This is a genomic window from Methylobacterium mesophilicum SR1.6/6 (assembly GCF_000364445.2).
Lineage (GTDB): Bacteria > Pseudomonadota > Alphaproteobacteria > Rhizobiales > Beijerinckiaceae > Methylobacterium > Methylobacterium mesophilicum_A.
Genome location: NZ_CP043538.1, coordinates 1,590,832 through 1,702,095, shown reverse-complemented (window position 1 = coordinate 1,702,095; position 111,264 = coordinate 1,590,832). Strand labels below are relative to the sequence as shown.

The following is a 111,264-nucleotide window of genomic DNA, read 5'->3' as shown; positions in this document are numbered from 1 at the left end:
CCTTGCGTCTTGCGCGCTATCTCGGCGTGACGCGGATGGGGCGGTGGGGCCGCGTCATGTCCCGCCTCACTGTACTTCACCTCGATGCAGACCAGCACCCGTCGGCCGGTTGCCGTGGTGCCGCGGATGACGACGTCGAACGCGGTGCGGTCGGCGGTGAACTGTGGATAGCCACGGCCAGGGCTGTGTTTGAACAGGATAGCGGTGACCGTGGCAAGCTGCGCGGTGGGCACGAGTTCGGCGATGAACCGGGCGGCGAGTGTAGGGTCGGCTGCAAGTGGGCCGAACAGATTGAAGGCGAGCGGCTGCGAGGACAGCAGGTTGGTGCGCAGGCGGCTGATGTCGTAGGCGGCGCCTGGCTCGCGGTAGGCCAGCGCCCTGGCAGCCACCGCGGCGATTTCGGGGGTCATGAAGTTGGCTCCAGAGCGCCCGGCGGCGATCGAGATGCGCGAGCCGAGGCGGCGGACTCTGTGCGGGTTGGCCCGGTCGATGTGCGTGCCGATCGGGAAGTCGCGGTCTTCGCGCCAGAGCGCCTGGAGGAAGCGGGCGGCGGCCTTAAAGCGGTGGTCAGCGGGGACGAACACATGGTGCCGGCGGCGCGTGGTCTCAGGGATGACGGGCAAGAGGGATGGCGGTGCTCCGAGGCCTGAGGGGTCGAGGGCGGTGCGGGCGCGTTCCGTTGGGATGCTGCGCGTGTCATGAAGGTCGCTGGTATCAGCGAGCTGCGGCAGGGGGATGGTGACGTCCATGGTCGGAGGGCCTCGTGGCAGCCGCGAAGGTCCGGCCGGAACGGGGTTCCCGCGCCCAGGGGAGGGATGAACAGCGAGCGGGCTAGAGGTGCGCGCTGGCGCAGGATATTCGACGCGGACAGACAAGCGACGCCTGTTCGACGAGCTGTGTGGAGTGCCGACGAATTGGGACAGTCGGCCTGTTGTCCTGGCGCAGGTAGAAAGGGGTTGGATGCGATGTAGCCGGTGAGACACGCGCGCGACACGCACCGCCGTGCGTCAAAGCGCCGTCCGGTCAGCTAGGTTTCGGACCCGCCATGCCCGAACATTGGCTCCGAGCTCGGAAGCGAACCCACAGCATTGCACCTATCGTGGTCGTTTGCCGCGATTCCGTCTGTCTCCGTATGCTGACATGATCCGACGAATGACTTCCGCCTCGTCTCTCGGCTAAAATCATGCTCGACGCTATGTAACAGAGTTCGCAAGCATAAATTTTGAAACTTTGGCGCACGCTTACCCCTATCGTTCCGCCCTCTTGCTTGACATCAAGCGCTCGCAGGGCAGCATAAACCAGATCTCACGACGCGAAATCTTAAATTTCAAGTCTGATTTGCACGACGCTTATGATGTGCAGCCAGTGATACTATGCGTTCTTGGCGCCAGTCAGCCGCCATGATTTGCCTGGGCTGCGTGGCGTCCGGCGATGCGGCCGAACACGGCACCGCGCAGCACCGAGGTCGCGCCGGTATAGCGACCGTAGTAGAGACCCATGGTTTCCCCAGCGGCGTAGAGGTTGTCGATCGGCTCGCCATCGTGATCCACAACCTGCGCGTTGGTGTTGCAGCGCAGGCCACCGAAGGTAAAACAATTCGCCGAGCTGATTGGCCAAGCCCGATAAGGCCCCAGGTCGATGGGAAGAGCCCAGTTTGATTTGGGCGGTGTGAGTCCCTCGGTCGATAGACCATCGAGTTCGAGGGGACGGTACTGCCCGGGTCGCGTCGCCGCGTTGTACGCGGCCACCGTGGCGGCGAGCGCTGCGGGGGGAACACCGATCTGGCGAGCGAGATCCTCGATCGTGTCGGCCGTGTACGGCTTCTGGTCGCTGCGTACAGTGCGCTGCCAGTTCGGTACGTCGTCGAGCCGGGCATCACAGACCACATAGGCCGTCCCGCCGGGCAGCCGGGCGATCATCCGCGCGATGTTCTCGTAGATCGCGTCCACCGTGTGGGACGCCTCGTCCACGAAGCGCCGGCCTGCACCATCGACGAGGATGCCGTAGGGGAACACGAAGACGATCGGCTCGGACTGGCCCGAGCGCGGGTCGATCGGCTCGGCGTGGTACTCGCTGAAATCGCCGCAGGGGGCTGCGCCGGCGTCGAGCCCCATCCGAATGCCCTCGCCCCGGTTGTAGTAGCCGCCGCGTGCCACCGGCCGGATGTAGCGGGCCTGAGCGCCGTAGTAGCGCACCTGCATCTCCGCGTTGCCTTCGAAGCCGCCGCAGGCGAGCACGACCTTGCCGTGGAAGCGGTGCGCGCCGTCGGGGTTCCTGGCCTCGATCCCGGCGACGGCCCCGTCCGGGCCGCGCACGAGGGCGCGCGCGCTCGTCTGATAGTAAAAGTCGACCCCGCGGCGCTCAGCGGCAGAGGCCAGCGCCTCGATCAGCGCCAAGCCACCGCCCACGGGGCAGATCCGAGTGGTCGAAGAGGTGATGAGATAGCTCGCCATGTCCGAGAAGGTGACGCCCGCCTCGCGCAGCCACGCGAGCGTAGGCCCCGCCTCGGTCGCCAGCGTGCTGACGATTTCCGGATCGGTGAAGGAGAGCGCCTTCACGATCGGTGACCATTCCGGATACGGCCGCCCGGTCTCGGCGACGAGCGACGGGTCGAGATGAGACCCGGCGTTCTGCATGAAGTGCTCCTCGAAGTCATCGGAGACCTCGTTCTCGTTCTTCATGCGCATGTAGGCTTCGGTCCAGCGGGTGTTGCCGCCCCGCTCCTCGATCGGTGACCGCTCCAGAACCGCGACGCGCCGCCCGGTCTCAGCGGCCGACACCGCGGCGGAGAGGCCAGCCACCCCGCAGCCGACCACGACGACGTCGTACTGGTGGTCCTTCATGCCTTGATCGCGAACGGGTCGCGCTCCTCTCCGGAGAAATCGATCATGACGTTGCGGGTGTTGGTGAACTCGTCGAGGGCGACTTCGCCGCGCTCGCGGCCGAACCCGCTCTCCTTGAAGCCGCCAAACGGCGCCTGCACGGCCACGGCCCGGTAGGTGTTGACCCACACCGTGCCGGCTCGGATCGCGCGGGAGACCCGCAGCGCGCGCGATACGTTCTCGGTCCAGACGCCGGCCGCGAGGCCGTAGCGCGTGGCGTTGGCGATATCGATCACCTCTTCCTCGCTGTCGAAGGGGATGATCGAGAGTACAGGCCCGAACACCTCTTCCTGGGCGATGCTCATGTCGTTCGAGACGTCGCGAAAGATCGTCGGCTCCACGAAGAAGCCGCGCCCGAGATGAGCCCCCCGGGCCGCGTTGCCCCCCGCGGCGAGGCGTGCGCCCTCCGTCCGCGCCCGATCAATCGAGCCGAGGATGCGCTGGAACTGCGGCTCGTTGGCCGCGGTGCCCATCTCGGTGGCAGGGTCACAGGGGTCGCCGAGTCGGATGCGGCCGGCGCGTTCGACGAGCGCAGCCACCACGTGGTCGTAGACCCCGCGCTGCACGAGAAGCCGCGAGCCCGCGATGCAGGTCTGGCCGGTGGCGGCGAAGATGCCGGCCAGCGCCCCCACGACCGCCCGCTTCAGGTCGGCGTCCTCGAAGATGATGTTCGGAGACTTGCCGCCGAGCTCCAGCGTTGCTGGCACGAGCGCGCGGCCGGCGACGGCGGCGATCTCCCGGCCAACGGCCGGGCTGCCGGTAAAGCTCACCCGGTCGATGGGACCGCTCGCGAGCAGCGCCTTGCCGACCCGGGCGTCGCCCGTGACCACGTTGAAGACGCCCGGCGGGAAGCCAGCCTCCTCGACGAAGCGGGCGAACTCCAGGGTGGTCGCGGAGGCGTGCTCGGACGGCTTGACGACGACGCAGCAGCCGGCCGCGAGTGCCGGAGCGAGCTTGTTGGACAACAAGCCCATCGGCGAGTTCCAGGCCGTGATGAGCACCGCGACGCCGATCGGCTCGCGGACGGTGTAGTCTAGCGTATCGCGTTGATCGAGCGGGATCGTCTTGCCCCACATCTTGTCGGCGTAGCCGGCGAAGAAGCGGTATTGTCGCGCAGCGAACAACATCTGGCTGCGGGTTTCGCGGACCACCTTGCCGTTGTCGGTGCTCTCCATCCGGCTCATGCGATCCGCGTCGTTCGCCATGAGGTCGGCGAGCCTGTGCATCAGGCGCGCACGCTCGGCCCCCGAGGTCTTCGACCAGGCCCCTTCGAAGGCCCGCCGGGCCGACGCGGTCGCGTCGGCGACCTGCCGGTCGCTTGCCTGAGGTATCTTCGCCCATTCCTCCCGCGTGTAGGGATTCACGGCTGGGAAGTGTTCCTGTCCTTCCTCCTCGATCCATCGGCCGTCGATGAAGAGCTTGTACCGCGTCATGAGTCTTCCTGATGGACTGTGGTCTGGCTGCAGTTCACGTCGGGGCCGGACGGCTGGCTACGCCGGCCCCACGAAGACGCGCCCTTCGAACAATCGGCGGGCTGTCCGGTAGAAGGAGCCGTGTCGGACTGCCCAGCCGCCGTCCCGTGTCACCGCCGCGTCGACGGCCAGGAAGCCCGCGGGCATCGCAAGGCGCAGCGGTCCCGGGGGGAAGCGGCCCGGCGGCATGCCGCGACGACGGTGCCGTCGATCTGGGCGGCGGCCGCGGTGCAGAGCGAGACGGTGAGCGGCAGGGCGCGGTGGGCCTGCCCGTTCGAGATGGCGCGTATCACCAGATCGCCTTCCTCCCCGTCGTCCGGAGGACTCACGAAACAGATGAACGGCACCATCCGCACCGCGTGGGCGGCCGCGAGGTCGGGAGCGATGCCCATCGCGACCGATCCAGCCGCCCGAATGGCTTCGAGGCGGATCAGCAGGTCGGGCCGGGCGTCCACCTCGTCAGGGCGCTCGCGCCCGGTCAGCCCGAGATCGGCCGCGCGCACGAAAACCGTCGCGTTGGCCGCGTCTACGAGCGAGGCCTCGATCGAGCCGTGGCCCGGCACCTCCAGCACGTCGCGAGTCCGGCCGCTTGGCAACAAGCGCCCCGTCGTCGCGCCGCCGGGATCGAGGAAGTCGAGGCGGATCGCGGCGCCGGTGCCCGCGACGCCGGGGATCGCCAGCTCCCCCTTCTCGCGGGCACGCCCGCCGATCAGCGGGAAGGTCGCGTGGATCGCCTTCCGCGTGTTGGTGTTGAAGATCCGGACAGTCGCGGCGTCGCCGGGCCGGGGCCTCACCAGCCCCTCGTCGATCGCGAACGGCCCGACCGCCGAACTCATGTTGCCGCAGTTGCCGGCGAGATCGATCCGCGCCTCGTGGATCGCCACCTGGACGAAGGTGTAGTCGACGTCGAAGTCCGGCCGCGCGGCCGGCGCGATCACGCAGACCTTCGACAGCGAGGATACGCCGCCGCCCATACCGTCGAGCTGCCGCCCATAGGAGTCTGGCGATCCCATCGCCCGACAAAGGAGCGGCGTCCAGGCCTCCCGGTCGGCGGGCAGGTCGCGCGCGTGCAACATGAGCGCTTTGCTCGTGCCGCCGCGCATGAAGACCGCCGGGAGGGAACACTGGGTCATCGGTCTCGCTCCTGCCGCATCAACTCCTGAGGAGAGCACACTTCGGATCCGCCGGGATCGGGAAGGCCTCTGCCCTGGGTACGGTCCCGATCTGCCGCAGCAGGTCCCAGGGGTCCTTGGACTCGCCTGGACGCTTGCCCTCGAACAGGAAGATCTCCCGCTCGACCATGCCGTCCCGGCGGATGCGGCCGCTCTTGGTCGACATGTCGTCGATCGCGGTGGCGCGCATTGCGGCGAGCGCGGGCTCCGTCTCGACGGTCCCGGCTGCCCTCACAGACTTCAGGTAGTGGGTCACGGCGTTGTAGGTACCCGCGTGGCCCACGTCCGGGGCGCGCTTGGTCCGCTGACGGAAGCGCGCCGACCAAGCCCGCGTCTCGGGATTCAGGTCCCAGTAGAAGGGCGCGGCGACGATCATGCCCTGGACTGCCGTCGGCCCGACGGCTCGCAGGTCCGAGTGGAAGACGAAGGGCGCGATGAGCCGCATGCCCGGCGTGACACCGAACTCGACCGCCTGCTTGAGCAGGTTGGCGAAATCCTGCCCGTAGGTCACGACGCCGAGGATCTGCGCACCCGAGGACTGTGCGGAGAGGAGGTAGGAGGCAAAGTCCGGCTGCCCGACCGGCGGTCGGGTAACGCCGATCACCGCTCCGCCCGCCGCCTTAATGACCGGGGCCGCCTCGTCCTCCATGACGCGGCCGCCGGCGTAGTCCGACACGATGAAGTACCAACTGCGACCGCCGGATCGGATGGTCTGCTCGACCGTCGACTTGACGATGGACCGGGCGATCCAGTTCCAGACGATACCGTTGGGCGAGCAGCTCCCCTCGATCAATGCGTCGGTGGCCGCGTTCTGGACGATGTTGATCCGGCCCTTGTCCGCGGTGAGCTTCTGCACACCGAGTGCGACCGCGCTGTTCGTAAGGCCGGTGATCAGGCTCACTTGCTGTACGTCGTACCACTCACGGGCGATCGAGACGCCGATGTCCGGCTTGTTCTGGTGGTCGCCGCCGAGGATCTCGATCTTCCGGCCCAGCACGCTTCCGCCGAAATCCTCGACCGCCATCTGCGCGGCGACGACGGTGCTCGGTCCGCCGAGATCCGAGAACACGCCCGACATGTCCTCCAGCACCCCGATCCGGATCGGCGCCGCGGGGGCCTGCGCCTTTAGGCGCGCGGGAACTAGGCCGAGGGCGGCGGCACCTCCGGTGACGGCAGATCTTCGCGTGAGCATGGACGTCTCCCTCGGGCGGGACGACCGCGCGAACCCTAGCCAGCGGGCACGCTAAGCCTGCCGGGCCTCACCGCTGATCGACGCCGTGCCCATCAATCCGGACCTCTCTGGGCCTTCGGTCCGCACCCTCCCACGCCTGACGGTAAACTGTCAACAGTTTACCGTCAGGCGTGGGAGATGACTCTCACTGTGTCGGCAGCCCTGCCAACGCGCTCAGTCGGGCGTTGCGGATGTGTCGGCGCATCTCGCGTTCGGCGGCGGACGGGTCGTGCGCCTCGAGCGCGGCGACGATGCTGCGGTGTTCCTCAAGCGCGGCGCGCGCGCGCCCCGGGCGCATGCTGGACCGCGCCCGGTAGAGCCGGAGCTGGAAGTAGACCTCGTCCAGGAGGAGCGCCTGGAGGCGCTCGCACTTGGCCGCGCGCGCAATCGCGAGGTGGAAATCCTCGTCGTCCGAGCGCTGCAGGTAGGCCTCGCCCGCCTCGAGTTCTGGCCGGACCGCGTGACCGCTTAGGAGCTCGGTGAGCGCCTCGATCTCGCCGGTGCTGGAATTCTCCGCGGCTAGACGGGCCGCCATCCCCTCCAGGGCCTCGCGCACGTAGAAGATCTGTTCGAGCACGGGCCGGCTGAAGTCGATGACGCGCACGCCGCGCCGCGGCGTACGCATGACCACTTTGCCCTCCAAGCGCTGGAGCGCCTCGCGCAAGGGGCCGCGGCTGATGCCGAGTTGACGGGCCAGCGACGCCTCGGACAGCTTCTGGCCGGGGATAAACTCGCCAGAGGCAATCGCCTCCACGAGCTTGCCGAGCGTCTCGTTGACCAGAGAGGTCTGGGCGATGGCTTGAATCCGGCTCAACGTCGTCGTGTCCCCTCGCATCGCCCGGCGGTAGCCGCCCGAGGACCGCGTCGCGGCGATGGCACAATCCATCTGCGCACCGCGCCCAGCGCAGCGCAAGGACGAGTTACCGCCTTGCGAGCCATCTGAAAACTGTTTACAGATTTTGGCTAGCGCGGCCTTGAAGTCCGATTGGGCACGAAACGCCGAGCCCCGTTCCCGTTGGTGGTGTCCGGGAGAACGCCCGCTGAAGTCGATCTCGGCTTGGCGGGCGATGCGTTTCAGCGCAAAGCCGGAGGGGCATGCCGTGACATTCGATAATCACACCGCCACGTCCCTCAGCACCGATGACGCACGGGCGACGACACGCCTCAAACGGATCGTCTCGCGGCGGGACGCCACGCTCCTGGCCGGCGCTCCGAACGCGCTCTTCGCGCGCCTGATCGAAGATCTCGGGTTCGAAGCCGTGTATCTGAGCGGCGCTGGGATCGCCAACATGAACTTCGGCATCCCGGATGTCGGGCTGACGACGCTCACAGAGGTCTGTACCACGCTGTCGGCTGTGGCCGAGGTGGTGAACATTCCGATCGTCGTCGATGCAGACACGGGCTTCGGCAATCCGGTCAATATGACCCGTACGATCCGGCTCCTTGAGCGGGCGGGCGCGGCCGGGATCCAGATCGAGGATCAGGTCTTCCCCAAGAAGTGCGGCCACTTTTCAGGCAAGGACGTCATTCCCTTGCCGGAGATGCTCCAGAAGCTGCGCGCTGCGCTCGATACGCGGCGGGACGGCGACCTCCAGATCATCGCCCGGACGGACGCTTACGCCACTCTGGGTTTCCAGGCGGCTCTCGACCGCGCCGCGGCCTTCGCCGAGGCGGGCGCAGACGTGATCTTCCTCGAAGCACCGACGCACGAGACCGAGCTCTTGCAGATCCCGCGGGCGATCGACGCGCCACATATTGTAAATATAGTCTTTGGAGGCCTGACCCCCGCCGTTCCGCAGGCGCAATTGCGCGAGGCTGGGTTCAGCCTCGTCCTCTACGCCAACGCCACGCTTCAGGCCGCCCTCAGGGGTGCTCGCGAGGTACTCGAGGCCTTGGCACGCGACGGTTCACTCGACGCCGTCTCTCACAGGATCGCCACGTTCGACGAACGGCAGACAGTTGTTCGCAAGCCGGAGTTCGATGCTCTCGACACGCGCTACAGGACATGATGCTGATCTATGAACAATTAAGCAGACGCATTTTTGATCAATCTATTCAAAAGTGAGCTTTAATTAATCTCATTGATGCCCGAGAATTAAGCGTTAGCACTGCCGGCATTGCTGCGCTCGGAGACATGCGGAATGAGAGAGACGAGCACACCGGGTCGGCCCGCGACGATGCGGGCGCTGCGAGTTCAGGAGTGGGGCGACCTCTCGCAGATTAATCTTGAGGAAGCTGCTGTGCCTCGTCCCGAGCCGGGCGAGGTCTTGGTCCGGATGAAGCATTCCGGCGTCAACTTCATGGACGTCTACACAGTTCGTGGTGCTTACAGGGCGTCACGCACCTACCCGCTCAAGGTGCCCCTGACGATTGGAATGGAAGGAGCGGGACATGTCGCAGCGCTCGGAGAAGGCGTGGACACGATCAGCGTTGGCGATCGGGTATCCTTCTGCCTTCAGTGGGGGGCGCATGCCGAGTGGACCGCCGTGCCGGCCGCGAAGCTCGCACGTCTTCCCGACACGATCGATACCGAGACTGCTGCTGCCGTGACCTTCCAGGGCATCACCGCCCACTATCTCGCCCATGATCTCGCCGTCCTACGCGCAGCGGATTGGGCCCTCGTCTGGTCGGGTGCGGGCGGCATCGCACAACTCCTCACGCAGATGTTGCGGCGTGTCGGCATCCGCGTCGTCGCGACGGCTTCGAGCGAGGAGAAGGCCGATATCGCGCGCCGGAATGGCGCCGAGGCCGTGCTAAGCCCTGATGACCCCGACTTCGTCGAGCGGATCCGCGACGTGACAGGCGGCGGCGCGGCCATCGTCTTCGACTCCGCCGGCCGCGACACGATCGAGCGCTCTATTCGTTGCCTCAAGCGGCGCGGCACGCTCGTGCTGGTTGGGACCAACTCCGGTGCAGTCCCATCGCTGGATGTTTCAGCATTGATGGACGCCGGCTCGATCAGCTTCATCCGCCCCCGTCTGGCCGACTTCATCACCACGCCGGGCGAATTTAACAGCCGTGTTGAGGCGGTATTCGCGATGATCGCCAGTGGCAAACTTGCTGCCATACCTGCAGCCGTCTTTCCCATCGCCGAAGCGCACACGCCCTTGCAGCAACTCGTCGACCGGGTCGCGATCGGAAAATCCGTGCTCGACGTCGGCACGGTTTGAAGCCCGAAGCGGCGGGCAAAGGCAAACGGTTTCAACTTCGACCTTCAGGCAATCCAAGGCTTTATGCTGCGATCAGCCGCGCACCGGCACGGCTGATGTTCACTCATCAGCCCCATCGGATCAGCCTGCGGCGGCGACTGGTAATCGTCTCTCTCTCCTGAGACAAACCGTCTGCTTTCCGCATGCCGAAGCTACGGCGTGTGCAGCACCGGCCGTTCCGCTTTGCGCCCATCCCGGCCATTCGGCGATCAACGCCCGTACCCCGGAAGCGGACGTCGTCTCACGTTGGAGGATGGGCTTCAGATGTGCGCGAAGCATCATCGGACTCGTCGTGCGGAGGCAGGCGGCCGGGAGGGTCTGCGGCTATCCGTTCGGAGTACAGCTTCAGACCAGCGGGCGCGGCTTGGTGCTCAATTCCGATCCAGCTGAAGGCGGCTGGAATCTGCATGAGGTCCAGCACGTCCTGCGATTGGCCGAGCCGCCTTCCTGGAGCCGCACGATTGGCCGGCGGCCTCGGCAAGGGAGCAGAAGTCAATGCGTTGGCAGTGGTGGCCGCGCCTCTTGCATCGAGAGCCCCGGAACGTTTGGGTCGCGGTGGTCGGCATGTCTGAGCGCCGGATGAAGGCTGCCGATGGTCGCTCAAGCCCTCCCTTGAGGGCTTCCTCATTTTAGGGATACTGGATACATAATGCTGGTTCGGGAGAGGGTCATATGGCACGACTGAACGTCAACGGCGTCGTGCGTGAGATTGATGCCGAGCCCGACACGCCGCTCCTCTGGGTCATCCGCGAGCAGATCGGGTTGACCGGCACCAAGTACGGGTGCGGCATCGCCCAATGCGGCGCTTGCACCGTGCATATTGACGGGGCGGCCGTCCGCTCCTGTTCCATGCCGCTCTCAGCGCTTGAGCCAGGTCAGAAGATCGTCACGATCGAGGGGCTTGCCCCGGATGCCGGCCATCCGATCCAGCAAGCCTGGGCCGCGCTCGACGTGCCGCAATGCGGCTTCTGCCAGCCCGGGATGATCATGGCCTCGGCGGCACTGCTGGCGCAGAACCCGCGTCCAAGTGAGGAGCAGATCCGCCAGGAGATCACCAACATCTGCCGCTGCGGCACCTATAACCGCGTGCTCGCGGGCATCAAGATTGCCGCCGAGCGCGGCCAATCCGGCTGACGGGGGAGGAGCAGATGAATCTCGGATCCAAGGCCTCCCCGCAGGCTGCCCGCCCCAGCCGCCGCACGCTGCTCGCCGGCGCCGGTCTGTTCACCCTCGGCTTCCACATCCCGTTCCCCACACGCGCGGCGACCCTCGACGCGGCGCCCGCCGCGCCGGAGGTGAACGCCTGGGTCGTGGTGAAGCCGGACGAGACCGTGGTGATCCGGATCGCCCGTTCGGAGATGGGCCAGGGCACGCTCACCGGCCTCGCGCAGCTCGTCGCCGAGGAACTCGACTGCGACTGGGCCAGGGTCACCACCGAGTATCCGAGCCCGGGTCAGAACCTCGCCCGCAAACGCGTCTGGGGCGACTACTCGACCGGCGGCAGCCGGGGCGTGCGCGATTCCCACGAGTACGTGCGCAAGGGCGGGGCCGCCGCCCGCACCATGCTGATCGCCGCCGCCGCGAAGGGGTGGGGCGTGCCGCCCGCCGAATGCCGCGTCGCGCGGGGCGTCATCACGCACGGTCCGTCCGGCCGCAGCACCACCTACGGCGCTGTCGCCGCAGAGGCGTCCAAGCTCGAGCCGCCGAAGGACGTGGTGCTTAAGGATCCGAAGGACTGGACCATCGCCGGCAAGCCGCTGAAGCGGCTCGACACCCTGCCCAAGCTCGATGGCAGCCAGGTCTACGGGATCGATCTCAAGCTACCCGGCCTGCTCAACGCCGCAATCCGCGACTGTCCGGTCACCGGCGGCAGCGTGAAGAGCTTCGACGCCGCGGCGGTGTCGGGCATGCCCGGCGTGAAACGCGTCGTCCAGGTCGGCGACAGCGCGGTCGCGGTGGTGGCCGACACGTTCTGGCGCGCCAAGACTGCCCTCGATGCCCTGCCGATCGTCTGGGACGAGGGCCCGAACGCGAGCGTATCCAGCGAGACCATTGCGGCCACCCTGCGCGAGGGGCTCGACGCCGAGCAGGCCTTCGTCGGCAACAAGGCCGGTGACGTGGTCGGCGCGCTGACGGGCGCTGCCAGAGTGGTCGAGGCCGTTTACGGCGTGCCGTTCCAGAACCACGCTACGATGGAGCCGATGAACGCGACCGCGCTCTGGACGGCGGAGCGCTGCGAGGTCTGGACCCCGACGCAGAACGGCGAAGCTGCGCTGGCGGCCACGGCCGACGCCGCCGGGCTGCCGGCCACGTCCTGCGAGGTCTACAAGATCCATCTCGGCGGCGGCTTCGGCCGGCGCGGCGCCACGCACGATTGGGTGCGGCAGGTGGTGCTCATCGCGAAGGAGATGCCGGGCACGCCGGTCAAGCTGATCTGGACCCGCGAGGAGGACATGACGCACGGCCGGTACCACCCGGTCACGCAGTGCCGGATGCGCGCCGCCCTCGACGGGGACGGCAACCTGACCGGCCTGCACATGCGCATCTCGGGCCAGTCGATCCTGGCCGCCATCGCGCCACAACGCATGGTCGAGGGTCGCGACCCGGTCACCTTCCAAGGGCTCAACCCCGGAGGACCGGAGGCGGCGATCGGCTACACTATCCCCAACATCCTGATCGACCACGCGATGCGCAACCCGCACATCCTGCCGGGCTTCTGGCGGGGCGTGAACCTGAACCCGAACGCCATCTATATCGAATGCTTCATGGACGAGCTGGCCCACGCCGCCGGGCAGGACCCGCTGGCCTTCCGGCTGAAGCTGATGGACAACCAACCGAAGCACCGGGCCGTGCTGCAGGCGGTGGCCGAGCGGATCGGGTGGGCCAACAAGCCGCCCGAGGGCATCTACCGCGGCATCTGCCAGACGATGGGGTTCGGCAGCTACGTGGCGGGCGCGGCCGAGGTCTCGGTCTCCGACCAGGGCGAGCTGAAGATCCACCGTATCGTGGCGGCCACCGATCCCGGCCACGCGGTCAACCCACAGCAGATCGACGCGCAGGTCGCGGGCTCCTTCGTGTACGGTCTCTCAGCCGCGCTGTACGGCGCCTGCACGGTGAAGGACGGGCGCATCGAGCAGACGAACTTCGACAGCTATCCCGTGATGCGGATGGACGCGATGCCGGCGGTCGAGGCCATCCTGATGCCGTCCGGCGGCTTCTGGGGCGGTGTCGGCGAGCCGACGATCGCGGTCGCCGCGCCGGCCGTGCTCAACGCGATCTTCGCCGCGACCGGCAAGCGCGTCCGCCAGCTTCCGCTGAAGGACACGGATCTGCGCCGGGCATGAGGGCGATCATGCCGGCGCTCGCGCTCCTTGCCGCCCTCGCCGGGGGAACGGGCGCGGGTGCCGCCGGGGTGCGGCCGCCGCCCGGCGCCGCGTCCTGCACCGGCTGTCACGCCGAGGGCTCCGCCATGGGCGTGCTCGCGGGGCGGCCGGAAGCCGAGATCGTCGGCGCGCTCGATGCCTTCCGAACCGGCGCGCGCCCGGCGACGATCATGAACCGCATCGCCAGGGGGTTCGACGCGCGGGAGAGCCAGGCCATCGCCGCTTGGTTCGCAGGGCAGGGACCGCGGTGATGCGCGCTCCTCCTTCCGCGACCCGCCGCGCTCTGATTGGTGGAGCCGCGGCCACCGCGCTGGCGCGCCCGGCGCTCGGTGGCACATCTCCGCGCGTCGTGGTCGTGGGCGCCGGGTTCGGGGGCGCCACGGCGGCGCGCTGCCTGGCCGCGGGCGGCGTCGACGTGACCCTGATCGAGGTGGCCGAGCGCTATGTCGCCTGCACGGGCAGCAACGCGGTCGTCGTGGGCCTGCGCGGCATCGAGGCCCAGACCTTCGGCTACGAGGCCCTCGGACGGGCTGGGCTGCGCTTCTTGCGGGGGACGGCGGATGCAGTCGACCCGGCGACGCGCCGGGTGGCCCTCAATGATGGCACCGCACTACCCTACGACCGTCTGATCCTCTCGCCGGGCATTGAACTCCGCTTCGACGCGGTGCCGGGCTACGACGCGAAGGCCGCCGAGGCGATGCCCCATGCCTGGAAGGCCGGGAAGCAGACGGTGCTCCTCGCCCGGCAGCTCGAGGCCATGCCGGAGGGCGGCACGGTGGTCATCTCGGCGCCCGCGAACCCGTATCGCTGCCCGCCCGGCCCCTATGAGCGCGCGAGCCTGATCGCCCATTTCTTGAAAACCCAGAAGCCGAAGGCGAAGCTCGTCCTGCTCGACGCCAAGGACACGTTTTCCAAGCAGAGGCTGTTCGAGGCGGCCTGGGCAAAGCTGTACCCGGACGTGCTCGAATACGTGCCACTCGCCGCGGGCGGTGCGGTCACGGAAGTCGACTCCGCCGCGATGGTCGTGCGTACGGACTTCGCCGAGTACAAGGCCGATGTGGCCTGCATCATTCCGCCCCAGCGTGCCGGCCAGATCGCGGCGCAGGCCGGCTGCGCCGACCGCAGCGGCTGGTGCCCGATCAATCCCGTGACCTTTGAATCGCGCCTCGTACCGGGCGTCCATGTCATCGGTGACGCGGCGATTGCCGGGGCGATGCCGAAATCTGCCTTCTCGGCGAACGCGCAAGCCAAGGTCTGCGCGCAGGCGGTGATCGATCTGCTGGCCGGACGGGAGCCCGAGAGCCCGAAGCTCATCAACACCTGCTGGAGCCTTGTCGCACCGGGCAACGGCATCTCGATCGCAGGCGTCTTCCGCCCGACCGACGGGCTCCTCGCGGACGTTCCGGGAGCCGGCGGTATCAGCCCCCTCGACGCGCCCGACGCGGTGCGCGCGCAAGAGGCAGCCTATGGCGAGAGCTGGTATCGGACGATCACTCGGGACGTGTTCGGATGAGGCAGGGCCGCGGAGCCCTCATGCTCGTGCTGGCGCTCGCCGCGCCGCCGGCGCAGGCCGGGGAGGGCCAGGTTCCCACCTCGGTCGTCGGCGACGCCATCCCTGAGAGCCTGACCGGCGTGACGGGCGATGCTGCGCGCGGCCGGGCCATCGTCGTGGACCGGACTCGCGGGCTCTGCCTTCTCTGCCATGCCGGGCCTTTCCCGGAGGAGCGGTTCCAGGGCAACCTCGCCCCGGATCTGCGTGGCGTCGGCGCGCGGCTGACTTCGGGGCAGCTGCGCCTGCGGCTGGTGGACGGACGGGCATTGAACCCGAAGACGATCATGCCATCCTATTATAGCCTCGCGGAGCTCACCCGCGTGGGGCGGGCGTGGCAGGGGCGCCCAATCCTGAACGCGGCCGAGATCGAGGATGTCGTCGCCTTTTTGGTGACGTTGCGCGAGGCTGGGCCCGAGGAAAGCCGATGAGCAAGTACAGGGGACGGAGCGCGCGTTCGATCGACCGGCGCGGCGTGCTCGCCGGGGCGGCCGGCACCGCGCTCGCCGTCGCGCTGCGCCCCGCCGCCGCGGCGACGCTGCCGCGCACCGAAACGACCGAGTCCGCCATCCGGCGCTTCGCGGGTGACAACCCGATCCGTCCGGGCCGGGTGACCCTCGACCTACCGCCGCTCGTGGAGAACGGCAACACGGTGCCGCTCACCGTCGCTGTCGAGAGCGCGATGACGCCCGAGGATCACGTGCGCCGGATCGGGGTGTTCAACGAGAGGAACCCGCAGCCGAACGTCATCACGGTCCATCTGCGGCCGGGTGCCGGCCGCGCCCAGGTCTCGACACGCATCCGGCTCGCCGACACGCAGCGCATCACCGCCATCGCCGAGATGAGCGACGGAACCTACTGGTCGGCGAGCGCGGATGCCATCGTGACCCTCGCCGCCTGCCTAGAGGGCTGACCTCGATGGCCCGGACGCTGATCAACCTGCCGAAGACCGCCAAGCCCGGCGACACGATCACGATCAAGACCCTGATCTCTCACCCGATGGAAACGGGCTTCCGCCCCGGGGCTGATGGCCGGATCCTGCCGCGCAACATTGTGACGGACTTTGTCTGCCGCTTCGAGGACGAGGAGATCTTCCGGGCCGAGCTGTTTCCCGCTTCGGCGGCCAACCCTTACCTGACCTTCAGCTGGGTCGTGACGCGCAGCGGCCGCTTCAGCTTCACGTGGCGCGGCGATGGCGGCTTCGAGCAGACCGAGTCCGCGGCGATCACCGTAGCCTGAGCTCGGCCGTGCCGTGCCGCCTGGAGTCCCTGCTGCCAACGGTTCTCGTGGGGCTGCTCCTCTCTGGCGTGCTTGCTGGGGCGGAGCCGATCCCGCGCGCCGAGCGGCGCTCCGGCTTCGACCAGATGAGCCCTGAGATTCAGGCGATGCAGCGGGACGACGGGGCCAATCCCGGCATGCTCGCCGTTGCGGACGGGGAAGATCTCTGGACGAAGGCGCCTCCCTCCGGCCGGCCCGCCTGCGCCGGCTGCCACGGCGAGGCCTCGTCCACGATGCGGGGCGTCGCGACACGCTATCCCGCCTGGGACGCTCAAACCCAAGAACCCGTCGACCTCCAGACCCGGGTCAACACCTGCCGGTGGCAGCATCAGGGCGTAGAGCCTCTCGCCTACGAGAGCCCCGACCTGCTGGCACTCACAGCCTTCATCGCCGCGCAGTCCCGCGGGCTGCCGATGACCCCACCGGACGATGCCCGGCTCGATCCCGCACGGGCGGAGGGCCGCTTGCTCTTCGAGGCGCGTCAGGGTCAGCTCGGCCTGTCCTGCGCGGTCTGCCACGACGACCATTGGGGGCGCCGCCTTGGCGCGGCGGTGATACCGCAGGGACAACCGACCGGCTACCCGCTCTACCGCCTCGAATGGCAGGGTCTCGGCTCATTACAGCGGCGCCTGCGCAACTGCCTCACCGGAATGCGTGCCGAGCCCTTCGCGTATGGCGCGCCGGAATACATCGCGCTCGAACTCTACCTCGCGACCCGGGCCACGCCGCTGCCCATCGAGACGCCGGCCGTGCGGCCCTGACCCGCGGCGCCCGTCAGGGACGGCCGCGCAACGAGGCCGGCTGGCCCGGGAGCGGCAGTCGGACGCCTGTGTCCCGGATCATGTCGCCCTCGATCCGATACACGCCGAGACTGCGGTCGGTATAGTTGCCGATGTAGACGTAGCTCCCGCTCGGATCGAAGGCGATGCCCTGGACCACCGCGCCGGCGGGCGCCTCGCCGAGGGGGCGCAGGCGCCCCTCGGGCAGGATCGCGACCAGCACGGCCGCACTGTCCCGCGTGTAAGCCGAGCTCGCCTGCGGCGCGGCCGAGCCCTTCACGACTGCGACCGCGGCGAAGAGCCCGGCCGGGCTGATCGCCAGGGTCTCAGCGGTGTCGCCGACACCGACATGATCGAGCACCGTTGGAGGCGTGGCGCCGGCCCGGATGAGCGCGACCGTGTCGGCGTGGCCGTCGCTCGGCGCGGGGCCGGCGTTCCCGGAGAGCACGAAGGCCCCGTCCGGGGTCACCTCCAGCCCGTAGGTGCCGGGCCCAACCGGCATGTCGAGGGCCGGATCGTGGCGCCACCGGCCGTTCTCCTCGGTCAGCACGCCGACCGTGCCGGCCTTGTTCTTGGCCACGAAGGCCCGGCGCCCGTCCGGCGCGATGGCGACCGCGGCCGCCTCGGCCCCCACATTGACCTCGGACGCCACACGCACGCGTCCATCCAGGATCGCCAGGACGGACACGCTGCGGCTCTCGCGGTTGGCCACCAGCGCGACGCCGCCGGTCCGGGCGATCGCGATGCCGGAGGGCTGGCGGCCGACGCGGATCGTCTCGATCAGGGCGGGCGGCTCGGCGGCGAGATCGACGACGTGCAGGCGATCGTCCGGCTGCGCCCACCAGTTCTCGCCCTCCTGCCGCATGGTGACGGGGCTGGTGACGAGGCCGAGCCGGCCGTCCGGCGTGATCTGCAGGTTGGTCGGCGGTCCGTAGACGGAGGTGTCGAGCTTCAAGACGTGCGCGAGGCGCGGCCGCGCCGGATCCGAGATGTCGATGACGGCGAGGCCGTCATGGCCGTTCGGCCCATTCACCGAGCCCTCGGGCCGGAAGAACGTCTTGCCGTCCAGGCCCGCGATCAGGACGGACCGCCCCTCCACGGCCCTGGCGCCGCCCGCATGTAACAGAACCAGCGAGAACAGGGCTGCCTTGCAGTACGCATCAACACGCATGACCTGCCCTGGCTCGCCAAATCTCGCTCGCATGAATAGCTGCCGCGCGTGACACCTCCAATACCGGTCTTGATCCGGCCAGCCGCGTCGCACCTATCCCGGACACGGGACGCCTCGCGGCGGCCCGAGATCCGGCGCGCCGCCCCACACCTTGACCGCAGACGACATGCTCGTCGCATCCCAGCGCCTGGGTGATGGCCCTTTACGCGGGGCCGTTAAACAGGATTCAGCCCGTCGGGCGACCGGATCGGCGAACCCGCCTCCGATCCCAGCGCGAATTCAAGTTGGTTGTCCTTTTCCGATGTTCTCGCGTGGTTCCGCCGGGTGGCAACACGCCGAGGAGACCGGGGCGCGCCGGTTCCCAAAGGGTCCAGAGCCGAAGTGAGCGTCCCTTCCCGGACGCACGACAGCCGCGACAGCACTGCGCCCAATGCAGCCATCCGACTTCGGTACCGTTGAACGTGCAAGCGGATACGTCCCAAAGCGCGCGTCTGGCAAAGTCAGCGGCGGCCGCTCACTCACACAGGCCATACGATGCGGCTCGTGGCGCTGCATCGTCTCGTTCTGGCTATGGCCGGAATGGTGGTCTTCTTTGCCAGCGGCCTGTCCACGGGGCTGCGGGGCCCCGGTCAATAGGCCAGAGCTGCGCTGCGTGGGATCAAAGGGCGAGCGTCAGAGTCCCGCGGGCGCGGGAGACGCAGGGCATCAGGTGATCCTGGCGTCTGGCCGGAGGTAGCACGACGTCACGGTGGATCACGTCGCCCTCACGATAGCCGCATTCGCAGGCGCCGCACACGCCGATCTCGCAGGATGAGGGCATCTTGGTCCCGTTCTGACTCAGGACCTCCAAGAGCGAGGTCTCGGCGGGGACATGCAGGGTGGCGCCGGTCGAGGCGATCCGCACGTCGAAGGGTTCGGGCGTGTAGCCCTCATCGACGAGCGGCGCGAAATGCTCGACATGCACCTGCTCCGCCGGCCAGCCCAGCGCCTGCACCGCCGCCGTCAGGGGCTGGGGTCCACAGGCGTAGAGGTGGACGCCGTCCTCCGGCGGCCCGAGCATCGCGGGATCGAGCCGTTGGCCCTCCGCGGAGTACCAGCAGCGCAGACGCTCACCGCAGACCGCGCGCAGCTCCTCCAGCAGGGGGGCCTGCGCAGCAGAGCGCGCGCAGAGGTGGAGCGTGAAGTCGCCCCCCGTCGCGGCTAGGTGCCGTGCCATGGCGGCGACGGGCGTCACGCCGATGCCGCCGCCGACGAGCACATGGCGCCGCGCCCCAGCAGCCAGGGGGAAATGGTTGCGCGGGTGCGAGATGGGGACGGTCGCCCCGGCGGCGAGTTGGGCGTGCACCCAGGCCGAGCCGCCACGCCCGGCCTCCTCGCGCTTGATCGCCAAAACGTACCGGCTCCGATCGGCGGGGTCGCCGCAGAGGGAGTACTGCCTCACCCGCTCGTCCGGCAGGCGCAGGTCGACATGGGCGCCGGGCTCCCAGGCGGGCAGCTGCGGGCGCCGCGGATGGACGAGGGTGAGGCGCACCACCTCCGGGGTGGTGGCGATGGCCTCCACGACCGTCAGCTTCATGACGATGCGGGCGGACATCGCCTCACTCCACCAGGGTGATCGGATCACCCGGCCGGATGATGCCACCGCGCTCGATCCCACAATTGAGCCCGGAGCGGTTGTAGAGCGGCAGGTAGACGGGGAGGCCGAGCAGTTCTTCAAGATACTTGCACGGGAAGTTCAGCCGCCCCCCGCGCAGAATCACCTCGCCCACCTGGAAACGGCGCCCGACGAGGTGATTGAGGGGCACGCCGCGCACCGTAAGATTGCGGCGGTGGTCGATGGGCGCCAGGTGGATCGGCCCCTCCTGAAGCGGCGGATCGTTGCGCGCGAGGGCGTCGAGCACCTCCTGCTCGATCAGCGTCACCTCGCGGGTGTCGGCCTTGGGCGAGTAGGTGCCGGTGCCCAGGCAATAGCGGTCGCCCTCAATGCCCCGGCCGGCGATGCAGTGGGCCTCCGTCAGCTCCTCCATCTCGTAGCTCGCCGCAGGGGCGATGTGGATGTGGAGAAGGCTGCCCTGCCACCCGGTGGCGCCACCGGGCACGCCCTGGGCGACAGAGCCGACCTTGTGGGCGAAGGCCTCGATATGGGGAGGGGCCGCGGTCGTGCTCATCGGACGGGTCCTGTCGCGAGGGCGATAGCCTCGACCTCGACCAAGGCGTCGCGCGGCAGGCGCGCTACCTCCACGGTCGAGCGCGCCGGGGCGGCTTCGGGGAAGTGCTCCGCGTAGACGGCGTTCATCGCGGCAAAGTCGTTCATGTCCTTCAGGAACACCGTGGTCTTTGCCACGCTCGAGAGGCTGGCGCCGCCGGCTTCCAGCACCGCCGCGAGGTTGGCGAGCGAGCGGCGCGTCTGCGCCTCGATCCCCTCCGGAAACGCCCCCGTGGCCGGGTCGATCGGCAGCTGCCCCGAGGCGAAGACGAGGTCGCCCACCCGGGTGGCCTGGGCATAGGGTCCCACCGCCGGCGCGGCGGCCTCCGTCGCGATGATCGTTCGAGTCAAAGCCGCCCTCCTCTGAGGCATTCCCCATTTGCTTTTGTTCCACTGCAGTGGACGAATGTCTACTGCAGGATCCCGTGGTTCCGCATCGATGATGCGGCTGTTACCTCGGTCAGTCGATGGGCTGCCGGGCCGTCTCGGGTGCAAGGAAGGTCGCCACGAGGGTCACGCAGGCGAGGACGACGAGGTAGATCGAGATCGGCCACGTCGCTCCGCCGCTCCAGGCGAGGAGCGCGGCGGCGATCAGCGGGGTGAAGCCACCGCTCAGGGCCGCGCCGACCTGAAACCCGAGGGAGGCGCCGCTGTAGCGCAGGCGGGCGTGGAACATCTCGGACATCCAGGCGGCCCCGGTTCCGAACATGATGCCCTGGCCGAAGCTGAGGGCCACCGCCACCGTCAGGGCGATGATTGTCGGGTTGCGCGTGTCGAGGAGCTGGAACATCGGGAAGGCGAAGGCGATCGAGAACAGGCAGGCAGCCACGAACAGGGTCTTGCGGCCGTAGCGGTCCGACAGCCAGCCGAAGGCCGGGATGGTGAAGAGCTCGATCACCGCCGCGATCAGGATCCCGTTGAGGATCACGCCTCGCGACAGCCCAAGTTGGCCGGTGACGTAGGAGATCGAGAACACGGTCACGACGCTGACATAGGCGATCTCCGAGACCTTCAGGCCCACCGCCTTCAGGAACAGGCCCGGATGCTCGGTGAGGATCTCCATCACCGGCAGCCGGGCCGTCGCTGAACGCGCCTTGATCGCCCGGAAGGCCGGAGTCTCGTGCAGCCGCAGGCGGATGAACAGGCCGACGAGGACCAGCGGCGCGCTCGCCAGGAACGGCACCCGCCAGCCCCAGGACAGGAACGCCTCCTCCGGCAGAAGGCCGGTCAGCGCGAAGGCGCCGATCGAGAGGATCACCCCGATCGGGTAGCCGAGTTGGACGACGCTGCCGAAGAAGCCGCGCCGCTCCTGCGGCACGCTCTCCACCACCATCAGCACGGCGCCGCCCCATTCGCCGCCGATCCCGATGCCCTGGACCAGGCGTAGGGCGACGAGGAGCACCGGGGCCAGGAGGCCGATCTGCCCATAGGTCGGCAGACAGCCGATCAGGAAGGTGCCGATGCCCATGATCATCAGGGTCAGGGCCAGCATGGCCTTGCGCCCGACCCGGTCGCCGAAATGGCCGAACACCGCCCCGCCGAGGGGCCGCGCCAGGAAGCCCACCGCATAGGAGCCGAACGCCGCGATGGTCCCCACCGCCGGGTCGATGCTGGGGAAGAACAGCTTGTTGAACACCAGCGCGCTGGCCGTGCCGTAGATCAGGAAGTCGTACCACTCGATGGTGGTGCCGATGACGCTCGACCAGACGATCTGGCGGCGGTCCGCGGGGGTCACGGGATCCTGCGCGGCCGGCAGGGCTCCATCCATCGGGAGGGCAGCGTCGAGCATGTCGGGCATCCACTTTGCAAGAGGAATTTCCACTCGAGTTGATACAAGCCGCGTGCCAACCCTCAGCGCCGTTCCGGCGGACACGGCCACGCCGGCCGTGCTAAGTGCCTCCTACGAGCTCCCGGGAACCAGGGAGCGCACTGGCCGGGGGACCAGGACGGCGTGCCGATGACGGTCATGACAGAGGGGCGGCGCGAGCAGGCCGACGCGGAGGCCCGCTCACAGCTCCAGGTTCTCGCCGGGGAAATCCGTCGGCGGCGCAAGGAGCGGGATCTCTCCCTGGAGGCGCTGAGCGCCCTATCGGGAGTGAGCCGGTCGATGATCTCGAAGGTGGAGCGCGGCGAGGCGGTGCCGTCGACGGCGGTGCTCTCGCGCCTCGCCGAGGCCCTGGACGTGACCTTCTCGCGCCTGATGTCGCCTGCTACCGACCGGGAGGTGCTGCTGATCCCCGCCGCCCGTCAGCCGGTGCTGCGCGACGAGGAGACGGGCTTCCTGCGCCGCTGCCTCTCGCCCGTCCTGCCGGGTCGGGGAATCGACATTGTGCTCAACACCCTGCCGCCGGGGGCGACGGCGGGGGAGTTCGTCGCTCACCGCAGGGGCGTCTCGGAATACATCTTCGTGCTGAAGGGGCGCCTACGCGCCGTCATCGGCGAGCGGTCCCTCGTGGTCGAGGAGGGGGACAGCCTGTATTTCGAGGCCGATGCCGGGCACGCCTTCACCAATCTTGGGGCGGAGGCTTGCCAGTACTTCCTAGTGATCGACGCAACGCGGCTGCGGTGAGCGTCTCCTCTAACGCCGGATAGGGTCGCCGCCTAAAACAACACCCTGGGCAATTTTCGCGCCGCTTTCGGTCCCGCTCCAGTACACACGACCGGCTGACGACGAGCCGAGTTGCTGTGGTTCGAACGCTCGGTTGGCCACATCGAGATCTGAGTCAAGACCGCCGGATATTTGTGAATAGCGGCAGGCCCACATGCATACCGGCGAGATCTGCACGGTAGGCCGTCGGCTGGAGGTACGAACCCAAGGGTAGGAACGGCACGTCCTCAAAGGCCTGGACTTGAATTTGCCTCGCAATCTCGAGCCGCTCGGCTTGGTCCGCGGCGTCTATCCAGGATTGGCGTTGGTTCTCGAGCCGTTCGTCCGTGGGCCAGCCGTTCCAGGCTTTCAGCCCGGTGCCACGTAGCAGCAGGTGACCCGCTGGGTTCATCACGTCGTAGCCGCCCCAGAACGAGCCGAACACGCTCCAGCCGCCTTTGTCGATTGGCTGCTGGCTTGTGGAACGCTGCACCACACTACCCCAGTCGGTGGAGACTTCGTCGACGTTCAGGCCGAGCTGACGCATCATCTCGACGCCTACGCTGCAGATCGCGTTGATGCGCGGAACGTCCGTCGCTGTCAGGAATACGACCCGCTCGCCCTTATAGCCGGCCGCGGCGATGTCGCGCTTGAGCTTGGCGACGTCGTGCTTCCCGCTCAGCGCCTCCATTCCGGAATCATTTGCCATGGGCAGGCCGGCGGGGCCAAACACGCCGACGCGGGTGTCTACAGCGGCGTTCTCGCCTGCGACCGCCTGCATGAATTCGGTCTGGTTGACGGCCTGCAGCACGGCGCGCCGGATCGCCGGGTTGTCGAAGGGAGGGTGGAGGAAATTGAAGCGCAGGACGCCGATAAGGCCCTTGTCTTCCACGACCTGGAGCTTGATCGCCCTGTTCGTGCGCAAGCTCGGCACGAGATCCATGAGCGGCTGCTCGACCCAGTCGACCTCGCCGGCCTGGAGGGCGGCGACCTGCGTGCCTGGGTCCGGGTTCGTCAGCCACTCGACGCGGTCGAAATGGGCGATGCGCGGACCGGCGCAGAAGCTCGGCGCTCCGTCAGTCCGCGGCACGTAGCCTTCGAAGCGGCGGTACACGTTGCGCGCGCCTGGCACGCGCTCGTTCGCGACGAAGCGGAATGGACCTGAGCCGACCATCTCGGTCAGGCGGGTGGTGGGCGGTGTCGCAGCCAGCCGCTCCGGCATGATGGCGGCCATGAGGTTCGTCGGCTTGGCCAAGGCGTTTGGTAGGAGTGGGAACGCGCGCTTCAGGCGCAATTCGACCGTCGTGTCGGACGGCGTTGAGAGTTCGTCGGTGGCAGCCATCAGCGCCTGGCCGAAGGAGTCGGTGCTCGCCCATCGTCGGAGACTGGCGACGACATCCCGTCCGAGAACGGGGGTCCCGTCGTGGAATTTCAGCCCGTCGCGCAGAGTGAGCCGAACGCGCCGGCCCCCATCCTCGACGCTCTCGCCGCCAACCATTTGCGGCCGAGGCGAACCGGCGGCGTCGAGGGCGTAGAGGGTGTCGAAGACCATCATCACGTGGTTGCGGGTGACGAAGGCGCTGACCAACGGATCGAGCAGGGCAAGGTCGGCGTAGGGAATGAACTTGAGTGTTGTCGCGGCCTGTGCACGCACGAGGCTTGGCGCGGCGATGAGGGAAGCAGCGGCTCCAGCAAGCACATCGCGTCGTCTCATCAAGCGCCTCCAATCCGACGGGTGGCGTTCGTCGTGCAGATGGCATGCCACGGAGACTGAGTAGCTGGACGGAGCGATCGACCAGGCCGATCTTGGAGCGATTGGCGTCCGTTTCTGCGCTACATCCCTTCGAAAGCTGCCGTTCCGCTTTCGGCCAGTTTCAGTCACGTTGACTGGTGCCTCCAAATTACCTGGCTGGGTAGTTTGCGGCCGGTCCGCTTCTGAGCAGAATTTGCGAGAAGCGGTTAAGATCGTCCTGCACGTTTGCGCTGACTTTCAAGCGCGCGGCAGCATCTGCGACTTTTCAGGCGTGAGTGACAGCCCCTCGTCATTCTGCCAAGCCAAACGTGTTCGCAAAGCCGCGTCGGCCAACCTCGGTCACCCGGACGGCGCGCCCGTCGCGCTGACGCTCAATCTAGCCCAACTCTTCGCAACGAGCGCAAAGGGCGGCTCCGAGCCGGCCCGCGAGGTGCGGCCGCCGCTCGCTCCAGTCCAGACAAGGGCGGCAGAGCAAGCGGCGGGTTCGCCCAGTCGGTTCGACCGCGACGCCGAACTCAGCCAGCCATGCGCGGCCCGACGCGGTCACTTCGCCCGCTTCTTCTCCGAGCAAGATCAGTCCCCGGGAGACCATCGCGTCGGCGATCCCGACGCCGAGCCGCCCGGCTAAGTGATCGTAGCAGGTGCGGGCCTCGCGCAAGACCGGATCGACCCGCGGGGTCGCGCGCCGCGGTGGTTCCTTCGGCTCGCCCCGGTTCGCGATCACCATCATCGCCTCCAGCATGCGGGCGATCTCGACTGAGGCGAGGCGGAAGTACCGGTGCCGGCCCTGACGCGACACCGAGAGCAGGCCGCCAGTCACCAGCTTCGTCAGGTGCTCGCTCGCGGTGGCCGGAGCCACGCCTGCCGTTCAGGCGAGTTCAGTTGCTGTCAGCGCCCGTCCGTCGATTAGGGCCTGTCGTCGCTTGAACGGACTGGCGGGGCTTGCGTTTTCCTCTCTCCAAGGCGGGAGGGATGATGTTGAGCGACGCGCAATGGTCTGAGCTGGAGCCGCTGGTCGAGGCGTGCCGTCCGAAGGCCAAGACGCCACCGCCGGACCTGCAACGCACGCTCTCGGCCATTCTCTGGCGGCACCGGAACGGGGCGAAATGGCGGTCTATTCCGGAGGATCTGGGCCCTTGGTGGCGGGCCGCACAGATCTTCATCCGCTGGTCCCGTGCTGGCGTCTGGGAACGGCTCCTCGGCCTTGTGCAGGAGCGCGGAGTTCAGCTCGGGATGGTGTTCCTCGATGGCACGAACATACGCGCGCACCAGAAGGCGGCCGGTGCCGCCAAAAGGGGGGATCTGGGGCCGAGCGAGGCACTCGTGAAGCTGTTGGCCGCTCGCGTGGCGGCTATGGCACCAAGGCTTGCGTGATTGCTGACGGGCGGGGCCGCGCCATCGCCTTCCGGCTGGCACCGGGGCAGGCGCACGAGCTGCCTCATGCGGTTCCATTGCTCGACCGACTGCCAGGCGTGCCCAAGTGGGTCGTCGCAGACCGCGGCTACACCAGTCATGCCTTCCGAGAGCACATCTGGGACATGGGTGCGCGCCCCGCGATCCCGCCGCAGCGCCACGAGACCCCCGTCACCTGCCCGGACTGGATCTACAACAATCGCAATCAGGTCGAGCGCCTTTGGGCGAGGCTCAAGGAATGGCGTGCCATCGCAACCCGCTACGAGAAAACCGCCGCCAGCTTCGTAGGCGTCCTGTCTCTCGCCGCAGCCCTCGACTAGCTCAAGCGATGACACGCCCTAGAACGTCGGCGAGTTGGCGCAGACTCGCCCAAGCCACTTCATCACTCTTCGTCATGACGCCGTTGGAATGTCCGATGGGAGGCCATGGTTCCGCGAGGATGGGTGACTAGCACCAGCCACTTTGGTTGAAATATACTGGTATCGCTCCAATTGGCCTCGCTGGTCTGAAGCTGGCTGCTGGGCCTTAGCCCAATGTGAGGCCGAGGCTGAGGAGCGTCCAGGATGATCTTCGTCGCCAAGGCGGACGGCGGCGTGACCTACGTCAGCCCGGAATGGACTGCCTAGACCGGACAGCCAGCCAGCGACGCCATTGATAACGGCTGGTTCAGGTGCATTCATCCTGAGGATTATGAGCCGGCGGTCACGTTCCTTCGCAACGCCCGCGACCAGCAGAGCGAGTACAGCCTGCGCGTCCGTCTGCGCCGTGCCGACGCCATCTATGTCTGGGTGATCATCGGCGCGGTCCCATCCTACGGTCCACCGGGTCGCACCTTTCTCGGCTATCTTGGCTCACTCACGGAGATCGCCGTTAGCAGTTCGGAGCCAATGGCCGCCTACGGTACCCTCGACCGCTTCGTTCCACCGCCTATGCATCCGGCGACGCCACCTAGCTCAGCGCTGGAGCGTGTCGTCGACTATCTGCTGATGGCGCACGGGCTCGTCGAGGAGGACGGCGCCAAGGAGATGCTGCCGGTGCTGCGGGAAGCGCTGATGATGGCGGGTAGGCTGCTGGCGCGGATCATGGTCTCGCCTGACGCAGACGGCCGCTTCCACTGATGCGCCTGTGGCGCGGCGGAAACACACGTCGGCGACCGCCTGTGGATGGCATCGGAAGCCTCCGATCCGTCAAGGTTTCAAGGTGAGCGTGAGGCTCCTTCCCCGACCCGGCTCCCTCCGCCATGCTCGCCATCCCCGATGCTTTCGTCCTGTATCATCGTGAACGCCTAGCGGTGCTCCTCTCCTCGGCTCTGTTCCTGGCGGGCGCCCTGCCACTGTTCTGGGCAATCGGCTGAGGCTGCTGACGCCTGCCAGGGACTGAAGGGAAGTGTGCTATACTGCTCTGACCGACGAACCGATGGAGGTTCCGATGGACATGAAGCAGTCGCTTGAGATCGCAGTCTTTGTCATCGCGGCAATCGCGATAGTGGCCAGCTTCTTCAACATGCTGACGCGGGAGCGTCGCGTGAAAGTCGGCTACATCTATAACGGTAGCAGCGGCCGCGGGAGCGGAAGTCACAGCAGCTCCAACTCGTGGACGGACATGAGTCCGTCCCCCAGCGACAGCCACGGCGGCCATCACTGTTCGGGCGGCGGTTCCTCCGGTGATGGAGGGAGTTGCGGCGGTGGAGATGGTGGCGGAGGTGCGAGCTGAGACGTTGTCTGCCTCAGCTATTCGATGATCAGCGCGACTGCGCCGGCGAGGCCGCACAGAGGCCAATGGCGATAGACTCCAGGTGGCGCTCTGCCGGCGCTGTGCACACGGCCGTTCATTTCGACATCATGGACCTCCGCCTCGATCGCCGCGTTGGGCGATATACGCGCGGAGTTTCCTATGACCCTGCCCGACCCAACCCGTTTAGCTCTTACAGAAGCCGCCCTCGCATCCGCGGATCGGCTCTGGCGTGAGGAAATGCGCCGGATCTACGGGCCGGACGGAGTACTGACCTACGGGTACGCTCCGGAAGGGCAGGGCGGCCTCGGCACGCCGTTGCGGCGAAGCTACGAGGCCCGGCGTATAGCAGTCGCACTATGGCGAAATGAACGCCATCAACACTGGCACAAGGCGACGACATCATGCTGACAGGTAGCCTGCTGTGGCTGATCGGGGTGCCGATCCCCATCGTTATCCTGCTGTGGTTTTTCTTCCTCCGCGGACGATAGGTGCAGGAGACGTCCCCGTGCCGGTCTACCGGCTCAAGTGTGTCCTGCGTTTCAAGACCGGCCACGCGGGTGCGGCGTTCGACGACGTGACCTTCGGTGCTGATGGACCAGACGACGCGATCAAACTCGCAAAGATGTACCGATGCGCCACGCCGGGGATGACCCTGAGTGTCGCCGTGCTGATCGACGAGTCGGGCTTACCGATTTGGTCACGTCGAGCGCCTGACGAGAACCTGCGGCGAAGCCTGGGCTGAGGAACGATCGGCCACCCAAACAGATGATCCGATGCGCCCCTCGCGCAAATGGAGCTACCTCTATGTTCATGAAGATCGACAAGCTCCTGACGGAGCTGCCCGAGCCGAAGCGGCCTGAGCCGAATGCGGCCGCTGCCCTGCAGGAGCTGCTCGGCGGCAAGTACGGCGAGATGTCGACGCTCGGGAACTACATGTTCCAGAGCTTCAATTTCCGCAACAAGTCCAAGCTGCGCCCGTTCTACAGTCTGGTATCGAGCATCTTCGCAGAGGAGATCGGGCACGTCGAGCTGGTCTCGACCGGCATTGCGATGCTCAACAACGGCCCAGGCAACCCGCAAAAGGATGTCGACATCTCCAAGGCGCCGTTCGCCGAGATGCAGGACGTGCGGCTCGCCGGCGCCTTCTTGGCCAACGGCGGAGGTGCGACGCCCGTGAACTCGAACGCCCAGTCGTGGAACGTCGACATGGTTACCACGACCGGCAACCTAATCATCGACCTGTTGCACAACTTCCACCTGGAGTGTGGTGCGCGCATCCATAAGCTGCGGGTCTATGAGACCATGACAGAGCCAACGGGCCGGGAAGTCTGCGGCTACCTGCTGGTTCGCGGCTCCCTCCACGCTCACGCCTATGCGTTGGCCTTGAAGAAGCTCACCGGCGTCGAGATCGAGAAGATGTTGCCGACGCCCAACATCGACCTGTCTCGCATCCCCGAGTGTCAGAAGTACCTCGACGAAGGTAAGCACCGGCGCCTCTACACGTTCAGCGAGGACGACTACAAGGAAGCGGCCGGCGTGTGGTCGAACGATGAGGTGGCGTTGCCGGGCGATCCGCCAGGCAACTTGGAGGTCGTGGACGGCGCGCCTGAGGGCGGGAAGATCCCCGAACTCGACGGGAATTACGGCGCATTCGCGCCAGACTACGCGCCCGAAGAGATCTTTGAGATCGCGAGCAAGTTGTACAAGAAGGGCCGCTAGGCCAGATCAACAAGCGTGGGAAGAGCCCCGCGGTATTAGACCCGCGGGGCAGGTGAGGGTTTACATCCGCGAACGACGCATGTGGTGACGGCGGTGATGCTTCAGGCGCATCATGCCTCGCTTGCCACCCATCCGCTTCTGCGACGGGCTCTTCACGCTGCCTGGATTGTTGATGTTGCCCTGGGCACTGCCCCCGCCGGCAGAGGTCTGAGCGAGAGCCGCCCCTGTGACTGCGAGCGATAGCGCCGCGGCGAGGGCAAAGGTCTTCATCATCATGGACGTTTTCCTCCAGACGGATCGGTTCGATCAGTCGTGATCCAAACGTCACCGCGCCCGGCATTGTTCAGGCGCCTGCTATGATGACATTTACGGATCCTTTTGCCGACGCAATCGCAAAGCCAGGACCAGCGCGCCTGGCCAGAACACGAGGCTAAGCAGGGCAATCGGGAGAATGGGGCGGCCCTTCCACCGAACGATGATGACCGGCAGGAACAGGCCCGGGATCGCCACCGCGAGGAAGGCCCAGAACTCAATGTCGGACATGGCTGCCTCGGGCCGGTGTCGCAAAACCGCGAACGGTAGGCCACGCCCTGAGACAACCTGACGGCGCCTTCTTGGTGCCGGGATCGGAACAGTCACTGCTAGGGTTTGTTCGCCCTGAAATGGAAACCTACGTCGTCGTGCTCGCCGGGTTCGGCGCTCTGGTTCTGCTGACCGCGTGGCTGCCCATGGTCCTGCGGGCGCTGCCACTATCCCTCCCGATCTGCTGCGTCGGTATCGGTGCGGCCTTGTCCCTGATCCCCACCGTAGCGGGTCTGTCGTTGCGGCCGTCTGAGCACTTTGGACTTATCGAGCATGCCACCGAAGGCGTGGTCATTATCTCGCTGATGGGCGCGGGCTTGAAGATCGACCGCCTGATCGGATGGCGTCGCTGGGCTGTGACCTGGCGACTGCTCGGTATCGCCATGCCGTTGACGATCCTGGCCCTCACCGTGTTCGCCTGGGTGCTGCTCGGGGTCGGCACGGCGACCGCCTTGCTGCTAGGCGCCTCTCTCGCCCCAACGGATCCAGTTCTCGCCTCCGACGTACAGGTTGGGCATCCGACCGAGGGCGGCGAGGACGAGATGCGCTTTGCCCTGACCTCGGAGGCCGGCCTCAACGACGGCCTCGCCTTTCCCTTCGTCAACCTCGCCATGGCATTGGCCGGGTCCGGCACCCTCGCCGGCCTGTCGTGGGGCCATTGGCTGAGCGTCGACGTGGTGTGGAAGATCGTCGTCGGTGCCGTGCTCGGTGGCCTTATCGGCCGGGGCCTGGGTTGGCTCACCTTCCACCTCCCCAACGCGTCGAAGCTGTCTCGCACCGGCGACGGGTTCGTAGCCCTGGGAGCAACCTGCCTCACCTACGGGATTGTGCAAGTCGCCGACGGCTACGGCTTCGTCGGGGTGTTCGCGACCGCTCTCGCGCTGCGTGCCTCGCACCACAGTCACGAATACCACCGGAAGATGCACACCTACGCGGAAGAACTCGAACGCTTATTGATGATGGTCCTGCTGGTCGGGTTCGGTGTCGCTCTCGTGGCCGGCGGCCTGCTCAGTGGCCTAACACTTCCAGCGGTCGGCTTCGTCGTTCTGGCGCTCGTTGTCGTGCGTCCGGCAAGCGGTTGGATCGGGCTGCTCGGCTCCGGATTGCCAAGCGACGAGCGGGCGGTGATCGCCTTTTTCGGCATCCGCGGCCTCGGCACGATGTACTACCTCGCCTTCGCCCTGAACCATGCGCGGTTCGAAGCGCCGGATCTCCTCTGGGCTACAGCTGGCCTGACCGTGTTAGTGTCAATCATCCTGCACGGCGTGACCGTCACACCCGTGCTGCGCTTTCTCGATCACCGCAGCGGGCGTGACACGCAGATTGGCCAGCTGGAAATTCCGCTGCGACAGGAACCATCCTGACTCAAGATTGCGCACCTACCGCTACGCTTTCTTCATGCCCGGTGGCACAGGGCGCCACCATGCCGATCCGGCCCGAGCACCGCTTCTTCTACCCCATTGACTGGGCGCAGCTCTCGGCCGTGATCCGGTTCGGCCGGGCTCGGAGCCGGTGCGAAGGCTGCGGGCGGCCGCACGGGCGGATGGTCTACCACCTCGGCGACGGCCGCTGGTGGGATGCGGAAGCCGGCCGGTGGCGTGACGGCTGGGGCAGGCGGATCCGGATAGCTGCAGAAGCCGACATCCTTGGCCGTGCTCGCCGGACCCAGGTCAAAAAACGATCCTGTCCCGGGAACCCGGATCGATCGTTAATCGGTCATTTCTTCAATAATGCTTGTTTGCGTGAATTCGAAGGCCGTTTAATTCCTATTAACCATCTTCAGACATAAGCGGAGCGGTTGTCGAACTACGACGCGTGCGCCCGCGCCGGCCTATCCGGTGCAGCGGGCGGACGGGCTCGGCACCGCAGCAGGTTTGGAGTCCGGACGTGATCGCTCAGCCAACCCTCGAAGCCAGCCGTCCAAACGCGAGCGCGCCGGTGGCGATTCCGCACGTCGCCGTGGCGATCCCATGCGGCACGATGGTTCATGCGGACTTTGCTGTCAGCCTCGGGTCGATGATGCACACCCTCGGCGAGATGCCGATGTCAATCGTGGTCGGCAAATCCTCCATCGTCGCGGATGCGCGCAACTTAGGCCTGGAGTTCGCACAGAAGCAGAATGCCGATTACATCCTGTTCATCGACAGCGACATGACGTTTCCACGCGACGCCTTGTTGAAGCTGCTGGTGCGCAACGTCGATATCATCGGTGCGACCTATTCCCGCCGCACGGCACCCTTTAATTTCCTGGGTGACATCCTGCCGGAACAGCCGGCCGATGCGCCGAAGGGCCTGCTGGAAATGGCGCGGATTCCCACCGGGTTTCTCCTGGTGAAATCGACGGTGTTCGAGCGTCTGAAACGCCCGTACTTCCGTTTCAGGGTCGATGAGGAAGCAGGGGTCAATATCGGCGAGGATTACGATTTCAGTGATCGGGTCCGTTCGCTGGGATTCAGGATCTGGTGCGATCCGTATCTGAGCAAGGAACTCGGCCACATCGGCGAGCAAGCCTTCAAGCTCTGACCGCACCGGGGCCGGCTGGTCCAGCGAGGCCCCCGGCGACGCCATCGATATCTTCGACGAGACAGAGCTCCGCGCGGACTTTCCAGTTCGCGCGGAGCTCTGTCTCGTCGCAACGCATCTTGAGGGACGGCTGGCCCGTCTTGCCGTGGCCCTGCTCCCGAACCGATGATCGACCGTCATGAGCGCTCGGACCGGATAGGGAGTGGTGCACTCACACGAAGCGGCAACGCTCGCTCAGCGCCTGTTGAAAAGCTTTGAACACCTTGCGCATTTGTGGCGGCTTGTACGGAAACATGTCGGCGGAATCCATGTCGTGGACAACCATGCCGGTATCCGCTTCGAAGATCAGCAGCCGGCCATCGTGGCTCTCCGCGCAATCCATGACGACGTAATCCAGTCCCAGGCGCCGGTGCATCTCGGCGAACGCCTCCTGATGGCGAAGGGCGAAGTCCTGATCGAACGTCCTCATCGCTGCCGCCTCCGCGGCCCGCTTGTCCGGATCCTCAAGCATGCCGGCGTTCAGATAGTGGATCATCCAATGATCCCGGATTGCCATGTGGCAGAGAAATGGTGCCCCATCGATGAGAGCGATCCGATACTTGCGGAATAAGCCGTCCGCATCCCTGTAGTCGCAAAACTCTGTCAGGTAGATCTCGTCCGCGCCCGTACCGTGGATCGCCTCTCTCAGCGTGGCGCTATCCTCGATCTTCCGCAGATCGTTCCCCGCATGCGTGTCGACCGGTCGGACCAGGACCGGGAATTCGAAGCCCTCCGGCAGGGCACCCCCCTCTGCCAGGAGGTCCACCCTGCCGGCGCGCACGACGCGCGGGACGAGGATCCCTGGCGCGTCCGCCAGCGCCTCGGCGATGCCGTGGCGCGAGGTCCTCAGGACATGGCGCGGATGATTGATGACCGGCCGGAGCCAATGCGCGGCGGCCTCGCTCAGGGCTTCGAGTATCGGCTCGTGCGCCCGGGAATAGGCAACGCCGACGATGACAGCGTCATGGTCCGGAAGCTGCCGCGGCGCCTCCCGCCCGGGAAGGACGAAGAGGTATTCCACGGAGAAGGCCGGGTCGTCCAGGAGGAAGTCGATCGGCGTATTCGCCATGAGATCGCCGGGCGCGGCGATGACGAGGACCCTCGTCCGGGCCCCCGGCACATTCGACCGCAGCATGAAATGCTGATGGCTCTGAAGAACGTCGTTCTGAAGCTTGAGCGCCTCCTCGAAGCGGTGCAGCAGGAGGAAGATCGTCGCCAGATCGAGCGCCGCGCCCGCTTCGACCATACCGTTGTTCGCCCGGGACGCGATGTGCTGCGCGAGCGCAACCATATCCGCGCCCTCGAACGCTGCTCGGAGCAGGCGGGCCTGGCCGATCATCGGGCTGGGCGGGGCTTCGAGGACTGCGCGTGCTTGCATCGATCGATACCGAAGACGGGACACGCGTCCGATTCAGACGGGCAACCCTATCCTCGGGATCGTGCCCGTTTCGTCGTTGACGATTTGCTAATCACGGCACGGCGCCCACCGACCGAGGGATCCGATGTCCCGGCAGCCCTGCATGTTGGGAAATCGGATCATCGGCGGCGTGACGGCGCGGCAGCAGCCCGCTTGAGCGCCTCGGCGAGGGGGCCAGTCGCCGCCGCGCCCGATGACTCGGTCGAGCGGCTTCGTTGCGGTTCGCGAACCGTTCCGCCGGCTTGCCGGGTGGGTCCAGCCGTATCGACCGGGTCGTCGAGCCGCATCGAGAGGGCGATCCGCTTGCGCGGCACATCGACGTTGAGGACGAGGACCCGGATAACCTCGCCGATCCGCACCACTTCGGCGGGCGATGCCACGCGCCGGCGCGCCATCGCCGAGACGTGGACGAGGCCGTCCTGATGGACGCCGATATCGACGAAGGCGCCGAAGGCGGCCACGTTCGTCACGACACCCTCAAGCTGCATGCCCGGCCGGAGATCGCCGATCGACTCGACACCGTCCTGGAAGCGCGCGGTCCGGAAGGCCGGCCGCGGGTCGCGTCCTGGCTTTTCCAGCTCAGAGAAGATGTCGCGCACGGTCGGTAGGCCGAAACGCGCGTCGACGAAGGCGGCGGGCGAAAGCTGGCCGAGGGCCGGTGCGTTGCCGAGCAGGACACGGATATCGCTTTTCGTCGCCTTCAGGATCCGGTTCACCACCGGGTAGGCTTCCGGATGGACGCCGGACGCGTCCAGCGGATCGTCGCCTCCTTGGATCCGCAGGAAGCCTGCGGCCAGCTCGAAGGTCTTCGGGCCGAGACCCGGCACAGCCTTGAGCGCCGCGCGCGTCCGGAACGGGCCGTGCGAGTCCCGATGCGTGACGATCCGGCCCGCGAGCGCGGATCCGAGTCCCGACACCTGCGCGAGGAGGGCAGGGGAGGCCGTGTTCACGTCGACACCCACGGCGTTGACCGCATCCTCCACGACTCCGGCGAGTGAACGCGACAGCTTCGCCTCGCTGACATCGTGCTGGTACTGGCCGACGCCGATCGATTTCGGATCGATCTTCACGAGTTCCGCGAGGGGATCCTGAAGACGCCGGGCGATCGAAGCCGCGCCGCGATGCGAGACATCGAGATCGGGCAATTCGCCGGCAGCGATCTCGGAGGCGGAATAGACCGAGGCGCCCGCCTCGGACACCACCACCTTCGCGAGATTGAGGCTCGGGTTCTCGGCGACGATCTCGGCGGCGAGCCGCTCCGTCTCGCGCGAGGCTGTGCCGTTGCCGATGGCGAGGAGTTCGACGCCGTGGAGCTGGCACAGCCGACCGAGGATCGAGACCGCCTCCCGCCAGCGGCGCTGAGGCTCGTGCGGATAGGTGGTCTCGACCGCGACGATCCGGCCGGTGCGATCCGCCACCGCCACCTTCACGCCGTTCCGGTAGCCCGGGTCGAGCCCCATCGTGGCCCGGCCACCGGCCGGCGCGGCCAGGAGCAGATCCTTCAGGTTGCCGGCGAACACGGTCACGGCCTCGTCCTCGGCGCGCTCGAACAGGCGGGTGCGCGAATCCTGCGCGATGCCGGGTCTGATCTTCGTGCGCCACGCCGCGCGGACGGTATCGAGCAGCCAAGCGTCGCCGGGGCGCGCCCGCGCGGCGATCCCGAACCGATGCGCGATCGCCGTCTCGAACGGGCTCGGGGTGCCGGACTGGGCCTGAGCGTGTTCGGCCTCCAGACGCACGTCGAGCACGCCCTCGCGCTCGCCGCGGAAGATCGCCAGCACGCGGTGCGAGGGCATACGCTCCAGGCGTTCGGACCAGTCGAAGTAATCGGTGAACTTGGCGCCCTCCTGCGCCTTGCCCTTGCGGACCTGTGACACGAGCTGTCCACCGCGCCAGAAGTCCGCACGCAGGCGGCCGACGAGGTCGGCATCCTCCGCGAACATCTCGATCAGGATCGCCCGGGCTCCCTCCAGGGCCGCCTCGGAATCGGTGATTCCGCGTTCGGGTGACAGGTACGGCGCCGCCGTCGCTTCGGGCCTGCGTTCCGGTTGCTTCAGCAGTGCCTCGGCCAGCGGCGCGAGACCCGCCTCGCGGGCTGTCTGCGCCTTCGACCGCCGCTTCGGTCGGAAGGGCAGATAGAGATCCTCCAGCCGCGCCTTCGTGTCGGCGGCGTCGAGGGCTGCCGTCAGCGCCGGCGTCATGTGGCCCTGGGACTCGATGCTCGCCACGATGGCGCGTCGGCGGTCATTGAGATCGCGCAAATAAGTCAGGCGTACTTCAAGCCTGCGCAGTTGCATGTCGTCGAGCGCTCCGGTCGTTTCCTTGCGGTAGCGGGCGATGAACGGGACGGTGGCTCCGCCGTCCAGAAGCGCGACCGCCGCAGCGACCTGCGCCTCCGCGACGCCGAGTTCCTCCGCAATGAGCGCATTGACGGGTTTCATGTACTCTCCGGCGGGCCGCGAGGCTTCTGGCTCGCGATACTGCTCGCGCCGCGGAGCCTCAGACGCGAAGCCGCCGGAAACAAGGCGTGGGCGCCTGCGCCGAACGAGGATCAGTCGCGTGGGCCTTCGCGCTCTCCGAACCGGCGCGCAGGCGCTGTTCAGGAGGCGCTCACGCGCCGTTGCCACCGCGTGCCTGCCGGTGGGTGTTCGCCCCGTCTGCGCGATCGCCACGCAAGCACCAGGGTTCCTGTGGAGAGGCGTTCCGTAAATAGCGATCGCCAATATCGTCGCCGCGGTGCCAGCTTCCAGTCACCGTGTTTCGTGATCGGCCCTGGCATCGATAGACTAGTCACACTCCGCGTACTCGCGGAACTCGTCTTGATCGACGTGCAAACAGTGTCAGGTCCTGCTGACGCTTGACGGCGATGCGGTCACGTCATCGGGTCGTCACAAGTCGATGCAAGTGTTGAGCTTCGCATGTCCGAGGAAGGCAGGCGTCCCGTGCAGTTCGAGATTCGCGAGAGCAGCCGGTCGCTGTGGTCCTGGGTTCTCCTGAACGAGACCGATGAGACCGTTCTGATATCGCGCCGGAGCTTCCCATCACGGGCTCAGGCGACCGCGGCAGCCTTGGCCTTCTCGCAGCTTGTCGCGCGCGCAGGGCGAACCCTCGGAGGCAGCCCGCGCCAAGTCGGACTGCTCTGACACCCTAGCCGCAGCGAGGCGAGGCGCCGGGATGGCTCATGCCCGGTGGCGGATCAGGCTCACCACGCTCGAACAGGCGATGACACAGCCGACGCCCATCGCGCCGAGACAGCTGATCGTGCGCACCGGCTCACCGCGGGCGAGGACGATGGCGACTGCCAGAGGCAGGAGCAGGAACGCGAGCATCAGGGTCATAGGCAGATCCGGTTGCGATCATGCGAGTCTAGGACCCGAATGGTTAACCGCCTCTCACAGGCCGGTCATCCGCGAGGTCTGGGGCTGGTCGGGCTGGGGTCGTGCTTGTCACTTGGGACAACCGCGCGGTGCAGGGTTTTCGCCGACGGATCGTTGAAGCCGACTCGCGATCTGCGACCCGATGCGCGTCCGCCCGCGCTCACGATGAGCCGCCGTGCAAACCGACCGTCTCATCGCGCGGGGCGAGGAAGGGGCGATTGTCCGCGACAGCCCGTCAGAGGCGGATCAGCCTGTCCACCAGTGCTCGATCATGCAGCAGCGCCATGCGCTCCTTCGCCGAGAGCCAGGCCTGAGCGTCCGCAACCGTCTCGGCTTCACAGATCTTGGCGGTGGCGAGGGTCTGGTCCGGGTCGATCGCGCCGCGCGGCCTGGATCGTCCGGGCGGCAGCATCCGGGCATGCGCCTGCGCGAGGGCGGGATCGGCGTGGAGCGACGCCAGGGCATCGGCCGTATCAAACCCCATCGCGGCGTTGCGGGCCGTCAGGGCGCCGGCGTGCCGGGCGATCTCGGGCGGCGCCGCCTCTTCGGGCGTCCCGAGGAGGCCCCGACGCTTGAGCGCGAGGCCGAGGTCGAGTTGGCCACTCGCCCAGGAGATCGGGATCGCCAGAACGAGACCCAGGATCGTGGGGCTCATCCAGAGGAACAGGGAGGTCGCGATGGCGAAGGCCGCGATCCCGGCGACGAGGCCGAGCGCCGTGTGCCAGCTGTGCCGGGCGATGATGTCCCGCAGCGGAATCGAGCCGTCGTCGCGCCGCTGCGGGTTCCAGCCCGTGTCGCGGCCGAGCAGGATGCTCGCCACCGAGCCGGACTGGACCACCATCGCGACGGGCGCCACGAGGGCGGACAGGAGAATCTCCACGAGGCTGGACAGGACGAGCCGCCCGGCGCCACCGCAGGCGCGCCGGACCGGACCGTTCAGGAGGGCGAGGATCAGACCCAGGATCTTCGGGGCCAGCAGCACAGCCATGGTGAGGCCGAAGAGCTGGAGGGCGCGGACCGGGTCGAAGCGCGGGAACACCGGTGAGAACCCGGCGCCGCCGAAATAGTCCGGCCGCTCCGTGGCGGTCTGGAGCACCAGCAGGATACCGACCACCAGTTGGAGGAGCCACAAGGGCGAGGCGAGGTATCCGGCGATGCCGGTGGCGAAGTGCTGACGCGTCGCCGGATGGAGGCCGGCCGCGCCGATCACCCGCGCGTGCTGGAGATTGCCCTGTGCCCAGCGCCGGTCGCGGACGGCGACGTCGATCAGCGACGGGGGGCTCTCTTCATAGGACCCCGGCAGCCGGTGGAGCATGTAGACCGCCCAACCGGCCCGCCGGATGAGCGCCGCCTCGACGAAGTCGTGCGACAGGATATGGCCGCCGAAGGGCGGCTTCCCGGGCAGGTCGGGCAGGCCGCAGGACGACGCGAAGGCCCGCGTCCGGATGATGGCATTGTGGCCCCAGTAGTTGCCGTCCCGGCCCGACCAGGCGGCGAGCCCGGCGGCGATCACCGGCCCGTAGATCCGGGCCGCGAATTGCTGAAGCCGGGCGAACAGGGTGTTCCGGTTGATGATCAGCGGCAGCGTCTGGATGATGCCCGCGTCCGGATCCGCCTCCATGGCGGCGGCGAGTGCCACGATGGCCGAGCCGCTCATGAGGCTGTCGGCGTCGAGCACGAGCATGTGGTCGTACTGACCGCCCCAGCGGCTGACGAAATCTCCGATGTTGCCCGCCTTGCGATGATGGTTCTTCGGCCGATGGCGATAATAGAGCCGGGCCTCGGGGCCCAGCCGCTCACGCAGTTCGAGATAGGCCCTTTCCTCCGCGATCCAGGCGTCGGCCTGGGTCGAATCGGACAGGACGAACCAGTCGAAGTGCTTGCCGAGCCCGGTGGCGGCCACGGCCTCGTGCATCGCCTCGACGCCCGCGAAGGTGCGCGCCGTCGCCTCGTTGTAGACCGGCATCAGGACCGCCGTGCGGCTCGACAGGGCCGTGGGCTCGCGCGTGGATGGCCCGGGCCGCAGCAGCAGACCGAAGCCAAGCAGAGCGCTCGTGAACGCCAGGGCGATCCACGAGAAGGTCAGGCAGAAGAGGACCACCAGAACGAGCTGCAGCGCGGTCGGGCTGCCGGAGACCGAGACGGTCTGCACCATCTGCCAGCCGCCGTAGGCTGTCAGCACCGTGGCGCCGCCGAAGACCGCGAGGCGGGAGAGCCAAGGGGATCCTGCCGGCCGGACGGGCACATGGCCAGATTCGCGGTCCCAGCGGGCAAGATCCTGAGGCGGCATCGCCAGCGGTGCCTCGGGCGGCAGGCCGAAATCCGCCTGGCCGTTCGAGAGGCTTGGCTCGGTCGGACTCCGAGGCGCCGGGTCCGCGAGGGTTCTGGTCTCGTCCAACGGCATGGCGGAGGCTGCCCCTCGGGATTGGAGGTCGACGGGGTTCATGCGGTCCACCGAAACAGCCACGTCTCGCTGATTCGCGCCTGTCCGCGCCTCAGAGCGAGACGCAATTCGGTCGCCCGTTCGCTCCCGGGGTCGAGCTCGAACAGGATCCGCAGGGTCTTTCGCTCCGGGTATCGGAACTGATCCTGACGCGTGATCGTCCCCGCTGAGGCGCTGAGATCGACCGCGATGTCGCCGGACTGGAACAGCATGTCGCCCTCGAAGTCGACGGCGAAGAGGCGACGGTTGCCGCCGCTGCCATGACCGCACCGGCTGTCGCGCACCCGCGCGATCTCGGGTGGCAGGGGATCGGGCCAGCCTTTCGACCAGTGCTGGCGGCAGAGGAACCGCATCTCGTTGCCCTTGGCGAGCTTCGCCTTGGCCCGCCAATAGGCGAAGACGTTCTCGTTCAGCTCGGAATCGCTCGGGATCTCGAGCAGCGTCACCGAACCCTCGTTCCAATCGTCCTGCGGCTCGAGCCAGAGGGACGGACGCTGCTCCCAGTGCCGCTTGTCGTCCTCGAAATCGGCATAGGCACGGGCGCGCTGCATCAGGCCGAAACCCTTCGGGCCCCGGTCCAGGAAGGCCGAGACCTGCAAGGTCTCGGGGTTGTGGACGGGTCGCCAGATCGGCTCGCCGTAGCCGTTGCGGATCGCCAGGCCTTCGACCGAGAAGGCGGCCGCACGCAGATCGTCGACGCGGTTCCGGTCGAGGGCGCCGAACAGATAGCTGCCCTGCATGCCGCCCAGCCCGATATGGTCGAGATCGGCCCGGGCAAACACGGTGCCGTCGATCGCCGCGGTCGAGACCTCGCGGCCGGGCATCAGCGTGAGGCGGAACGCCGCCGTCGCCGATTCCGACTCGGCGAGCGCATGGACCACGATCGGCTGGCCGGGTGCGGGCGCCTCGATGAACAGGGCGCGAAACAGCGGGAACTCCTCGCCCCGCGAGTCGGCCGGTCGCAGGGCCAGGGCTCGGGCGTTGATGCCGAAATCCTGTCCCTGCGCCACGAGGCGGAAGAAGGAACCGCCCTGGAACAGCGCGAAGTTCGATGGCTCTTCGCCGTCGTCGAACTTTGCGCGCAGGCGGAAGCCCGAGAAGGCCGTCTCGGCGGTCAGCTCCGGCAGCTCGACGCCCAGCGTGAGGTAGGCCGTCTTGTCGTAGGCGACCGGCTGCACGTGCCCGTCCTCGACGAGGTAGAGCGACACCGCGGTGTCGAAGATCGCGCCGCGCAGCAGGGGTTCGAGTGTGTAGCCGAGGCTCCGGTCCGCCCAGACGGCGCGCCCCTCGGCCGGTCGGATGGCCTCGTAGACCTCCCGCGACAGGTTCTTGAGAACCGCCGGCACGTCGTTGGTCTTCGGGGCGACGTAGGGCGCCTTCGCACGCGCGCGGGCGAGATCGGTGAGCGTGTCGGGCCCGAAGGCGTCGCCGGGTCCGGGAAACGGCGCCGCCTTTTCCGGATCCGCGGCCCAGGATTGCCGAGGAAGCGACCCCGCGGCGACGCCCAGCGCTCCGGCCAGAAGGGAGCGGCGGGTCGGGGCGGCTTGAGGTCGGGTGGCGATCGTCATGCGGGTGGGCGTCTCACATCTCCGTAGGGCGCCTGTATTTCGGCGGGCGGCTGAACCCCGGGTTAAGCAACGGACCTGTCCGCCCTTGGCTCCGTTGACTTAACGCGAGCCGGCTCTCTAATTCGGCTCACGTCATTCAAGCAGGGGAGGCAGCATGGGTTCGTTGCGGGTCACCGGCCACGGCGTAGATCTCGGCGAGAGTCTGCGCGGCCGCGTCGAGGAGCGGATGGCCGCCATCCAGACCAAATACCTGGACTCGCACATGAACGGATCCTGCTCCGGCCATGTCACGCTTCGTCGGGACGGGACGGCCTTCCGGACGGACTGCGTGTTGCATCTCGTCTCGGGCCTGACCATCGAGGCGAACGGCTTCGCCCACGATGCCCGGTCGAGCTTCGAGCAGACCGCGGAGCGCCTCGAGACGCGGCTGCGCCGCTACAAGCACCGGCTGAAGCAGCATGCGACCGGGCCGGGTGACGATGCGGCGGTCGAGGCCGCCTACGCGGTCCTCGCCGCACCCGACGACGAGGAGGACGAGGCGGGGGAGGGCGATGCGCATCCGCCGATCGTCGCCGAGAGCACCAAGACCCTGCAGCGCCGCACGATCGGCGAGGCGGTGACGGCCCTCGATATGACGGGATCCCCAGTGGTTGTGTTCGTCCACGCTGGAACCGGCCGCGTCAACGTCGTATATCGGCGCAGCGACGGCGCTATTGGCTGGGTGGACCCTCCCAACGCCGGCGAGTGACGCGGCGGGTCGGGAGGAACGGAGCCGGAACCGGCCTGTTTCCCGGTCAATTGAGAGTCAGGGGCATGGCCACGGCGGCCGTCGGCGCCCCTGCGACGAGGCCCGATCCCACTTGGGCGGGCGACGGGGCAACGGTCGTTCGATGCCAGTTCTGGAATTCCTCGACCCCGAATCGGTCGTGCCCTCCCTGCGCGCGCGGGCGAAGAAGCAGGTGCTTCAGGATCTCGCCGCCCAGGCGGCGCGCCGCCTTCCGGCCCTCGGGGAACGGCCCGTCTTCGAGACCCTGCTCCAGAGGGAACGTCTCGGCTCGACCGGAATCGGCGATGGGGTGGCGATCCCCCACGGCAAGCTGCCGGGCCTCGATCGCTTGTTCGGTCTGTTCGCCCGCTTCGACCGACCGGTGGATTTCGAGGCGCTCGACGGTCAGCCGGTCGACATCGCGTTCCTGCTGCTCGCCCCCGAAGGTGCGGGTGCGGACCATCTGAAGGCTCTGGCGCAGGTCGCCCGGATTCTGCGCGAGCCGGGCATGCTCGCCCATATCCGGGCCGCGCGGGACGCCGGCGCGCTCTACGCCCTGCTGACCCGCTCCACGGCGCCGCAGGCCGCCTGATGTCGGTCTACCGAATTGGCGCCGGGATGGCGGTTGTCGCCTGGCTTACCGGGCCTGCCCTGTCGCAGGGCGAGACCACCTGCGCCCGCGATCTCCTCGTGGCGCAATCGATGCAGCGGCAGGCCATCGACCAACTGGAACAGGCGGACAGCGACGACGCGAAGAATTGCCGAGTCTGGCGGCGACACGTGGAGACCATGCGCCGGGTTGCAAGCGTCTACGGACGTTGCCTGTCCGGCTCGGAACGCGGCGAGCGGCTCGCTCAGGTGCAGGGCTCGGATCGAGAATTCTCGGGTGTGATCAAGGCGCGGTGCAAGGGGCTCTGAGACGCTCTTAGTCGACGCCGCGCATCATCAACGGCTCGGCCACCATCTTCACGGGCTTGCGGCGCCCGATCAGAATCGCCGCCCGCGAGCGCTCCGGATCGGCCTCGAAGCGCGTCCGCACCCAGCTCGCCAGAAACTTCACGTATTCCGAGGCGACGAGCTTCGCGGCGATCGGACTTTGCCACCACCGGTCGGCATCGAAGGCCTCCGTCACCACCGGATGGGGCAGGACGCGGTCGCTGTCCTGCAAGGCATGATCCAGCTCCACGAGCGTCCGGGGCATGTGGTAGTTCGACGTGACCACCGCGACGGTGCTGAAGCGGTGCGCCCGCATCCAGCGCCGTGTCTCGATGGCATTGCCGATCGTGTTGCGCGCCCGGTAATCGAGGTCCACGCAGCAAGCGATCAGCGCGCGCTGGGTCGGATTCAGCCGGGCGATCTCATCGCGGCTTGTGCGCTCGTTGACGCCGGTGATCAGCAGGCGCCGCCCGTAGCCGCCGGCCAGCAGGTCGATCGCGTCGCCGATCCGCTGAGCGCCGCCGGTGAGCGCCACGATGCCGTCCGCCCTGTCGAGCGGTGTCCGTTCGTGACGGGCGAGGGCGCCGACGAAGATCAGGAAGCCGGCGATTAACGCCAGGGCCCCGAAACAAGCCCCCGCGCCGCAGGTCCACAAGGCAATCCGGCCCCGCGGCTGCGGCGCGCGGCCCGAGAGGGTACGACCGGGGCGACCCCACTCGTGCCAAGCCCAGCCGACGATGTCGGTCGAGAGCGGATCCGATGCGCGCAGCATACGCGTGGTCATTCTCCGGAGGATCGGCTCCGATTGCGGCGGCCCGGAGGCAGCGCGGTCGGCCCATCCACAGCGTAGCGACTCAGGTTTCCAAATCGTAAACGTCCTGTCGAGCCCCCCTATTTCCTCGCCTCTGATGCGATCGGCCCGGTTCAAGCGAGAAAGCGCCGCACGGTGATCCGCGAGACCACGCCGGTGACCAGCGACGCGATCACGCCGATCAGGATGACGCTCGCGTAGCCGCGCAGCCCGACATGGAAGGCTCCGAACAGGGCCTCCACCTCCTGGCCGGCCGGACCCGAGCGAGCGGCGCGCGCCAGCAGCCCGGCGATCACGAACGCGAGGATCGCCGCTCCCGCTCCGATCGCGCCGCCGCGCAGGCCGAGGCCGAAGAACCGCCTCTGGAAGGCGCGGGCGATATAATCGTCGTCGGCGCCGACGAAATGCAGCACCTCGACGACCTCGCGGTTGCTCGCCATGGCGCCGCGCGTTGCGAAGGTCACGGCGAGGCCCGTCGCGACCAGAACGAGGATCACCAGCCCGATGCCGACGCCCACGAAGGCGTTGGCGGCCGTCGAGAGCCGCTGAAGCCAGAGGACGTGATCGTCGAGGCTGGCGACACCGGGGAGGGCTTCCAGCAGCCGGGACCGGAGACGCTTCAGGTCGGCGCTGCGGTTGACGTCGATCTTGAGCGCGATCAGCCGCGGGACCGGAAGGTCCGAGAGGTCGAGGCCGCTCCCCAGCCAGGGTTCCAGGAGGCGCTCGGCCTCGGCCTTGGAGAAGACCCGCGTCTCGGCGATGCCCGGCTCCGCCTTGGCGATGCCGGTGGCCCGGGCCACGTCCGCGTCGACGTCGCGTCCAGGCCCGGGACGGATCTGGATCGTCACCTCCTGGGCCACATCGCCCTGCCACTGCACCGCATTGGCCGCGACCATCTCGGCTGCTCCGGCGCAGAGGCCCGCCAGAAAGGTCAGGATGGCGATGACGGCCGCCAGCGAGCGCCCGGCCGCGGTGTCGGTCGGGACGAGCGGAGCGTTGCGGCGCAGGTTCGCCGGCGTGGTCGGATCCAGGGCGCCGGTCGGGCTCTGCGACCGTGCCCGCGAGATGGCTTGTATGCTCATTCCTCGATCCGAAGCCGGCCTTCGCCGAGCACCATCCGGCGGGCATCGACGGCGTCCATGATACCGAAATCGTGTGTGGCGATGATCACCGAGGTCCCGAGCTTGTTCAGCTCCAGGAACAGCCGCAGGAGCCGCCGCCCCAATCCCGGGTCGACGTTGCCGGTCGGCTCGTCGGCCAGCAGCAGGTCTGGCCGGGCGATCAGCGCTCGGGCGATCGCCGCGCGCTGCTTCTCCCCGCCCGACAGGAGCGGCGGCAATGCGTGCATGCGCTCCCCGAGCCCGACCCACCGCAGCAGCTCGACGACCTCGGCGCGGTAGCTGGTTTCCGCGCGTCCCTGGACGCGCAACGGGAGCGCGACGTTCTCGTAGGTCGTGAGATGGTCGAGCAGCCGGAAGTCCTGGAACACGACACCCATGCGCCGCCGAAGTCCGGTGAGCGCCTTGGCGGAGATGCCGCTCACCTCCTCGCCGAAGATCGAGACGAGGCCGCGCGTCGGCCGCGCCGAGAGCAGGATCAGGCGCAGCAGCGTCGTCTTGCCGGCGCCCGACGGGCCGGTGAGGAACTGGAAGGAGCGCGGCGCGATGCGGAAGCTGACGTCGGACAGGATCTCCGGCCCGAGGCCGTATCGCATGCCGACGTTCTCGAATTGCACCACCGGCCGCTCCGCGCCGGGCAGCAGGCTCTTCATGTTCGCCTGGAGGTTCAAGGCCGTGCCGTGTCTCGTCTGTCGCTCAACCGGGAATCGCCGGGCGGGCAGGCGTTTTCAAGGCCTGCGGGATTTCACACCCGCTTAACCCTGTTCGGCGACACTTTCTCAAGCGAATTCATTTTCCGGCACTGTTCGGCCGGTCCTTGCGAGTATGGCGCGTATGCTGATCGTCTGTCCGAGCTGCGCGAGCGAGTACCGGATCGCCGCCGACAAGGTCGGCATGGAAGGCCGCTCGGTTCGTTGCGCCGCATGCCGCGAGACGTGGTTCATCACCCCGGCCGACGTGCTCGCTGGCCACGAGGCCGAACTCTCGGCCAGCATGGATGCCGGCTCCGACCCAGTCGCCGACGCCGCATGGCAGGAGGCGGCCGCCTCGGTTCGGCAGGCGTCCGAAGCCATGCCATCCGCCGTTCGCTCGCGGGCTCGGCGGACGCTCCGCGACGGGGTGGGCCGGCGCGCGGTCCCGGGTTTCTCCCCCTCCCTGGCCTTCGGCCTGACGCTCTTGGCCGCGCTGCCCCTTTTATGCCTGGCCCGCGCGAACGTGGTCCGCGCCGTTCCGCAAACCGCGTCGCTCTTCGCGCGTATCGGATTGCCGGTGAACCTGCGCGGCATCGAGATTCGGGACGTGGTGGCTTTCAGCAATCCCGCCGAGGACGACCGACCCGCCGAACTTGTGGTCGAGGGTGATCTCGTCGGCGTCGCACGGTCCGACATGCCGGTGGCGCCGCTCAGCGTCGAGATTCGCGACGCAGGAGGCCGAGCGGTACGGACCTTCTCGGTCCCAGCTCCGCGAACCATCCTCGCCGCTTCGGAGACGGCGCGGTTCCGCGCGAGCCTGACCGCGCCGCCGCCGGAAGGACGTGCGGTGGTTCTTCGGTTCGCCGACGCTCAAATGACCCGCGGCGAGGGTCAGGTCGCCGCCGCCGACCACTGACGTCGTCCCGGACTTCGCACGCCATCAGGCCAGGTCCGGACCTGCGATTCGACCCGGCGTGCTGCCGGCAGCCGGGCCCGTCGCACGCCTCGCGGAGTGGTCGCGCTTGCGGCGTGCCAGCGCATCTGCAACGCTCGTTCCTGTTTCATCCACAGAGAAGGCGGCAGCCAACGCTGACGACCGTGAGGGCATCGCACGGTGAGCATGCGTGAAACTGTACCGGTTCTCATCGAGACCACAGATGACGTCAAGTCGAGTCGGGCCTTTGACTTCTGGCGCAGCACGGCGCTGGCGCGTGTGGATGCGGTCCAACTCGCCCCGGACCTTGGCTTTGCCGCGTCCCGCAGGGTTGCGCTGTCGATGCACGGCGCGATCCTGCACACCCTCAGCAATCCGGTCGGTGTCGAGCGAACGGCCCATCACGCCCGGGCCGATGGCCGCGATGACATCGCCGTGGTCGTCCTTCTCCAAGGGACCGGCTACCTTGAGCAGGGCAACAGCGGCGGTCTCCTCAGCGCTGGCGACGTCGCCTTCCACACCCTGGATCAGGCGTTCTCCATCGGCAGCCGCGACACTTACGAGGAACTCCGCTTCCAAGTGCCCCGCGCCGCGTTCCTGGCGCAAATCGGAAGCCCGCAGGCATTTGCCGGTCGCCGGCTTCGCGCGACGGCCCTGAGCGGGCTCTTCGTCGGGTATCTCCGGTCCTACATGAAGGCCGTTGCAGGTCTGTCCCAGGCTGAGGCCGGCATCGCCACCGAGGGCATCCTGCACCTGCTGCGCGCCCTCGCCGACGCGCCGGGCGAGCGGCCCGACGAAGGCCTGTCGGTCGACGCTGTGCGTGCGCTGGCATTGGCCCACATCGAGCGCCGTCTGCACGATCCCGACTTCGGGCCCGAATCCCTGCCACTGGCGCTCCGGGTCTCGCGCAGCCGGCTCTACGCCGCCTTCACCGGCGACGGAGGTGTCGCGGCCAAGATCCGCGAGGCCCGTCTGGATCGGGCCTACCGCCGGCTCGTCGCCCTGCCGGATGGCGGGCGCGTGGCTTCCGTCATGGTCAGCTCCGGTTTCACCGACGCGGCCGCCTTCAGCCGCGCGTTCCGTCGCCGTTTCGGAATGGCGCCGCGGGATCTGCTCGGCGGTCGCGCCCGCTAAGTCTGTCGGACTCGGCTGCCCGGCGTGCTCGGCACCGATCGATCCGCCTCGCGTGATGCGCCCGCTTGCCGGAGGACACGTCCGGCCAGCCCGAGGGCGACCCGAATCGCGGCGACGCCGAGGCGGGCCAGCCGGATCTGACCCGGAAGTTGACGCGGACCGATCGGTCGATAAGCCAGGCGCGGGCTGGCGCGCTCGGCCTCCGCGATGGCTTGGCCGAGGGGTAAGGCGGCGATCCGCCTCGCCTCCGCGTCTCCGATGCCGATCGACCTTGCCCAGGCGGTGTTTCGCCCCAGCGATCCCCGTCCATGCAGGCGGCGAAACCGTCGCCGCCAGAGATAGCGGAGTACGGCGCGCGGAAAGGTTTCCATCCGCGCGTCGCACAGCGCGTCGGGCTCCTCGCAGCGCGAGCGGATCGTGTCGGCGACGCCGCCCGGTGCCCGGCCGGCTAGGCGGGCCGAGATGGTCACGCAGACGTCCGTGGCGTGCCGAACGCGCAAACCGTGCTCGAGCAGCCGCGCGATGAACGCACCATCCTCGCCGAGGGGAATCTCCGGCATGCCGCCGACCTGGAGATAGGCCCTACGCGTCACCGCGAGAGTCGCACCGATCGCGGTGCGGTGACAGGGCCAGGGATCGTGCGGATCGGGGTCGATGCGTGCCTCCGCCTCCGTGATCAAGGCGTCGTAAATGTCCTCCAGCCGGCCCCGGGCCGGCAGGGAGGGCGGCAGGAGGGCCGCCTCGGCGGCATCGAGTTCGACCCGGCCGGCCACTGCGTCGGCACCGGCCAGGATGGCGGCACGGTTGCGGGCGACCCAGTTTGGCGGAACCCGGCTGTCGGCATCGGTGGACAGGATGATCCCAAGGGGGTTCTCATCGCCGAGCCACGCGACGGCCGCATCCATGGCCCGGCGCCGGGCCCAACCGGCATGGGCGTTCGGGTCATTCTCCACCTGTATGCGGACCGCGATCGCCAGCGTCGGCACAAGATCCGCAACGACGGCTTCGGTGCGATCGGTGCAGTTGTTCAGGAAGAGCACCAGACCGAGGGATCCGGGGGCCACGCTCTCCTGCGCATCGATGGCCCGGAGGCAGGCCGCGATGCGCTCCTCCTCGTTGCGAACAGGCACAGCCACGATCGCGCTCGGGGCGGCAGAGTTCTGGGCGATCGTCACCGTGTCGTCTCCCTCGAATCCCGCAGGATCCGAGCGGGCTGACGCGCTATGCCGGGCTCTGGCTGAACGAAAGCGGAAGATGACCGCGTGCCGCTCAGAGCGTCTTCTCGAGCAGGCCTTCGATCCACTCCTGCTGAGTCTCACCCACGGAGCGCCCGACCTCGGTCTTGCCTTTGAAGGCGATGAGCGTGCTCTGCATCCGCGCGTCGAACCGCCTCAGCAGATCCTTCTGACTGTCGAAATCGATGGCGAAAATCTGGAGATCCTTGAAGCGCGGCTCTCCGGCGAGCTTCGCGAGGATCGGCTTCTGCGCCTTGCAGATCGGGCACCACGGCGCGCTGACCTCGATCAGGATCGGCTTGCCGGATTCACGCGCGGCCTCAAAGCCGCTTTCCGAGAACGGCATCGCGTCACCGGCCTGCGCCGGCGCAAGACCCGCGAAGAGGAGGAGACCGGTCAGCGCCAGGGCGTATCGACGGCTTCTCATGATGTTTATCTCCCGGACAGCGTGACGGTGCGCCGGCTGCAGTCCGCAGAGGCACGCTACACGATGCGCCTGGATGCAGTGCGGTGTCAGTCTGTCGTAGGGCGCCCGATTGGCGGATCCGCCCGTTCACATCATCGAGATGTCGTTCATCGCGGCGCGCCGCACAAACGGTCTTCCTCGACGAGCGCCGCGATGTCATCCGCATCGACCGCATCGAGCGAGCGCCGCACCCGCAGCGCCCGCGTTGGAGCCCCCGACCGCATCACCAGCACGATGGTCTCCATGTCGGGACAACCCGGGTCGGCACAGGCAATCTCGTTGACCGCGAGCGCGTCGGCCTCGTCGAGCTTGAGCGCATCGATCAGGTCGCGCTTCAGCTGCGCTGCGATCTCGGCGCGCTCAGCGGATCGAGCACGCCACGCCTTGAGGCTTACGAAAGCCATGCCGCACTTTGGTCCCCCGGCTGGGCGCTGCGCCGCCAAGCTCACCTAACTCCCAGCCAAGCCAGAGAGACAGGCTTATCTGTTATAATGTTACACTGTCATCAACCGGTCAAGCCACGGCTTCAGGCGCGCTGCGAAACAATTGCTCCGCTCGGCCGTAATGCCAGCTTGGGTGTCACGGATATCGCTGTATTTTGCTGGTCAAGGTACGCGAAAGGACTGCGCCGGTTCCGTGACGTGTATTCGTGCGCGTAGAGGATGTGTGATCTTGCGACCCTGGGGGGACAAGCCGAGCGATCGGCGCAATTACCATCATGGGAACCTGAAGGAAGCCCTCATCGAGGCTGCGCGCCGATTCATCGCTGAGCGCGGGATCGGAGGCTTCACGTTGGTAGACGCCGCGCGCCTTGTCGGCGTGACGCCGGCCGCCCTGTATCGCCACTTCCGCGGGCGCGAGGCTCTGCTGGAGGAACTCGCCGGCCGCGGCTTCGCGGAACTCGCGTCCCGGTTGGCACGCGCCCTGACCTCGCGCGGCACACCACTGGAGCGGTTCACCCGCATGGGCGAGACCTATCTCGCCTTCGCCGAGGAGGAGCCCGCCTATTACGCAGCCATCTTTGAGACGCGCGGCGGCCAAGATCCGGGTGGCCACGAGCACTCACCGAGCCCGGACAGGCAAGCCGCCCGTCCGAGCCCCTTCGACCTGCTGGTCGAGGCGCTACAGGCGACCTTCACGGACGGGTTCGGCGGCGTCGCCCCCGCTTCATCGCCCTCGAAGTGTGGGCGCTCGCCCACGGCTTAGCGACGCTCTCCGCGGCTGGACACCTACCGCGCGGACCGGGCTTCCCCGACAAGTACGAGCTTCTCCGCGCCGGTGTCCTTGCCCTAGTCCACGGCGCGGCGCGGTCCAGCACGCAAGGTTCCGAGTCCGGGCGGCCTTGAAAGGCCCTGCGGCCACACGCATGTTAACCGCGTTCACATGAACCGTGGAGCACAGCCGTGACCTCACAATCCTCCTCTTCCTGGGCGAGTGGCCGGCTCTGCCGGTCTGGCCCGTTCCCGCGCCGCTCGCTGGAGATCGGCGCCATCGTCGTCGGGTTTATCTACTGGTGGCCGATCGGCCTTGCCCTCGTCGCCTGGAAATTCGCCGGCTATCCGGCCTTCGCCGAATTGCGCGACCAAGCGCGGCGCGCCGTCTCCGATTTTGAGGCGTCCCGCCCGGCTTCCAGGTTCGCCCGCGCCTTCGAGGCCGCGAACCGTCGCGACAGCACCGGCAATGCGGCGTTTGATGCCTATCGCCGTGCCGAACTCGATCGCCTTGAGGCACAGCGTCGAGCGCTGGAAGAGGAGAGCCGCGCCTTCGCGGAGTTCGTCGAAGAACTGAAGCGGGCCAAGGACCGCGAGCAGTTCGACGCCTTTATGGCCAAGCGCCGGAATGAGGGCGGCGAGAGCCGCACCGTCTGACGCTGCAGCGACCAGTGGTCCGGGCCACGCGGCCCGGACCGATCCGCTAATCGTTGTGACCGAAGGTCGATTCGCGCAAGCCGCGCCGAAGCGCGACCGGCTTGCGCCGCTCACGACATCCATGTCTCGTTCCAGGCGTTGACGCAGGCAGGGCTTCGCACGGATTGGGGCAAAGCGGCAGAATCGTCAGGCGGCCCGAAGCGTTTCGAGGAAGCGATCGACTTCGGACGTCAGGTTCTCGGATTGCTCCGAAAGCCGGGCGGCTTCAGCGAGGACTTGGCCGGCCGCCCGACCAGTCGCTTCGGTCGCCCCCGCGACGCTGACGATGTTACCGGTCACCTCGGCCGTTCCCTGCGCCGCCTGACCGACATTCCGCACGATCTCGTGTGTGGCCGCGCCCTGTTGCTCCACGGCGGCGGCAATGGAAGTCGCGACAGCGTTGATCTCGCGGATGCGGGACGTGATCGCGCCGATGGCGCTCACGGCTTCCTCGGTGGAAGCCTCGACCCGGGCGATCTGTGCGCCGATCTCTTCGGTGGCCCTGGCGGTCTGCTCGGCCAGTGCCTTCACCTCGGCGGCGACGACGGCGAACCCCCGGCCGGCGTCGCCTGCGCGGGCGGCCTCGATCGTGGCGTTGAGAGCCAGCAGGTTCGTCTGACCGGCGATGTTCGAGATCAGGCCTGCCACGTCCCCGATCTTGGCGACCGCGGTATTCAGTTCCAGTACCAATGCGCCCGTATGGTCGGCCTCCTCGACCGCCGCCTGGGCGAGCTTGGCCGATCCATCCACCTGCCGTCCAATTTCCTGCACCGACGTTCCCAGTTCTTCGGCCGCAGCCGACACCGTGTTGACGTTGCTCGCCGCCTGCTCGGCGGCTGCGGCAACATTGGTCGTCTGGCTGGCGGTCTGGTTGGCGGTCTGCGTCATGATTTCGGCGGTAGCCTGCAATTCGGTCGCCGAGGCCGAGACGCGAGCGATGATGCCACTGACGGCGGCCGCGAACCGATCAGCCGTCTCACGCATGCCGGCCCGACGCTGCGATTCGGCGACGCGACGTGCCTCTTCAGCCTCGGCTTCGAGCTTCTGCGTCCGGATCAGGTTGTCCTTGAATACCTGCACGGCTGCCGCCATTGCGCCGACCTCGTTGCGACTGTCCCGAGACGGAATGTCGATTCCGGCTTCACCCTCGGCGAGCATCGACATGGCGGAGGTCATCGCCGCGATCGGCCGGGAGATCCGCATCAGCCCGAATATTGCGGCGCCCAGGGCCGCGATGATCGAGAGGATGATCCCGACCGAGGCGGTCACGGAGGCACGGTTGGTGCGCATCATCGCGCTGTCGGCATCCTCGGCGGCGGCCTTCTCGTCGTGCGCGACGAGCCGCGCGAGCGTGGCCCGGGCAGTATCGTACAGGGTCACGGTGTCCGGACTGCTGAGGACCGCCAACGCCTCAGGCCGATGGTCCGCTGCCACGAGCCGGCGCACCTCGGCATCCACGTGCTCGAACTTGGCCCAGGACTGGGCGAACGCGTCGTAGGAGGCGCGTTCGTCCGCCGTGGTGATCAGAGGTTCGTAGGCGCGTCGCGCCTCGCCCAGCCGATCATGGGTCGCGGCGAGATTAGTCTCGTTCCGCGCGCGGTGCTCCGGGTTTTCCGAGAGCAGGACGAGCCGGTACTGCTTGATGCGCACCTCGGAGGCCGCGATCTCGATCGTGCTGACCTTTTCGAGGAACGGGATCCAGTTCGTAGCGACGGCGGTGGTCGCCTCACGGATGCCGGCCAACTCACGGAGCGATAGGCCGCCCTGAACGGCGGAGATCAATGCCAGCAATGCAAAGAGGAGTGAGAGAGTTGTCTTGAGGGAAAGACGCAAATGCATTGCTCATGCCGGTCAATATTGATGGGCTATGGTGCTTACTGATGGCCTGTTTGCATTGCGCGATGAACCTGCCTGATCCAAAACATTGGCCAAGGTCGATTTTATATCCCGGTGAAAATCTGAGTCAAACAATTTCTAGCTACACCAACTGTTATAACATAACAATCATTTATTTTATTAACATATCTATAGCCTAAAATATCATTTACAATAGATAAGCTGGATCTATTATACAATTATAATCTAAAAAACATTGCTTCAATGCTTGCTCCGGTGGTTCGCTCCGCCCTCAAATCTTTTTCGCTCCGCACACGCTGCGCAGATCTACCTTGGAGTCGCATGGGTCAGCGCATCCCTCTGCGAACCCGAACGACCATCGTCCGGGCTGGTGAGCAAGATCGATCGCAAGCCCTGCCGCTTTTGGACGCGAAGTCGCGCAGCGTACAAGTTGCACCACGCCGGGCGCTCCGGCATTGCTCCAACAAACGGGAGCGGAGAATGTGGACATGCCGACGGGTCGGGTCACCGTGGTGGATCACCCGCTTGTGCAACACAAGCTCACTTATCTGCGCGACAAAAACCGCTCGACCAAGGGTTTTCGCCAGATCCTGAACGAGATCGGCATGCTCCTAGCCTACGAGGTGACGCGGGATCTGCCACTCGAGCCGGTCACCATTGAGACGCCGCTGCAGCCGATGGAGGGGCGGCAGATCCAGGGTAAGAAGCTCGTCCTGGCGCCGATCCTTCGCGCCGGCGTCGGCTTCCTCGACGGTATGCTCTCGCTCGTTCCCTCGGCCCGTGTGGCGCATATTGGCCTTTTCCGCGATCCCGACACCCTGGAAGCGGTGGAATACTACTTCAAGGCACCATCAGACCTTGCCGACCGCACCGTGCTGGTCCTCGATCCGATGCTCGCCACCGCGAACTCCGCCATCGCGGCCCTCGACCGGCTGAAGGCGCGGGGTGCCTCGGACTTGCGTTTCGTCTGCCTCCTGGCCGCGCCGGAAGGCCTTGCGAAGTTTCAGGCGGCCCATCCCGATGTTCCAGTTTGGACCGCCGCCATCGATAGCCACCTGAACGACCACGGCTATATTGTCCCCGGCCTCGGCGACGCCGGGGACCGCATGTACGGCACACGCTGAGCGGAAATCTCCGACACGTGCGCTACCGCTTCGACGCGCGGAAGCCCCGGCGCCCTTTCCCGACAACCTTGCGCAGCACGCGGGAGAGCTGCTCCACCGAATAGGGTTTCTGGATCAGGTCGAAGCCGTGAACCCCTTCCTCCGCCAGCACATGGCTGTAGCCGGAGGTGAGCACCACGGGCAGGTCCGGCAAACGCCGTTCCAGTTCCCGGGCGAGCGCGACCCCGCCCATGCCCGGCATGACGACGTCGGAGAATACTGCGTCGAACCGGAACGGGATCCTCTCGATCTCCAAGAGAGCCTCCTCGGCGTTCGTCGCCCAAACCGTCGCGTGCCCGAGATCCTCCAGAATCTGCGTCGCGAAGCGCCCGACCTCGACGTTGTCCTCCACCACGAGGATGCACAGGTTCCCGCTATCGACGGCCCGCTCCTCGCGCGGGGCATCGTGCGCGATCTCCGGCGCAGCCTGCACCTGCGGCAGATAGAGGGTGAAAGTCGTGCCCTGGCGGAGCCGGCTGGTCACATCGACGTCGCCGCCCGACTGCTTCGCGAAGCCGAACACCTGGGACAAGCCCAGCCCAGTCCCCTTGCCGATGTCCTTGGTGGTGAAAAAGGGCTCGAAGATGCGCGGTAACACCTCCGGTGCGATTCCGATGCCGGTATCGGAGAGCGAGACCGCCGCGAAGGTATGCCGAGAGCCGGCGTGGCCCCGGATGGCGGGCATCGGCCCACCGCCCTGCAGACGCAGGATCAGCGTGCCCTCGCCGCCCATCGCGTCGCGGGCATTCACCGCCATGTTGATGAGCGCTGTTTCGAATTGGCTAAGATCGGCCCGGATGTAGCAGGGTTCTTCCGGAATTTGAGCGTCGACGGTGATGCGCGCGCCCGTGACCGAGTCCAGCATCTCCGCAACAGCGCGGAGCGAGCCGCCGACCTCGAACACTTCGGGGCGCAGCGCCTGGCGTCGAGCGAAGGCGAGGAGCTGCCCAGTGAGCTTGGCGGCGCGGTCCACCGTGTCGGAGATCGCCTCAACGTAGCGCTGGCGCCGCTCCTCGGACAGGTCGGGCCGCTTGAGTAGATCGGTGGACGACTTGATGACCGTCAAGAGGTTGTTGAAGTCGTGCGCGACGCCGCCCGTCAGTTGCCCCACGGCCTCCAGCTTCTGCGATTGGCGTAGGGCTTCCTCGACGCGCTCCCGCTCGACGCTCTCGGACTGGAGCCGCGCATGTGCCTCCGCGAGCGCCCGCATGTTGCGCCGCTGCTCGGACAGGTCGGTGAGGATGCCGCAGAGCAGGGGCGCGTCACCCTGACGCTCGAAGCGGCTGAGCGACAAGAAGGTTGCACTCTCGGTCCCCGCCGTCGCCCTGAGTTCGACTTCCCCGCGTACCGGGTTGGTCATCGCCCTCTGTACCAAGTCGTCCAGGTCGGCATCGGCCTCCACGAAGTCTCGCAGATATCGTCCGATGAGACGCTCCTGCGGCTCGCCCAGCATGTCGGCCAGTCGGCGGTTGCAGTAGAGCAGCGCGCCGTCGGACCCGAGCGTGAAGGCGCCTTCCTGGATCTGCTCGATCAGCACCCGATAGGGGCGATCCGCGTTCTCCAGCGTGTAGACCAGCCGCTCGTGGTTCGGCCCTTCCACCACCACGGCGTCGAAGTCGCCCCGGCGGATGGCCGCCAGCGTGTCCTCGCTCTCCTCCAGCCGCGCTTCCAGCTCCCGGATGTGGGCTCGGTAGGCCTCCGGGCCCGGCTCGTCATCGGGCAGCAGCGCGTCGACACCCATCAGCGCGCCTCCGCGGTCGGATCGATCTGGAGCCCGCGCAGGATAAGGCCTTCGTCGAGGAGGTCGCCCGAGATCCGCCGCTCGGGGTACGGGAAAACCTTCAGGAGCGTCGGTGCGGCCAGGATGCCGTCGCGGTCGGCAAGGTCGGGCTGCTGGTAGATATCGACGATCTCCAGCTCGTACCGACCCGCAATGTGACTTTCGCAGATCCGCCGCAGGCTCTCGACCACGCGGAGGGACCTTGGCGCCGTGCCGGCGACGAACAGCCTCAAGCGGTAATGTTCCGAGGTTTGCGTCGGTGCCACGACGCCGTTCAAGGCTGATCCGCCTTCGGTCGGATATCGAGGCCGACCAAGACCTTCTCGGTATTCGACAGATCGCCGATGATCCGCTTCAGAGGCGAGGGCAGCCGGCGCACGAGCGTCGGGATCGCGAGGATCTGATCTCCGGCAGCGAGTTGCGGGTTCTTCATGAGGTCGATCACTTCGATGTCGTAGCGGCCGGCCAAGTGCTCCTCGCAGAAGCGCTTGAGGTTCGTCATCGCGGCGAGAGACTTGTTGGTCTGTCCGGCGACGTAGAGGCGCAGATGGTAATGGCCCGGATCGCCGTCCGGATCCGTCTCCTGGGCCGGTTCGTCCGGGGTCGTCGCGTTCATTCCGCAGCACTCCGTCGTGCGATCAGCGCCTGCCGCTCTTCCTCCGAGCGGACTGCGCGAAGCCGGTCCTCGGCATGCAGACGCTCCTCCTCGTCCTGCGCCGCTTCGAGCCCGGCTCGCAACTCCTCGATCTGCCGCTCAATCGCCGAACGGCGGCGGGCCAGGTCTCGGAGGCCCCGCTCGGTCTCGCGCAGACGCTGCTCTGAGGCAGATTTCTCCTGCGCCTCCTGGATCAGGCGGGCCGTTCCAGTCAGCACGCCGGAGGGTCCGATATAGGCATCGATCAGCTGGATCCCGCTCGATGACATGAGAAACTCCCGAATCTGGTTCGAGTGGCTCATGCCCCGTGCCTTGATGACATAGAGCGTGCGCGTGCGTTCGCCGTTCGCCTCCAAATTCTGAAGCTTGATCCAGGTGTCCATCAGCGAGGAAACGCCCAGGTCGTCGTCCTGCACCAGGGACCCGTCGCTCCGCAATGTGGTGAAAACCGCCGTGATGCCGCGGGCCTTGACGAGGTCGATCATCAGCAGAAGCGTCGCCTGCAAGGTGCTCGCTGCGCCGCGCAGGGCCGAGATCGGATCGATCACGACCAGTTCCGGTTTGAAGCGGTCGAGGTCGCGGTGCATGCGTGCGAGGTGGGTTTCGAGGCCGAACAGACTGGGCCGGGCGGCCTCGAAACGCAGCAGCCCGCTGGCGACGTGCTGGTTCAGATCGATGCCCACCGAGCGGGCGTTCCGCGCGATCTGATCGCCGCTTTCCTCGAAGGCGAAGACCATGCAGCGCTCGCCGCGCCGGCAGGCCGCATCGACGATCGAGGATGCCAGCAGGGTCTTGCCCGTGCCCGCCTCGCCCGAGATGAGGATTCCGGAACCGCGATAGAATCCGCCCGGCCCAAGCATCGCGTCCAGGCCGGCGACGCCGCTGGAGAGCACCCCGCTCGGCGCCGTGTAATCGAGGTCGGCGGAGGTGACCGGGAGGACACTGATCCCCGCATGGTCGATCAGGAACGGGTACTCGTTCGTGCCGTGGGCCGAGCCGCGGTACTTCACCACGCGCAGACGCCGGGTGGTGATCTGATCCTCCACGCGGTTGTCGAGCAGCACCACGCAGTCGGAGACGTATTCCTCCAGGCCCTGCCGGGTAAGTTGGCCCTCGCCCCGCTCACCGGTGATGATCGCCGTCAGGCCGCGATCCTTGATCCAACCGAAGAGGCGACGCAGCTCGGCGCGCAGCAGCGCCGGATCGGTGAAGCCGGCGAACAGGGTCTCGATCGTGTCGAGAACCACCCGCTTCGCGCCGATGCTGTCCACCGCGAAGCCGAGTCGGATAAAAAGGCCTTCGAGGTCATATTCCCCGGTCTCCTCGATCTCGCTTCGCTCCACGCGCACATGGTCGATGGCGAGGCGGCCCGAAGCGACGAGCCCGTCCAGGTCGTAGCCCAGGGAGGCGACGTTGGCGGCCAGATCCTCGGCGCGCTCCTCGAAGCTCATGAAGACCCCGGGTTCCCCGAACCGGGTCGCGCCGTTGACCAAGAACGTCGTGGCGAACAGCGTCTTGCCGCAGCCCGCCGCGCCGCAGATCAGGGACGGCCGCCCGGCCGGCACGCCGCCGAAAGTCAGATCATCGAACCCTTCGATGCCCGTCTGGGCCTTCGGCAACGTCTGAACAGCTTGCGAATCAGGCACGATGGTCGATGTCCTAGACGTCGCGGCCCGCGATGGGATCCGATGCCAGCGCGTCAAGGCCCGTGGCTTCAGCGGTCCGATCTGCCGCGGCTTTAAATCCGAACTGGTGTCGTGCGGCTCGAACGACACGTAGGACGAGCGTCACCGCCTGCCGTGACGCGGTATGGCATGGTCGTGCCGAGCGCAATATGCCGGCGCCGGATCGGTGAGGTGACAGGCTGCGTCCAAATCCTGGCACGGATTCTTGGCGGGCCTGACGAGGATCGTGATGACAGAGCGGATCGTCGACGAAGACGCCCTGGAGGCCCCGGCGGTCGCCCGCAATCGGGACGCGATCCTGACTGTGCTCCGCGAGATCCTGCCGGTCCACGGAACCGTTCTCGAGATCGCGAGCGGATCAGGCGAGCACGCCGTTCACTTCGCAGCGGCGCTGCAGACCCTGACGTGGCTGCCAAGCGATCCCGAGCCGATAGCGCGGCGCAGCATTGCGGCCCATGTGCGGCGGTCCGGCCTCGCTAATCTCCGGCCGCCGCTCGACCTCGATGCTTCCGCCACACGATGGCCGGTGGGGCCGGTGGACGCGATCGTCTGCATCAACATGATCCATATCGCGCCGTGGGCCGCAGCGCAGGGTCTGATGGCCGACGCCGGACGAGCCCTGGCCGGAGGCAGCCTGCTCTATCTCTACGGACCCTTTCGGGAAGACGGGCGGCACAGCGCGGACAGCAATGCCGCGTTCGACGACGCGCTGCGTGCCCGCGATGCCCGCTGGGGCGTTCGAGACCGCGTGACTGTTTCCGTGGAAGCAGACCGCCACGGCCTGACCCTCGAACGACGCATCGCCATGCCGGCGAACAATCTGAGCTTGATCTATCGACGCACTGCGGAATGATCTGACACATGCGGAGGGTTCACGCATCTGCACATTGTATTCAAGCTGCGGAATGTTGCACACTCCTGTCGCGTTGCCGACGCGGCGACAAAAGCCGCGCGGTTCGCAGGAGGAAACGCATGGCACGGGATCATAAGATTAGAGATCGGAAGGCCCGGGATCCGAAGGCAAGGCAGCGCGGCGTTTCGAGCCGGGCCATCGCTCTGCTCGCAGTGGCCAGCCTGATCGGAGCGGCACCCGCCCGAGCCGCGGATCCGATTCGGATCGGCGTGATCGCCGAGGCGCAATCGGTGGTGGGCGCCTCGATCCCGCAGGCGGTGCAGCTCGCCGCCGACGAGATCAACGCCAAGGGCGGCGTCGACGGGCGCCAGATTCAGATCGTCACCTACGACGACAAGTCCTCCGCCTCCGACGCGGTGCGCGCCTTCCAGCGGGCTGTCTCGGAGGACAAGGTCAACCTCGTCATCGCCAGCTACATCTCGGAGGTCGTGCTCGCGCTGATGCCTTGGGCGGCCCGGCTCAAGACGCCGATGATCACGCCGGGCGCCGCCTCCAACGAGATCAGCCTCGCCGTCCACAAGGACTACGCGCGCAACAAGTACACCTTCCACGGATATCTCACCTCCGCGGCTCTTGCGCAATCGATCTGCGATTCCACCAAGGACCTTCTCATCGACCTGATGAAGGTGAAGACGGCGGCGATCATGAGCGAGGACGCCGCTTGGACCCGGCCGCTCGACGTCGGATATGAGAAATGCCTGCCGGAGATCGGCGTGAAGGTCGTCGATCACATCCGCTTCTCGCCGGACACGGGCGACTTCACGCCGATCTACAACAAGATCGAGGCGGCCAAGCCCGACCTGATTGTCACCGGCATCTCGCATGTCGGCGTGCAGCCGACCGTGCAGTGGCAGAACCAGAAGGTGCCGCTCGCCATGACCGGCATGAACTCTCAGGCCACGTCCTCGACCTTCTGGTCGAACACGAACGGCGCCACGCAGGGCGTGATCTTCCAGAGCATCGCGGTGCCGGGTGCCGCGATCACCGGCAAGTCGCTGGCCTTCAGCGATGCATTCAAGAAGCGCTTCGGCAGCGACCCGTCCTACGCTGGCTACATGGCCTACGACCAAGTCTACTACGCGGCCGATGCGGTGAAGCGGGCGGGCACGACCGAGGCCGACAAGCTCGTCGACGCCCTCGAGAAGACCGATTGGGAGGGCACGGTCGGGCGTACGCAGTATTACGGTAAGGACGACCCGTTCACCCACTCGATCAAATATGGACAGGGCTTCATTACCGGCCTGATGGCACAGTGGCAGGACGGCAAGCAGGTTGCGATCTGGCCGAAGAGCCTCGCGCAGGGTCAGATCGTCATCCCAGCGGCCGTGAAGGCCGCGGCGCGCTGAAGCTGTTTCGCGCGAGGCCGGCTTCGGCCGGGGCGAAGAGCGCTTGGAGCCGTATCGGATCGCGTTGCGATCGGGTGCGGCTCCAAGCCTTTCTGACGCGCTCTCTTGCGCAGAACCGACATCCAGGTTGGCGGAGAGCGTCCTAGCCGCTTGCCAAGCGCGCTCGCTGCCGCAACTAGAGCCACACTGCGGCCTTCCAGGGCCTGTCACGACCAACGCGCGCGCGAAGGATTGATCGATGGCCAGTGCCGACCTGCCCGAGACCATGCGGCAAGTCCGCTTCACCGGCTCTGGCGGCCCTGAGGTGATCGCCGTTGAGACCGCACCCGTGCCGAAGCCGGCGTCTGGCCAAGTGCTCATCGCTGTCGTCGCCGCGGGCGTCAACCGGCCCGACGTGGCGCAGCGGGCGGGCGTCTATCCACCGCCACCCGGCGCCACCGAGATCCCGGGCCTGGAAGTCGCTGGCCGCATCGCAGGTCTCGGCGAGGGTGTCACCGGCTTGGCAATCGGCGATGAGGTCTGCGCGCTCGTGATCAGCGGCGGCTACGCCGAATACGCCGTGGCCGAGGCAGCCCTGTGCCTGCCGCGGCCCAAACCCTTCTCGCTGGTCGACGCAGCCGGACTGCCTGAGACCTTCTTCACGGTCTACTCGAACGTCGTACAGCGCGGACGGCTAGCGCGCGGCGAGCGCTTCCTGGTCCATGGCGGTTCGAGCGGGATCGGCGCCACCGCGATCCAGATGGCGAAGCTGTTCGGTGCGACGGTCTACGCGACTGCAGGATCGGCCGAGAAGTGTCGGTTCTGCGAGGAGCTCGGGGCGGACGCGGCGATCGACTACAAGCAGACCGATTTCGCCGAGGAGGTGAAGCGCCTGTCAGACGGACGCGGTGTCGACGTGATCCTCGACATGATCGGCGCCAGCTACCTTGCGCGCAACATCAAATCCCTCGCACCGGACGGGCGTTTGGTGATGATCGCTCTAATGGGAGGTTATAAGGTCGACGGCCTGAACATCACGCCGATCATGCGTAATCGTCTGACGTTCACGGGCTCGACGCTGCGGCCCCGCCCGAAGGCCGACAAGGCCGCGATCGCCGAAGGGCTGCGCAAGGACGTCTGGCCTGAACTCGATGGCGGGCGTATCCGGTCCGTCACGCACGCTACCTTCCCGCTGGAGGAGGCGCGGAAAGCCCACGAACTGATGGAATCCAGTGCTCACCTGGGCAAGATCCTGCTCACCACCGGCCGGTAACCGCCGCGATCGGCAGGAACCCCCTTCCTCGGCACCGCGTTGGCGGCCGGTAACGGTTTCGTGTCGCAGGCCGCAATCTCGCGTGCTGCGTTTCGCCGACGAGGTGTTTTCAGATGGCCGAGAAATTGAACCAACAAGAAAGCCGGCAGGGTGAGCGCGGCAAGCCGGTGCTGTGGGTCTTGGTGGCGAGCCTCGTACTGCTGGCCATCGCGACTGTGGGATTGCTGACCTGGAACGGCTCGAATTCACCGAAGGATTACGCCAGCCAGAGTCAGGATGCATCCCGGCGCGAGGTCACCGGCTCGGTGAACGGCCAATCGAACGGATCTTCGCCATCGAACAGCACCGCCGTGCCGGGCGGCAATCCGTCCTACCCGCAGCCGGCCCAGCCCGGCGCCAATGGCGGCACGGCGAAGTAGAGAAAGCGCCCGCAAGTATGGGTGGAGGGGCGGCGCGCATCGCCGTCCCTTTCCAAGCGCTCGATTCCGGATAATGCGTTACGCAGATTGTTGCGGAGGCCTAGCGCGTCGGGATCGGCGTAGGACCGCGATAATCGTAAAAGCCGCGCTTGGCCTTCCGTCCGAGCCAGCCGGCCTCGACATACTTCACGAGGAGGGGGCAGGGACGATACTTCGAGTCCGCGAGGCCCTCGTACAGCACCTGCATGACCGACAGGCAGGTATCGAGCCCGATGAAATCGGCGAGCTGCAACGGTCCCATCGGATGGTTCGCGCCGAGTTTCATTGCGGTATCAATCGATTCGACTGAGCCCACGCCCTCGTAAAGCGTATAGATCGCCTCGTTGATCATCGGCAGCAGGATGCGGTTGACGATGAACGCCGGGAAGTCCTCCGACATGGTTGAGGTCTTGCCGAGCTTGGCGATGAAGCCCTTGGCCGCTTCGTAGGTGGTATCCTCCGTGGCGATGCCGCGGATCAGCTCCACGAGCTGCATCACCGGCACCGGGTTCATGAAGTGGATGCCGATGAACTTCTCGGGCCGGTCCGTCGCGGCGGCAAGCCGCGTGATGGAGATCGACGAGGTGTTCGTGGCGATCAGCGTGTCGGGCCGCAGCGACGCGCAGAGTGTCGAGAAGATCTCCCGCTTTGTCGCCTCGTTCTCGGTGGCGGCCTCGATCACCAGATCGGCCGGGTTGAGGGCCGCGAAGTCCGGGGCCTGCACGATCCGGGCGCGGGCCTCCGCGCTCTCGCTCTCGGTCATCGAGCCCTTCGAAACGAGGCGGCCGAAGCCGCTCTCGATCGCGCTGAAGCCGTTCTCCAGGCGCGCCGCATCGCGATCGTTCAGCAGGACGTCGAGACCGGCCGCCGCGCAGACCTGCGCGATCCCGCTTCCCATCTGGCCCGCGCCGATGATCCCGATCCGCTTGATCACCATGTCCATCTGCCGAACTGTGCCCCCAATGCGGACGCCGATGCGCGGCGGCCGGGATCGACCGACTGCGCCGACGCGACGGCGGCACCCACGAAGACCTGCCGTCGCAGCCTTCTAGACCAATCTTCGGCGCGGAAGGAACCCGCACGCCGCGTTGCCGCGCCGGGGATCATTCGCAGCGATCCGCGCGGCGATAGGACCTTTACTGACCCTTCGCCTTGCCGATCTCGGCCTGGAGTTCTGGGACGACCTGGAAGAGGTCGCCGACGAGGCCGTAATCGGCCACCTGGAAGATCGGCGCGTCCTCGTCCTTGTTGATGGCGACGATCACCTTCGAGTCCTTCATGCCCGCCAGGTGCTGGATCGCGCCCGAGATGCCCACCGCCACGTACAGGTCCGGCGCCACCACCTTGCCGGTCTGCCCCACCTGCCAGTCGTTCGGCGCGTACCCGGCGTCCACCGCCGCCCGCGAGGCGCCCACCGCCGCGCCCAGCGTGTCGGCCAGCGGCTCGATCAGCGCGTGGAACTGGTCCGACGAGCCGAGCGAGCGCCCGCCCGACACGATGATCCGCGCCGAGGCCAGCTCCGGACGATCCGACTTGGCGATCTCCTCGCCCTTGAAGCGCGAGCCGCCCGCCTCCGGCGCGGCCGCCGCGACCGGCTCGATCGGCGCGCTCGCCCCGCCCTCGGCCGCCGCCTTGAACGCCGCCGTGCGCACCGTGATCACCCGCTTGCCCGACGGCACCTGCACGGTCTGGATCGCGTTGCCGGCGTAGATCGGACGCTCGAACGTGTCCGGCGAGACCACCTTGATGATGTCGGACACCTGCGCCACGTCCAAGAGCGCGGCCACCCGCGGCAGCACGTTCTTGCCCGTGGTCGAGGCCGAGGCGATGATCGTGTCGTAGGGCTCGGCGATCGCCGCCAGCAGCGCGCCGACCGGCTCGGCGAGGTCGTGGTCGTAGGCGCCGTCCTCGGCGTGCAGGACCTTCTCGACCCCCTCCAGCTTGGCCGCCGCCGCCGCCGCCGGCCCGGAGCCGGCGCCCAGCACCAGCGCGTGGACCGGCGCGCCGATCTCCCGGGCCGCGGAGAGCGCCTTGAGGGTGCCGTCCTTGATCTGGCCGTGGCCGTGCTCGACGAAGAGGAGTGTCGTCATGGTCGTGTGTGTCCTCGAAGGGGGGCGCGGGGCTCGACCGGGGCGGGAGCCGCGCGGAGCGGATCAGATGACGCCGGCCTCGACCTTGAGCTTCTGCACGAGCTCGGCGGCCGAGCCGACCTTGACGCCCGCGGAGCGGCCCGGCGGCTCGGCGGTCTTGAGCACGGTCAGCCGCGGCGTCACGTCGACGCCCAGCGCGTCCGGCGCCAGCTCGTCGAGCGGCTTCTTCTTGGCCTTCATGATGTTGGGCAGGCTCGCGTAGCGCGGCTCGTTGAGGCGCAGGTCGGTGGTGACGATCGCCGGCAGCGTCAGGCTGACCGTCTGCAGGCCGCCGTCGACCTCGCGGGTGACGTCGAGGCTGCCTTCGCCGGCCTCGACCTTGTAGGCGAAGGTGCCCTGCGGCCAGCCGAGCAGCGCGCCGAGCATCTGGCCGGTCTGGTTCGCGTCGTCGTCGATGGCCTGCTTGCCCAGGATGACCAGCTGCGGGCTCTCCTTCTCCACCACGGCCTTCAGCAGCTTGGCCACCGCCAGCGGCTCGCAAGGGACGTCGGTCTTGACCAGGATGGCGCGGTCGGCGCCCATCGCCAGCGCCGTGCGCAGCGTCTCCTGCGCCTGCTGCGGGCCGATCGACACCGCCACGATCTCGCTGACCGTGCCCTTCTCCTTCAGCCGGATCGCCTCCTCGACGGCGATCTCGTCGAACGGGTTCATCGACATCTTCACGTTGGCGAGCTCGACCCCGGAGCCGTCGGCCTTCACGCGGATCTTCACGTTGTAGTCCACCACCCGCTTCACGGGCACCAGAACCTTCATGGCGGCTTCGATCCTTCCCCAGAGGATTCTTGTCGTCGTGCACGCCACTTCCACGGCCACCGGGACCGGGGCAGGCACGCAAGCTGCGCGGACCGTAGCGGCCACATTTCCGCCTTGTCAACGCGGCGCGGTGGAGGGTGCCTGAAAAGGCTGAGCCCGGATCAGCGGTTGGCGCCGGGTACCCAGAGGACGTCGTCGGCCCCGTCCGCATTCGCCGCGCGACTTGCGACGAAAAGGAAGTCCGACAGGCGATTGAGATACTGGATGGCCTCGAGGGAGACGCTCTCGTCCTCGCGGGCAGCCAGACTGACTGCAAGCCGCTCGGCCCGTCGGCATACGGTCCGGGCGAGGTGCAAAGCCGCAGAGGCCGGCGAGCCTCCAGGCAGGACGAAGGATTTTAGCGGCGGGATCGCCGCGTTCAGGGAGTCGATGTCCCGCTCCAGCCGCTCGACCTGGCTCGCCACGATCCGCAACGGCTCATAGGGCAGCGGCTCCGGGGTGGGCGGCGTCGCGAGATCCGCGCCGAGGTCGAAGAGGTCGTTCTGGATCGCCCCGAGCATCCCGTCGAGGCGGCCCTGCGTGTGCAGGCGCGCCATACCGATGCAGGCGTTGGTCTCGTCGACTGTCCCGTAGGTCTCGACCCTCAGGTCCGCCTTTGAGCGGCGCTGCCCGTCCGCCAGCGCGGTCGTGCCCTTGTCGCCCGTGCGTGTGTAAATGCGGTTGAGCTTGACCACGGGGACAAGTGCCTCAGAAGGTGTAGCCGATCTTGCCGCCGTAATTGGTCAGGCCGCGGTTGTTCGCGCAGAGGCCGGCATTCGACATGTGCTCGATGGTGGCCATGATGCTCCAGTGCTCGGTGATGCGATAGCCCAGGGCGGCGGCCTCGCGGAACATGGGGGAGCAACCGAGTGTGTTGAAACCGTAGGGCGTGTCCGCCTTCGGGCCGGTATAGCCGTTGTGGGCCACGCCGCCGAAGAAACCGTCGAGGAAGATCCGTCGGTTGAAGGTCTCGGGGAAGACTTCGAGGGTCCAGGTGGCGCCGAGATACGCGTAGCTGGTCCGGCCGCCGGTATTGTAGCTGCCGCCGACCGTCGGCCGCGGAACGAAGGCCTGCCAGAACGGGTCGGCGCTGATCCGCGGCTTGGCGAAGAGGATCTCGCCGTTGATGTTGGCCTTGCTGAAGCCGGGGAGCTTGCCCTCGGCACTGCCCGGATCCTGAACCGATCCACCGATTCGGATTTCGGAGACGATGCTCAGCGGCTGAGCTGGCGCCGCGTAGGCGACCGGAAGCGGCGGCGCGTCGGCTGCAGAGACGGGCATGATCGCCACACCGGTGATGAGGCCGATGAAGCAGGTACGGAGGGGGGCAGTCATGCGGTCTCGGCCGTGGAGGCGTAGCAGTTCGTCACTACCGAGCGTAGCACGACATCCGCGGCCGAATGCGGGCAATTCATCCGCCGCCGCGGCGAAAGGCATTCGGTGCGGCGGCGCAGTCACACTCGTCGGTGAACGCGCTCAGGCTGAGCGCCACCAGACGACGCCCATAATGATCAGGATCGCCACGAACTGCAGCAGGACGCGAAGGCGCATCAATTTCTGCGAGAGGTTCGCGCTCCCGCCCCGCATCATGTTGGCTAGGCCGAAGAACAGGACCGCGGCGACGGCCAGGCAGGCGAGAAGGACCAGGGTGTTGGACGACATGGCGGCGTGGATCCGGGCCGGACGGGCACCCTATTGCAGGCGCCGCGTCGCGTCTTGGGGTTGTCGGGGTTTCAGTTGCGGCGGAGGAGGCGCTCAAAATAGTCGAGTTCCTCGCGGGGCCGGGTCGGGTCACCCAGCTTGCGCCGCAACTCCTCCATGATGCGGCGGGCGCGCTGGACCGCCGACTCGTCGGCGGTGGGAACGCGCACCCGTCCGTCGCTCATATCGCGGCCGCGCGTGGGGCGGCCGAGCGGATCGTCGTCGCGGGCCCCAGCCTGACCCTGCTGCCCGGGCTGCTGGCCGCCTTCCTGCTGACCCTCGCCCTGGCCCTCGGCCATTTCCTGCATCTGCTGCGCCATGCCTTCGGCACCGCGCTTCAGGCCGTCGAGCGCCCGCCCCTGGGCATCCACTGCCTCGCCGGAATCACCCTGCTTGAGGGCGTTCTCGGCCTCGCGCATCGCATCCTCGGCATCGGAGAGACCCTGTTCGCCGCGCATGCCGTTCTCCTTCATGCGCTGCTCCAATTCCTCAAGACGCTGTCGCAGCCCCTGCTGGCGCTCTCCGACGTTGCCCTGCTGTCCCTGGTCCTGCTGTCCCTGGCCCTGCTGTCCCTGGCCCTGCTGCCCTTGCTGTCCCTGCTGCCGCTGCCCTTGCTGGCCCTGGCTGCCCTGCTGTCCGCGCTGGCCCTGCTGCTGCTGCCCGCGGTTATACGGCCTCTGGCCGCCGCGCTGCTCCTGGCCGTCCTTGAAGGTCTCGTCGCGCAGCCCCTGCTGCTCCTTCGCCATGTTATCGAGGTCGCGCATCTGCTTCTGCATCTCGCGGGCCGCCTGATCCGAGCGGCTGCCGCGTTCGGCTGTTTGAAGATTCTCCAGAATGTTGCGCAGCTGTTGCATGAGGCGCTGCGCCTCGGCGGTGTCACCCCGCTTCATCGCCTCCGCCATGTCCTGGATCATCTTGTCGAGATCCTGCGGCGTGACGGTCTTCGATTGCTGATTGCCCTGGCTGCGCTCGCTCTGGTCCCGGGGGTCGCGGCCCTGCTTCTGGGCCATCTCGGACAGAAACTTGTCGAGGGCCTGCTTGAGATCCTGGGTCAGCCGCTTGATCTCGTCGTCGGGGGCGTTGCGCTCGATCGCCTCCTTGAGCCGGTCCTGCGCCTGACGCAGCTGCTTCTCGGCGTCCGAGAGGTCGCCGTCCTCGATCTTCAGGGCCATCGCCCAGAGGAGATCGGCGACTTCGACGAGTTCGGGATCGGTCTTGGCGCTGCGCAGCCGCTCCGTGGCCGTCCTAAGACCGAGGAAGATGGCGGGCTGCGGCGTGAAGGTGTCGGGCGCGACAAGGAGCGCGTCCAGCGCGCCTTGCACCCAGCGGCGATCGGTGTCTGGGGCGGTGACGAGGCGGCGGCGGTCCTCGGCGAGCGCCCGCGCAAGCGGCTCCCGGAATGGGCGCGCCGGCAGCGTGATCTCGGTGTCGGGCGTGCGGCCCTCCTGGCCAGCCTCGTCCTTGACGACAATGTGGTAGCGCACCCGCGCGCCGGACCACGGGCTCTCGGTCAGGTCTACGAGGGTCTTGGTGTCGCCCTCTCCAGAAGCGTCGGGCGGCAGGGCGAGGGCAATGCGCGGCACGGGAACGAGGGATCGGCCCGGCTTGAGTGGTTCGATCACGCCCTCGGCTGTGCTGATCCCATAATCGTCCTTCGCCCGGTAGGTCAGGTTGAAGGTGCCCCGTCCGTTCACCTCGGGCCCACCCACGGCAGTCACCTCCGGCGGACGGTCCGGAATCGCGTCCACGGTGAGGCGCTGCCGGCCCGCCGGCGTGACAATGACCAGCTCGGCCCCTCCGATGATGCGGTATCGTTCCTCGCGCAGATCCGGGCGCGCGTCCTGGCCGGGCACTGGGACCAGTCCCGCGTTGGGGGTCAGCATCGTGTCCGCTGCGGCCTTGCCTTGACCGGCAATGCGCACAATGAGCTGCGCGTTGACCGGTGCGCGCAGATGTTGGTCGCTCCCGTCCATAGCGATGAGCAGCGGCGGCAGGCGGGTGTAGAGGGGTGGGTCGATCCAGCCGTCCACGCGGAAGTTCGGGCCCGGCGCCGCGGGCTCCCGCCAGTCGAACGCCGCGCCGATACGCTCGCGCCACTCCGGACCCGCCGCGAACAGGCTGGCAGCGGCGGCGACGACGAGACCGGCACGCAGAGCATAGGGATCGCGGCGGGTCATGCCCGGGCGAGGCAGGCCGACGCGCAGGGCCGCAACGGCCTGAGCGGCGCGGCGCTGGTGGAGCTCCCAGAGCGTCCGGCTCCCCGCATCCGCCGCACCGACCGCCAAGCTATCCTGAGCCGCGGAGGCGGGACCGTGGCGCAGGGAGCTGTTGCGCGAAGCCGCCTCCCGGTCGATCCGGGCGAGCGCCGCGCGCCGATCCGGCCGGGCGATGTGAATGAGGGGCAGGACCGCGACGACCAGCGAGACCGCCAGAAAGGCCAACCCGATCTGGCGTCCGACGGGCGGCAGGTCGAGCCACAGCCCGGACCAAGACAGCGCGAGGAACAGCAGCCCGACGCCCAAGCCGCGCCACAGCACCGGCCACGCCTGTTCCCAGAGCGCAGCGGCGCGCGCCTGAGCCACCAAGCGATCGAGGTGCGCGGCCGCCGCGGATCGGGCCGGTTCCGAGCCGGTTTTGCTGCTGTCGCTGCCGAAGCCGTCCCTGCCGATCACGCCGCGCGTTCCGCCCCATGCCTGCGAGGTCCGGCACGATCCGGGCCCCATTCGAGTAGGCTATCATGGTGGGCTGTGGCAGTCGGCGGGTCAAATCGGCGCGACGTGAGGGGCTCGTCTGCCGCTCAGTTGTGCGACTGGATGAAATTGCGCACCTGCGGGTAGATCTGCTGCTCCCAGCGCCGGCCCGCGAAGACGCCGTAGTGACCGACCCCAGCCTGCAGATGGTGGGTTCGCATGTAAGGTGCGAGGCCCGTGCAGAGGTCGTGAGCTGCCATCGTCTGTCCGACGGCGCAGATGTCGTCCCGCTCGCCTTCGACTGTCATCAGGGCCGTCCGGCGGATCGCGCGAAGGTCGATCGGATCACCGCGGTAGCTGACCGCGTTCCGCGCCAGAGTGTGATCCTGGAACACAGTCTTGACCGTCCCCAGATAGAACTCAGCCGCCAGATCCAGTACGGCGAAATACTCGTCGTAGAAGGCCCCGATGGCTTCGGCCTTGGCGTGCTCGCCGTTCGCCATGTGCCAGAACAGGTCGGCGTGACCCTGGATGTGCCGCTTGGCGTTCATTGCCATGAAGGCGGAGACCTGGACGAAGCCCGGATAGACCCTGCGGCCCGCGCCCCTGTGACGGGTCGGCACGGTAGCGATGAGGTTCTGCTCGAACCACTCGATTGGCTTCGAAGTCGCGAGTTCGTTCACCCCCGTCGGATTGATTCGGCAATCCACCGGACCGGCCATCAGGGTCATGCTGCGCGGCGCGGCTGGGTCCTTCGTCTGCGCCATCACGGCGGCCGCCACCAGCGCCTGCACAGCCGGCTGGCAAACCGCCACCATATGAGCACCATCCCCCATTGCCTGCAGAAAGTGGACGAGATGACCGACGTAATCGTCGAAGCCGAATTGTCCGTCCGCCAGCGGCACGTCGCGGGCGTTGTGCCAGTCGGTTATGTAGACGTCGTGGTCTGGCAGCATCGTGCGGACGGTGGCGCGCAGGAGCGTCGCGAAATGCCCAGACATCGGAGCCACCATCAGCACCTTCGGCTGGTCGGTATGAATGTCCTTCCTGAAATGCAGGAGAGTGCCGAAGGGCGTGACTTCGACGGGCTCCTCGACAACGGGAACACTGCGGTTGCCGACCATCACAGCCTCGATCCCGTAGGCAGGGCGGGCGAAGGTCAGTCCGGCGCGCATCATCATTCGCGCCCCCGCGGACATCCAGGTGATCGGCTCACCCAGCCTCAGCCAGGGCGACCAGACATCGTTCAGGAGCTGCCCCCATGCCCGGGTCTGGGCGGCGATGTCAGTCTGCAGGTCGAACGTGTCGTACATCATCGGGGCAGGAACTCGCAGGAACCATGCCCAGCACGGGGCCATCGGAGCGTCGGCGGATGCAGGGGCCGGAGCCGCATCAGCGTGGCCGTGCAGGATGGGTTCGAGGGTTGTGACCCGCAACTGTCCTTTAGGCTCATCCCATTGGGAATGGTGCCGACGTGGCTTTGATGCACCATCCGGTCTCATCGCGCCGAATCAGGACAGGACGGCCGGATGGAGATCGCGTCGCGTTGGCACGGCGGTCTCGTGCAGGACGGGGCAGGACGGGTCAGCCCGCAATCAGGACGCGCGGCGCACGATGGCGGCGGGCTCACCCGCTCCGCGGCGGTGCTCGCAGGCGATTTTCAGATATCGGTCGCTGCCGCCGGGAAGGCCGGCCTGCGCGGCCATGGCCTGAGCGTGCATCAAGCACTCCATGGGCGTGTGCGCCGGGGAGACGATGACGTCGAGGGCGGTGTCGCGGGAGCAATCCTGCGCGAGCAAAGTCCCGGCGCAGACCAAGGCAACAGAGAGCAATTCCGACATGACGGACCTCATCTTCGAGTGATGGAAAGGTCCGCGGGGTGCTCCGGCGTGCGAGCCACCGCGTTGTCGTTGCCTGGGTGCTTCCTCCGGTCGTCGAACGGTTGTGCACGTCACGTGCCAAGAGGCCGGCACGGGTGAAGGGGGTGATGCAGCAGCTCAGTCGCGGGCGGCCAGCCAATGCGTCTCCGGCTCACTGACCGGGAGGAGTGCTGCGACGGCGTCGAGATCGACCACGTATTGATCCGTGAGCTTCTGCCACATCTCGACCGGCGAACTCACCTTCGGCTTCAAGCCGTCCAGGGCGCGGGCCAGCAGAGCGGCATTGATGAGCTTGGGGCGCGGCAGCAGCGGATCAGCGTTCAGCATCGGGCTTGACCTCTCGCGACCGCGGTACTGTCCGCTGCGTTTGGTTAATGATCAGTTACAGCCGGCCGCAACGTCGGAGGCGGGCAGCATCGAATACTCGAACATGCCTGCGCGTCGTCACCGGGAGCTTGCGAAATCGGCCTGGCTGCGGTCCCGGACGTGTCGTGCGGTCCACGGTGTCTTCGATGGATTCAAGCAAAGGTTCGGCGCCCCTCGTCCGCGCGCTTCCGGATCGCCTTCGGTTCACAACCCCAACCCATTCCCTTATCAGGCAGGCGGATTGAGGCTGTCCTGGCCGATGACGGCGTTCCTGAGCAGGAGTCCGCGCCGCTCCGGGCCGCCCGTGCGAATGGAACACCATGGACGCCACACCTGAAGCAGTCGGGCCGACGGAGAGGCCGAAGACCCGCCTCGTTCTGGCCTCCGCCTCGCCCCGCCGGCTCGCCATCCTGCAGCAGATCGGGATCGAGCCGGATGCGCTGCTCCCTGCCGAAGTCGATGAAACGCCGCGCAAGGCCGAGCCTCCGCGCGAACTCGCCCGGCGGCTCGCCCGCACCAAGCTGGCGACCGCGGAAGCCGCCCTCCATCTGGACGACAGGGCGACGCCGACGTGGCTGGTCTCGGCCGACACTGTCGTCGCAGTCGGCCGCCGCGTGCTCCCGAAGGCCGAGGTACCGGATGAGGCGGCGGATTGCCTGCGTCTGCTGTCCGGGCGGCAGCACCGGGTCTTCACAGCCGTCTGCGTGCTGTCGCCGCGCGGTCGCAGGGAGCGGGTCGTCGAGACTCGGGTGCGCTTCAAGCGGCTCTCGGGCCGTGACATCCAGGGTTATGTCGCCTCGGGCGAGTGGCGCGGAAAGGCCGGCGGCTACGCGATCCAGGGGCTTGCGGGCGCATTCGTGGTTAAACTCGTGGGTTCCTACAGCGCTGTGGTCGGCTTGCCGCTGTACGAGACTATGAGCCTCCTCGACGGCGAGGGATATCCGATCCGGTCCGGCTGGGGCGCCCTCGCATGAAACGGGTCTTGCGAGCGGCTTGCCCAATCTGCCGAAGGCCGGCCGAGCTGGAATACCGGCCGTTCTGCTCCCAGCGCTGCGCCGACGTCGATCTCGGACGCTGGCTGAACGAGCGCTACGCCCTGCCGGAGGAGATCGACTCCGACGAGCCACCCCGCGATGAGGATTCCCAGCGCTGATTTTTTCCGGCAGTTCCACATCATCGGCGGCTTGGCAGGCTGGACAGGCCGCGAAGCACTGACTATACCCCGCGGCGTCCGAGGCCGACACCGGCGCGGACGACGCCCAGGTAGCTCAGTTGGTAGAGCATGCGACTGAAAATCGCAGTGTCGGTGGTTCGATTCCGCCCCTGGGCACCATCAGTCTCCTAAGCGTTTCGCTGACTGAGAGCGTTCGGTTTATCCGGATCGACCGAGATAAGCACGAAAGATTCAAGGGCCAATTATCCGGTCGATAAATCGGCGATATGGGCCCAATTTACGAAGCAGCAATGCTTTACCGCGTCGAAAGTCTCACTTTCGTGAGCGCGTCGTAACGCTATATTGCGGACGCATGTCTTTTTGTCCTGCAATCGTCTAATGGCCACGCTTCGCGATTTGACAGCAACTCAACACGCTCCCTGGCTTCGCAAGCGGCAAATGCCCCAATATTTGTCAACCGCGATTACCGCGGACGAATTGAGCTTAAACAAAATAATACTCATCATTTACCGCTTTCAGAATGTATTGATTTGATCACGACGACAATATAATCCGCCATAATGAAGGATATGCATTAAACAGGCTGTCGACGTCACTCTGCAATGAGAGAACGCAGCGCACGGATAGTCGTCAATCGCGTCCTGAGGAAACAGCCGCGCTGCACCGTCGCTCGTCGCAGTCCCTCGCGGCGACACGCAGACATGTCCTCTTATCGAACGTAAGGGAGCCGCTCCGTAGAGCCCCTTGCGGGCGAACGGATCCTCCGCGCCATCAAGCGACTGCTCGCCAAGCGCATCTCAGAACGAGAATGCAACTGTGATGTCAGTCCTCAACGAGTTAATGGAGCTGCAGGACCGCGCAGCGGCACCCGTCTTCATGATCGATCAGTAACACAATGTAACTGACCCGCTCGAGAGCCTGATCCGCTCGCCCGGAAAAATCCGCCGCGCCTACGCCCAGGCCCTGCTGATCGCCCTGCCGCCCTCGCGGCCTATCAGCACGACATCGACGCTTTGATGGCGTCGGCGACGCCGAAGGCAGCGTTCCGCACGGATATGGTGCTGATGCTGGCCAGGGCCCCCTGGAGGCCTGGGGCGCTGTCGGTCCCATCTCATCTACTGGGACAGCGGCTACCACGAGAATGTCGCGGCCAAGAGGTCGTCCGCGCGAACAACCGGCATCGCCCGACAGGCCGGCGATGCACGCTCTGCTCCAGGAAGAGCGCAAGCAGGTCGGTCTTCCCGAGGATGAAGCGCCTTCAAATCGGCATCCGTCGCTGATGGATCGTCAATCGTATCCCTGGCCGGGTCACCCCTCGTCCAGTGGTCGATCGTGACAGGCGGTCGCCCTGACTGACGCAACGGGCTCCGCTAGGTTTCGGATCGTGCGGCGAGCGGAGTCGCGTACGACAGGGCGGCATTGTGGAGACGCAACAGGTTGTCGCGATTTTGGGAGCCGGCATGGCCGGCGCCGTCGTTGCGCGGCGTCTCGCCGATGCCGGGCAGCCGGTTCGGGTCTTCGACAAAGGTCGCGGCATTGGCGGCCGGATGGCGCTGCGCCGCGTCGATGCGCTGCAGTTCGATCACGGTGCGCAGTTCATGCGGGCTCATGGTCCGGCTTTCGCATCCCGCCTGGAGAATTGGGAGCGGCGGGGCATCGTCGCGCCCTGGGCCGGTTCCAGGCGATGGGTCGGCGTTCCCGACATGACCGCGCCGGTGCGCGATCTCCTCCGCGGCCTACCCGTCGCGACCGCCACCACGATCAGGCGCATTCATCGGAACGCGGCCACTTGGCATCTGGAGGACGATAGGGGTGCAGTCCACGGTCCTTTCGCGGCCGTCGCGATCACCTCCCCGGCACCGCAGGTCGCGGCGCTGCTCGATGCCTCCGGTCTGGCGCTGCCGGGGGTCGAGCGCGCGATCTATGCGCCCTGCTGGTCGCTGATGATTGCGACCGAGATCGGCGTAGCGGCGAACCTGATAGAACCTCGACGGGCGCCAATCAGCCTTATCGCCTGCGACTCTTCAAAGCCAGGCCGGCCAGGTGGCACCCGGCTCACCGTTCATACGACGCCGGCATGGTCCCGCCTCCATCTCGAGGAACCGCGCGAAGCGATCGTCTCCGCCCTCGTCCAAGCCACGGAGGAAGAACTTGGCGCCGATCTGAGGCCGGCCTATGCCGGGGCGCATCGTTGGCGCTACGCTGCGGTCGAAACCGCGCTCGGCCGTCCCTGTCTGTACGACGGCACCATGCGCCTCGGCGCCGCCGGCGATTGGTGCCTCGGCCCCCGTATCGAGGCCGCCCATGATAGTGGCTTGGCACTCGCCGAGGCGATACTGACCGATCGGGTCTTGGCAGCGTGATCCCGCCGATCGCCTTCCATCCGGCCTACGAGGCACCGCTTCCGTCCGGCCACCGGTTTCCGATGCGGAAATACGGTCTCCTCGCCGAGACCCTGATCGCCAGAGGGCTCGCACCGCTCGGCTTCGTGACGCCGGAGCCGGCCAGCGCGGACGTCCTCGTGCGCGCCCACGACGCGGCCTACGTCGCTGCAGTTCTCGACGGCGCCGTATCGATTGACATCGAAAAGGCGATCGGCCTGCCCGTCGATGACGCTTTGGTCCGACGCTCCCGTGCCTCGGTGGGCGGGACCCTTCTGGCCGCGCGACTCGCGCTCGCGGAAGGGCTGGCCGGCAGCGCCGCGGGAGGCAGCCACCATGCCCGGCGCCGGCAGGGCGCAGGGTTCTGTGTGCTGAACGACGTGGCGGTGGCCGCGCGCACATTGCAGGCCGAGCGGCTGATCCAGCGCGCCCTCGTGGTCGATCTCGACGTTCACCAGGGGGACGGTACGGCGGACTGCCTCGCCCTGTCGCCGGATCTGTTCACCCTCTCCGTTCATTGCGAGAACAACTACCCCGCTCAGAAAATCGCCGGCGATCTCGATATCGGGCTGCCGGATCGTCTGGAGGACAGCGGCTATCTCGAGGTTCTCCGCGCACGCCTGCCGGCCCTCCTCGACGCCCTCGCTCCGGACATCGTATTCTACAATGCCGGGGTCGATCCCCACCGCGACGACCGCCTCGGCCGGCTCTGCCTCACCGATGGGGGGCTGTTGGCGCGGGACCGCTTAGTGGTGGCCCAGGCCCGTGCGCGCGGCATCCCGCTCGTGGCGGTGATCGGCGGCGGCTACACGACGGACGTGGACGCGTTGGCGCAACGACACGCGCTGGTCTTCGAGGCACTGGCGGCCGAAGCGTCAATCGAACCGTCGGCCCTGTGAGGCGCGAATGCATCAGGTCCCGACGGACATCAATGTAGATGCCGGCGGGAAAGGTTTTGGGAAGGGCTGCCGCCGAGGATGACCGAACCGCTGAGCGTGGCAGATCCGCCGCTCGCGCTCCGTAAATCGGTGAGGCTCGGCCATGTTCGCGCGGCTCTGGAATGTGGTGAAGGCGACGCTGGCCGTCTCGGCCCTGATCGCCGCCGCGCTCGTCTCCGCCGACAAGGTCGACCGGCAGCGAGCGCAGCCGTCGATCGGCGCGGCCTTAACCGATCCGGTCGCCACGGGTGCCATCGCCCCGGTGACGCGTCCCTGAACCGTACGCACCCTCGCAGCATCCCGGCGTAGGCCCGCGGCAAATCACGCCTGCGAGCCGCGGAAATAATGGGCGTCGACGGCGTTCTCGCCCGGTGCCCAGACTTGGCCGGTCCATTCACTCGCATCTGTTTACGGGGGAGCGCTTCGATGAAACCCGCCCTCTTCGCCCTGCTCGCCATCGTTGGCGCGGCACCGGCCCTCGCCGAGACGCCGGATGAGCGCTCGGCCTGCACCCCGGATGTCCTGCGCCTCTGCGCGGCGCAGATTCCCAACGCCGGGGCGATCACGGCCTGTCTGCGCGAGCGGCGCGCCAGCCTGAGCACCGCCTGCCGCGTCGTCATGGACCAGAAGGGCGGGTCCGTCCGAAGCGTCGCCACCCGTCGATAAGACCGAAGGCCGCGCGTCACCATCCGTTGATGCGCGGCCAAATTTCGCCCTTGTGCCGGCCTTCGGCGACGACATGATAGCGATCGTGCTGCGCCCCGGTGGCGCAGGCGTGGTTCGGCAGGATGCGCAGGCGCGTGCCGATCGGAAGATCCGGTAGCGCGGCCGACGCACCAGCCCGCAGGGCAAGGATGCCGTGTTCCTGATTGGCGTCCCGGACGATCAGATCCTCAAGGGGACGCCCGGCACGATCGCAGACGATGCCATACCCCTGATCGATCGCCTGTCTGGCCGTGCCCCGGTCGCGTGACAGGGCCATCCAGCCGGCATCCGTGATGATCCAACCTTTCTGGTGCTGATGGCCGATGACCGTTGTCAGCACGGTTAGCGCGATCTCCTCCACCGCACAGGAGCCGACCCCGGCTTGGAAAAGATCGCCGATCATGAACACCCCAGCCCGCACCTCGGTGATGCCTTCGAGGTGGGCGGCGTAGCGCGCGGTCGGGGTCGAGCCGATGCTCACCGTGGGGCAGGGCAGGCCCGCGTCCCGGAGGATCGAGGCCGCCGCGACCGCGGCCGACCGCTCGGCCTCCGCGGCCGCGCGCAGCGCAACCGGGTCGCTGAGCCCATAACTGTCGCCGGCATGGAGCAGGACGCCGCGCAGCTCGGCCCCTTCAGCGAGCGCATCGCCGATGGCCCGCAACTGTTCCGCATCCCGCGGGTCGACGCCCGACCGGTGACCATCGGCATCAACCTCGATCAGCACCGGGAGCGCATCGCCCGCGCGGCGGCTCCAGAGCGCGACCGCTTCGGCCTGCGCGCGTGAATCGAGGACGATTGCCAGATCGGCTGTGCAGCGCCTGCGGATGGCCCCGACCCGATCGAGCTTCTGGGGCGCGATGCCCACCGCGTAGATCATGTCCCGGACGCCGCCTTCGGCGAAATATTCGGCCTCGCGCAAGGTCGAGACCGTAGCGGGACCGTCCGGCCGCGACATGGCCATTCGCGCCACGGGAAGTGATTTCGCAGTCTTCAGATGAGGTCGTAACGCGACTCCCAACTTGTCGAGCCGTCGGCGCATCCCGTCGACATTGGCCTTGAGACGGTCCGCATCGAGGATCAGGCACGGCGTTTCGAGCCCGTCGAGACCGTCGTCCCCGGACGCCTGCGCGCGCTCATCGACCATGCCTCTGCTCCCGCCGCCCGAAACGATCCGGCCTGATAGGCCCGTGCGATCGCCGGTCCAAGACCTGCGGCTGAAGACCGGTCGCAGATGCAACCGGGCCTCGAAGCTGTGCCTGATCGTGTCGCGATCGGGCACGGCTCCCGAGTCATGCTGAAATGCGTTCTCTTGCGCCGGAGCGGCATCCTCTTCGGAGGAAAGCGCCCTAGGCGGATCGCCGGAGGGCGGCGACGAATTCGGTCGCGTCCCGGGCGACTTCCGTCGCCGACTTCCCGGGGCGGTAAAGGTTCGAACCCAGTCCGAAGCCGTCGGCTCCGGCCTGACGCCAGGCCGCGATGCCGTCCGGCGTGACGCCGCCGACGGCGAGCACGCGGCTTCCCGCAGGAAGGACGGCACGGTGCGCCTTCAGGGCGGCGGGCGAGGCGACATCGGCGGGAAAAAGCTTCAGCGCGGTCGCGCCGGCCGCCAGCGCCGCGAAGGCTTCAGTCGGCGTCTGGTAGCCGGGCAGCGAGACCAGACCGGCCCCGACGCTGGCCCGGATCACGGCGGCATCGGTGTTGGGTGAAACCACGAGCGTCCCGCCGGCGGCGGCGACCGCCTCGACCTGAGCGGTCGTCAGCACCGTGCCGGCTCCCACCAGGGCGCGCCCGGCCAGACGTTCGGCGAGGATCGCGACGCTGCGCAGGGGATTGGGCGAGTTGAACGGAACCTCGACCAGGGTGAACCCGGCCTGAACCAGGGCCTCGCCCACCTCCGGCGCTTCCTCCGGCGTCAGACCGCGCAGGATCGCCACGAGGGGGCAGGCGGCGAAGGCCGCCTCGAATCGATCCAGGATGGTCATGCGCGGTGGCTCCAGATGGCGTGGATCCCGGCCGTGGTGAACCCGTCCGGCACGACGATCGGCGTGCCGCCTGCCTCGGCAATCGCGACGGCGTAGAGGATGGCCAGCGGACCGTCGCCCAGCAGATGCACCGGCCGGCTGGCGAGATCCTCGCGGGTGGCCACGTCCGCCCCGATCAGGATGCCGCTGGCGTAGGCGGCGGCATCGGCCGGCGCAAGGCGGTCGAGGAGCACCCCGGCCCTGACCTCGAACAGAGTCGCGGCCAGATTCTGGGACGCGATCCCGCGGCGGAGCCCGCGGCGGAACGCGGCGCCGTCGGCAACCCGGGTGTCGAGCATTCCTGCCAGGACGCCATGAGCGCGGAGCAGGGCGAAAATCTCGCCCGTCATCACGGTCGTGAACGTCGCGATCGCGCCCTCGATGGTCGCGATCCACTTGTTGTGGGTGCCGGGTTGGCAGAACAGCGCGGTCGGGGGCGCCGCGCCGGTGCAGATCGCCCCGAGCACCTGGATCTCCTCGCCCCGCATGACATCGGGCCGCTTGCTGTCCGTCAGCGCGACACCCGGGATGATCCGGAATCCGGGCGCAACCTCCGGGCTGGCCGACGCCAGGTGCTCAAGGGTGGCCGGCGCGGTGACGTAGGGGACCTCTCGCCAGCCTCGGCTGGAGCCGATCATCCCGCTGGCGACGACCTCGTATGCACCGAGGCGCTGGCGCAGGTCTGCCACCGCGGCGGGGTAGTCATCGGGACCCAGAGCCAGGACGCCGCGATCATCCTGCAGGCTGTCCACAACGGTGCCGTCGGCCGCGACCCCGTAGGCGCGCCGGTTGGTCGTGCCCCAGTCGACGGCGAGATAGGCCGCTCGACCACCCATGCGACAGCTCCCGGCGGCAATTTGTCTGAGTTAAGCGCCTGCCCTCGGGCGGTCAAGCGCCGTTGCGGTGCGCCTCCGCGGGGAGGCGGAAGATATCAGTCACCGGGGATTGTCGCATCGCGTCGGGCGTTTGCGATGGACGGATCCCAGGTGGATCGGCGATATGGCCGGCAAGAATGTATGTCCGGGAGGGACGCGCTTGGCTCGGGACGTGATCCTGGCGACCGATGGCCTGACGATGGAATTCCGCGGTTTCCGGGCCGTCAACGATGTGGCCTTGCAGGTGGAGCGCGGGACGATCCACGCGTTGATCGGACCGAACGGGGCCGGCAAGACCACCTGCTTCAACCTGCTGACCAAGTTCCTGATCCCGACCGCGGGCAAGATCCGCTACAAGGATCGCGACATCACCGGCATGAAGGCGGCCGACGTGGCCCGGCTCGGCCTCGTTCGCTCCTTCCAGATCTCCGCCGTCTTCCCCCACCTCACGGTGATGGAGAACGTCCGCATCGCGCTCCAGCGGCGGCGGCGCGGCGATTCCTTCGATTTCTGGCGGCCGGAGCGCGTCCTGCGGGCGCTCAACGGCGAGGCGCTGGCGCTGGTCGAGGCGGTCGGCCTGTCCGACTTCGCCGACGTTCTCGCGGTCGAACTCTCCTACGGCCGCAAGCGCGCCCTCGAGATCGCCACGACGCTGGCCCTCGATCCCGAGATGCTGCTCCTCGACGAGCCCATGGCCGGCATGGGCCACGAGGACGTCGAGCGCACGGCGCAGCTCATCCGCCGCGTCTCCAAGGACCGCACCATCCTGATGGTGGAGCACAACCTCTCGGTGGTGGCGTCGCTGTCCGACCGCATCACCGTCCTGGCCCGCGGCCAGGTGCTGGCGGAGGGCGATTACGCCACCGTCTCGAAGGACCCGCGCGTGGTCGAAGCTTACATCGGGGCGGGACATGCCTGAGGCGGCGCTGAAGACGGTCACGCCGGCCTCCGCGACCGGTTCCCTCCTCACCGTCCGCGGGCTGGAGGGCTGGTACGGCGAGAGCCACGTCCTCCACGGCATCGACATCGACGTGCGCGCCGGTGAGGTGATCACACTGCTCGGCCGCAACGGCGCCGGCAAGACCACGACGCTCCGGGCGATCATCGGCATCCTCGGCAAGCGGGCCGGCTCAATCGTCTACGACGGCGTCGAGACGATCAGGATGGCCTCGCGCAACATCGCCCGCCTGGGGCTCGGCTACGTACCGGAGGAGCGCGGGATCTTCGCGAGCCTCACGGTCCACGAGAACCTGATGCTGCCGCCCCGGGTGAAGCCGGGCGGGATGTCGGTGGCCGACATCCATCAGCTCTTCCCGAACCTCAAGGAGCGCGCCGGCAGTCAGGGCACCAAGCTCTCCGGCGGCGAGCAGCAGATGCTGGCGATCGGCCGGATCCTGCGGACCGGCGCCAAGCTGATCCTGCTCGACGAGCCGACGGAAGGTCTCGCGCCGGTCATCGTCCAGCAGATCGGCCGGACCATCCAGCAATTGAAGGCTCAGGGCTACACGATCGTGCTGGTCGAGCAGAACTTCCGCTTCGCGCAGACGCTCGCGGACAGGCACTTCGTGATCGAGCAGGGCCGGGTTGTCGACATGATCCCCAATGCCGAGCTTGACGCCAATATCGACAAGCTTCACGCCTATCTCGGCGTCTGAGGTTAGCGCTAAAAGCCGCACACGCGCCAGCAAACGGTGCCCCGATACTTGGCCGGTGCAAATCCACCGTGCCGTTGGAGGATGGAAACGAAGATGTTCGGACGTATCGCCCGGCCCGCGACCCTCGCAGCCATCGCCGGAGCCCTGATGATGGGCACCGCGGCCGCGCAGACCAACGTGAAGATCGGTATCCTCGGCGACCGCTCGGGCGCCTATTCCGACATCAGCGGCGAGGGCTCGGTGGTGGCCGCGAAGCTCGCGATCGAGGATTTCAAGCCGGAGCAGCACGGCCTGAAGGTCGAGATCGTCTCCGCCGATCACCAGAACAAGCCCGACGTCGGCGCCGCCATCGCCCGGCAATGGTACGACCGCGACGCCGTCGACATGATCACGGACGGCGTGACCTCCTCGGTGGCGCTGGCGATCAGCCAGGTCACCAAGGAGAAGAACAAGGTCTTCATCGACACCGGCGCCGGCACCGCCGACCTCACCGGCCCGCAATGCACGCCGAACACGATCCACTGGGTCTACGACACGGTGGCGCTCGCCAACGGCACCGGCGGCGCCATGGTGAAGCGCGGCGGCAACACGTGGTTCTTCCTTACCGCCGACTACGTGTTCGGCCAAACGCTTCAGCGCGACACCACCGCGGTGATCACCAAGAACGGCGGCAAGGTCGTGGGCTCGGTCAAGACGCCGTTCCCGACCTCGGACTTCTCATCCTTCCTGCTGCAGGCGCAGGGGTCGGGCGCGAAGGTGATCGGCCTCGCCAACGCCGGCACCGACACGATCAACTCGATCAAGCAGGCCGGCGAGTTCGGCATCACCGAGGGCGGGCAGGCGCTCGCCGGCCTCCTGGTCTTCTCCTCGGACGTGCACTCGCTGGGCACCAAGGTCGCGCAGGGTCTGGTCCTCACCGAGCCGTTCTACTGGGACCTGAACGACCAGACGCGCGCCTTCTCGGACCGGTTCGCCAAGCAGATGAAGGGCGGTTCGAAGCCGACCGCCAACCATGCCGGCGTCTACTCGGACGTGCTCCACTATCTGAAGGCGGTGGCCGAGCTGAAGTCGACCGCCGACGGCGCCGCCACGGTCGCCAAGATGAAGGCGATGCCGACCGACGACCCGCTGTTCGGCAAGGGCGTGATCCGCGCCGACGGGCGCAAGATCCACGACATGTACCTGTTCGAGGTCAAGAAGCCCGCCGAGTCGAAGGGCGAGTGGGACCTCTACAAGAAGCTCGAGACCATCCCCGGCGATCAGGTCTTCCGCCCGCTCAACGAAGGCAACTGCCCCCTCGTGAAGGGTTGAGCGCCGGTCGCGGCACGGAGGGGAGCCCATGACGACGATCTTCGGTGTGCCGACGCAGGCCCTGTTCGGGCAATTGCTGCTCGGCCTGATCAACGGCTCGTTCTACGCGATCCTGTCGCTGGGGCTCGCCATCATCTTCGGGCTCCTGAACATCATCAACTTCGCCCACGGCGCGCTCTACATGATGGGCGCGTTCGTGGCCTGGATGCTGCTCACCTACGTGGGCCTCGGCTACTGGTGGGCCCTGGGACTGGCGCCCCTCGTGGTCGGTGCCTTCGGCATCCTGCTCGAACGGGTTCTGATCGCCCGGCTCTACAAGCTCGACCACCTCTACGGCCTGCTGCTGACCTTCGGACTGGCCCTGATCATCCAGGGCCTGTTCCGCAACCAGTACGGCGTCTCGGGCCTGCCCTACGCGATCCCGGCCGAGCTGTCCGGCGGCCAGCGCCTGCCGTTCATGTTCCTGCCGAACTACCGGGCCTGGGTGGTGGTGGCCTCGCTCACCGTCTGCATCGCCACCTGGCTTGTGATCGAGAAGACCAAGCTCGGCGCCTATCTCCGGGCGGCCACCGAGAACCCGACGCTCGTCCAGGCCTTCGGGGTGAACGTGCCGCTGTTCCTGACGCTGACCTACGGCTTCGGGGTCGCGCTGGCGGGCTTCGCCGGCGTGCTGGCCGCGCCGATCTACTCGGTGAACCCAAACATGGGTGCCGACATCATCATCGTGGTCTTCGCCGTGGTGGTGATCGGCGGCATGGGCTCGATCATCGGCTCGGTGATCACGGGCTTCACCCTCGGCCTCGTCGAGGGTCTGACCAAGGTGTTCTATCCGGAGGCGTCGGCCACCGTGATCTTCGTGATCATGGTGCTGGTGCTGCTCGTCAAACCCGCCGGCCTGTTCGGGCGCACGGCCTGACCGCGAACTGAGGCACACCCCATGGCCGACACCGCCGCCCTCGACGCCGCCCCGATCGCCGCCGCGCTGCCGACGACCCGGGACGACAAGGCGCTCCACCGCCTGATCTTCGTCGGCATCGCCGTCCTGCTGATCGTGGCGCCCCTCGTCCTGTATCCCGTCTACCTGATGAAGGTGCTGTGCTTCGCGCTGTTCGCGCTCGCCTTCAACCTGCTTCTCGGCTACGGCGGCCTGCTCTCCTTCGGCCACGCCGCCTATTTCGGCATGGCGAGCTATCTCTGCGCCTACACGGCGAAAAGCCTCGGCTTCACGCCTGAACTGGCGATCCTCACCGGCACGGTGACGGCGGCCCTGCTGGGGCTCGTCTTCGGCGCGCTGGCGATCAGACGCCAGGGCATCTACTTCTCGATGATCACCCTGGCGCTGGCCCAGATGGTGTTCTTCTTCTCCCTCCAGGCGAAGTTCACCGGCGGCGAGGACGGCATCCAGGCGGTGCCGCGCGGCGCGCTGTTCGGCACGATCAGCCTCGCCGACGACCGGGCCATGTACGCCGTCGTGGCGGTCATCTTCATGGCCGGGATGCTGCTCATCTACCGGATCATCCACTCGCCCTTCGGGCAGGTGCTGAAGGCGATCCGCGACAACGAACCGAGGGCGATCTCGCTGGGCTACCGGGCGAGCCAGTACAAGCTCGCGGTCTTCGTCCTCTCGGCGACGCTCGCGGGGCTCGCCGGCTCGACGAAGGCGATCGTGTTCCAGCTGGCCTCGCTCACCGACGTGCACTGGTCGATGTCGGGCGAGGTGGTGCTGATGACCCTCGTCGGCGGCATGGGCACGGTGTTCGGACCGATCGTCGGCGCGCTGGTGATCGTCACGATGGAGACGTATCTCGCGCAGTTCGGCGCCTGGGTGACGATCATCCAGGGCTGCGTCTTCGTGCTCTGCGTGCTGCTGTTCCGCGAGGGCATCGTCGGCCTGATCGCCCGGCTGATCCGCAAGCCCCTCTGAGGCGGCCTTCTCGGCCGGGCCGCGCGCCCGGTCACCGTTCGTTAACCAAGGCCGTTCAACCTGGGATTTCAGAACGGTCAGGTGCCTCCATGACGAAGGCTCGCGCGCTCAGCATCGACGATCCCGCCCTCGACTGCCCGGTGCCGCCGGAGACGGTAGGCCGGCTGATGCGGTCCGATCCCGACGGCGCCGCCTACCTGCTGGACGGCATCCCGGAGGCGACGCGGGCGCGGCTCGCCGTCTGGCTCTACGGCCGCAGCCACACCCACGAAATCGGGATCCGCGTGGCCGCCACGTGCGAGGGCGCGACCCTGCGCCGGGCCGCGGGTCTCGTCGGCAACGTCCTCTACGACCTGTCGCGCCGCCCCTACGCGTCGCCCAGCCACGGCACCCGCGGCAGCGCGAGCCGGATCTCCCTCGGCGGCTCCGCAAGGCGCGCCTGAGCGCTCCACGGATCACCAGGAATAGAAACTCCGGTCGAAGCCCGTTCGAGGCGGGGCGGGCTTGTACCCAGTCATTCCGGGACTGCGGAGTAGGGCCCGGAATCTAGACCCGCGCCGCGAACTCGAAACGGCTCGGTCGACGGTTCTGGATTCCGGGCTCGCCTGCGGCGTTCCGGAATGACGGCGCGGTTGTTCGACGCTCCATCCGTACCTGCAGATGGTGCAACACGTTAAACCGGCCTCTCGGCCCTGCCCGAGTCACCCGCAGCGATTGGAACGGCGCGCCGCAGCCGCTATCGTCGCGGCCGATGTCCGTGTCCCTGACAGCGCCGCACGTCCGCCGCCTCGATCCCATCCTCGTCGACCGCATCGCGGCCGGAGAGGTCGTGGAGCGGCCCGCCTCGGCGGTGAAGGAACTCGTGGAGAACGCGATCGATGCCGGCGCCCGCACGGTCGAGGTCACCGTGGAGGCCGGCGGCCGCCGCCTGATCCGGGTGGTCGACGACGGTCGCGGCATGGCGCCGGAGGACCTCGAACTCGCGGTCGAGCGTCACGCGACCTCGAAGCTCCCCGGTGGCGACCTCTCGGCGATCGCGACGCTGGGCTTCCGCGGCGAGGCCCTGCCGTCGATCGGGGCCGTGTCGCGCCTTACCCTGGTTACCCGCACACACGACGCCGAGGCCGGTGCCAGCCTGACGGTCGATTCCGGATCGAAGGGCGCCGTCCGTCCTGCCCCGGCCCAGCGCGGCACCCGGATCGAGGTGACCGAGCTGTTCGCCGCGACGCCGGCACGGCTGAAGTTCCTGAAATCGGACCGGGCCGAGAATGCCGCCATCGCCGAGACCCTGCGCCGCCTCGCCGTGGCGCAGCCGGGCATCCGCTTCACCCTGCGGGCCGATGCCGGCCAGCCCCTGATCCTGCCGGCCGAGACCGGTGCCGACGCCGAGCTGCGCCGCCTGACCGCGGTGCTGGGGCCGGATTTCGCCGCGAACGCCCTGCCGGTCTCCCTCGTCCGCGAGGGCTTCTCGGTGACCGGTCATGTCGGCCTGCCGACGTATCACCGCGGTGCCGCCGGCTACATCCACCTCGTTGTCAACGGCCGGCCGGTCCGCGACCGGCTGCTCCTCGGGGCGGTGCGCGGGGCCTACGCCGACACCCTGGCCTCGGACCGACATCCTGTGCTCGGGCTCGCCATCGCCTGCGATCCAGATCGCGTGGACGTCAACGTGCATCCCGCGAAGACCGAGGTGCGGTTCCGCGAGCCCGGGCTTGTGCGCGCGCTGATCGTGAGCGCGATCCACGACGCCCTGAATCGCGGCGGCGCCCGCTCGGCCACGACCGGCGCGGCGCGGACCCTCGAGGCCCTGCGTCCGGCGGCGCCGGCCCTGGCGACCCATACCGGCGCCGCGATGCCGAGCCTGTTCCGGCCCTCGCGTCCGCCTGCCTTCGCCGCCGGAACGCCCTCCGTGGCGGCGCCGTCGGGATACCGGCAGCCGGACACGTGGCGGCCCGCGGCGGCCCTTGCCGCGGATCCCGCACCGGGTTTCGGCGAGACCGCCCAGGCCCTGTTCGAGCCCCCGCGCGCCGTCCCGGCGCCGATCGCCCCGCCGCAGGCCGACAGCCGTCCGGTCCCGGCCTCCGACGAGGCCGTCGACCACGCCCTCGGGGCGGCCCGCGCCCAGATCCACGAGACCTACATCCTGGCCCAGACCCGGGATGGCCTCGTGATCGTGGACCAGCACGCCGCCCACGAACGCCTCGTCTACGAGCGGATGAAGGCCGAACGTTCGGCGGGCGGGATCGCCCGGCAGGGCCTGCTCATCCCCGACGTGGTCGAGATGAGCCCTGAGGAGGCCGACCGCCTGGTCGCCGCCGCGCCGGAGCTCGACCGGCTCGGTCTCGCGATCGAGGCGTTCGGCCCCGGCGCCGTGCTGGTGCGGGAGATACCGGCGGCGCTGATCGGGGCGTCGGTGCGCGACCTCGTCACCGACATCCTCGACGCCCTGGCGGCGAGCGGCGACGAGGAGGGGGGTGCCGCCGCGACGGAGGGCGGTCCCCTGGGCCGGCGCCTCGACGCGGTCCTGTCGCGGATGAGCTGTCACGGCTCGATCCGCGCCGGACGCCGCCTGAGGCCCGAGGAGATGAATGCCCTCCTGCGCGAGATGGAGGCGACGCCCAATTCCGGGCAGTGCAATCACGGTCGTCCCACATCGATCGAACTGAAACTCTCCGACATTGAGAGACTGTTCGGCCGTCGATAGACCTCACCGTGCACAGGCACCCGCCAGAGGCCGCGATCCATGGATTTCACCATCTCGCCCCGCGTCGAGGAGTACCGCGCCCGCATCGCGGCCTTCGTGGACGCGCACATCCTGCCGCTGGAGGCGGACCCCTCCGCCTATGACGGCCACGGCAACATCGGCCTGCCCGAACTCGCGCGGTTGCGCGGCCTCGCGCGGGAGGAGGGCCTGTGGTGCCTCCAGCTCAGGCCCGAGACCGGCGGGGCCGGGCTCGACAAGGTCGGCATGGCGGTCTGCTACGAGGCGATGAACCGCTCGATCTTCGGGCCCGTCGTGTTCAACTCCGCCGCGCCGGACGACGGCAACATGATGGTGCTGGAGAAGGTTGCGACCCCCGCCCAGAAGGAGCGCTGGCTCGCGCCGATCGTGGACGGCCGGGTGCGCTCGGCCTTCGCCATGACCGAGCCTCATCCCGGCGGCGGCTCCGACCCCGGCATGATCCAGACCCGGGCCGAGCGGCGCGGCGACACCTACGTGGTCACCGGCCGCAAGTGGTACATCACCGGCGCCGAGGAGGCCGCCCACTTCATCCTGATGGCGCGGACCTCCGACGACGCCCGCAAGGGGCTGACCGCCTTCCTGTTCCACAGGGACCAGCCCGGCTGGGAGATCCTCCGCCGAATCCCGATCATGGGGCCGGAGGAGCACGGCGGCCATTGCGAGCTGCTGTTCGACGGCCTGGAGATCCCGGCCGAGAACGTCCTGATGAACGAGGGCGACGGGCTCAAGCTGACGCAGATCCGCCTCGGCCCGGCCCGTCTGACCCATTGCATGCGCTGGCTCGGCCTGTCGAAGCGCTGCGTCGAGATCGCCCGCGCCTACGCGGCGGAGCGGCACGGCTTCGGGATCCGGCTGGCCGACCGCGAGAGCATCCAGCTCATGCTGGGCGACCTCGCCATGCGGATCGAGATCGGCCGCCTGCTGGTGATGAAGGCCGCCTGGGCGCTGGACCAGGGCAGCTTCGCCCGCAAGGAGGTCTCGATGGCGAAGGTGCACGTGGCCAACCTCCTGCACGCTGCGGCCGACGTGGCGATCCAGATCAACGGCGCCCGCGGCTACTCCACCGACACGCCGCTGGAATGGATCTACCGGTACGCCCGGCAGGCCCGGCTGGTGGACGGGGCCGACGAGGTCCACAAGATGGTGCTCAACCGCAACCTGGAGGCCGAAGGCGACGCCTTCTGGTCGTGGCCGGTGGGCGCGTGAGCGAGGAGTTCCGAGCATGACCGATGTCGTCATCACCGGCGCGGTGCGGAGCGCGATCGGCACTTTCGGCGGCGCGCTGGCGGCGATCCCGCCCTCGGAGCTGGCGGCCAGGTGCGTGGCGGAGGCTCTGCGCCGTGCCGGAACGGCTCCGGAGGCGATCGGCCACGTGGTCCTCGGCAGCGTGATCCCCACCGAGCCTCGGGACGCCTACATCGCCCGCGTCGCCGCCATGGAGGGCGGCATACCCAAGGAGGTGCCGGCCATGACGGTCAACCGCCTCTGCGGCAGCGGCCTGCAGGCCATCGTCTCGGCCGCCCAGTCGATCCTGCTCGGCGATGCCGAGACGGCCGTCGCAGGGGGCGCCGAGAGCATGAGCCGCGCGCCGCACCTCCTGAAGGTCGGGCGCAACGGCCAGCGCATGGGCGATGCCGTGCTGGTCGACTACATGCTCGGCGCGCTGAGCGACCCGTTCGGCAACGGCCACATGGGCGTCACCGCGGAGAACGTGGCGGAGCGCTACGGCATCTCCCGCGACCAGCAGGATGCCTTCGCCGCCGAGAGCCAGGCGCGGGCCGCCCGGGCCATCCGCGAGGGCCGGTTCCGCGACCAGATCCTGCCGATCGACGTGCAACGCAAGCGCGAGACGGTGGCGTTCGACACCGACGAGCACCCGAAGGCCACGAGCGCCGAGGACCTCGGCAAGCTGCGCCCGGCCTTCTCCAGGACCGGCAGCGTGACGGCCGGCAACGCCTCGGGCCTCAACGACGGCGCCGCCGCCCTCGTGCTGTCGAGCGCGAGCCGGGCCGAGCGCGACGGCCGCACGCCGCTCGCCCGGATCGTCGGCTACGCCCATGCCGGCGTGGATCCCTCCGAGATGGGGATGGGCCCTGTCCCGGCGGTGCAGCACCTTCTGGAGCGGACGGGCCTGCGGGCGGCGGATTTCGACGTCATCGAGTCCAACGAGGCCTTCGCGGCGCAGGCCTGCGCGGTGTCGCGCGAACTCGACCTCGATCCCGACAGGGTCAACCCCAATGGCGGCGCCATCGCGCTCGGCCACCCGATCGGCGCCACCGGCGCGATCATCACCGTCAAGGCGCTCTACGAACTGGCCCGGACCGGCGGCCGCTACGGGCTGGTGACCATGTGCATCGGCGGCGGCCAGGGTATCGCCATGGCGGTCGAGCGGCTGCACTGAGATGGCCGATCTCTTCGACCTTTCCGGCCGGCACGTTCTGGTCACCGGCGCCTCCAGCGGCCTCGGCCGCCACTTCGCCGGAACCTTGGCCCGGGCGGGGGCGCGCCTGTCCCTCTGCGCGCGCCGGGCGGACGCCCTCGCCGAGACCGTCGCCCGCATCGCCGAGGCAGGCGGGCAGGCCCACGCGGTGGTCATGGACGTGACCGATGCGGCCAGCATCGAGCGGGCGCTCGACGCCGCCGAGACGCGCTTCGGTCCCGTCCAGGTGCTCGTCAACAATGCCGGCGTCACCGCCACCAAGCCCGCCCTCGACCTCACGGAGGCGGACTGGGACGGGGTACTCGACACGAACCTGAAGGGCGTCTGGCTGGTCGCGCAGGCCGCGGGACAGCGCATGGTCCGGCACGGGACCGGCGGCAGCATCGTCAACATTGCGTCGATCCTGGGGCTGCGCGTCACCGGGGGGCTCGCGCCCTACGCGGCCTCGAAGGCGGGTGTCGTGCAGCTCACCAAGAGCCTGGCGCTGGAATGGGCCCGCCACAGGATCCGGGTGAACGCCCTGGCGCCCGGCTACATCAAGACCGAGCTCAACGACGCCTTCTTCGAATCCGAGGCCGGGAAGGCCCTGATCAAGCGCGTGCCGCAGCGGCGACTCGGCGAGGCGGCGGAACTCGACGGCCCGCTGCTGCTGCTCGCCTCCGATGCCGGGGCGTACATGACCGGCAGCGTCGTCGCGGTCGATGGCGGCCACTTGGTGTCGGGCCTGTAGCGGATGGATCAGGAACGGCTGCGCGCGTGGCTGGCCAGTCATCTCGACTGTCCGGACCTCTCCATCGCGGAGGTTCGCCCGCTCGGGGGCGGTTCGATCCAGGAAAACCGGCTGGTCCGCTGCCGTCTTGGAAACGAGGTGCGCGCCTTCGTCCTGCGAATGGACGCCGCCGCCACCATCGCGTCGAGCCGTTCGCGGGCGGAGGAGTTCCGAATCCTCGAAGCGGTCTGGCGCGCGGGTGTGCGGGTGCCCGAACCGGTCGGCTTCTGCGCGGATCCGGCGGTCGCCGGCGCGCCCTTCGCGCTGATGGGTCTGGTCGAGGGCGTGGGCCTTGGGCCGCGCATCGCCAAGGACCTCGGCCTTGGCGGCGACCGGGAGCTCCTGACGGCGGACCTGGGACGCGAGCTCGCGCGAATCCACCGGACTCTCGACGTTCGGGAGCCGGTGCCCGCCGCCCTGGCCTTTCTGGGCGCGCCCGAACCGGATCCCGCCCGCGCCGAGATCGCCCGGCTGCGCGCGTGCCTCGACGGGATCGGGGCGCGGCGACCGGCGATCGAGTGGGGCCTGCGCTGGGGCGAGGTTCGCGCCCCCGACTGCCCGGTTCCGACCCTCGTCCATCGGGATTTCCGCACCGGGAACTACATGGTCGACGGCACCGGCCTCACCGCGGTGCTCGATTGGGAATTCGCCGGCTGGGGTGACCCCGCGCAGGATCTCGGCTGGTTCTGCGCCGCCTGCTGGCGGTTCGGCCGAACCGATCTGGAGGCCGGCGGCATCGGGTCCCGCGCCGCCTTCTACCGCGGCTACACCGAGGCCGGCGGGCGCGCCGTCGATCCGGAGCGCGTCGCCTACTGGGAGGTGATGGCGCATGTCCGCTGGGCGGTGATCGCCCTGGAGCAGGGCGCCCGCCACGTCTCCGGCCGCGAGTTCTCGCTGGAGCTGGCGCTGACCGGCCGGATGGTGCCCGATCTGGAACGGACCATCCTGCGGGCGACCGCCCCCGGAGCCTGGAGCTGAGCATGCGGGACGAGCCATCCGGCGCCGACCTCCTCGACGCGGCCCGCCGGGCGCTGACCGAGGAGGTGGTTCCCGGCCTCACCGGCCGCCCGCGCTACGTCGCGCTGATGGTGGCCAACGCGATCGGGATCGCGGCCCGCGAGATCGCCGAGGGCGATCGACAGCGCGGGACGACCGAGCGCGTCCTCGCCGGCCAGTCCGCCGCGGATCTCGTGGAAGCGATCCGCTCCGGCGCACGGGACGCCGATCCCGACCTGCACGCCGCCCTGAGCGCGGCCGCAGACGTCGCTGCGCAGATCTGGAAGCCGGCCGCGCCCTCCGCCGCAGCTCAGGACGATGGCAGGTCTCGCGCCTGATCGCGCAGCACGAACTTCTGGATCTTGCCCGTCGAGGTCTTCGGCAGGGGGCCGAACACGACCATCTTCGGCACCTTGAACCGGGCCATGTGCGCGCGGCAGAAGGCGATCACGTCCTGATCGCTCGGCGCGTCGGCCCCGGGCTTGACCTCCAGGAAGGCGCACGGACTCTCACCCCAGGTCGAGTCCGGCCGCGCCACCACGGCGGCCAGCATCACGGCGGGGTGGCGCATCAGCACCTCCTCCACCTCCAGGCTGGAAATATTCTCGCCGCCCGAGATGATGATGTCTTTCGAGCGATCCTTGATCTCGACGGAGCCGTCCGGGTGCCAGACGGCGAGGTCGCCGGTCCGGTACCAGCCGCCGGAGAGCGCCCGGTCGGTGGCATCGGGATTGCCCAGGTAGCCCTTCATCACCGTGTTGCCGCGCAGGAGAATCTCGCCGACCGCCGTGCCGTCCCGGGCCACAGGCGCGTCGGTCGCCGGATCGACCACCGACACCGCTTCGAGGGTCGCCAGCGGCACGCCTTGCCGGGCCATGCGGGCGTAGCGGTCCGCATCGGTCAGCGCAGCCCAGTCCGGCTGCGCCAGGCAGACCGTCGCCGGGCCGTAGCTCTCGGTGGCGCCGTAGAGATGCGTCACCTGAAAGCCCAGCTCCTCCATCGTGCGGATGATCGTCGAGGACGGCGCCGCCCCGCCGACCGCGCAGCGCACCCGCTGCGGGAAGGCGACCCGATCGGCGGCGGGCGCGTGGGCGATCATCGAGAGCACGATCGGGGCGCCGCAGAGATGCGTGACGCCGTGCGCGGCGATCAGCCGGAAGATCGCGGCCGGCTCGACCTTGCGCAGGCAGACCTGGGTCGCGCAGGCCGCGACGCTCGCCCAGGGATAGGACCAGCCGCTGCAATGGAACATCGGCAGCGTCCAGAGATACACGCTCTCGGCCGTCAGCCCGAAGGTCACCGCGTTGCCGAGCGCCTGGAGATAGGCGCCGCGATGGCTGTAGACCGCGCCCTTGGGATCGCCGGTCGTGCCGGAGGTGTAGAGCAGGCAGAGCGACTGCCACTCGTCCGCCGGGCCGGCCCAGGCATAGTCCGGGTCGCCGGAATCGAGCAGGGCCTCGTAGGAAACCGCGCCGGGGATGCCGGTCTCGCCGATCGCCACCACCAGGATCGGCTGCGCAAGGTCGGCGAGGGCCTGCGCCGCCAGCGGCGCGCATTCGGCCTCGACGATCAGTACCCGGGCGCCGCCATGGGCCAGCGAGAAGGCGATGGTCGCCGGATCGAGGCGGGTGTTCAGCGGATTGAGCACGGCGCCCAGCATCGGCACGCCGAAATGCGCCTCGATCATCTCGGGCACGTTCGGGGCGAGGATGGCGACCGTGTCGAGGGTTTCGATCCCGCGGGCCGCCAGCGCCGAGGCGAGGCGGCGACACCTTGCGTAAAGGTCCGCGTAGGTGAGATGCCGGTCGCCGTCGATCACCGCGACCCGCGCGCCGACCGCGGCGGCGGCCCGGGCCAGCAGGCTCGCCGGCGTCAGGGGCACGTAATTGGCGAGCCTCCGGTGGAGTCCGGCCTCGAATCGATGCCGGGCGGTCCCGTCCGGAGGATCGGGCGTCTGAAGGGTCTCCGTCATCGTGCAGCCTTCTGAGCGGGCGGCGGGCGTGGCGTTCGCTCCGCGGGACAGAGATTTCGCCGCGGCCCCGGCTGTCAATCGCCGCCGCTGCCGGGCGCCTCACCGGGACCGGTTTCTGTCACGACGCAGAGTTGACGGCAGGATCGCCCTGGCGGAAGGCCATCTGTGGACCACGGCGCCGGGCAAGGCGCCGCGACGGACGAGATGCGGGGGACGACAGTGGGAAACGACAACCTGCCGGCGGTCTCGACCCAGGCCGGGCGTGCCGCGGCGGAAAGCGGCGTGGCCCGGGCACGGGATGCCTACGAGCGCTTCGCCGAGGCCGGCGAGATGGCGCTCAACGCCTTCGAGACCTCGATGGCGCAGACCTTCGAGGGCTGGCGTTCGGTGATGGGCTCCAGCCGCGAGACCGCGCACCAGCTGACCGACAGCAACGTGGCCGGTGCCCGCCGGATGCGCGAGCAGTGGGACGCTGCCGGCGCCCGGCTCTACAACGCCTTCGAGGACAACGCCTCCCACGCCATGGCGGCGATGCGCGAGATCGGCCACCGGGTGCTGATCGCCGCAGACACCAACATCCGCGCCAACCTGGATTTCGCGGAACGTGTCGCGAAGGCGACCGACGCCCGGGAAGCCGCGACGCTGAACCTTGCCTTCCTTCAGGAGCAGTCGCGCCGGCTCACCGAACAGATGGTCGATCTCCACCAGACCACCAGCCGGCTCGCCCGCGAGGCCGCCGCCCGCAACGAGAAACCGTGAGCGCCCCCTCGGCGGGGCAGGTCGCGGCGGCGGATGCGGCGATGCCGCGGCTCGACGACCTCAGCGAGGCCGACGTGCCGTTCCGGACCGGCCACTTCTGGGCCTACGCCCCGCACGATTTCCACCGCATCGCCTACGTCGAGTGGGGCGACCCGGAGAGCCCGCACGTGGTCGTCTGCGTCCACGGCCTGAGCCGCCAGGGTCGCGATTTCGATGCGCTGGGTTATCGCCTCGCCAAGATGGGATACCGGGTCGTCTGCCCGGACCTGGCCGGGCGCGGCCTGAGCGGCTGGCTCAAGGATCCGGAACTCTACGGTTTGCCCCAATACGCGGCCGACATGGCGGCGCTGATCGCGCACCTGCGCCTCGCCGGCAAGATCGACTGGGTCGGCACATCCCTCGGCGGGCTGACCGGCATGGTTCTGGCCGCCTCGGCGAACACGCCGATCCGCCGCATGGTGATCAACGACATCGGCCCGTTCCTGCCCTGGGCCCCGATCCGCCATATCGGCTCGCGCCTGCGCGACGCACCGCGGCTGCACCACAACCTCGCATCGGGCGAGTCGCGCCTGCGGACCGTGCTGGCCCCGTTCGGGCCCCTCACCGACGAGCAGTGGCGTCACATCGCCAAGCACAGCTTCTTCCGCGAGCCGAACGGTGGCTGGCGCCCGCACTACGATCCCGGCATCGGTGACGCCTTCCGACCCGGCCGGGTCTACAGCGTCAGCATGTGGCGGGACTGGGATGCGATCACCTGCCCGGTCCTCCTGCTGCGCGGCGCGCATTCGGACCTGCTCCTGTCCTCGACCGCCGACGAGATGACCCGGCGGGGCCCGCCGACGCGGCGCGTCGAGATCCCCGAATGCGGTCACGCCCCGGCGCTGCTCGACGAAGCCCAGCTCGCCATCGTCACGGACTGGCTGGGACCCGCCGCCTGAGCGACCCGTGCGGGACGCGGTCTGGATCGCGCCCCGGGGCCGGAGAGGCCGGGCCGCGCACCTCGGCCAAGGGCCACATATTCCGACAGTTAATTCGAGTCTTCGATCGCAGATCTCCGGATTTCGTTTTACATTTTCCTGCTGATTGTTTGCTGTTGTGCGAGTAAATTCCGGAACGTTCCCCGACGCACAGCGAGGCTGTGCTGATGATCGCAAACTTTCGAACGTAACCATTTATTGCGCGCAGTCATCGACTGTGGCATCAACCACGGCGCGCCGAAAGCTTGACTGTGCGTGATCGAGCCCGCGGGTGGCGTTTCGCGGCCGACGCGGCGGCCAGGCTGGGCAAACTACTGAGATGACTGTCGGACGACTTTCCATGGCCAATCCAACCCCCAAGCCGAAGCAGACCACAGCGATCGATCACGGGGTCGGCAGCCGCATCGCGTTCCTGCGTGCCGCCAACGGGCTGAGCCAGTCCGCCCTCGCCAGCGCGCTCGGCGTGAGCTTCCAGCAGGTGCAGAAGTACGAGACCGGCAAGAATCGCGTCGGCGCCGGGCGCCTGCAGGCGATCGCCGAACGGCTTGGGGTGCCGGTCTCCAGCTTCTTCGAACCCGAGCCGGAGACCGGCACGGAGAACGGGCCGGCCCTCCTTCGCCTCACCGGCGCGCTCGAACTTCTGCGCGCCTATAACCAGATCACGGACGATCAGATGCGCCGCGACGTCCTGGCCCTGGTGAAGTCCGCATCGCGGCTGGCGCAGGCGCGCGCGTCGGGGGCAGCGTCCGTGGACGCCTGAAGGTCGCGCCCGACAGGAGGCCGCCATCGATCCGACGAATCTCGTAAACCTGTTCAAGGACGTACCGGTCGATTCGCCGGATGAGGTCGTCACGGTGCTCGTCGCGGTGCCGGGCCTGCGCGTCGAGCGCATCGTCTCGTGCGGACAAGCGAGTCCGCGGGGGTTTCATTACGATCAGCCGCACGCAGAATGGGTCGCGGTCCTTGCCGGCTCGGCGGACCTGCGCTTCGTCGATGAGCCGGTGCCGCGGCGGTTGAGTGCAGGCGATTCCGTCTTGATCGAACCGCATCGCCGCCATCGTGTCGAGCGAACGGATACGCCGACGGTGTGGCTCGCGATCCATTTCGGCCCGCAGGTGCAGATCCCGCAGGCGGTCTAGGCGCCGATCAGCCGGCGAAACGGGCGAGTGCCACGGCCGTGTCGCCGTAGACGCGGCGCTCCAGCTCGGTGAAGCCCGCCGGCCACGCCAGTCGCACGACCTCGGATTCCTCGACGATCACGAGGGCACCCGCGGCGAGCCAATCGCCCGCGGCCGCACTCGCCAGAGCCCGCGGCGCCAGATCGCGCTGGTACGGCGGATCGCAGAACACGAGGGAGAACCGGCCGGCGGTCCCGGCTGGCCCGAGGCGCGTCGCGTCGCGGCGGAACAGCCGCGTCATCCCCTCGGCACCGAGCATCTCGATATTCGAACGAATCACCGCGCGGGCTTCGGCTCCCTCATCGACCAGCAGCGCGTAGGCGGCGCCCCGGGACAGCGCTTCGAACCCCAGGGCTCCGGTGCCGGCGAAAAGGTCCAGCACCCGGGCGTTGGCTACGGCCCCCTCGTAGGCATGCGCCAGCACGTTGAAGAGCGATTCGCGGAGGCGATCAGAGGTCGGCCGGATCGCATCGGTATGCGGCGTCGCGAGCTTGCGACCGCGCCACGCACCGCCGACGATCCTCATCGCGCTCCGCGCGGCGGCCGCCCGCCCCCGGGCTTGGATCCGCCACCCGGCCGTGCTCCGCCCCGGGGCGCTGATCCCGGTCGACCGCCGGGCCTGCCACCCGCACCACCGCCCGCGCCCTTGCCGAACCCGTTTCCGGAGCCCTTGCCGGCGAAGCCGCCGGGTCTGGAGCCGCCAGGTCTGGAGCCGCCGGGCTTGGACGCCCCGGGTTTCGAAAATCCGGGTTTGGCGCCGCGGGGCTTCCCGCGATCGAAGGCCGGGTCGTCCCTGCCGGCCTCTGCGCGTGGAGCCCGGAAGCCGCCCTTGCCGCGCGATGCTCCGTCCGATGGGCCGCCCTCGAAGGAGCGTTCGCGACGGCCGCCTGGCCTGGGACCGCGATCCTCATCGCGCCGGGACTGCGCGCGCGGACCCGCGCCGGCGCGCGCCGCCTCGCTCTGCGGCCGCTCCCTGGCCCCGCGCTCGCCCCCGGAAACCGTCTCGCGCTCGGGTCGGGCACCCGTGCGGCGCGCGGGACGCTCGGAGGCGCTGTCCTCGGCGTACCGGCGCCGCGCCTTCACGGGCGGCGGTGCCTCGACGGGCGTGGCCGACAGGCGCTCCACGACGACGCGACGGTCGCCGGCCCGGATCGACCCGACCCGCTCGCGGCCACGCTCCGCGGCGGCGGCCTGCGCGGCCCGCGGATCCACCCCTCGGCGCGGGATGCGCGTTCCCCGCGGCTTCACCGCCTCCTCGTCGCGCCACGCCGCGTTGCGCGGTCCGGACCCGGAGCCACCCGTCGAGACGCGCGGCGTCGGCGCCGGCCGCGCGGCATTGCGGCGGCTGGCGGGCGCCTGGGCCGTCCGCGCGTCTCGCTCAACTTTCTTGCCCGATCCGAACGGCGTGATCGGTTCGCGCACCGGACTCTCGAAATCGACGCCCGCCTGCTCGGCGAGGCTCTTGCCCAGCTGATCCTTGAGGACGCGCGTCCGCACCTCCTCGACCAGGCCGACTTCGAGGTCGCCGAGCTGGAAGGGCCCGAAGGAGAGCCGGATCAGGCGGTTCACCGAGAGGCCAAGATGCTCGAGGATCCGCTTGACCTCGCGGTTCTTGCCCTCGCGCAGGCCGAGCGTCAGCCAGACGTTGTCGCCCTGAACCCGGTCCAGGGTGGCCTCCACGGGACCGTACTCCATCCCGTCGATCGTCACGCCCTTGGCGAGCTTATCGAGTTGCGCCTGATCCGTATCGCCGTGGGCGCGGACGCGGTAGCGGCGCAGCCAGCCCGTGTCGGGATGGGCGATCACCTTTGCCAGGCCGCCATCGTTGGTGAGGAGCAGCAGGCCCTCGGTGTTGATGTCGAGGCGTCCCACGGCCACCACCCTGGGAAGCTCGTCCGGCAGGATCTCGAAGACGGTCTGCCGGCCCTCGGGATCCTTCGCCGTCGTGACCACGCCGCGCGGCTTGTGGAAGATCCACAGTCGGCTGCGCTCTCGAAGCGGCAGCGGTGCTCCGTCGATGAGGATACGGTCGTCCTCGGTGACGTTTCGGGCGGGTGAGGTGAGGGTCTCGCCGTTCACGCTGACCCGGCCGGCGAGGACCATCGCCTCCGCATCCCGGCGCGAAGCGACACCGGCCCGCGCCATCGCCTTGGCGATCCGCTCCCCCGGCGGCGTCGCCACCGGTTCGTCTCCGGTCGATTCGGCCTCGGCGACCGGCTGCGGCGCCGGCGGCTCACCCTTGCGTTTACCGGCGCCGCCCTTGACCGGGCGTCCGGCTGGTTCGGCGGCGAGGCCCGCATCGGTGCTTGGCGCCCAGCTTTCCGGCCGCGTCGTCTCGGGTTCCGGCTGGGCGGGGCCCTCCGGCAGGTCGTGGTTCGGCGTATCGCTCATGTGGGCGCCTTACCAGAGCCGCCAACGACAGGCGAGACGTGCTCTTCGCCGGGATCCGACGTGGTCCACGGCGCGCCGAGGCGCGGAGCATCGCCGTCCCGACCTCGCGCTCGAAGGCCGATCCAGGCTGGCAGCCGCCACAACTGAGAAGGGGGCGGCCCATTGGACCACCCCCCGAAGACGTGTGACCTGTCGGCCGTCTTCACAGCCTGGGAGAGCGTCCCCGCATCACGCCGAACACTGCAGAGATTAGGAACAGCGCGATGGCCACGAAGAAAACGATCTTGGCCGCCTCCATGGCGGTGCCGGCGATGCCGCCGAAACCGAGAAGTGCCGCGATCAGCGCGACGACGAGAAACGTTACAGCCCAACCGATCATGGCACCCTCGCGTTATTCAAGCCGGTTCATGATTGGAACCCGCTCGCGCGGGTCCCGTTCCGATCTCTCGTCGGCGCTCAGATCTTGTCGGTCGCGGACTTCACGGCGCTCTTGGCGTCGCCGACAGTACCCTGGGCCTTGCCCTTCAGCTCCTGAGCGGCACCGTCAGCCTTCATCTTGTCATTGCCGGTCACGTCGCCGATGCCCTGCTTGGCCTTGCCGACGGCCTCGTTTGCGACGCCCTTGATCTTGTCGGTGGTGCTGCTCATGGCGATGTCCTTCTGAAGGTTTCTGCGGCGGCGCCGCGATCGGTCAAGAAACGGTAACGGTCGCTCGAATGTTCCAGGGCTTAACATTGCCTTGTGTTAAACGGCGCGCCGTTCCCCGATCGCCAGCTCCGGCGATGGAGTGAGAACACCTTGGCAGCAGATCCGATCCCGGGCGCCGCGTTCACAACCGCGAGCGAAACCACGGCCTTCGACCGGGCATTTGCGGCGGCCCGCGCTGCGGCAGCTCTGGGCGAGGTGCCGGTGGGCGCCGTGGTGGTGCGGGACGGGTCGGTCCTGGCCGTCGCCCACAACCAGCCACGGCTCCTGCGGGACCCGACCGCGCACGCGGAGATCCTGGCCATCCGGGCCGCCTGCGCGGCCCTTGGCGCCGAACGCCTCGTCGGCTGCGATCTCTACGTGACCCTGGAACCCTGTCCGATGTGCGCGGGCGCAATCTCCTTCGCGCGGATCCGCCGGCTCTATTACGCGGCGTCCGATCCGAAGGGGGGCGGCGTCGAGCATGGGCCGCGCGTCTTCAACCAGGCGACCTGCCATCACGCGCCGGACGTCTACGGCGGCTTCCGCGAGCAGGAGGCGGCGACGCTCCTGCGGGATTTCTTCGCGCAGCGCCGGCCTTGAGCGCCGGAGCCGGGCTACCGGATCCGCGTTCTGTCTGACGTGACGGAGGATCGCACGATGATTCCGACTTATTCCCGCGCCTTGATCGTCGGAGCGGGTCCGGGCCTGAGCGCGTCGCTCGCCCGGCTGCTGGCCGGCGATGGGTTCAAGATCGGTCTCGCCGCGCGGAACGTCGACAAGCTCACGGAGCTGGCCGCCGAGACGGGCGCTGCGGTCCATGCCTGCGACGCGAGCCGGCCGGGCGAGGTCGAAGCCCTGTTCGCACGCCTGGAGCCCGCCCTCGGTGGCGCGCCCGACGTGGTCGTCTACAATGCCAGCGGGCGGCTGCGCGGTCCCGTGGTCGGCCTGGATCCGGAGGCTGTCGCGCAGGCCCTGATGGTCTCGGCCTACGGTGCCTTCCTCGTGGCGCAGGCTGCGGCGCGCCGCATGCTGCCGCACCGCCACGGCGCCATCCTGCTCACGGGCGCGTCGGCGAGCGTGAAGGGGTTCGCGAACTCGGCGCCGTTCGCGATGGGCAAATTCGCCTTGCGGGGTTTGGCGCAGAGCCTCGCTCGCGAGTTGCAACCGCAGGGGATCCACGTGGCGCACGTCGTGATCGACGGTGCGATCCGCAATCCGCTGCGCGGCGGCGAGCCGGCGGACTCCCCCGACAGCCATCTCGATCCGGACGCCATCGCCCGCGCCTACCGCGACCTGCTGCGCCAGGACCGCAGCGCCTGGACATCCGAGCTGGAGCTGCGCCCCTGGGTGGAGCGGTTCTGATCGGGCTACGGATTTACCCGCACGCCGAGAAGGAACGTGTTCTCGCTGAAGCTCGACCCGGCCACCGTGCTGTCGATCTGCTGGAAGATGTAGGTGCCGCGCAGGGTCAGCCACCGGGTCAGATGGTAGTCGAGGCGCGCGGTCGCCGAGAAGCCGTTCTCCCGGATCGTGCTGCCCTGGTAGGCGTTCCGGAGGAACGAGCCGCCGACGACGAGCGAGACGTTGCGCAGGAGGTCGTGCTGGACCTCGAGGGTCGCGACATCGGTGAGGATGCCGCTGGACCCGGGGATCGTGGTCTCCGTCACGCCCGTCGCCGCGGTGAGCCGCACCGTGGTGAGCGGGCTCGCGGACCAGACCAGCGCGGCGTTGACGAGAGGGGCGTTGATGTCCCGCAGGGTGGCATCGGTGTAGGTACGGTGCTGGATGCCGGCCGAGATCTCGCCCGTCAGCGTCCGGGCGAGGCCGAAGCTCGCTCCCAGGGCGACGGCGATCCCGTCCGAATCGCGCTGTACGCCATTGATGTCCCGGCGCAGGTCGTAGACGCGGGTGTCGCCCAGAAGGTCGATGAATGGGCTGAAGTCCGGACTGACCTCGTAGGCTGTGCGAAGCTGCAGGCTGTACTGGTTCAGGTTCCGATCGGCCTGGTTGATGATGGTCCCGTCCGAGAGGCGGGCATTGTCGAATTCCGAGCGGTCGACCGAGCCACGCAGCGTGACGGAGAGCCGGTTGAAGGTCTGCGTGGCGCCGAGGGAGGCGCCGTAAACGGCCAGCAGCGGGCGGCTCGTGGCCGTGGCGACCTGGAGATTGCCGGCGGCGGCCTGGAGGTTGGGGCTCGACGTGCGCTGCGTGTCGACGAGGAAGCGACCCTCGGCGTCGATGTGCAGGTCCCGGGTCGCGTCGATGCGCAGGCGTACCGTTCCGTCCGCGGCGGGACGGCTGGCGGCCTCGTTCTGCGGCGTCTCCAGGTAGGCCCCGCGCAGCGAGCCCTGCAGGGCGCTGGACGACCAGTTGCTCTGGAAATCGACCGCGGCCTCAGTGCGGAGCGCCACCGACCCCCGTTCGAACTGCCGCGACGTCTGGTCGGGATTTGAATCGTAGCCGATGCTCTGCGCGAAGCTCGGCAGCACCGTGAAGGTGCCGATCTGGTAGCCGATCGGCGCGTAGGCCGGATCCGTGGGAATCGGGCGTGCGAGGTCCGTGCCGAGGATGAAGCCCGGGGTCAGCAGGCCGAGGGCTGGGGAGAGCGCGAAGAGTGGCAGGATCGGCCGCAGAGTCGCCGCGGCCTGGGGGAGCGGGACGCCGACCACGGGCTGCTGGACGATTGGGGTGAGCCGCAGCGCCGGGCTTGGGATTTGGGTTATCTGCTGCGTCACCCGGCGGGTGGCCGAGCCGAGCCGGCGGGGCGGCGCCGCGCGTGTCCGCAGCAGCGAGGACGGCGCGAGGTTCCTCGGGGCCGTGGTGCTTCCGCCGGTGCGCTGGCCGCCCGAGGTGACCCGGGTATCGAGCTGCGAGAGGCCTGGTTGGGCCTGCGTGGGTATCGCCGGAGAGAGGAGTGACCGCAGGCTGTCTCCGCCAGTCCGATCGCCGCTGGTCGCGTCGCCACCGGGAGAGCCGCGCCCGTCGTCGCGCGACAGCCCGTCCGGGATGCGCTGCCTCAGCGCCGGGAGGCCGTTCGGTGCCGTATCCTGGCCGGTTCCGGGGTTGTCGGGCTGCCCTGTGACCGGGCTCGTCGCGTCGAAACGCTGGGCTGCGGCGGGAACGGTCGCGAGCGCGAAGGCCAGCGCCGCGACGCCGAGCCGCATCTGTTGCCGTTCCAGCCGGTCAACCCCCGCCGTCCGCACCTGATCTCGGTCTCCGCCTTGATCCCGAGCACCGGATGCCGGGTTTCACTGGCCTCGCCGCAGCCAAACTGGTCATCGGCATGGTTAATGAAGGCTAGCGCCGGCATAGTTAATTCCCCGTCAACGACGCTGTTCAGCGGCATTTGCAATCAGCGCTCAGAGCTTCGCTCTACGGACGCAGTCCGATTGAGAAATGCTTTTGAATCGGTTATCATCTAGCAGACTTCGATCGCATCCGTGAGGGATTGATCGGTACGTATAATGACGATGACGGGGGTTGGCCGTGAGCGAGAGCGTTGTGAGCGAGAATGCCGAGCACATAGAGCTTGCGGTCGATATCGTCGCGGCCTACGTGTCGAATAATTCTGTACCGCCTGCCGATCTTCCCGGGCTGATCAACGGCGTTCATTCCGCGCTATCCCAACTTTCCACCGTGGGCCGCTCAGCAAATACACAGGCTGAGAAGTTAAGCCCGGCACAGATCCGAAAATCCATCACCCACGACCATCTCGTAAGTTTCGAGGACGGGAAGCCGTACAAGACGCTGCGCCGGCATCTCACGCTCCGCGGGCTCACACCCGAGGCGTATCGCGAGAAATGGGGCCTGCCCCGCGATTACCCCATGACGGCAGCAAGTTACTCGGCGCAGCGTTCAGAGCTTGCGCGGGCCCTGGGCCTCGGTCAGCAGCGACGCAAGGATCGGGGCGGACAGCAGCCCGAACCGCAGCAGACAGCCGCGCCCAAGCCTCGCAGCCGCAAGAAGGCTCCAGCCGAGTAGAGGAACGTGCTCGGCACAACGCGGCGCCATCCGGGAACGACGGCCGTCGAGGCCGCCTGATCCCGCACAGCGTACGTCTACCGACCGCGAGGGCCGAACCTGTAACCATCGCCGGCGATGGCGCTACCGCGACGGCCGACGGCACACGTGCGTGACCGACACAGGATTCGCGTGGGACCACCATCCCTTGCGCGTCGCGCAAGGGTGCGCCGCGTCATGCGAGCTATCCAGACAGTCGCCGGCTGCCATCCTGCGCATGCTGCTCTGCACCATCGAGCCATGCCCCGCGCCGGAAATCCTCGCCGTGCCGCCTTTGCCGATCCTTGCCCTGGCCATCGCTTCCTTCGGAATCGGGACCACGGAATTCGTCATCATGGGGCTTCTGCCGGAGGTGGCGCAGAGCTTCGGCGTCACGATCCCGCAAGCCGGCTATCTGGTCTCCGGTTACGCCCTGGGCGTGGTGATCGGCGCGCCGCTCGTGGCGATCGCGACGGCGCGGCTGCCGAGGAAGACGGCTCTTCTTGCCCTCATGGGCGTCTTCCTAGCCGGCAATGTCTCCTGCGCGCTGGCTCCAAGCTATGGCCTGCTCATGGCGGCGCGGATCCTGACCGCCTTCGCGCACGGTGCGTTCTTCGGCATCGGGGCGGTGGTGGCGCGCGATCTGGTGCCGCGCGAGAAGCGGACGCAGGCCGTCTCCCTCATGTTCGCCGGCCTGACCCTGGCCAACGTCCTGGGCGTGCCCTTCGGGACCGCCTTCGGTCAGGTCGCGGGCTGGCGCGCGACCTTCTGGGCGGTCGTGCTGATCGGCCTCGCCGCGGCGTTGGCGATCCAGCTCTGCGTCCCGGTCGGCCTGCCCGGAACGCGCGGGCGGCTCGTCAGCGAGTTCCGCGCCCTCGGACGCTGGCCGGTGCTGCGGCCGATGCTGATCTCCACCCTGTCGTCGGTGAGTTTCTTCACGGTCTTCACCTACATCACGCCGTTCCTGACCGGCGTGACCGGCCTCTCTCCACACGGCGTCACCGGCGCGCTCTTCGCCGCTGGGACCGGCCTCACGATCGGCAACCTCACGGGCGGCCGCTTCGCCGATCGCGGTATGATGGCGACGATCATCGGGAGCTTCCTGGGTATCGTCGCGGCGCTGGTTGTGCTGGCGGCCGTCGCGCACCAGCCCGGCATGACGCTGGCGGTGCTGATCCTATGGTCGGCCCTGGTCTTCGCCCTGGTCTCGCCACTGCAGATCTGGGTGGTGGAGGCCGCCAGCGACGCCCCGAATCTCGCCTCAACCCTCAACCAGGGCGCGTTCAACCTGGGCAACGCCACCGGTGCCTGGCTCGGCGGCTCGGCGCTGACCCTCGGCGCCGGCTACGGCCAGCTGCCGCTGCTCGCCGCCATGGTGTCCCTCGTCGGGCTCGGGCTGGTCCTGACGGCGGTGAACCCCAGCGGGCGCGGGATCGTGTCGACGTCCGCATCCGGCATCTGAGGGGTCAGCCGCCCCGAACCAGATCCCCGAGCAGGCTCGACGCCACGGTCGCCTTGGATACGGTGAGCCCGGAGGCGCTGATCGCGTCCACCGCCTCGCGGATTCGGGCGAGCGGGGCGCCTCTGGCCCGGGCCCACGCCTCCACCGCCTGCGGCCCGGCACCGAGATCGGCCACGACCTCGGCGGTGAGCTTGCGATGGGCCGCGGCGATGCCGGCGACGGCACGCTCCAGCGCGACGCGGTCGAACGTGTCGGCCACCGGGACGGTCCGCGCCGCCGCGGCGAGGTCGTCCAGCCGGAACGCGTGCTCCAGGGCGAAATGGGTCGCCGCCACCTCCTCAACCGGCCGGCCGCTGGCCTCGGCGACTCGGACGATGTCGGGGGCGGAGACCAGGGCGGTGAGGGAGGCGAGCCGCCGGGCCTGGATGGGCGCCATGCCGAAATCGGTCAGCTCCGCGGCGCGGGTGCCGAGCGTTGCCAGCGCCTCCGCGCCGAGCACATTCGGGAGCGCAGCCTCGACGGCAGCGATGCCGTCCCGGTAGCGGGCGACCACCGGGGCAAGGCCGCCGCTCAGGTCGAGGTTGCGGATGAACCAGACGATCCGATTGCTCAGGAGATCCTGCACCTCCGCGTAGAGGCCGAGCTGCCCCCCGGCCGGATATCCGGCCCGCGACGCCGTCGATGGCGAGGTTCAGCTCCATCAGGCCGAACGCGTCGCGCGTCACCGCGTAGGCCTTGGCGATGGTCGCGGCGTCGGCGCCGGTGCCGTCGATGAGGCGGGTCACCAACGATGGCCCGCCGCGGTTGACGATGATGTTGGCGAGCGCCGTCGCGATGATCTCGCGGCGCAGGCGGTGCCCCTTCACGGCATCCGGGAACTGCTCGCGCAGGGCCTTCGGGAAGTAGCGCTGCAACTCCCGGTCGAAATACGGGTCGTTCGGCACGGCGCTGTCCAGGATGGCGTCGTGCAGCGACAGCTTCGCGTAGGCGAGCACCACCGCGTATTCCGGCCGGGTCAGACCTTCGTTGCGGCGCATGCGCTCCTGCAGCGCCGCGTCGTCCGGCAGGAACTCCACCGCGCGGTCGAGGCGCCCCTCGGCCTCCAGAGCCTGCATGGTCCGCATGGCGAAGCCGGTCTCGCCGAGGCCGCCGCGCTGGGCGAGCGAGAGGGAGAGCGTCTGCAGTTCGTTGTTGCGCAGGACCAGGCGCCCGACCTCGTCGGTCATGGCGGCGAGGAGGGCGTTGCGCGCCTCGTAGCTCAGCCGGCCATCCCGCTCGGGCGTCATCAGGGCGATCTTGATGTTGACCTCGACATCCGACGTGTTCACGCCTGCGGAATTGTCGATGGCGTCGGTGTTGAGCCGGACGCCGGCGCGGGCCGCCTCGATACGCCCGCGCTGGGTGAGGCCGAGATTGGCGCCCTCGCCGACAACCTTGGCGCGCAGCTCAGGCCCGGTGATCCGCACGGAGTCGTTGGCGCGGTCGCCCGCATCCTCATCGGTCTCGGTGGTGGCGCGGACATAGGTGCCGATGCCGCCGAACCACAACAAGTCCGCGGGCGCCTTCAGGATCGCCTGCATCAGCTCGGTCGGCGTCGCCTCAGCGCGATCGAAACCGAGGGCGGCGCGGACGGAACCGGAGAGTGGCACGGTCTTAAGGCTGCGGGAGAAGACGCCGCCGCCCTCCGAGAGCAGCGCGCGGTCGTAGTCAGCCCAGGAGGAGCGCCCGAGGTCGAAGAGGCGCCGCCGCTCCGCGAAGCTCTTCGCCGCGTCCGGGTTCGGATCGAGGAAGATGTCCCGGTGGTCGAAGGCGGCGATCAGCCTGATGCTCTGCGAGAGCAGCATGCCGTTGCCGAAGACGTCGCCCGACATGTCGCCGACGCCGACCGTGGTGATCGGGTCGCTCTGCACGTCGACGTCGAGTTCGAGGAAGTGGCGGCGCACCGCCTCCCAGGCGCCGCGGGCGGTGATACCCATGCCCTTGTGGTCGTATCCCTGGCTGCCGCCCGACGCGAAGGCGTCCCCGAGCCAGTGTCCCTTCTCCAGGGAGAGGGCGTTGGCGATGTCCGAGAAGGTTGCGGTGCCCTTGTCGGCGGCGACCACCAGATAGGCGTCGTCCGGGTCGTGACGCACCGTGTCGGGTGGCGGCACGATGGCGTTGTCGACGATGTTGTCGGTGAGTTCCAACAGGGTGCGGATGAAGATCCGGTAGCTCTCCGTCCCCTCCTGCATCCAGGCGGCCCTGTCGGAGGCCGGCGGCAGGCGCTTGGGGAAGAAGCCGCCCTTGGCGCCAACCGGCACGATCACGGCGTTCTTCACCTGCTGGGCCTTCACGAGGCCGAGGATCTCGGTGCGGAAATCCTCCGGCCGGTCGGACCAGCGCAGGCCGCCGCGGGCAACGTAGCCGAAGCGCAGATGCACGCCTTCGACCCGGGGAGAATATACGAAGATCTCGAAGAAGGGCCGCGGCAGCGGCATCGCCGCCACCTTCGCGCAGGCGAACTTGAAGCTGATCGTCTCCCGCGGGTTCCCGTCGGCACCGGTCTGGAAGAAGTTCGTCCGCACCGCCGCCTCGACCAGGTTGACGAAGCGGCGCAGGATCCGGTCGTCGTCGAGGCTGGTGACCTCGGCGAGTGCTCCCTCGATGCCGGCGCGGATCTCCGCCTCGGCGGCGGCCCGGTCGCCGGCCTGGGCCGGGTCGAACCGCGCGCGGAACAGCGCGACGATCGCCTGGGCGATGCCAGCGTGCCGGCTCAGGGTGCCGGCGAGGTAGTCCTGCCCGTAGCGGATGCGAAGCTGGCGCAGGTAGCGGCCGAGCGCCCGGAGGAGCGCCGCCTCCCGCCAGGGGAGGGCAGCCTCCAGAACGAGGCGGTTGTAGCCGTCCGACTCGGCGGCACCATCCGCGATGGCGAGCATCGCGGCTTCCAGGGGCCGCTCCAGCCGGTCCAGCTCGATCGCGCCGCCAGTGGCGCGCTCGATCAGCATGTCGTGTAGCCAGACCCGGGCGGTCTCGTCCGCGCCCGCCGACGCGATGCGGTAGGTACGCTCATTGAGCACCCGGAAGCCGAGGTTCTCGAGTCCGGGCACCCGGTCCGACAGGGCCAGGGCCGTGCCCCGTGAAAACACCTTCAGGCGCACCTGCGCGGGCGGATCGCTCGCCCGTCGCCCGAGATGCACGGCGCGCGGCTGGGCCTCGCCGAGGCCTTCGAGGATCGCCACGTCGTCGACGGCGACCTCGGGCTGGAAGTTATCCCGGTAGGCGACCGAGAAGGCGTCGGCGTAGCGGGAGGCCAGAAGGCGGGCCCGGTCGCCACCCTGGGTATCGGCGAGGGCCGCCCGCAGCGCGTCGCCCCAGGTCCGGACCAGGGACGCGATCCCGGCCTCCAGGGAGGCCGGATCCTGCTCCCGGCTACCCTCGTCCGGCAGGCCGATGATGTAGTGGATGCGGGCGAGGGGCCCTTCCGGGTAATCGGGGTAGGCGGCGCTGAGCCGGCCGCCGTAGCGCTCCGCGAGATAGGCGCCGATCCGGCCTCGCATCGCGGAATCGTAGCGGTCCTTCGGGACGTAGACGAGAAGCGAGACGAAGCGGCCGAACCGGTCCGGCCGCGACAGCACGCGCACCCGCGGCCGGTCGGCCAGCGCCGCGATCGCCAGGGTGAACCGGTAGAGCCGCTCGCCGTCGATCTGGAAAAGCTCGTCGCGCGGGTAGCCCTCCAGCACGGCCAGGAGACTCCGCCCGGCGTGGCTCGTCGGGTCGAGGCCGGCGCGCTGGACCACGGCGTCCACCTTCCGGCGCAGGACGGGCACCTCGCGGGCGGGGCTCGTGTAGGCCGAGGCGGTGAAGAGGCCGACGATTCGCACCTCGCCCGACAGCTTGCCGAGGCCGGAGAACAGCTTGACGCCGACGTAATCGAGATAGGCCGAGCGGTGGACGCGGGACTTCACGCTCGCTTTGGTGATGATGAGCGGCTGCGGCTCTTCCAGGAAGGCGAGGATCTCCGGCGTGTAGTCCACCGGGGTCCGGCCCCGGCGCAGGGGCGTCGCGCCGGGATCGCGAAGGACGCCGAGGCTCGAGCCCTCGATCAGGGGATGCGCCTCTCCGTCGATCCCGTGCTGCTGCATCCCGAGGAGCAGGAACTGGCCGTCCTTGAGCCATTCGAGGAAGGCGCGCGCCTCTTCGGTCTCGCCCTCAGGCATCGGCGTGGGTGACCGTCCGAGGTTCGCCGCCAGATCGGTGAGGCGCGCCAGCATGGCGTCGTGGTCGTCGCTGGCGAGAGCGACATCCCGATAGACCGCCGTGAGGGCGTCGAGCAGACGCTCGCCGGCCTCCGGCGACAGGCGGTCGAGATGGATGTGGATGAAGCTCTCGCGCGCGAGGCTGCCGTGGGCATCGGCGGTGGTCTCCCCGACCACGCGGCTGAGGGCGCCCGCGCCATCCCGCTCGACGCCGAGGATCGGGTGGGCGACGAGGTGCGGGGACAGACCCTGCTCGGTCAGCTCCGCCAGCGTGGAGTCGAGGAGAAACGGCCGGTTGTCGTTGATGACTTCGAGGATGGTCAACTCGCGCGGCCGGCCATCGCGCACCAGCGCGCCCTCGCTCAGGCGCATACGGGCAGGATCGCCCGGCCGGCGCGGCTCGGACAGGAACGCCCGCGCCCGTGCGGCGAGATCGGCCAGAGACCCGGCCTCATAGGCGGCGAGATCCTCCGGCGTGACGCGTCCGAAGAGATCCCGCACGAAGCCGCCCGGGCCACCCTGTCCGGTGACGATGTCGGCCGCCGCCTCGATCAGCCCTGTGCGGGCCGTCTTCTGCTCCGAGGAGGAGAGGGCCGTGGCGGTCTCGAGTGTCATCGCGCGTCTCCCGAACCGGGTCACTCGCCCAAGCGATAGCAGCGTGGTCCGCCATGTCGATGACACTCCCCGCCAGTTTGACGGCCCGCGAGTGTCGATCGGCGCGAACCGTCAGGTCCGGCGCGGCGACAGCTTGTCGGGACCCGGAAACGTGCATATACACGCTTCGTGTCCGACGATCCCTCCTCCGCAGCTCCGCCGGAGCCCTGCACCTGCTCCGCCCTGCGGCGGGCCACCCGTGCCGTGACCACGGCGTACGACACGGCGCTGCGTCCGGTCGGCTTGCGGGTGACGCAATTCGCGATCCTGCGCCTGCTGGAGCGGCTGGGTCCGACGCCGGTGACACGCTTGGCGGCTGAGGCCGCTCTCGAGCGCACCACGATGGGGCGCAACCTCGATCCGCTGGAACGACGCGGCCTCGTGCGGATCGGCGCCGGCCCCGCGGATGCCCGCGAGCGCGTCGTCGTCCTGACCGACGCAGGCCGCGAGGCCATCAAGGCGGCGATGCCTTACTGGCGAGACGCCCAGGCCCGCATCAACGCGCGGGTGGCGCCGGGGGCCGTCAGGGCCCTGGCAGACGCCCTGACGGCCGTCTCCTGACCGCCGCCGCCCGATCGATCCGTCCCTCTCCGGAGCCCGTCCATGTCCGCCACCCCCGAGACGCGCGCCCAACCGCGCTTGCACTACGCCTGGATCGTCGCCGCGGTGACCTTCCTGGTGCTGCTCGTGGGCGCCGGCGTCCGCGCCACGCCGAGCGTGCTCATCGTGCCGTGGGAGCGGGAGTTCGGCTGGACAGCCGCCATGATCGGGGTCGGGATCGCCCTCAACATCTTCCTGTACGGGATGATCGGGCCCTTCGCGGTGGCGATCATCGAGCGGTTCG

Annotated in this window: 109 protein-coding genes, 1 tRNA gene and 4 pseudogenes (2 of these 114 cut by a window edge); 62 read left to right on the top strand and 52 right to left on the bottom strand. The window is 68.2% G+C overall.

Translation table 11 applies throughout. The features are described from left to right. From MMSR116_RS07960 to MMSR116_RS07935, 6 genes are all read right to left on the bottom strand, one after another. Positions 1-749: the 5' portion of a PGN_0703 family putative restriction endonuclease gene (locus MMSR116_RS07960; protein ID WP_158168597.1), read on the bottom strand. The gene continues 478 nt to the left of window position 1, outside the view; 749 of the gene's 1,227 nt are visible here — the first part of the coding sequence; its start codon is at positions 747-749; its stop codon lies off the left edge, out of view. A gap of 642 nt (positions 750-1,391) precedes the next feature. Then, complete coding sequence (gene tcuA, locus MMSR116_RS07955) at positions 1,392-2,843, bottom strand: FAD-dependent tricarballylate dehydrogenase TcuA (protein ID WP_158168595.1); 1,452 nt, start codon at positions 2,841-2,843, stop codon at positions 1,392-1,394. Beyond that, positions 2,840-4,315: an aldehyde dehydrogenase gene (locus MMSR116_RS07950; protein ID WP_158168593.1), complete on the bottom strand. Its 1,476-nt coding sequence runs from the start codon at positions 4,313-4,315 to the stop codon at positions 2,840-2,842. Before MMSR116_RS07950 ends, tcuA begins: the two co-directional genes overlap by 4 nt. 149 nt (positions 4,316-4,464) lie before the next feature. After that, on the bottom strand, positions 4,465-5,487 hold the full coding sequence (locus MMSR116_RS07945; RefSeq protein WP_244625624.1) for a PrpF domain-containing protein: 1,023 nt from the start codon (positions 5,485-5,487) through the stop codon (positions 4,465-4,467). Between the two features lie 19 nt (positions 5,488-5,506). Further along, positions 5,507-6,718 (bottom strand): ABC transporter substrate-binding protein, encoded by a 1,212-nt coding sequence (locus MMSR116_RS07940; protein WP_158168591.1) that lies wholly within the window; start codon positions 6,716-6,718, stop codon positions 5,507-5,509. Between the two features lie 184 nt (positions 6,719-6,902). After that, positions 6,903-7,643 carry a GntR family transcriptional regulator gene (locus MMSR116_RS07935; RefSeq protein ID WP_244625623.1) on the bottom strand — a complete coding sequence of 247 codons (741 nt, stop codon included), beginning with the start codon at positions 7,641-7,643 and terminating at the stop codon, positions 6,903-6,905. Between MMSR116_RS07935 and MMSR116_RS07930 the strand changes: the two genes are divergently transcribed. From MMSR116_RS07930 to soxA, 10 genes are all read left to right on the top strand, one after another. Continuing rightward, complete coding sequence (locus MMSR116_RS07930; protein WP_244625622.1) at positions 7,630-8,766, top strand: isocitrate lyase/PEP mutase family protein; 1,137 nt, start codon at positions 7,630-7,632, stop codon at positions 8,764-8,766. The two genes, MMSR116_RS07935 and MMSR116_RS07930, sit on opposite strands and share 14 nt — an antisense overlap. A 132-nt stretch (positions 8,767-8,898) precedes the next feature. Continuing rightward, complete coding sequence (locus MMSR116_RS07925) at positions 8,899-9,927, top strand: quinone oxidoreductase family protein (RefSeq protein ID WP_158168589.1); 1,029 nt, start codon at positions 8,899-8,901, stop codon at positions 9,925-9,927. A gap of 711 nt (positions 9,928-10,638) precedes the next feature. Beyond that, a complete protein-coding gene (locus MMSR116_RS07920) occupies positions 10,639-11,100 on the top strand; it encodes a (2Fe-2S)-binding protein (protein ID WP_158168587.1) in 462 nt (153 codons plus the stop codon). 14 nt (positions 11,101-11,114) lie between these two features. Further along, on the top strand, positions 11,115-13,310 hold the full coding sequence (locus tag MMSR116_RS07915; protein WP_158168585.1) for a xanthine dehydrogenase family protein molybdopterin-binding subunit: 2,196 nt from the start codon (positions 11,115-11,117) through the stop codon (positions 13,308-13,310). Then, positions 13,307-13,600, top strand: a complete 294-nt coding sequence (locus MMSR116_RS07910) for a c-type cytochrome (RefSeq protein WP_158168583.1) — start codon at positions 13,307-13,309, stop codon at positions 13,598-13,600. Before MMSR116_RS07915 ends, MMSR116_RS07910 begins: the two co-directional genes overlap by 4 nt. Then, positions 13,600-14,862 carry an NAD(P)/FAD-dependent oxidoreductase gene (locus MMSR116_RS07905; RefSeq protein ID WP_158168579.1) on the top strand — a complete coding sequence of 421 codons (1,263 nt, stop codon included), beginning with the start codon at positions 13,600-13,602 and terminating at the stop codon, positions 14,860-14,862. The genes MMSR116_RS07910 and MMSR116_RS07905 overlap by 1 nt, the downstream gene beginning before the upstream one ends. Before the next feature lie 20 nt (positions 14,863-14,882). Then, entirely contained in the window at positions 14,883-15,329 is a 447-nt protein-coding gene (gene soxX / locus MMSR116_RS07900) for a sulfur oxidation c-type cytochrome SoxX (RefSeq protein WP_191991882.1), read from the top strand. Further along, entirely contained in the window at positions 15,326-15,811 is a 486-nt protein-coding gene (locus MMSR116_RS07895; RefSeq protein ID WP_191991880.1) for a SoxY-related AACIE arm protein, read from the top strand. The genes soxX and MMSR116_RS07895 overlap by 4 nt, the downstream gene beginning before the upstream one ends. 5 nt (positions 15,812-15,816) lie before the next feature. Next, complete coding sequence (locus tag MMSR116_RS07890; protein ID WP_158168575.1) at positions 15,817-16,137, top strand: thiosulfate oxidation carrier complex protein SoxZ; 321 nt, start codon at positions 15,817-15,819, stop codon at positions 16,135-16,137. An 8-nt stretch (positions 16,138-16,145) separates the two neighbouring features. After that, positions 16,146-16,937, top strand: coding sequence for a sulfur oxidation c-type cytochrome SoxA (gene soxA, locus MMSR116_RS07885; RefSeq protein ID WP_244625621.1), 792 nt, complete (start codon positions 16,146-16,148; stop codon positions 16,935-16,937). Between the two features lie 13 nt (positions 16,938-16,950). Here soxA and MMSR116_RS07880 read toward each other — a convergent pair whose 3' ends face one another. The 5 genes from MMSR116_RS07880 to MMSR116_RS07860 all read right to left on the bottom strand — a co-directional run bounded on the left by MMSR116_RS07880 (position 16,951) and on the right by MMSR116_RS07860 (position 22,121). Next, positions 16,951-18,126 carry a YncE family protein gene (locus MMSR116_RS07880; protein WP_158168572.1) on the bottom strand — a complete coding sequence of 392 codons (1,176 nt, stop codon included), beginning with the start codon at positions 18,124-18,126 and terminating at the stop codon, positions 16,951-16,953. Between the two features lie 658 nt (positions 18,127-18,784). Then, positions 18,785-19,720 carry a PDR/VanB family oxidoreductase gene (locus tag MMSR116_RS07875; protein ID WP_158168570.1) on the bottom strand — a complete coding sequence of 312 codons (936 nt, stop codon included), beginning with the start codon at positions 19,718-19,720 and terminating at the stop codon, positions 18,785-18,787. A gap of 4 nt (positions 19,721-19,724) precedes the next feature. Next, the gene (locus MMSR116_RS07870) at positions 19,725-20,294 is read right to left on the bottom strand and encodes an MOSC domain-containing protein (protein ID WP_158168568.1); all 570 of its coding nucleotides are present in this window, start codon (positions 20,292-20,294) and stop codon (positions 19,725-19,727) included. Further along, on the bottom strand, positions 20,291-20,683 hold the full coding sequence (locus MMSR116_RS07865; RefSeq protein WP_158168566.1) for a Rid family detoxifying hydrolase: 393 nt from the start codon (positions 20,681-20,683) through the stop codon (positions 20,291-20,293). The genes MMSR116_RS07870 and MMSR116_RS07865 overlap by 4 nt, the downstream gene beginning before the upstream one ends. 109 nt (positions 20,684-20,792) lie before the next feature. Continuing rightward, a complete protein-coding gene (locus tag MMSR116_RS07860; RefSeq protein WP_158168564.1) occupies positions 20,793-22,121 on the bottom strand; it encodes an MFS transporter in 1,329 nt (442 codons plus the stop codon). A 168-nt stretch (positions 22,122-22,289) separates the two neighbouring features. Between MMSR116_RS07860 and MMSR116_RS07855 the strand changes: the two genes are divergently transcribed. Then, the gene (locus MMSR116_RS07855) at positions 22,290-22,901 is read left to right on the top strand and encodes a helix-turn-helix domain-containing protein (protein WP_158168562.1); all 612 of its coding nucleotides are present in this window, start codon (positions 22,290-22,292) and stop codon (positions 22,899-22,901) included. Positions 22,902-23,055: 154 nt separating this feature from the next. Here MMSR116_RS07855 and MMSR116_RS07850 read toward each other — a convergent pair whose 3' ends face one another. Further along, positions 23,056-24,633, bottom strand: coding sequence for an ABC transporter substrate-binding protein (locus MMSR116_RS07850; RefSeq protein WP_158168560.1), 1,578 nt, complete (start codon positions 24,631-24,633; stop codon positions 23,056-23,058). Between the two features lie 415 nt (positions 24,634-25,048). Next, positions 25,049-25,531, bottom strand: coding sequence for an ArsR/SmtB family transcription factor (locus MMSR116_RS07845; protein WP_244625620.1), 483 nt, complete (start codon positions 25,529-25,531; stop codon positions 25,049-25,051). A 116-nt stretch (positions 25,532-25,647) separates the two neighbouring features. On the opposite strand from MMSR116_RS07845, the gene MMSR116_RS07840 reads away from it, so the two are divergent. From MMSR116_RS07840 to MMSR116_RS07820, 6 genes and pseudogenes are all read left to right on the top strand, one after another. Continuing rightward, positions 25,648-26,405 (top strand): IS5 family transposase gene (locus tag MMSR116_RS07840; RefSeq protein ID WP_158168558.1). Its coding sequence is split into 2 segments (ribosomal slippage): positions 25,648-25,963 and positions 25,963-26,405, totalling 759 coding nucleotides; the frame shifts between segments, so codons are not numbered across the junction. A gap of 318 nt (positions 26,406-26,723) precedes the next feature. After that, positions 26,724-26,891, top strand: a pseudogene (locus MMSR116_RS32485) (PAS domain-containing protein); the annotation flags it as partial. 81 nt (positions 26,892-26,972) lie between these two features. Further along, complete coding sequence (locus tag MMSR116_RS31795; RefSeq protein ID WP_244625619.1) at positions 26,973-27,203, top strand: hypothetical protein; 231 nt, start codon at positions 26,973-26,975, stop codon at positions 27,201-27,203. Positions 27,204-27,513: 310 nt separating this feature from the next. Further along, the gene (locus tag MMSR116_RS07830; RefSeq protein WP_244625618.1) at positions 27,514-27,798 is read left to right on the top strand and encodes a hypothetical protein; all 285 of its coding nucleotides are present in this window, start codon (positions 27,514-27,516) and stop codon (positions 27,796-27,798) included. Between the two features lie 526 nt (positions 27,799-28,324). Further along, positions 28,325-28,561, top strand: coding sequence for a hypothetical protein (locus MMSR116_RS07825; protein WP_158168554.1), 237 nt, complete (start codon positions 28,325-28,327; stop codon positions 28,559-28,561). Positions 28,562-28,623: 62 nt separating this feature from the next. Continuing rightward, entirely contained in the window at positions 28,624-29,538 is a 915-nt protein-coding gene (locus MMSR116_RS07820) for a manganese catalase family protein (RefSeq protein WP_158168552.1), read from the top strand. Positions 29,539-29,598: 60 nt separating this feature from the next. Here MMSR116_RS07820 and MMSR116_RS07815 read toward each other — a convergent pair whose 3' ends face one another. Both MMSR116_RS07815 and MMSR116_RS07810 read right to left on the bottom strand, forming a co-directional pair. After that, positions 29,599-29,814 (bottom strand): hypothetical protein, encoded by a 216-nt coding sequence (locus MMSR116_RS07815; protein ID WP_158168549.1) that lies wholly within the window; start codon positions 29,812-29,814, stop codon positions 29,599-29,601. A gap of 90 nt (positions 29,815-29,904) precedes the next feature. Next, positions 29,905-30,081: a hypothetical protein gene (locus MMSR116_RS07810; RefSeq protein ID WP_158168548.1), complete on the bottom strand. Its 177-nt coding sequence runs from the start codon at positions 30,079-30,081 to the stop codon at positions 29,905-29,907. A gap of 119 nt (positions 30,082-30,200) precedes the next feature. On the opposite strand from MMSR116_RS07810, the gene MMSR116_RS07805 reads away from it, so the two are divergent. The 3 genes and pseudogenes from MMSR116_RS07805 to MMSR116_RS07795 all read left to right on the top strand — a co-directional run bounded on the left by MMSR116_RS07805 (position 30,201) and on the right by MMSR116_RS07795 (position 32,643). Further along, positions 30,201-31,484, top strand: coding sequence for a cation:proton antiporter (locus MMSR116_RS07805; protein WP_158168546.1), 1,284 nt, complete (start codon positions 30,201-30,203; stop codon positions 31,482-31,484). A 59-nt stretch (positions 31,485-31,543) separates the two neighbouring features. Then, positions 31,544-31,792: pseudogene (locus MMSR116_RS31790) on the top strand (hypothetical protein); the annotation flags it as partial. Positions 31,793-32,007: 215 nt separating this feature from the next. Then, positions 32,008-32,643 carry a glycosyltransferase gene (locus MMSR116_RS07795; RefSeq protein ID WP_010683613.1) on the top strand — a complete coding sequence of 212 codons (636 nt, stop codon included), beginning with the start codon at positions 32,008-32,010 and terminating at the stop codon, positions 32,641-32,643. A 211-nt stretch (positions 32,644-32,854) separates the two neighbouring features. Here MMSR116_RS07795 and MMSR116_RS07790 read toward each other — a convergent pair whose 3' ends face one another. Further along, positions 32,855-34,021 carry an ATP-grasp domain-containing protein gene (locus MMSR116_RS07790; protein ID WP_010683612.1) on the bottom strand — a complete coding sequence of 389 codons (1,167 nt, stop codon included), beginning with the start codon at positions 34,019-34,021 and terminating at the stop codon, positions 32,855-32,857. Between the two features lie 197 nt (positions 34,022-34,218). Then, positions 34,219-36,540: a Tex family protein gene (locus MMSR116_RS07785; RefSeq protein WP_010683611.1), complete on the bottom strand. Its 2,322-nt coding sequence runs from the start codon at positions 36,538-36,540 to the stop codon at positions 34,219-34,221. 501 nt (positions 36,541-37,041) lie between these two features. On the opposite strand from MMSR116_RS07785, the gene MMSR116_RS31785 reads away from it, so the two are divergent. Continuing rightward, complete coding sequence (locus tag MMSR116_RS31785) at positions 37,042-37,242, top strand: hypothetical protein (RefSeq protein ID WP_039893052.1); 201 nt, start codon at positions 37,042-37,044, stop codon at positions 37,240-37,242. Positions 37,243-37,278: 36 nt separating this feature from the next. Here the strand turns inward: MMSR116_RS31785 and MMSR116_RS31320 are convergent, their stop codons facing one another. From MMSR116_RS31320 to MMSR116_RS07775, 3 genes are all read right to left on the bottom strand, one after another. Continuing rightward, positions 37,279-37,437 carry a hypothetical protein gene (locus tag MMSR116_RS31320; protein WP_010683610.1) on the bottom strand — a complete coding sequence of 53 codons (159 nt, stop codon included), beginning with the start codon at positions 37,435-37,437 and terminating at the stop codon, positions 37,279-37,281. A gap of 274 nt (positions 37,438-37,711) precedes the next feature. Further along, positions 37,712-39,880 carry a glucans biosynthesis glucosyltransferase MdoH gene (gene mdoH / locus MMSR116_RS07780; protein ID WP_010683609.1) on the bottom strand — a complete coding sequence of 723 codons (2,169 nt, stop codon included), beginning with the start codon at positions 39,878-39,880 and terminating at the stop codon, positions 37,712-37,714. A 38-nt stretch (positions 39,881-39,918) separates the two neighbouring features. Then, complete coding sequence (locus MMSR116_RS07775) at positions 39,919-41,487, bottom strand: glucan biosynthesis protein D (protein WP_010683608.1); 1,569 nt, start codon at positions 41,485-41,487, stop codon at positions 39,919-39,921. Between the two features lie 154 nt (positions 41,488-41,641). Between MMSR116_RS07775 and MMSR116_RS07770 the strand changes: the two genes are divergently transcribed. The 3 genes from MMSR116_RS07770 (at position 41,642) to MMSR116_RS07760 (ending at position 43,171) form a co-directional block, all read left to right on the top strand. Further along, positions 41,642-42,235, top strand: a complete 594-nt coding sequence (locus tag MMSR116_RS07770; RefSeq protein ID WP_010683607.1) for a ribosome hibernation promotion factor — start codon at positions 41,642-41,644, stop codon at positions 42,233-42,235. A gap of 142 nt (positions 42,236-42,377) precedes the next feature. Then, positions 42,378-42,845: a PTS IIA-like nitrogen regulatory protein PtsN gene (ptsN, locus tag MMSR116_RS07765; protein ID WP_010683606.1), complete on the top strand. Its 468-nt coding sequence runs from the start codon at positions 42,378-42,380 to the stop codon at positions 42,843-42,845. Next, complete coding sequence (locus MMSR116_RS07760) at positions 42,845-43,171, top strand: hypothetical protein (protein WP_010683605.1); 327 nt, start codon at positions 42,845-42,847, stop codon at positions 43,169-43,171. The genes ptsN and MMSR116_RS07760 overlap by 1 nt, the downstream gene beginning before the upstream one ends. A 7-nt stretch (positions 43,172-43,178) precedes the next feature. On the opposite strand, the gene MMSR116_RS07755 is transcribed toward MMSR116_RS07760, so the two are convergent. The 3 genes from MMSR116_RS07755 to ftsE form a co-directional block, all read right to left on the bottom strand. Beyond that, on the bottom strand, positions 43,179-43,961 hold the full coding sequence (locus MMSR116_RS07755; protein ID WP_010683604.1) for a YdcF family protein: 783 nt from the start codon (positions 43,959-43,961) through the stop codon (positions 43,179-43,181). Positions 43,962-44,113: 152 nt separating this feature from the next. Beyond that, positions 44,114-45,082 (bottom strand): cell division protein FtsX, encoded by a 969-nt coding sequence (locus tag MMSR116_RS07750; protein ID WP_010683603.1) that lies wholly within the window; start codon positions 45,080-45,082, stop codon positions 44,114-44,116. After that, positions 45,079-45,771, bottom strand: coding sequence for a cell division ATP-binding protein FtsE (gene ftsE / locus MMSR116_RS07745; RefSeq protein WP_010683602.1), 693 nt, complete (start codon positions 45,769-45,771; stop codon positions 45,079-45,081). Before ftsE ends, MMSR116_RS07750 begins: the two co-directional genes overlap by 4 nt. Before the next feature lie 181 nt (positions 45,772-45,952). Here ftsE and MMSR116_RS07740 point away from each other — a divergent pair, with 181 nt between their 5' ends. After that, a complete protein-coding gene (locus MMSR116_RS07740; protein ID WP_039892917.1) occupies positions 45,953-46,726 on the top strand; it encodes a zinc-ribbon domain-containing protein in 774 nt (257 codons plus the stop codon). Positions 46,727-46,750: 24 nt separating this feature from the next. Here MMSR116_RS07740 and MMSR116_RS31780 read toward each other — a convergent pair whose 3' ends face one another. Beyond that, the gene (locus MMSR116_RS31780) at positions 46,751-47,197 is read right to left on the bottom strand and encodes a hypothetical protein (protein WP_244625733.1); all 447 of its coding nucleotides are present in this window, start codon (positions 47,195-47,197) and stop codon (positions 46,751-46,753) included. Between MMSR116_RS31780 and MMSR116_RS07735 the strand changes: the two genes are divergently transcribed. After that, positions 47,180-47,878, top strand: coding sequence for a helix-turn-helix domain-containing protein (locus tag MMSR116_RS07735; RefSeq protein ID WP_348529346.1), 699 nt, complete (start codon positions 47,180-47,182; stop codon positions 47,876-47,878). The two genes, MMSR116_RS31780 and MMSR116_RS07735, sit on opposite strands and share 18 nt — an antisense overlap. On the opposite strand, the gene MMSR116_RS07730 is transcribed toward MMSR116_RS07735, so the two are convergent. The 3 genes from MMSR116_RS07730 to MMSR116_RS07720 all read right to left on the bottom strand — a co-directional run bounded on the left by MMSR116_RS07730 (position 47,875) and on the right by MMSR116_RS07720 (position 49,983). Then, a complete protein-coding gene (locus MMSR116_RS07730) occupies positions 47,875-49,053 on the bottom strand; it encodes a glycosyltransferase (protein ID WP_010683599.1) in 1,179 nt (392 codons plus the stop codon). The genes MMSR116_RS07735 and MMSR116_RS07730 overlap by 4 nt on opposite strands. Positions 49,054-49,147: 94 nt before the next feature. Then, entirely contained in the window at positions 49,148-49,540 is a 393-nt protein-coding gene (locus MMSR116_RS07725; protein ID WP_010683598.1) for a thioredoxin family protein, read from the bottom strand. A 146-nt stretch (positions 49,541-49,686) separates the two neighbouring features. Continuing rightward, positions 49,687-49,983, bottom strand: a complete 297-nt coding sequence (locus tag MMSR116_RS07720; RefSeq protein WP_010683597.1) for a hypothetical protein — start codon at positions 49,981-49,983, stop codon at positions 49,687-49,689. A gap of 268 nt (positions 49,984-50,251) precedes the next feature. Between MMSR116_RS07720 and MMSR116_RS07715 the strand changes: the two are divergent. Then, positions 50,252-50,925, top strand: a pseudogene (locus MMSR116_RS07715) (TetR/AcrR family transcriptional regulator). 57 nt (positions 50,926-50,982) lie between these two features. Next, a complete protein-coding gene (locus MMSR116_RS07710; protein ID WP_010683595.1) occupies positions 50,983-51,447 on the top strand; it encodes a DUF2852 domain-containing protein in 465 nt (154 codons plus the stop codon). A gap of 186 nt (positions 51,448-51,633) precedes the next feature. Here MMSR116_RS07710 and MMSR116_RS07705 read toward each other — a convergent pair whose 3' ends face one another. Then, positions 51,634-53,325: a methyl-accepting chemotaxis protein gene (locus tag MMSR116_RS07705; protein ID WP_010683594.1), complete on the bottom strand. Its 1,692-nt coding sequence runs from the start codon at positions 53,323-53,325 to the stop codon at positions 51,634-51,636. A gap of 506 nt (positions 53,326-53,831) precedes the next feature. On the opposite strand from MMSR116_RS07705, the gene upp reads away from it, so the two are divergent. Continuing rightward, positions 53,832-54,467 carry a uracil phosphoribosyltransferase gene (gene upp, locus MMSR116_RS07700; protein WP_010683593.1) on the top strand — a complete coding sequence of 212 codons (636 nt, stop codon included), beginning with the start codon at positions 53,832-53,834 and terminating at the stop codon, positions 54,465-54,467. Between the two features lie 22 nt (positions 54,468-54,489). Here upp and MMSR116_RS07695 read toward each other — a convergent pair whose 3' ends face one another. Genes MMSR116_RS07695 through kaiC form a run of 4 tightly spaced genes read right to left on the bottom strand, consistent with a single transcriptional unit; the run spans position 54,490 to position 58,587 of the window. After that, positions 54,490-56,247 (bottom strand): ATP-binding protein, encoded by a 1,758-nt coding sequence (locus MMSR116_RS07695; protein ID WP_010683592.1) that lies wholly within the window; start codon positions 56,245-56,247, stop codon positions 54,490-54,492. Continuing rightward, complete coding sequence (locus MMSR116_RS07690; protein WP_051072166.1) at positions 56,247-56,519, bottom strand: circadian clock KaiB family protein; 273 nt, start codon at positions 56,517-56,519, stop codon at positions 56,247-56,249. Before MMSR116_RS07690 ends, MMSR116_RS07695 begins: the two co-directional genes overlap by 1 nt. A gap of 41 nt (positions 56,520-56,560) precedes the next feature. Next, the gene (locus tag MMSR116_RS07685; RefSeq protein ID WP_010683590.1) at positions 56,561-56,902 is read right to left on the bottom strand and encodes a circadian clock KaiB family protein; all 342 of its coding nucleotides are present in this window, start codon (positions 56,900-56,902) and stop codon (positions 56,561-56,563) included. Continuing rightward, positions 56,899-58,587, bottom strand: coding sequence for a circadian clock protein KaiC (kaiC, locus tag MMSR116_RS07680; protein ID WP_010683589.1), 1,689 nt, complete (start codon positions 58,585-58,587; stop codon positions 56,899-56,901). Before kaiC ends, MMSR116_RS07685 begins: the two co-directional genes overlap by 4 nt. A 268-nt stretch (positions 58,588-58,855) precedes the next feature. Here kaiC and MMSR116_RS07675 point away from each other — a divergent pair, with 268 nt between their 5' ends. The 4 genes from MMSR116_RS07675 (at position 58,856) to MMSR116_RS07660 (ending at position 62,556) form a co-directional block, all read left to right on the top strand. Further along, on the top strand, positions 58,856-59,479 hold the full coding sequence (locus MMSR116_RS07675) for a DUF938 domain-containing protein (protein ID WP_010683588.1): 624 nt from the start codon (positions 58,856-58,858) through the stop codon (positions 59,477-59,479). Between the two features lie 119 nt (positions 59,480-59,598). Beyond that, positions 59,599-60,885, top strand: a complete 1,287-nt coding sequence (locus MMSR116_RS07670) for an ABC transporter substrate-binding protein (protein ID WP_244625617.1) — start codon at positions 59,599-59,601, stop codon at positions 60,883-60,885. A gap of 238 nt (positions 60,886-61,123) precedes the next feature. After that, positions 61,124-62,137, top strand: coding sequence for an NAD(P)H-quinone oxidoreductase (locus MMSR116_RS07665; RefSeq protein ID WP_010683586.1), 1,014 nt, complete (start codon positions 61,124-61,126; stop codon positions 62,135-62,137). Positions 62,138-62,250: 113 nt separating this feature from the next. After that, entirely contained in the window at positions 62,251-62,556 is a 306-nt protein-coding gene (locus MMSR116_RS07660; RefSeq protein WP_010683585.1) for a hypothetical protein, read from the top strand. A 100-nt stretch (positions 62,557-62,656) separates the two neighbouring features. Here MMSR116_RS07660 and MMSR116_RS07655 read toward each other — a convergent pair whose 3' ends face one another. The 10 genes from MMSR116_RS07655 to MMSR116_RS07610 all read right to left on the bottom strand — a co-directional run bounded on the left by MMSR116_RS07655 (position 62,657) and on the right by MMSR116_RS07610 (position 72,135). Continuing rightward, positions 62,657-63,538, bottom strand: coding sequence for a 3-hydroxybutyryl-CoA dehydrogenase (locus MMSR116_RS07655; protein ID WP_010683584.1), 882 nt, complete (start codon positions 63,536-63,538; stop codon positions 62,657-62,659). Between the two features lie 193 nt (positions 63,539-63,731). Then, positions 63,732-64,685: an electron transfer flavoprotein subunit alpha/FixB family protein gene (locus MMSR116_RS07650; protein WP_010683583.1), complete on the bottom strand. Its 954-nt coding sequence runs from the start codon at positions 64,683-64,685 to the stop codon at positions 63,732-63,734. 63 nt (positions 64,686-64,748) lie between these two features. Next, positions 64,749-65,498 (bottom strand): electron transfer flavoprotein subunit beta/FixA family protein, encoded by a 750-nt coding sequence (locus tag MMSR116_RS07645; RefSeq protein ID WP_010683582.1) that lies wholly within the window; start codon positions 65,496-65,498, stop codon positions 64,749-64,751. Positions 65,499-65,659: 161 nt separating this feature from the next. Continuing rightward, entirely contained in the window at positions 65,660-66,232 is a 573-nt protein-coding gene (locus MMSR116_RS07640; protein WP_010683581.1) for a cob(I)yrinic acid a,c-diamide adenosyltransferase, read from the bottom strand. A 13-nt stretch (positions 66,233-66,245) separates the two neighbouring features. Continuing rightward, a complete protein-coding gene (locus MMSR116_RS07635) occupies positions 66,246-66,872 on the bottom strand; it encodes an acyloxyacyl hydrolase (protein WP_010683580.1) in 627 nt (208 codons plus the stop codon). A gap of 141 nt (positions 66,873-67,013) precedes the next feature. After that, positions 67,014-67,199, bottom strand: a complete 186-nt coding sequence (locus tag MMSR116_RS07630) for a twin transmembrane helix small protein (protein WP_010683579.1) — start codon at positions 67,197-67,199, stop codon at positions 67,014-67,016. Positions 67,200-67,270: 71 nt separating this feature from the next. After that, positions 67,271-69,910: a TIGR02302 family protein gene (locus MMSR116_RS07625; RefSeq protein WP_039892916.1), complete on the bottom strand. Its 2,640-nt coding sequence runs from the start codon at positions 69,908-69,910 to the stop codon at positions 67,271-67,273. A gap of 125 nt (positions 69,911-70,035) precedes the next feature. Continuing rightward, the gene (locus MMSR116_RS07620; protein WP_010683577.1) at positions 70,036-71,244 is read right to left on the bottom strand and encodes a polyhydroxyalkanoate depolymerase; all 1,209 of its coding nucleotides are present in this window, start codon (positions 71,242-71,244) and stop codon (positions 70,036-70,038) included. Positions 71,245-71,523: 279 nt separating this feature from the next. Further along, complete coding sequence (locus MMSR116_RS07615; protein WP_010683576.1) at positions 71,524-71,769, bottom strand: hypothetical protein; 246 nt, start codon at positions 71,767-71,769, stop codon at positions 71,524-71,526. Between the two features lie 156 nt (positions 71,770-71,925). Next, entirely contained in the window at positions 71,926-72,135 is a 210-nt protein-coding gene (locus MMSR116_RS07610) for a hypothetical protein (RefSeq protein ID WP_010683575.1), read from the bottom strand. 359 nt (positions 72,136-72,494) lie between these two features. On the opposite strand from MMSR116_RS07610, the gene MMSR116_RS07605 reads away from it, so the two are divergent. From MMSR116_RS07605 to MMSR116_RS07580, 7 genes are all read left to right on the top strand, one after another. Continuing rightward, a complete protein-coding gene (locus tag MMSR116_RS07605) occupies positions 72,495-73,148 on the top strand; it encodes a Maf-like protein (protein ID WP_010683574.1) in 654 nt (217 codons plus the stop codon). Next, positions 73,145-73,327: a DNA gyrase inhibitor YacG gene (locus MMSR116_RS07600; protein ID WP_039892914.1), complete on the top strand. Its 183-nt coding sequence runs from the start codon at positions 73,145-73,147 to the stop codon at positions 73,325-73,327. The genes MMSR116_RS07605 and MMSR116_RS07600 overlap by 4 nt, the downstream gene beginning before the upstream one ends. 104 nt (positions 73,328-73,431) lie before the next feature. Further along, positions 73,432-73,507, top strand: a tRNA-Phe gene (locus MMSR116_RS07595). Positions 73,508-74,808: 1,301 nt separating this feature from the next. Continuing rightward, positions 74,809-75,711, top strand: a complete 903-nt coding sequence (locus MMSR116_RS07590; RefSeq protein WP_039892911.1) for an NAD(P)/FAD-dependent oxidoreductase — start codon at positions 74,809-74,811, stop codon at positions 75,709-75,711. After that, positions 75,708-76,628, top strand: coding sequence for a histone deacetylase family protein (locus MMSR116_RS07585; RefSeq protein ID WP_191991878.1), 921 nt, complete (start codon positions 75,708-75,710; stop codon positions 76,626-76,628). Before MMSR116_RS07590 ends, MMSR116_RS07585 begins: the two co-directional genes overlap by 4 nt. 142 nt (positions 76,629-76,770) lie before the next feature. After that, entirely contained in the window at positions 76,771-76,944 is a 174-nt protein-coding gene (locus MMSR116_RS31315; protein WP_010683571.1) for a hypothetical protein, read from the top strand. Positions 76,945-77,093: 149 nt separating this feature from the next. Then, a complete protein-coding gene (locus MMSR116_RS07580) occupies positions 77,094-77,333 on the top strand; it encodes a hypothetical protein (RefSeq protein ID WP_010683570.1) in 240 nt (79 codons plus the stop codon). Positions 77,334-77,349: 16 nt separating this feature from the next. Here the strand turns inward: MMSR116_RS07580 and MMSR116_RS07575 are convergent, their stop codons facing one another. The 3 genes from MMSR116_RS07575 to MMSR116_RS07565 form a co-directional block, all read right to left on the bottom strand. After that, the gene (locus MMSR116_RS07575) at positions 77,350-78,516 is read right to left on the bottom strand and encodes an alanine racemase (protein WP_010683569.1); all 1,167 of its coding nucleotides are present in this window, start codon (positions 78,514-78,516) and stop codon (positions 77,350-77,352) included. A gap of 202 nt (positions 78,517-78,718) precedes the next feature. Further along, positions 78,719-79,354 (bottom strand): 2-dehydro-3-deoxy-6-phosphogalactonate aldolase, encoded by a 636-nt coding sequence (locus MMSR116_RS07570; RefSeq protein WP_010683568.1) that lies wholly within the window; start codon positions 79,352-79,354, stop codon positions 78,719-78,721. Beyond that, a complete protein-coding gene (locus MMSR116_RS07565; protein WP_010683567.1) occupies positions 79,351-80,229 on the bottom strand; it encodes a 2-dehydro-3-deoxygalactonokinase in 879 nt (292 codons plus the stop codon). The genes MMSR116_RS07570 and MMSR116_RS07565 overlap by 4 nt, the downstream gene beginning before the upstream one ends. Positions 80,230-80,428: 199 nt before the next feature. On the opposite strand from MMSR116_RS07565, the gene MMSR116_RS07560 reads away from it, so the two are divergent. From MMSR116_RS07560 to MMSR116_RS07505, 12 genes are all read left to right on the top strand, one after another. Further along, complete coding sequence (locus MMSR116_RS07560) at positions 80,429-81,187, top strand: ABC transporter ATP-binding protein (RefSeq protein ID WP_010683566.1); 759 nt, start codon at positions 80,429-80,431, stop codon at positions 81,185-81,187. Further along, positions 81,180-81,923, top strand: coding sequence for an ABC transporter ATP-binding protein (locus MMSR116_RS07555; RefSeq protein WP_010683565.1), 744 nt, complete (start codon positions 81,180-81,182; stop codon positions 81,921-81,923). Before MMSR116_RS07560 ends, MMSR116_RS07555 begins: the two co-directional genes overlap by 8 nt. Before the next feature lie 93 nt (positions 81,924-82,016). Next, positions 82,017-83,234: an ABC transporter substrate-binding protein gene (locus tag MMSR116_RS07550; RefSeq protein ID WP_010683564.1), complete on the top strand. Its 1,218-nt coding sequence runs from the start codon at positions 82,017-82,019 to the stop codon at positions 83,232-83,234. A gap of 28 nt (positions 83,235-83,262) precedes the next feature. After that, on the top strand, positions 83,263-84,150 hold the full coding sequence (locus MMSR116_RS07545; RefSeq protein ID WP_010683563.1) for a branched-chain amino acid ABC transporter permease: 888 nt from the start codon (positions 83,263-83,265) through the stop codon (positions 84,148-84,150). Positions 84,151-84,171: 21 nt separating this feature from the next. Next, on the top strand, positions 84,172-85,158 hold the full coding sequence (locus MMSR116_RS07540) for a branched-chain amino acid ABC transporter permease (protein WP_010683562.1): 987 nt from the start codon (positions 84,172-84,174) through the stop codon (positions 85,156-85,158). 89 nt (positions 85,159-85,247) lie between these two features. Next, entirely contained in the window at positions 85,248-85,601 is a 354-nt protein-coding gene (locus tag MMSR116_RS07535) for a hypothetical protein (RefSeq protein ID WP_010683561.1), read from the top strand. Between the two features lie 308 nt (positions 85,602-85,909). Beyond that, on the top strand, positions 85,910-87,862 hold the full coding sequence (mutL, locus tag MMSR116_RS07530) for a DNA mismatch repair endonuclease MutL (protein ID WP_010683560.1): 1,953 nt from the start codon (positions 85,910-85,912) through the stop codon (positions 87,860-87,862). Between the two features lie 39 nt (positions 87,863-87,901). Then, on the top strand, positions 87,902-89,107 hold the full coding sequence (locus MMSR116_RS07525) for an acyl-CoA dehydrogenase family protein (protein WP_010683559.1): 1,206 nt from the start codon (positions 87,902-87,904) through the stop codon (positions 89,105-89,107). 16 nt (positions 89,108-89,123) lie between these two features. Beyond that, on the top strand, positions 89,124-90,302 hold the full coding sequence (locus tag MMSR116_RS07520; RefSeq protein WP_010683558.1) for an acetyl-CoA C-acyltransferase family protein: 1,179 nt from the start codon (positions 89,124-89,126) through the stop codon (positions 90,300-90,302). 1 nt (position 90,303) lies between these two features. Beyond that, a complete protein-coding gene (locus MMSR116_RS07515; RefSeq protein WP_010683557.1) occupies positions 90,304-91,071 on the top strand; it encodes an SDR family NAD(P)-dependent oxidoreductase in 768 nt (255 codons plus the stop codon). A 3-nt stretch (positions 91,072-91,074) separates the two neighbouring features. Further along, positions 91,075-92,088 (top strand): phosphotransferase family protein, encoded by a 1,014-nt coding sequence (locus MMSR116_RS07510; protein WP_010683556.1) that lies wholly within the window; start codon positions 91,075-91,077, stop codon positions 92,086-92,088. 2 nt (positions 92,089-92,090) lie between these two features. Further along, entirely contained in the window at positions 92,091-92,444 is a 354-nt protein-coding gene (locus MMSR116_RS07505) for a DUF6285 domain-containing protein (RefSeq protein WP_010683555.1), read from the top strand. Here MMSR116_RS07505 and MMSR116_RS07500 read toward each other — a convergent pair. After that, complete coding sequence (locus MMSR116_RS07500; RefSeq protein ID WP_010683554.1) at positions 92,417-94,078, bottom strand: AMP-binding protein; 1,662 nt, start codon at positions 94,076-94,078, stop codon at positions 92,417-92,419. The two genes, MMSR116_RS07505 and MMSR116_RS07500, sit on opposite strands and share 28 nt — an antisense overlap. 165 nt (positions 94,079-94,243) lie before the next feature. Here MMSR116_RS07500 and MMSR116_RS07495 point away from each other — a divergent pair, with 165 nt between their 5' ends. The 4 genes from MMSR116_RS07495 (at position 94,244) to MMSR116_RS07480 (ending at position 96,953) form a co-directional block, all read left to right on the top strand. Next, complete coding sequence (locus MMSR116_RS07495; RefSeq protein WP_010683553.1) at positions 94,244-94,837, top strand: phasin family protein; 594 nt, start codon at positions 94,244-94,246, stop codon at positions 94,835-94,837. Continuing rightward, positions 94,834-95,775: an alpha/beta fold hydrolase gene (locus tag MMSR116_RS07490; RefSeq protein ID WP_039892907.1), complete on the top strand. Its 942-nt coding sequence runs from the start codon at positions 94,834-94,836 to the stop codon at positions 95,773-95,775. The genes MMSR116_RS07495 and MMSR116_RS07490 overlap by 4 nt, the downstream gene beginning before the upstream one ends. A 379-nt stretch (positions 95,776-96,154) precedes the next feature. Beyond that, positions 96,155-96,574, top strand: coding sequence for a helix-turn-helix domain-containing protein (locus tag MMSR116_RS07485; RefSeq protein ID WP_010683551.1), 420 nt, complete (start codon positions 96,155-96,157; stop codon positions 96,572-96,574). A gap of 49 nt (positions 96,575-96,623) precedes the next feature. Then, a complete protein-coding gene (locus MMSR116_RS07480) occupies positions 96,624-96,953 on the top strand; it encodes a cupin domain-containing protein (RefSeq protein WP_244625680.1) in 330 nt (109 codons plus the stop codon). A gap of 7 nt (positions 96,954-96,960) precedes the next feature. Here the strand turns inward: MMSR116_RS07480 and rsmD are convergent, their stop codons facing one another. From rsmD to MMSR116_RS07460, 4 genes are all read right to left on the bottom strand, one after another. Then, a complete protein-coding gene (gene rsmD / locus MMSR116_RS07475) occupies positions 96,961-97,518 on the bottom strand; it encodes a 16S rRNA (guanine(966)-N(2))-methyltransferase RsmD (protein WP_010683549.1) in 558 nt (185 codons plus the stop codon). Beyond that, positions 97,515-99,383, bottom strand: coding sequence for a pseudouridine synthase (locus MMSR116_RS07470; RefSeq protein ID WP_010683548.1), 1,869 nt, complete (start codon positions 99,381-99,383; stop codon positions 97,515-97,517). Before MMSR116_RS07470 ends, rsmD begins: the two co-directional genes overlap by 4 nt. A gap of 202 nt (positions 99,384-99,585) precedes the next feature. Beyond that, a complete protein-coding gene (locus MMSR116_RS07465) occupies positions 99,586-99,762 on the bottom strand; it encodes a DUF1328 domain-containing protein (protein WP_010683547.1) in 177 nt (58 codons plus the stop codon). A 77-nt stretch (positions 99,763-99,839) separates the two neighbouring features. Continuing rightward, positions 99,840-100,031: a CsbD family protein gene (locus MMSR116_RS07460; RefSeq protein ID WP_010683546.1), complete on the bottom strand. Its 192-nt coding sequence runs from the start codon at positions 100,029-100,031 to the stop codon at positions 99,840-99,842. A 150-nt stretch (positions 100,032-100,181) separates the two neighbouring features. Here MMSR116_RS07460 and MMSR116_RS07455 point away from each other — a divergent pair, with 150 nt between their 5' ends. Both MMSR116_RS07455 and MMSR116_RS07450 read left to right on the top strand, forming a co-directional pair. Next, positions 100,182-100,670 carry a deaminase gene (locus tag MMSR116_RS07455; RefSeq protein ID WP_010683545.1) on the top strand — a complete coding sequence of 163 codons (489 nt, stop codon included), beginning with the start codon at positions 100,182-100,184 and terminating at the stop codon, positions 100,668-100,670. A gap of 57 nt (positions 100,671-100,727) precedes the next feature. Then, positions 100,728-101,432, top strand: coding sequence for an SDR family oxidoreductase (locus MMSR116_RS07450; RefSeq protein ID WP_010683544.1), 705 nt, complete (start codon positions 100,728-100,730; stop codon positions 101,430-101,432). A 5-nt stretch (positions 101,433-101,437) separates the two neighbouring features. On the opposite strand, the gene MMSR116_RS07445 is transcribed toward MMSR116_RS07450, so the two are convergent. Then, on the bottom strand, positions 101,438-103,234 hold the full coding sequence (locus MMSR116_RS07445) for an outer membrane beta-barrel protein (RefSeq protein ID WP_010683543.1): 1,797 nt from the start codon (positions 103,232-103,234) through the stop codon (positions 101,438-101,440). Positions 103,235-103,556: 322 nt separating this feature from the next. Between MMSR116_RS07445 and MMSR116_RS07440 the strand changes: the two genes are divergently transcribed. Together MMSR116_RS07440 and MMSR116_RS07435 are read left to right on the top strand one after the other, a co-directional pair. Further along, positions 103,557-104,051, top strand: coding sequence for a MucR family transcriptional regulator (locus MMSR116_RS07440; protein WP_083920210.1), 495 nt, complete (start codon positions 103,557-103,559; stop codon positions 104,049-104,051). A 304-nt stretch (positions 104,052-104,355) separates the two neighbouring features. Then, the gene (locus tag MMSR116_RS07435; protein ID WP_010683541.1) at positions 104,356-105,531 is read left to right on the top strand and encodes an MFS transporter; all 1,176 of its coding nucleotides are present in this window, start codon (positions 104,356-104,358) and stop codon (positions 105,529-105,531) included. Between the two features lie 4 nt (positions 105,532-105,535). Here MMSR116_RS07435 and MMSR116_RS07430 read toward each other — a convergent pair. Beyond that, positions 105,536-110,381 (bottom strand): annotated as a pseudogene (locus MMSR116_RS07430) (NAD-glutamate dehydrogenase). A 243-nt stretch (positions 110,382-110,624) separates the two neighbouring features. Between MMSR116_RS07430 and MMSR116_RS07425 the strand changes: the two are divergent. Both MMSR116_RS07425 and MMSR116_RS07420 read left to right on the top strand, forming a co-directional pair. Continuing rightward, on the top strand, positions 110,625-110,981 hold the full coding sequence (locus MMSR116_RS07425; RefSeq protein ID WP_010683539.1) for a MarR family winged helix-turn-helix transcriptional regulator: 357 nt from the start codon (positions 110,625-110,627) through the stop codon (positions 110,979-110,981). A 42-nt stretch (positions 110,982-111,023) separates the two neighbouring features. Next, positions 111,024-111,264, top strand: the 5' end (the start) of a protein-coding gene (locus MMSR116_RS07420; protein ID WP_010683538.1) for an MFS transporter. The gene runs 1,046 nt beyond the window's last position; 241 of the gene's 1,287 nt are visible here — the first part of the coding sequence; its start codon is at positions 111,024-111,026; the stop codon falls past the right edge of the window.

Excerpts from the sequence above, each read along its gene's own strand:
- MMSR116_RS07935 (WP_244625623.1), bottom strand. The coding sequence starts at position 7,643 with ATGGATTGTGCCATCGCCGCGACGCGGTCCTCGGGCGGCTACCGCCGG.
- MMSR116_RS07505 (WP_010683555.1), top strand. The coding sequence starts at position 92,091 with ATGCGGGACGAGCCATCCGGCGCCGACCTCCTCGACGCGGCCCGCCGG.
- MMSR116_RS07460 (WP_010683546.1), bottom strand. The coding sequence starts at position 100,031 with ATGAGCAGCACCACCGACAAGATCAAGGGCGTCGCAAACGAGGCCGTC.
- MMSR116_RS07775 (WP_010683608.1), bottom strand. The coding sequence starts at position 41,487 with ATGACGATCGCCACCCGACCTCAAGCCGCCCCGACCCGCCGCTCCCTT.
- MMSR116_RS07925 (WP_158168589.1), top strand. The coding sequence starts at position 8,899 with ATGAGAGAGACGAGCACACCGGGTCGGCCCGCGACGATGCGGGCGCTG.
- MMSR116_RS07615 (WP_010683576.1), bottom strand. The coding sequence starts at position 71,769 with ATGTCGGAATTGCTCTCTGTTGCCTTGGTCTGCGCCGGGACTTTGCTC.
- MMSR116_RS07555 (WP_010683565.1), top strand. The coding sequence starts at position 81,180 with ATGCCTGAGGCGGCGCTGAAGACGGTCACGCCGGCCTCCGCGACCGGT.
- MMSR116_RS07725 (WP_010683598.1), bottom strand. The coding sequence starts at position 49,540 with ATGAGAAGCCGTCGATACGCCCTGGCGCTGACCGGTCTCCTCCTCTTC.
- MMSR116_RS07830 (WP_244625618.1), top strand. The coding sequence starts at position 27,514 with ATGGACATGAAGCAGTCGCTTGAGATCGCAGTCTTTGTCATCGCGGCA.
- MMSR116_RS07740 (WP_039892917.1), top strand. The coding sequence starts at position 45,953 with ATGCTGATCGTCTGTCCGAGCTGCGCGAGCGAGTACCGGATCGCCGCC.
- MMSR116_RS07685 (WP_010683590.1), bottom strand. The coding sequence starts at position 56,902 with ATGAACGCGACGACCCCGGACGAACCGGCCCAGGAGACGGATCCGGAC.
- MMSR116_RS07520 (WP_010683558.1), top strand. The coding sequence starts at position 89,124 with ATGACCGATGTCGTCATCACCGGCGCGGTGCGGAGCGCGATCGGCACT.
- MMSR116_RS07500 (WP_010683554.1), bottom strand. The coding sequence starts at position 94,078 with ATGACGGAGACCCTTCAGACGCCCGATCCTCCGGACGGGACCGCCCGG.
- MMSR116_RS07635 (WP_010683580.1), bottom strand. The coding sequence starts at position 66,872 with ATGACTGCCCCCCTCCGTACCTGCTTCATCGGCCTCATCACCGGTGTG.
- MMSR116_RS07750 (WP_010683603.1), bottom strand. The coding sequence starts at position 45,082 with ATGAGCATACAAGCCATCTCGCGGGCACGGTCGCAGAGCCCGACCGGC.
- MMSR116_RS07705 (WP_010683594.1), bottom strand. The coding sequence starts at position 53,325 with ATGCATTTGCGTCTTTCCCTCAAGACAACTCTCTCACTCCTCTTTGCA.
- MMSR116_RS07465 (WP_010683547.1), bottom strand. The coding sequence starts at position 99,762 with ATGATCGGTTGGGCTGTAACGTTTCTCGTCGTCGCGCTGATCGCGGCA.
- MMSR116_RS07920 (WP_158168587.1), top strand. The coding sequence starts at position 10,639 with ATGGCACGACTGAACGTCAACGGCGTCGTGCGTGAGATTGATGCCGAG.
- MMSR116_RS07720 (WP_010683597.1), bottom strand. The coding sequence starts at position 49,983 with ATGGCTTTCGTAAGCCTCAAGGCGTGGCGTGCTCGATCCGCTGAGCGC.
- MMSR116_RS07940 (WP_158168591.1), bottom strand. The coding sequence starts at position 6,718 with ATGCTCACGCGAAGATCTGCCGTCACCGGAGGTGCCGCCGCCCTCGGC.
- rsmD (WP_010683549.1), bottom strand. The coding sequence starts at position 97,518 with ATGAGGATCGTCGGCGGTGCGTGGCGCGGTCGCAAGCTCGCGACGCCG.
- MMSR116_RS07930 (WP_244625622.1), top strand. The coding sequence starts at position 7,630 with ATGGCACAATCCATCTGCGCACCGCGCCCAGCGCAGCGCAAGGACGAG.
- MMSR116_RS07510 (WP_010683556.1), top strand. The coding sequence starts at position 91,075 with ATGGATCAGGAACGGCTGCGCGCGTGGCTGGCCAGTCATCTCGACTGT.
- MMSR116_RS07755 (WP_010683604.1), bottom strand. The coding sequence starts at position 43,961 with ATGCTGCGCGCATCGGATCCGCTCTCGACCGACATCGTCGGCTGGGCT.
- tcuA (WP_158168595.1), bottom strand. The coding sequence starts at position 2,843 with ATGAAGGACCACCAGTACGACGTCGTCGTGGTCGGCTGCGGGGTGGCT.
- MMSR116_RS07815 (WP_158168549.1), bottom strand. The coding sequence starts at position 29,814 with ATGATGATGAAGACCTTTGCCCTCGCCGCGGCGCTATCGCTCGCAGTC.
- mdoH (WP_010683609.1), bottom strand. The coding sequence starts at position 39,880 with ATGCCGTTGGACGAGACCAGAACCCTCGCGGACCCGGCGCCTCGGAGT.
- MMSR116_RS31315 (WP_010683571.1), top strand. The coding sequence starts at position 76,771 with ATGTTCGCGCGGCTCTGGAATGTGGTGAAGGCGACGCTGGCCGTCTCG.
- MMSR116_RS07535 (WP_010683561.1), top strand. The coding sequence starts at position 85,248 with ATGACGAAGGCTCGCGCGCTCAGCATCGACGATCCCGCCCTCGACTGC.
- MMSR116_RS07855 (WP_158168562.1), top strand. The coding sequence starts at position 22,290 with ATGACGGTCATGACAGAGGGGCGGCGCGAGCAGGCCGACGCGGAGGCC.
- MMSR116_RS07645 (WP_010683582.1), bottom strand. The coding sequence starts at position 65,498 with ATGAAGGTTCTGGTGCCCGTGAAGCGGGTGGTGGACTACAACGTGAAG.
- MMSR116_RS31795 (WP_244625619.1), top strand. The coding sequence starts at position 26,973 with ATGGCCGCCTACGGTACCCTCGACCGCTTCGTTCCACCGCCTATGCAT.
- MMSR116_RS07805 (WP_158168546.1), top strand. The coding sequence starts at position 30,201 with ATGGAAACCTACGTCGTCGTGCTCGCCGGGTTCGGCGCTCTGGTTCTG.
- MMSR116_RS07590 (WP_039892911.1), top strand. The coding sequence starts at position 74,809 with ATGGCCGGCGCCGTCGTTGCGCGGCGTCTCGCCGATGCCGGGCAGCCG.
- MMSR116_RS07655 (WP_010683584.1), bottom strand. The coding sequence starts at position 63,538 with ATGGACATGGTGATCAAGCGGATCGGGATCATCGGCGCGGGCCAGATG.
- MMSR116_RS07820 (WP_158168552.1), top strand. The coding sequence starts at position 28,624 with ATGTTCATGAAGATCGACAAGCTCCTGACGGAGCTGCCCGAGCCGAAG.
- MMSR116_RS07890 (WP_158168575.1), top strand. The coding sequence starts at position 15,817 with ATGGCCCGGACGCTGATCAACCTGCCGAAGACCGCCAAGCCCGGCGAC.
- MMSR116_RS07450 (WP_010683544.1), top strand. The coding sequence starts at position 100,728 with ATGATTCCGACTTATTCCCGCGCCTTGATCGTCGGAGCGGGTCCGGGC.
- MMSR116_RS07945 (WP_244625624.1), bottom strand. The coding sequence starts at position 5,487 with ATGACCCAGTGTTCCCTCCCGGCGGTCTTCATGCGCGGCGGCACGAGC.
- MMSR116_RS07770 (WP_010683607.1), top strand. The coding sequence starts at position 41,642 with ATGGGTTCGTTGCGGGTCACCGGCCACGGCGTAGATCTCGGCGAGAGT.
- mutL (WP_010683560.1), top strand. The coding sequence starts at position 85,910 with ATGTCCGTGTCCCTGACAGCGCCGCACGTCCGCCGCCTCGATCCCATC.
- MMSR116_RS07605 (WP_010683574.1), top strand. The coding sequence starts at position 72,495 with ATGGACGCCACACCTGAAGCAGTCGGGCCGACGGAGAGGCCGAAGACC.
- soxX (WP_191991882.1), top strand. The coding sequence starts at position 14,883 with ATGCTCGTGCTGGCGCTCGCCGCGCCGCCGGCGCAGGCCGGGGAGGGC.
- MMSR116_RS07550 (WP_010683564.1), top strand. The coding sequence starts at position 82,017 with ATGTTCGGACGTATCGCCCGGCCCGCGACCCTCGCAGCCATCGCCGGA.
- MMSR116_RS07580 (WP_010683570.1), top strand. The coding sequence starts at position 77,094 with ATGAAACCCGCCCTCTTCGCCCTGCTCGCCATCGTTGGCGCGGCACCG.
- MMSR116_RS07870 (WP_158168568.1), bottom strand. The coding sequence starts at position 20,294 with ATGAGCACGACCGCGGCCCCTCCCCATATCGAGGCCTTCGCCCACAAG.
- MMSR116_RS07620 (WP_010683577.1), bottom strand. The coding sequence starts at position 71,244 with ATGATGTACGACACGTTCGACCTGCAGACTGACATCGCCGCCCAGACC.
- MMSR116_RS07895 (WP_191991880.1), top strand. The coding sequence starts at position 15,326 with ATGAGCAAGTACAGGGGACGGAGCGCGCGTTCGATCGACCGGCGCGGC.
- MMSR116_RS07950 (WP_158168593.1), bottom strand. The coding sequence starts at position 4,315 with ATGACGCGGTACAAGCTCTTCATCGACGGCCGATGGATCGAGGAGGAA.
- MMSR116_RS07905 (WP_158168579.1), top strand. The coding sequence starts at position 13,600 with ATGCGCGCTCCTCCTTCCGCGACCCGCCGCGCTCTGATTGGTGGAGCC.
- MMSR116_RS07910 (WP_158168583.1), top strand. The coding sequence starts at position 13,307 with ATGAGGGCGATCATGCCGGCGCTCGCGCTCCTTGCCGCCCTCGCCGGG.
- MMSR116_RS07915 (WP_158168585.1), top strand. The coding sequence starts at position 11,115 with ATGAATCTCGGATCCAAGGCCTCCCCGCAGGCTGCCCGCCCCAGCCGC.
- MMSR116_RS07565 (WP_010683567.1), bottom strand. The coding sequence starts at position 80,229 with ATGGGTGGTCGAGCGGCCTATCTCGCCGTCGACTGGGGCACGACCAAC.
- MMSR116_RS07610 (WP_010683575.1), bottom strand. The coding sequence starts at position 72,135 with ATGCTGAACGCTGATCCGCTGCTGCCGCGCCCCAAGCTCATCAATGCC.
- MMSR116_RS07525 (WP_010683559.1), top strand. The coding sequence starts at position 87,902 with ATGGATTTCACCATCTCGCCCCGCGTCGAGGAGTACCGCGCCCGCATC.
- MMSR116_RS07790 (WP_010683612.1), bottom strand. The coding sequence starts at position 34,021 with ATGATCGGCCAGGCCCGCCTGCTCCGAGCAGCGTTCGAGGGCGCGGAT.
- MMSR116_RS07695 (WP_010683592.1), bottom strand. The coding sequence starts at position 56,247 with ATGGGTGTCGACGCGCTGCTGCCCGATGACGAGCCGGGCCCGGAGGCC.
- MMSR116_RS07850 (WP_158168560.1), bottom strand. The coding sequence starts at position 24,633 with ATGAGACGACGCGATGTGCTTGCTGGAGCCGCTGCTTCCCTCATCGCC.
- MMSR116_RS07485 (WP_010683551.1), top strand. The coding sequence starts at position 96,155 with ATGGCCAATCCAACCCCCAAGCCGAAGCAGACCACAGCGATCGATCAC.
- MMSR116_RS07760 (WP_010683605.1), top strand. The coding sequence starts at position 42,845 with ATGTCGGTCTACCGAATTGGCGCCGGGATGGCGGTTGTCGCCTGGCTT.
- MMSR116_RS07515 (WP_010683557.1), top strand. The coding sequence starts at position 90,304 with ATGGCCGATCTCTTCGACCTTTCCGGCCGGCACGTTCTGGTCACCGGC.
- MMSR116_RS07445 (WP_010683543.1), bottom strand. The coding sequence starts at position 103,234 with ATGCGGCTCGGCGTCGCGGCGCTGGCCTTCGCGCTCGCGACCGTTCCC.
- MMSR116_RS07650 (WP_010683583.1), bottom strand. The coding sequence starts at position 64,685 with ATGACGACACTCCTCTTCGTCGAGCACGGCCACGGCCAGATCAAGGAC.
- MMSR116_RS07575 (WP_010683569.1), bottom strand. The coding sequence starts at position 78,516 with ATGGTCGATGAGCGCGCGCAGGCGTCCGGGGACGACGGTCTCGACGGG.
- MMSR116_RS07670 (WP_244625617.1), top strand. The coding sequence starts at position 59,599 with ATGGCACGGGATCATAAGATTAGAGATCGGAAGGCCCGGGATCCGAAG.
- MMSR116_RS07785 (WP_010683611.1), bottom strand. The coding sequence starts at position 36,540 with ATGAAACCCGTCAATGCGCTCATTGCGGAGGAACTCGGCGTCGCGGAG.
- MMSR116_RS07570 (WP_010683568.1), bottom strand. The coding sequence starts at position 79,354 with ATGACCATCCTGGATCGATTCGAGGCGGCCTTCGCCGCCTGCCCCCTC.
- MMSR116_RS07880 (WP_158168572.1), bottom strand. The coding sequence starts at position 18,126 with ATGCGTGTTGATGCGTACTGCAAGGCAGCCCTGTTCTCGCTGGTTCTG.
- MMSR116_RS31320 (WP_010683610.1), bottom strand. The coding sequence starts at position 37,437 with ATGACCCTGATGCTCGCGTTCCTGCTCCTGCCTCTGGCAGTCGCCATC.
- MMSR116_RS07470 (WP_010683548.1), bottom strand. The coding sequence starts at position 99,383 with ATGAGCGATACGCCGAACCACGACCTGCCGGAGGGCCCCGCCCAGCCG.
- MMSR116_RS07600 (WP_039892914.1), top strand. The coding sequence starts at position 73,145 with ATGAAACGGGTCTTGCGAGCGGCTTGCCCAATCTGCCGAAGGCCGGCC.
- MMSR116_RS07675 (WP_010683588.1), top strand. The coding sequence starts at position 58,856 with ATGACAGAGCGGATCGTCGACGAAGACGCCCTGGAGGCCCCGGCGGTC.
- MMSR116_RS07860 (WP_158168564.1), bottom strand. The coding sequence starts at position 22,121 with ATGCTCGACGCTGCCCTCCCGATGGATGGAGCCCTGCCGGCCGCGCAG.
- ptsN (WP_010683606.1), top strand. The coding sequence starts at position 42,378 with ATGCCAGTTCTGGAATTCCTCGACCCCGAATCGGTCGTGCCCTCCCTG.
- MMSR116_RS07875 (WP_158168570.1), bottom strand. The coding sequence starts at position 19,720 with ATGTCCGCCCGCATCGTCATGAAGCTGACGGTCGTGGAGGCCATCGCC.
- MMSR116_RS07660 (WP_010683585.1), top strand. The coding sequence starts at position 62,251 with ATGGCCGAGAAATTGAACCAACAAGAAAGCCGGCAGGGTGAGCGCGGC.
- MMSR116_RS07810 (WP_158168548.1), bottom strand. The coding sequence starts at position 30,081 with ATGTCCGACATTGAGTTCTGGGCCTTCCTCGCGGTGGCGATCCCGGGC.
- MMSR116_RS07545 (WP_010683563.1), top strand. The coding sequence starts at position 83,263 with ATGACGACGATCTTCGGTGTGCCGACGCAGGCCCTGTTCGGGCAATTG.
- MMSR116_RS07630 (WP_010683579.1), bottom strand. The coding sequence starts at position 67,199 with ATGTCGTCCAACACCCTGGTCCTTCTCGCCTGCCTGGCCGTCGCCGCG.
- upp (WP_010683593.1), top strand. The coding sequence starts at position 53,832 with ATGCCGACGGGTCGGGTCACCGTGGTGGATCACCCGCTTGTGCAACAC.
- ftsE (WP_010683602.1), bottom strand. The coding sequence starts at position 45,771 with ATGAAGAGCCTGCTGCCCGGCGCGGAGCGGCCGGTGGTGCAATTCGAG.
- MMSR116_RS07665 (WP_010683586.1), top strand. The coding sequence starts at position 61,124 with ATGGCCAGTGCCGACCTGCCCGAGACCATGCGGCAAGTCCGCTTCACC.
- MMSR116_RS07540 (WP_010683562.1), top strand. The coding sequence starts at position 84,172 with ATGGCCGACACCGCCGCCCTCGACGCCGCCCCGATCGCCGCCGCGCTG.